General features: G+C 71.2%; 79 protein-coding genes, 1 tRNA gene and 3 pseudogenes. 41 read left to right on the top strand and 42 right to left on the bottom strand.

The features are described 5' to 3' along the window. Positions 1-107 precede the first annotated feature (107 nt). From ACPT94_RS09080 to ACPT94_RS09065, 4 genes are all read right to left on the bottom strand, one after another. A complete protein-coding gene (locus ACPT94_RS09080; RefSeq protein ID WP_360329826.1) occupies positions 108-1,499 on the bottom strand; it encodes an OFA family MFS transporter in 1,392 nt (463 codons plus the stop codon). A 121-nt stretch (positions 1,500-1,620) separates the two neighbouring features. Beyond that, entirely contained in the window at positions 1,621-3,765 is a 2,145-nt protein-coding gene (locus ACPT94_RS09075) for an acetate--CoA ligase family protein (RefSeq protein WP_360331095.1), read from the bottom strand. A 4-nt stretch (positions 3,766-3,769) separates the two neighbouring features. Continuing rightward, positions 3,770-5,002, bottom strand: a complete 1,233-nt coding sequence (frc, locus tag ACPT94_RS09070; RefSeq protein WP_360329823.1) for a formyl-CoA transferase — start codon at positions 5,000-5,002, stop codon at positions 3,770-3,772. Positions 5,003-5,012: 10 nt separating this feature from the next. Beyond that, a complete protein-coding gene (locus ACPT94_RS09065; protein ID WP_425245602.1) occupies positions 5,013-6,695 on the bottom strand; it encodes a thiamine pyrophosphate-binding protein in 1,683 nt (560 codons plus the stop codon). Positions 6,696-6,871: 176 nt separating this feature from the next. Between ACPT94_RS09065 and sucC the strand changes: the two genes are divergently transcribed. The 10 genes from sucC (at position 6,872) to ACPT94_RS09015 (ending at position 16,574) form a co-directional block, all read left to right on the top strand. After that, positions 6,872-8,002 carry an ADP-forming succinate--CoA ligase subunit beta gene (gene sucC, locus ACPT94_RS09060; protein WP_360329817.1) on the top strand — a complete coding sequence of 377 codons (1,131 nt, stop codon included), beginning with the start codon at positions 6,872-6,874 and terminating at the stop codon, positions 8,000-8,002. A gap of 14 nt (positions 8,003-8,016) precedes the next feature. After that, positions 8,017-8,901: a succinate--CoA ligase subunit alpha gene (gene sucD, locus ACPT94_RS09055; RefSeq protein WP_360329814.1), complete on the top strand. Its 885-nt coding sequence runs from the start codon at positions 8,017-8,019 to the stop codon at positions 8,899-8,901. 106 nt (positions 8,902-9,007) lie between these two features. Beyond that, complete coding sequence (locus ACPT94_RS09050; protein ID WP_360329810.1) at positions 9,008-10,549, top strand: aldehyde dehydrogenase family protein; 1,542 nt, start codon at positions 9,008-9,010, stop codon at positions 10,547-10,549. A gap of 226 nt (positions 10,550-10,775) precedes the next feature. Then, positions 10,776-10,860: transfer RNA gene (locus ACPT94_RS09045), tRNA-Leu, on the top strand. Positions 10,861-11,311: 451 nt separating this feature from the next. After that, positions 11,312-12,481 (top strand): ATP-binding protein, encoded by a 1,170-nt coding sequence (locus ACPT94_RS09040; RefSeq protein WP_360331092.1) that lies wholly within the window; start codon positions 11,312-11,314, stop codon positions 12,479-12,481. Then, entirely contained in the window at positions 12,478-12,879 is a 402-nt protein-coding gene (locus ACPT94_RS09035) for a roadblock/LC7 domain-containing protein (protein WP_264925766.1), read from the top strand. The genes ACPT94_RS09040 and ACPT94_RS09035 overlap by 4 nt, the downstream gene beginning before the upstream one ends. Continuing rightward, entirely contained in the window at positions 12,876-13,253 is a 378-nt protein-coding gene (locus ACPT94_RS09030; RefSeq protein WP_360329807.1) for a DUF742 domain-containing protein, read from the top strand. Before ACPT94_RS09035 ends, ACPT94_RS09030 begins: the two co-directional genes overlap by 4 nt. Continuing rightward, positions 13,228-13,821, top strand: coding sequence for a GTP-binding protein (locus ACPT94_RS09025; protein ID WP_360329805.1), 594 nt, complete (start codon positions 13,228-13,230; stop codon positions 13,819-13,821). Before ACPT94_RS09030 ends, ACPT94_RS09025 begins: the two co-directional genes overlap by 26 nt. 8 nt (positions 13,822-13,829) lie before the next feature. Continuing rightward, entirely contained in the window at positions 13,830-15,179 is a 1,350-nt protein-coding gene (locus ACPT94_RS09020) for a cytochrome P450 (RefSeq protein WP_360329802.1), read from the top strand. 222 nt (positions 15,180-15,401) lie between these two features. Further along, positions 15,402-16,574 carry a tryptophan dimethylallyltransferase family protein gene (locus ACPT94_RS09015; protein ID WP_425245601.1) on the top strand — a complete coding sequence of 391 codons (1,173 nt, stop codon included), beginning with the start codon at positions 15,402-15,404 and terminating at the stop codon, positions 16,572-16,574. A 191-nt stretch (positions 16,575-16,765) separates the two neighbouring features. Here the strand turns inward: ACPT94_RS09015 and ACPT94_RS09010 are convergent, their stop codons facing one another. The 7 genes from ACPT94_RS09010 to ACPT94_RS08980 all read right to left on the bottom strand — a co-directional run bounded on the left by ACPT94_RS09010 (position 16,766) and on the right by ACPT94_RS08980 (position 23,900). Beyond that, a complete protein-coding gene (locus ACPT94_RS09010; RefSeq protein WP_425245600.1) occupies positions 16,766-18,052 on the bottom strand; it encodes a flavin-containing monooxygenase in 1,287 nt (428 codons plus the stop codon). Positions 18,053-18,167: 115 nt separating this feature from the next. Beyond that, positions 18,168-18,881, bottom strand: coding sequence for a GntR family transcriptional regulator (locus tag ACPT94_RS09005; protein WP_360329793.1), 714 nt, complete (start codon positions 18,879-18,881; stop codon positions 18,168-18,170). A 141-nt stretch (positions 18,882-19,022) separates the two neighbouring features. Next, complete coding sequence (locus ACPT94_RS09000; RefSeq protein ID WP_425245599.1) at positions 19,023-20,024, bottom strand: proline racemase family protein; 1,002 nt, start codon at positions 20,022-20,024, stop codon at positions 19,023-19,025. 26 nt (positions 20,025-20,050) lie between these two features. Then, positions 20,051-20,947, bottom strand: coding sequence for a dihydrodipicolinate synthase family protein (locus ACPT94_RS08995; RefSeq protein ID WP_360329787.1), 897 nt, complete (start codon positions 20,945-20,947; stop codon positions 20,051-20,053). 73 nt (positions 20,948-21,020) lie between these two features. Beyond that, on the bottom strand, positions 21,021-22,457 hold the full coding sequence (locus ACPT94_RS08990; protein WP_425245598.1) for an FAD-dependent oxidoreductase: 1,437 nt from the start codon (positions 22,455-22,457) through the stop codon (positions 21,021-21,023). After that, the gene (locus ACPT94_RS08985; RefSeq protein ID WP_360329781.1) at positions 22,450-22,749 is read right to left on the bottom strand and encodes a (2Fe-2S)-binding protein; all 300 of its coding nucleotides are present in this window, start codon (positions 22,747-22,749) and stop codon (positions 22,450-22,452) included. Before ACPT94_RS08985 ends, ACPT94_RS08990 begins: the two co-directional genes overlap by 8 nt. After that, positions 22,746-23,900 carry an NAD(P)/FAD-dependent oxidoreductase gene (locus tag ACPT94_RS08980; RefSeq protein WP_360329778.1) on the bottom strand — a complete coding sequence of 385 codons (1,155 nt, stop codon included), beginning with the start codon at positions 23,898-23,900 and terminating at the stop codon, positions 22,746-22,748. The genes ACPT94_RS08985 and ACPT94_RS08980 overlap by 4 nt, the downstream gene beginning before the upstream one ends. A gap of 363 nt (positions 23,901-24,263) precedes the next feature. On the opposite strand from ACPT94_RS08980, the gene ACPT94_RS08975 reads away from it, so the two are divergent. After that, positions 24,264-24,977 carry a nucleotidyltransferase domain-containing protein gene (locus tag ACPT94_RS08975; protein ID WP_360329775.1) on the top strand — a complete coding sequence of 238 codons (714 nt, stop codon included), beginning with the start codon at positions 24,264-24,266 and terminating at the stop codon, positions 24,975-24,977. Between the two features lie 504 nt (positions 24,978-25,481). Then, positions 25,482-27,530, top strand: coding sequence for an elongation factor G (gene fusA / locus ACPT94_RS08970; RefSeq protein WP_360329773.1), 2,049 nt, complete (start codon positions 25,482-25,484; stop codon positions 27,528-27,530). Between the two features lie 168 nt (positions 27,531-27,698). Here the strand turns inward: fusA and ACPT94_RS08965 are convergent, their stop codons facing one another. After that, positions 27,699-29,837, bottom strand: a complete 2,139-nt coding sequence (locus ACPT94_RS08965) for a FlgD immunoglobulin-like domain containing protein (protein ID WP_360329770.1) — start codon at positions 29,835-29,837, stop codon at positions 27,699-27,701. A 453-nt stretch (positions 29,838-30,290) separates the two neighbouring features. Here ACPT94_RS08965 and ACPT94_RS08960 point away from each other — a divergent pair, with 453 nt between their 5' ends. From ACPT94_RS08960 to ACPT94_RS08925, 8 genes are all read left to right on the top strand, one after another. Beyond that, positions 30,291-31,097: a hypothetical protein gene (locus ACPT94_RS08960; protein WP_360329767.1), complete on the top strand. Its 807-nt coding sequence runs from the start codon at positions 30,291-30,293 to the stop codon at positions 31,095-31,097. Positions 31,098-31,417: 320 nt separating this feature from the next. Further along, positions 31,418-31,840 (top strand): WXG100 family type VII secretion target, encoded by a 423-nt coding sequence (locus ACPT94_RS08955; RefSeq protein WP_360329764.1) that lies wholly within the window; start codon positions 31,418-31,420, stop codon positions 31,838-31,840. 56 nt (positions 31,841-31,896) lie between these two features. Continuing rightward, on the top strand, positions 31,897-32,211 hold the full coding sequence (locus tag ACPT94_RS08950) for a WXG100 family type VII secretion target (RefSeq protein WP_360329761.1): 315 nt from the start codon (positions 31,897-31,899) through the stop codon (positions 32,209-32,211). Then, entirely contained in the window at positions 32,139-33,956 is a 1,818-nt protein-coding gene (locus ACPT94_RS08945; RefSeq protein ID WP_425245597.1) for an RNase A-like domain-containing protein, read from the top strand. The genes ACPT94_RS08950 and ACPT94_RS08945 overlap by 73 nt, the downstream gene beginning before the upstream one ends. A gap of 58 nt (positions 33,957-34,014) precedes the next feature. After that, a complete protein-coding gene (locus tag ACPT94_RS08940) occupies positions 34,015-34,641 on the top strand; it encodes a hypothetical protein (protein WP_360329755.1) in 627 nt (208 codons plus the stop codon). 187 nt (positions 34,642-34,828) lie between these two features. Beyond that, complete coding sequence (locus ACPT94_RS08935; protein WP_425245596.1) at positions 34,829-35,356, top strand: Fic family protein; 528 nt, start codon at positions 34,829-34,831, stop codon at positions 35,354-35,356. Continuing rightward, positions 35,349-35,666, top strand: coding sequence for an RNase A-like domain-containing protein (locus tag ACPT94_RS08930; protein ID WP_360329749.1), 318 nt, complete (start codon positions 35,349-35,351; stop codon positions 35,664-35,666). The genes ACPT94_RS08935 and ACPT94_RS08930 overlap by 8 nt, the downstream gene beginning before the upstream one ends. Positions 35,667-35,688: 22 nt before the next feature. Beyond that, positions 35,689-36,411, top strand: a complete 723-nt coding sequence (locus ACPT94_RS08925; RefSeq protein ID WP_360329746.1) for a contact-dependent growth inhibition system immunity protein — start codon at positions 35,689-35,691, stop codon at positions 36,409-36,411. A gap of 210 nt (positions 36,412-36,621) precedes the next feature. On the opposite strand, the gene ACPT94_RS08920 is transcribed toward ACPT94_RS08925, so the two are convergent. The 7 genes from ACPT94_RS08920 to ACPT94_RS08890 all read right to left on the bottom strand — a co-directional run bounded on the left by ACPT94_RS08920 (position 36,622) and on the right by ACPT94_RS08890 (position 51,059). Further along, positions 36,622-37,743, bottom strand: a complete 1,122-nt coding sequence (locus ACPT94_RS08920; RefSeq protein ID WP_425245595.1) for a hypothetical protein — start codon at positions 37,741-37,743, stop codon at positions 36,622-36,624. A gap of 519 nt (positions 37,744-38,262) precedes the next feature. Continuing rightward, entirely contained in the window at positions 38,263-40,410 is a 2,148-nt protein-coding gene (locus ACPT94_RS08915; protein ID WP_425245594.1) for a UvrD-helicase domain-containing protein, read from the bottom strand. A 49-nt stretch (positions 40,411-40,459) separates the two neighbouring features. After that, positions 40,460-42,007, bottom strand: coding sequence for a serine/threonine-protein kinase (locus tag ACPT94_RS08910; RefSeq protein WP_360331090.1), 1,548 nt, complete (start codon positions 42,005-42,007; stop codon positions 40,460-40,462). Between the two features lie 267 nt (positions 42,008-42,274). Next, positions 42,275-45,457: a type I restriction endonuclease subunit R gene (locus ACPT94_RS08905; RefSeq protein WP_360329737.1), complete on the bottom strand. Its 3,183-nt coding sequence runs from the start codon at positions 45,455-45,457 to the stop codon at positions 42,275-42,277. Continuing rightward, the gene (locus ACPT94_RS08900; RefSeq protein WP_360329734.1) at positions 45,454-46,755 is read right to left on the bottom strand and encodes a restriction endonuclease subunit S; all 1,302 of its coding nucleotides are present in this window, start codon (positions 46,753-46,755) and stop codon (positions 45,454-45,456) included. Before ACPT94_RS08900 ends, ACPT94_RS08905 begins: the two co-directional genes overlap by 4 nt. Then, positions 46,752-48,743 carry a type I restriction-modification system subunit M gene (locus tag ACPT94_RS08895; protein ID WP_360329731.1) on the bottom strand — a complete coding sequence of 664 codons (1,992 nt, stop codon included), beginning with the start codon at positions 48,741-48,743 and terminating at the stop codon, positions 46,752-46,754. Before ACPT94_RS08895 ends, ACPT94_RS08900 begins: the two co-directional genes overlap by 4 nt. 120 nt (positions 48,744-48,863) lie before the next feature. Beyond that, a complete protein-coding gene (locus ACPT94_RS08890) occupies positions 48,864-51,059 on the bottom strand; it encodes an N-6 DNA methylase (RefSeq protein WP_425245593.1) in 2,196 nt (731 codons plus the stop codon). A gap of 249 nt (positions 51,060-51,308) precedes the next feature. Here ACPT94_RS08890 and ACPT94_RS08885 point away from each other — a divergent pair, with 249 nt between their 5' ends. The 4 genes from ACPT94_RS08885 (at position 51,309) to ACPT94_RS08870 (ending at position 54,457) form a co-directional block, all read left to right on the top strand. Next, a complete protein-coding gene (locus ACPT94_RS08885; protein ID WP_425245592.1) occupies positions 51,309-52,535 on the top strand; it encodes a ParB N-terminal domain-containing protein in 1,227 nt (408 codons plus the stop codon). 91 nt (positions 52,536-52,626) lie between these two features. Continuing rightward, a complete protein-coding gene (locus tag ACPT94_RS08880; protein WP_360329723.1) occupies positions 52,627-53,205 on the top strand; it encodes an Rv1352/Rv1906c domain-containing protein in 579 nt (192 codons plus the stop codon). Positions 53,206-53,381: 176 nt separating this feature from the next. Further along, positions 53,382-54,266 (top strand): helix-turn-helix domain-containing protein, encoded by an 885-nt coding sequence (locus tag ACPT94_RS08875; RefSeq protein WP_425245591.1) that lies wholly within the window; start codon positions 53,382-53,384, stop codon positions 54,264-54,266. Next, positions 54,263-54,457 (top strand): DUF397 domain-containing protein, encoded by a 195-nt coding sequence (locus ACPT94_RS08870; protein ID WP_360329717.1) that lies wholly within the window; start codon positions 54,263-54,265, stop codon positions 54,455-54,457. Before ACPT94_RS08875 ends, ACPT94_RS08870 begins: the two co-directional genes overlap by 4 nt. Positions 54,458-54,549: 92 nt before the next feature. On the opposite strand, the gene ACPT94_RS08865 is transcribed toward ACPT94_RS08870, so the two are convergent. After that, the gene (locus tag ACPT94_RS08865; RefSeq protein WP_425245590.1) at positions 54,550-56,076 is read right to left on the bottom strand and encodes a hypothetical protein; all 1,527 of its coding nucleotides are present in this window, start codon (positions 56,074-56,076) and stop codon (positions 54,550-54,552) included. 230 nt (positions 56,077-56,306) lie between these two features. Here ACPT94_RS08865 and ACPT94_RS08860 point away from each other — a divergent pair, with 230 nt between their 5' ends. Then, a complete protein-coding gene (locus tag ACPT94_RS08860) occupies positions 56,307-57,146 on the top strand; it encodes an alpha/beta fold hydrolase (protein ID WP_360329711.1) in 840 nt (279 codons plus the stop codon). Between the two features lie 150 nt (positions 57,147-57,296). Here ACPT94_RS08860 and ACPT94_RS08855 read toward each other — a convergent pair whose 3' ends face one another. From ACPT94_RS08855 to ACPT94_RS08845, 3 genes are all read right to left on the bottom strand, one after another. Beyond that, on the bottom strand, positions 57,297-57,689 hold the full coding sequence (locus tag ACPT94_RS08855) for an SCO5389 family protein (protein WP_360329709.1): 393 nt from the start codon (positions 57,687-57,689) through the stop codon (positions 57,297-57,299). 316 nt (positions 57,690-58,005) lie between these two features. After that, on the bottom strand, positions 58,006-58,956 hold the full coding sequence (locus ACPT94_RS08850) for an ATP-binding protein (protein WP_360329706.1): 951 nt from the start codon (positions 58,954-58,956) through the stop codon (positions 58,006-58,008). Between the two features lie 147 nt (positions 58,957-59,103). Then, positions 59,104-59,868, bottom strand: a complete 765-nt coding sequence (locus tag ACPT94_RS08845) for a CDP-alcohol phosphatidyltransferase family protein (protein WP_360329704.1) — start codon at positions 59,866-59,868, stop codon at positions 59,104-59,106. 107 nt (positions 59,869-59,975) lie between these two features. Between ACPT94_RS08845 and ACPT94_RS08840 the strand changes: the two genes are divergently transcribed. From ACPT94_RS08840 to ACPT94_RS08820, 5 genes and pseudogenes are all read left to right on the top strand, one after another. Beyond that, positions 59,976-60,956: a zinc-dependent alcohol dehydrogenase gene (locus tag ACPT94_RS08840; protein ID WP_360329701.1), complete on the top strand. Its 981-nt coding sequence runs from the start codon at positions 59,976-59,978 to the stop codon at positions 60,954-60,956. Positions 60,957-61,072: 116 nt separating this feature from the next. Then, a complete protein-coding gene (locus ACPT94_RS08835) occupies positions 61,073-61,471 on the top strand; it encodes a 6-pyruvoyl trahydropterin synthase family protein (protein ID WP_360329698.1) in 399 nt (132 codons plus the stop codon). Further along, positions 61,468-62,685, top strand: coding sequence for a glycosyltransferase family 4 protein (locus tag ACPT94_RS08830; RefSeq protein ID WP_425245589.1), 1,218 nt, complete (start codon positions 61,468-61,470; stop codon positions 62,683-62,685). The genes ACPT94_RS08835 and ACPT94_RS08830 overlap by 4 nt, the downstream gene beginning before the upstream one ends. Beyond that, on the top strand, positions 62,682-63,692 hold the full coding sequence (locus ACPT94_RS08825) for a trans-aconitate methyltransferase (RefSeq protein WP_425245588.1): 1,011 nt from the start codon (positions 62,682-62,684) through the stop codon (positions 63,690-63,692). The genes ACPT94_RS08830 and ACPT94_RS08825 overlap by 4 nt, the downstream gene beginning before the upstream one ends. Beyond that, positions 63,692-65,194: pseudogene (locus tag ACPT94_RS08820) on the top strand (lysylphosphatidylglycerol synthase transmembrane domain-containing protein); the annotation flags it as partial. The gene ACPT94_RS08825 and the pseudogene ACPT94_RS08820, both read left to right, overlap by 1 nt. Positions 65,195-65,412: 218 nt before the next feature. Here the strand turns inward: ACPT94_RS08820 and ACPT94_RS08815 are convergent. Continuing rightward, on the bottom strand, positions 65,413-66,234 hold the full coding sequence (locus tag ACPT94_RS08815) for a creatininase family protein (RefSeq protein WP_425245587.1): 822 nt from the start codon (positions 66,232-66,234) through the stop codon (positions 65,413-65,415). Positions 66,235-66,272: 38 nt separating this feature from the next. Between ACPT94_RS08815 and ribA the strand changes: the two genes are divergently transcribed. From ribA to ACPT94_RS08795, 4 genes and pseudogenes are all read left to right on the top strand, one after another. Further along, on the top strand, positions 66,273-66,932 hold the full coding sequence (gene ribA, locus ACPT94_RS08810) for a GTP cyclohydrolase II (RefSeq protein ID WP_189932621.1): 660 nt from the start codon (positions 66,273-66,275) through the stop codon (positions 66,930-66,932). A 151-nt stretch (positions 66,933-67,083) separates the two neighbouring features. Continuing rightward, positions 67,084-68,189, top strand: a pseudogene (locus ACPT94_RS08805) (NAD(P)/FAD-dependent oxidoreductase). Next, positions 68,186-69,247 (top strand): saccharopine dehydrogenase, encoded by a 1,062-nt coding sequence (locus ACPT94_RS08800; protein WP_425245586.1) that lies wholly within the window; start codon positions 68,186-68,188, stop codon positions 69,245-69,247. The pseudogene ACPT94_RS08805 and the gene ACPT94_RS08800 overlap by 4 nt, the downstream one beginning before the upstream one ends. Further along, complete coding sequence (locus tag ACPT94_RS08795; protein WP_360329683.1) at positions 69,240-70,409, top strand: saccharopine dehydrogenase family protein; 1,170 nt, start codon at positions 69,240-69,242, stop codon at positions 70,407-70,409. The genes ACPT94_RS08800 and ACPT94_RS08795 overlap by 8 nt, the downstream gene beginning before the upstream one ends. 271 nt (positions 70,410-70,680) lie before the next feature. On the opposite strand, the gene ACPT94_RS08790 is transcribed toward ACPT94_RS08795, so the two are convergent. Genes ACPT94_RS08790 through ACPT94_RS08780 form a run of 3 tightly spaced genes read right to left on the bottom strand, consistent with a single transcriptional unit; the run spans position 70,681 to position 73,986 of the window. Then, a complete protein-coding gene (locus tag ACPT94_RS08790; protein ID WP_425245585.1) occupies positions 70,681-71,910 on the bottom strand; it encodes a serine hydrolase domain-containing protein in 1,230 nt (409 codons plus the stop codon). Positions 71,911-71,968: 58 nt separating this feature from the next. Continuing rightward, positions 71,969-73,399, bottom strand: a complete 1,431-nt coding sequence (locus tag ACPT94_RS08785) for an MFS transporter (protein WP_425245584.1) — start codon at positions 73,397-73,399, stop codon at positions 71,969-71,971. Continuing rightward, positions 73,396-73,986, bottom strand: coding sequence for a TetR/AcrR family transcriptional regulator (locus ACPT94_RS08780; RefSeq protein WP_425245583.1), 591 nt, complete (start codon positions 73,984-73,986; stop codon positions 73,396-73,398). The genes ACPT94_RS08785 and ACPT94_RS08780 overlap by 4 nt, the downstream gene beginning before the upstream one ends. Positions 73,987-74,188: 202 nt before the next feature. Here ACPT94_RS08780 and ACPT94_RS08775 point away from each other — a divergent pair, with 202 nt between their 5' ends. Continuing rightward, positions 74,189-74,638: a PPOX class F420-dependent oxidoreductase gene (locus ACPT94_RS08775; protein ID WP_425245582.1), complete on the top strand. Its 450-nt coding sequence runs from the start codon at positions 74,189-74,191 to the stop codon at positions 74,636-74,638. Positions 74,639-74,817: 179 nt separating this feature from the next. Here the strand turns inward: ACPT94_RS08775 and ACPT94_RS08770 are convergent, their stop codons facing one another. The 3 genes from ACPT94_RS08770 to ACPT94_RS08760 are packed head-to-tail and all read right to left on the bottom strand — an operon-like array spanning position 74,818 to position 75,943. Beyond that, complete coding sequence (locus ACPT94_RS08770; protein ID WP_425245581.1) at positions 74,818-75,120, bottom strand: transposase; 303 nt, start codon at positions 75,118-75,120, stop codon at positions 74,818-74,820. Further along, entirely contained in the window at positions 75,117-75,344 is a 228-nt protein-coding gene (locus ACPT94_RS08765; RefSeq protein WP_425245580.1) for a hypothetical protein, read from the bottom strand. The genes ACPT94_RS08770 and ACPT94_RS08765 overlap by 4 nt, the downstream gene beginning before the upstream one ends. Next, entirely contained in the window at positions 75,341-75,943 is a 603-nt protein-coding gene (locus tag ACPT94_RS08760) for a helix-turn-helix domain-containing protein (protein WP_425245579.1), read from the bottom strand. The genes ACPT94_RS08765 and ACPT94_RS08760 overlap by 4 nt, the downstream gene beginning before the upstream one ends. Positions 75,944-76,062: 119 nt before the next feature. On the opposite strand from ACPT94_RS08760, the gene ACPT94_RS08755 reads away from it, so the two are divergent. Then, on the top strand, positions 76,063-76,473 hold the full coding sequence (locus ACPT94_RS08755) for a VOC family protein (RefSeq protein ID WP_425245578.1): 411 nt from the start codon (positions 76,063-76,065) through the stop codon (positions 76,471-76,473). Continuing rightward, positions 76,470-76,637, top strand: coding sequence for a hypothetical protein (locus ACPT94_RS08750; protein ID WP_425245577.1), 168 nt, complete (start codon positions 76,470-76,472; stop codon positions 76,635-76,637). Before ACPT94_RS08755 ends, ACPT94_RS08750 begins: the two co-directional genes overlap by 4 nt. A gap of 351 nt (positions 76,638-76,988) precedes the next feature. On the opposite strand, the gene ACPT94_RS08745 is transcribed toward ACPT94_RS08750, so the two are convergent. Both ACPT94_RS08745 and ACPT94_RS08740 read right to left on the bottom strand, forming a co-directional pair. Then, entirely contained in the window at positions 76,989-78,335 is a 1,347-nt protein-coding gene (locus ACPT94_RS08745) for an MFS transporter (RefSeq protein ID WP_425245576.1), read from the bottom strand. A gap of 202 nt (positions 78,336-78,537) precedes the next feature. Then, positions 78,538-79,203 (bottom strand): TetR family transcriptional regulator, encoded by a 666-nt coding sequence (locus tag ACPT94_RS08740; protein ID WP_360341338.1) that lies wholly within the window; start codon positions 79,201-79,203, stop codon positions 78,538-78,540. A 175-nt stretch (positions 79,204-79,378) separates the two neighbouring features. On the opposite strand from ACPT94_RS08740, the gene ACPT94_RS08735 reads away from it, so the two are divergent. After that, complete coding sequence (locus tag ACPT94_RS08735) at positions 79,379-80,254, top strand: shikimate dehydrogenase (RefSeq protein WP_360341335.1); 876 nt, start codon at positions 79,379-79,381, stop codon at positions 80,252-80,254. A gap of 52 nt (positions 80,255-80,306) precedes the next feature. Beyond that, positions 80,307-82,130 (top strand): bifunctional sugar phosphate isomerase/epimerase/4-hydroxyphenylpyruvate dioxygenase family protein, encoded by a 1,824-nt coding sequence (locus tag ACPT94_RS08730; RefSeq protein WP_425245575.1) that lies wholly within the window; start codon positions 80,307-80,309, stop codon positions 82,128-82,130. 1 nt (position 82,131) lies between these two features. Here the strand turns inward: ACPT94_RS08730 and ACPT94_RS08725 are convergent, their stop codons facing one another. From ACPT94_RS08725 to tkt, 8 genes are read right to left on the bottom strand one after another with little or no spacing between them, the layout of a single operon-like run. Continuing rightward, entirely contained in the window at positions 82,132-83,574 is a 1,443-nt protein-coding gene (locus ACPT94_RS08725) for a pentapeptide repeat-containing protein (RefSeq protein ID WP_360341329.1), read from the bottom strand. A gap of 42 nt (positions 83,575-83,616) precedes the next feature. After that, positions 83,617-84,210, bottom strand: a complete 594-nt coding sequence (locus tag ACPT94_RS08720; RefSeq protein WP_425245574.1) for a histidine phosphatase family protein — start codon at positions 84,208-84,210, stop codon at positions 83,617-83,619. A 6-nt stretch (positions 84,211-84,216) separates the two neighbouring features. Next, complete coding sequence (gnd, locus tag ACPT94_RS08715) at positions 84,217-85,098, bottom strand: phosphogluconate dehydrogenase (NAD(+)-dependent, decarboxylating) (RefSeq protein ID WP_360341323.1); 882 nt, start codon at positions 85,096-85,098, stop codon at positions 84,217-84,219. Between the two features lies 1 nt (position 85,099). Next, positions 85,100-86,746: a glucose-6-phosphate isomerase gene (gene pgi, locus ACPT94_RS08710; RefSeq protein ID WP_425245573.1), complete on the bottom strand. Its 1,647-nt coding sequence runs from the start codon at positions 86,744-86,746 to the stop codon at positions 85,100-85,102. Continuing rightward, positions 86,739-87,674: a glucose-6-phosphate dehydrogenase assembly protein OpcA gene (gene opcA / locus ACPT94_RS08705; RefSeq protein WP_360341317.1), complete on the bottom strand. Its 936-nt coding sequence runs from the start codon at positions 87,672-87,674 to the stop codon at positions 86,739-86,741. Before opcA ends, pgi begins: the two co-directional genes overlap by 8 nt. After that, on the bottom strand, positions 87,671-89,215 hold the full coding sequence (zwf, locus tag ACPT94_RS08700) for a glucose-6-phosphate dehydrogenase (protein ID WP_360341314.1): 1,545 nt from the start codon (positions 89,213-89,215) through the stop codon (positions 87,671-87,673). Before zwf ends, opcA begins: the two co-directional genes overlap by 4 nt. Continuing rightward, the gene (gene tal, locus ACPT94_RS08695) at positions 89,212-90,420 is read right to left on the bottom strand and encodes a transaldolase (protein WP_425245572.1); all 1,209 of its coding nucleotides are present in this window, start codon (positions 90,418-90,420) and stop codon (positions 89,212-89,214) included. Before tal ends, zwf begins: the two co-directional genes overlap by 4 nt. Positions 90,421-90,439: 19 nt before the next feature. Then, positions 90,440-92,515: a transketolase gene (tkt, locus tag ACPT94_RS08690; protein ID WP_425245571.1), complete on the bottom strand. Its 2,076-nt coding sequence runs from the start codon at positions 92,513-92,515 to the stop codon at positions 90,440-90,442. Between the two features lie 159 nt (positions 92,516-92,674). Here tkt and ACPT94_RS08685 point away from each other — a divergent pair, with 159 nt between their 5' ends. Continuing rightward, on the top strand, positions 92,675-93,604 hold the full coding sequence (locus ACPT94_RS08685; protein ID WP_360341305.1) for a helix-turn-helix transcriptional regulator: 930 nt from the start codon (positions 92,675-92,677) through the stop codon (positions 93,602-93,604). Between the two features lie 52 nt (positions 93,605-93,656). Here the strand turns inward: ACPT94_RS08685 and ACPT94_RS08680 are convergent, their stop codons facing one another. After that, positions 93,657-95,063, bottom strand: a complete 1,407-nt coding sequence (locus tag ACPT94_RS08680; RefSeq protein ID WP_425245570.1) for a glycoside hydrolase family 16 protein — start codon at positions 95,061-95,063, stop codon at positions 93,657-93,659. 471 nt (positions 95,064-95,534) lie between these two features. Here ACPT94_RS08680 and ACPT94_RS08675 point away from each other — a divergent pair, with 471 nt between their 5' ends. Then, entirely contained in the window at positions 95,535-95,939 is a 405-nt protein-coding gene (locus ACPT94_RS08675; RefSeq protein ID WP_360341299.1) for a VOC family protein, read from the top strand. A gap of 82 nt (positions 95,940-96,021) precedes the next feature. Here ACPT94_RS08675 and ACPT94_RS08670 read toward each other — a convergent pair. Beyond that, positions 96,022-96,585: pseudogene (locus ACPT94_RS08670) on the bottom strand (IclR family transcriptional regulator); the annotation flags it as partial.

Here is a 96,585-nt window from a genome sequence, read left to right as displayed (position 1 = left end):
GGCGCGAGATGGGGTGCGGCCGCGCGGGGTGGGGGGGCCCCCCCGGGTGGCCGCCCCGGGGGCGGCCCGCCTCATGAACGAACGGGCCGCGGCGGCCGTCCGTCATGTCACGCCATCTCCTCACCGAGCGGGTGCGGATTGGGGACGATCTTCTTCTGGGCCGTGGGCCGGCCCGGGGCCTTCAGGAAGAGCGCCAGCACCGCGGAGGCCAGCCCTATGGAGCCCGCCATCACGAACGCGCCCTCGTAGTCCCACGCGTCGACCACGACCTTGCCCACCCCGGAACCCACCAGGCCCGAGATCAGCTTCGAGCTGTAGACGATGCCGTAGTTGGAGGCGTTGTTGTTCTCCCCGAAGTAGTCCGCCGTCATGGCCGCGAACAGCGGGAAGATGGCGCCGCCGCCGAATCCGGAGACCATGGAGCAGAACAGGAAGAACGGCATGCTGCCCATCTGTCCGGAGACCAGCACCCCGAACTGTGCGGTGCCCAGCACCAGACACACGATGATCAGTGTGTTGCGGCGGCCGAACTTGTCGGAGATCCAGCCGATCACCCCTCGGCCGGTGCCGTTGACGATCGCCTTCAGGGACATCGCCGTGGCCACGATCCCGCCCGCGAAGCCCATGTCCTTGCCGAACGGCACCTGGAAGGCGATGCCGAAGATGTTGATGCCGGCCGTGCACAGCAGACAGAACCACATCATCCACAGGACGGGGGTACGGGCGGCCTCCTTCGGGGTGTACTGCTTCACCGCCGGCGGGTTCTTCTCCAGCGCCCGGCGGATCTTCGGGTCGTCGTTCATCCTGAGCGGGTCGACGTGCGCGGGCCACCAGTTCTTCGGCGGGTCCTTGAAGAACCATCCGGCGAACGCGACGACCGAGCAGCAGATGAGCCCGACCGTCACCAGGACACCCTGGTAGTTGCTCAGGTCCATGTACGAGGTGAACAGGAACACGAACGGCACCGAGCCGTAGGCGAAGCCGCCGTTGACCATGCCGGTCTTGCCGCCCTTGCGCTCCGGATACCACTTGCCGACCATGTTCACGCAGGTCGCGTAGACGAGGCCGGCGCCGATCCCGCTGAACATGCCGAAACCGATGTAGGCGACGATCACGTGCGGCGCGAACGCCAGCGACAGATAGCCGCAGATCGTGCCCAGCGCGCCGAGCATCATCGCGTACCGCGCGGGAAGCCTCCCGCTCTCCCGCAGTTGTCCGGCGGGGAAGGCGACGGCGGCCTGGAAGAAGACCCAGACGCCCATCAGCCAGAAGATGTGCCCGCTGTTCCACAGGTGGGCCTCGTGCAGGGTGTCCTCGGCCGAGGTGAACGCGTACTCCGAGGAGCTGATGCCCAGCATGCCCATCCACGGGAGGAGCACCATGGTCCAGCGTGGCCGCCCCATGATGTCCCGGTCGGTCTCGCCGATCCGGTACACGCGGCCGTTGCGGTCGGTCACCTCCCTGTAGGGGAGGGACGTCGAGAAGTCGGTGGTTGTCATGTGTGTCGCACCCCTTGCGTCGAAAGTTCTGGCCAGCGCCCCCTGTCCAATGCCTTTCGTGTGCGCATGGGTCCGGGAGCCGGCCGACGCGCACCGTCGGCCGGCCCCGCTCCGGCTCACGTCATGAACCGCCTCCCAACACCCCCGCCGCCCGGGCCCAGCGGTACTTGGCGCCCAGTACGGCCACCGGCTTCTCGGTCGTGTACGGGTACGCCACGACACCGCGTTCGTACAGGTACTGGCAGGCCTCCTCGACCTCCACGTCACCCGCGAGCGACGCGACGACGGGCTTCTCGACGCCGCGCTCCCGGAACTCGGCCACCACGCGCGCGGTGAGCTCGGCGAAGACCATCGGCGGAGTGACGATGGTGTGCCAGTAGCCGAGCACGAGCGCATGGATGCGCGGGTCCGTGAGGCCCAGCCGGATCGTCGCCTCGTACGTCGACGGGGGCTCGCCCCCGGTGATGTCGACCGGGTTGCCCGCGGCCCCGAAGGGCGGGATGAACTCGCGGAACGCGGCGTCCAGGTCCGGCGGGATCTCCATCAGCGTCAGTCCGTTGTCGGTGACCGCGTCCGACAGCAGCACCCCGCTGCCGCCGGCCCCGGTGATGATCACGACGTTGTCGCCCCGGGGAGTGGGAAGCACCGGCAACGCGCGCGCGTACTCGAGCATGTCGTTGAGTCCGGGCGCCCGGATGACGCCGGCCTGGCGCAGGATGTCGTCGTAGACGGCGTCGTCGCCCGCCAGCGCGCCGGTGTGCGAGCCCGCGGCCCTGGCGCCCGCCGCCGTACGCCCCGCCTTCAGCACCACCACCGGCTTCTTGGGTACGGTCGCCCGCGCGGCCTCGACGAAGGCGCGCCCGTCCTTGAGGTCCTCCAGGTGCATCGCGATGCACTGGGTGTGCGGGTCCTCCCCGAACCAGGTGAGCAGGTCGTCCTCGTCCAGGTCCGACTTGTTGCCGAGTCCCACGATCGCCGACACGCCCGTCTTCGTGGTCCGCGCGAAGCCCAGGATGGCCATGCCGATGCCGCCGGACTGCGAGGTGAGTGCCACCCCGCCCTTGACGTCGTACGGCGTGCAGAACGTGGCGCACAGGTCCTGCCAGGTCGAGTAGTAGCCGTAGATGTTCGGCCCGAGCAGCCGGATGCCGTGCCGCTCGGCGATCGCCACGATCTCCGCCTGGAGGCGGTGTTCGCCGGTCTCCGCGAAACCGGAGGGGATGAGCACGGCGTTGGGGATCTTCTTGCGTCCCACCTCCTCCAGGGCCGACGCCACGAACTGGGCGGGGATCGCGAAGACCGCCACATCCACCTCACCGGGAACGTCGGTGACACTCTTGTACGCCTTGCGGCCCAGAATGTCATCGGCCTTGGGATTCACCGGATGGATCTCCCCGGCGAATCCGCCGTCGACGAGGTTGCGCATCACCGAGTTGCCGATCTTGCCCTGTTCGTTGGAGGCGCCGATCACGGCGACGGAGGCCGGCTGCATCAGGCGGCGCATCGACGTGAGGATCTCCGCGCGCGTGTAGCGCCTGCGCTCCTTCACGGGCGCCTCGGACAGGATCACGCGGATGTCCGCCGCGACCGCGCCGTCCGCCGTGGCGATCACCGGATTGAGGTCCACCTCCGCGATCTCCGGGAAGTCCGCGACCAGTCGGGAGACCCGCCGGATCTGCTCGGCGACCGCCCACCGGTCCACCCCGGCCTGCCCGCGCACTCCGCGCAGGATCTCCGCCGACCGGATCGAGTCCAGCATGGACAGCGCCTCGTCGGCCTCCACGGGAGCGAGGCGGAAGGTGACGTCCTTGAGCACCTCCACCAGCACCCCGCCCAGCCCGAACGCCACGACCTTGCCGAACGTCGGATCGGTGACCGCGCCGACGATGACCTCCTGTCCCTTCGGCAGCAACTCCTGGATCTGCACGCCCTCGATGCGCGCCTCGGCGTCGTACGCACGCGCGTTGCCGACGATGCGGTGGAACGCGGCCCGTACGTCCACGGCTCCCTCGACGCCGACGATCACCCCGCCGGCGTCGGTCTTGTGCAGGATGTCCGGAGAGACGATCTTCATCACGACGGGTCCGCCGAAACGCGCCGCACACGCGACGGCCTCGTCGACGTCCCTCGCCAGCTCCTCGCCCGGTACGGCGATCCCGTACGCGTCCGCGACCACCTTGCCCTCGGGCGCGGTCAGCGCGGTCCGCCCGTCCGCGCGCACCGCGTCGAGCAGCGCGCGCACCCTGAGCACCCGGTCCTCGGCCATCACGTCAGACCACCCCGTTCGACTTGAGCAGGCGCAGCTCCTCGTCGCCGAGGCCGAGCTCGCCGACGTAGATCTCCTCGTTGTGCTCGCCCAGCAGCGGTGAACCGGTCACCTCGACGGGGGAGTCGGACAGCTTGAGCGGGCTGCCCACGGTCACGAACTCGCCCCGCTGCGGGTGCGGTACGCGCACCACCATCTCGTTGGCGATCAGCGACTCGTCCTCGATGATCTCCCTGGTGGACAGGATCGGCCCGCACGGGATGTTGTGGGCGTTGAGCCGCTCCAGCACCTCCCACTTGGGCAGGGTCGAGGACCACTCCTCGATCAGCTGGAACATCTTGTTCAGCTTGGGCAGCCGGGCCTCCGGCGTCGCCCACTCGGGGTCGTCGGCCAGTTCGGGCCGGCCGATGAGCTCGCTGATCGGCTGCCAGCCGACGGGCTGCACGATGACGTACACGTAGTCGTTCGGGCCGCCCGGCGCGCACTTGACCGCCCAGCCGGGCTGGCCGCCCCCGGACGCGTTTCCGGAGCGGGGAACCTCGTCGCCGAAGTCGTCGTTGGGATATTCAGCGAGCGGGCCGTGTGCCAGGCGCTGCTGGTCGCGCAGCTTCACCCGGCAGAGGTTGAGCACAGCGTGCTGCATGGCCACATTGACCCGCTGACCGCGCCCGGTGTTCTCGCGCTGGAACAGCGCCGCGAGAATCCCCGCCACGGCGTGGACGCCCGTGCCCGAGTCCCCGATCTGGGCCCCCGTCGCCAGCGGTGGTCCGTCCTCGAAACCGGTGGTCGACATCGACCCGCCCATGGCCTGCGCGACGACCTCGTACGCCTTGAAGTTGGTGTACGGGCCGTCCCCGAACCCCTTGATGGAGGCATAGACGATCCGTGGATTGATCTCCTGGATGCGGTCCCAGGTGAAGCCCATCCGGTCGACCGCGCCCGGGCCGAAGTTCTCGACCATGACGTCGCAGCGCCGGATCAGCTCGGTGAGGATCTCCTTGCCGCGCTCGGTCTTGGTGTTGAGGGTGATGCTCCGCTTGTTGCAGTTGAGCATCGTGAAGTAGAGGGAGTCGACGTCCGGGAGGTCGCGCAGCTGCTTGCGCGTGATGTCGCCGGAGGGCGCCTCCAGCTTGATGACGTCCGCGCCGAGCCAGGCGAGCAACTGGGTCGCGGAGGGCCCGGACTGGACGTGGGTCATGTCCAGGACGCGGATGCCGTCAAGAGCCTTGGTGGTCACCTGGATCACCTCACTTGTACATGGTCTGGTTCATGGTTCCGGGGGCGTACGCGTCGGGGTCGACCCAGACGTTGATCAGCGAGGGCTTCCCGGACTCGCGGGCGCGCCTGATCGCGGGGCCGATGTCGGCGGGGTCGCGCACCTCCTCGCCGTAACCGCCCAGCATCTGCGCGAACTTGTCGTAGGGGACGTCACCGAGGGTGTTGCCGACCCGCTCGCGTTCCTTGCCGTACTTGGCTGCCTGGCCGTAGCGGATCTGGTTCATGGAGGAGTTGTTGCCGACGATGCCGACGAAGGGGAGGTCGTAGCGGACGAGGGTTTCGAAGTCCCAGCCGGTCAGGGAGAAGGCGCCGTCGCCGAAGAGGGCGACGACCTCCTTGTCGGGCCGCGCCTGCTTGGCGGCGAGGACGAAGGGGACGCCGACGCCGAGGGTGCCCAGCGGGCCCGGGTCCATCCAGTGGCCGGGCGACTTGGGCTGGACGACCTGTCCGGAGAAGGTGACGATGTCGCCGCCGTCGCCGATGTAGACCGAGTCCTCGGTGAGGAAGTCGTTGATCTCGCTGACCAGGCGGTACGGGTGGATGGGTGAGGCGTCCGACCGCAGCTGCGGCAGCCGCTTGTCCAGGGCGGTCTGCTCGGCGGCGCGCAGCTCGTCGAGCCACTCCTTGCGCTTGGACGCGCCTCCGTTCAGGCGCCCGGAGGCCGCCTCGGTCACCGACTTCAGTACCAGGCCGGCGTCGCCGACGATGCCGAGGTCGATGTCGCGGTTCTTGCCGACGGTGCGGTAGTCGAGGTCGATCTGCACGACGGTCGCGTGCGGCGAGAGCCGCTTGCCGTAGCCCATGCGGAAGTCGAAGGGCGTGCCGACGACGACGATGACGTCGGCGTGGGAGAAGGCGTACCGGCGGGAGAGCTGGAAGTGGTGCGGGTCGCCCGGGGGGAGGGTGCCGCGGCCGGCGCCGTTCATGTACGCGGGGATGTTCAGGGTGCGGACCAGCTCGACGGCCGCCTCGGTACCGCGGGTCGTCCACACCTGACTGCCCAGCAGGACGGCGGGTTTCTCGGCGTGCACCAGCAGGTCGGCGAGTTTCTCGACCGCGTCGGGGTCGCCGGCCGAGCGGGTGGAGGCGCGGTAGGCGCCGGGCCGGGGTACGCGGGCCTTCGCCGTTGGCACCTTGGCGTCGAGGACGTCGCGCGGGATCTCCAGGAAGGACGGGCCGGGCGCACCGTGGTAGCACTCGCGGAAGGCCATCGACACCATGTCGGCCGCGCGAGCGGTGTCCGGCACGGTCGCCGAGAACTTGGTGATCGGCGCCATCATGTCGACGTGCGGCAGGTCCTGCAGGGACCCCATCTTGTGCTGGGTGAGGGCCCCTTGGCCGCCGATCAGCAGCATGGGGGACTCCGCGCGGAAGGCGTTGGCGACACCGGTGACGGCGTCGGTGGTCCCGGGGCCGGCCGTGACGACCGCGCAGCCGGGCTTGCCGGTGATGCGCGCGTAGCCGTCGGCGGCGTGGGCGGCGACCTGTTCGTGGCGGACGTCGACGACTTCTATGCCCTCGTCGACGCAGCCGTCGTAGATGTCGATGATGTGGCCGCCGCAGAGGGTGTAGATGCGGTCGACCCCCTCGGCCTTCAGCGCCTTGGCAACGAGATGACCACCGGAAATCACGTCCTGGGTGTCGTCGGGCATGGCGAAGTCCCGTCCCTTCGTAGGGGGTTGGAAGGCTCTCGCGGTACATTGCATACAGTCGACGAATACTGTATGAATCTCGTTATCCCGCATCCGGTGGGTGGTGTCCAGGGGGCGTGCGGCACTTTCAGTCATCGGAGTTCGGCCTCGCGATGACTTCGCAGACGGGAGCCGAGATGGACCTGTTCGAACACCAGGCAAGGGAACTCTTCGAGAAACACGGCATCTTGGTCCCTCGGGCCGAGGTGACCGACTCGCCCAAGGAGGCCCGCGAGATCGCCCGCCGGCTCGGCGGCCGCGTCGTCGTCAAGGCGCAGGTCAAGACGGGTGGGCGAGGCAAGGCGGGCGGCGTCAGGCTCGCCGCCGACCCGGCCGCCGCCGAGCTGACCGCACGTCAGATCCTCGGCATGGACATCAAGGGGCACACGGTCGGCGCGGTGATGCTGGCCGAGCCCGTCGACATCGACCGCGAGTTCTACGCGTCCTACGTCCTGGACCGCGCGGCCGGCCGTTTCCTCGCGATCGCCTCCGCCGAGGGCGGCATGGACATCGAGGAGGTCGCCGCCAGTCGACCGGATGCGGTCGCCCGTATACACATCGCTCCGGCCGAAGGCGTCACCTCCGCGAAGGCCACCGAGATCGCCGAGGCGGCCGGCCTCCCGCCGCAGACCGTCGACGTCCTGGTACGGCTCTGGCAGGTCCTGGTTCGCGAGGACGCCCTCCTGGTCGAGGTCAACCCGCTCGTGCGCACCCGGCAGGGGCAGCTCCTCGCCCTCGACGGCAAGGTCACCCTCGACGACAACGCCTCCTTCCGGCAAGCGCGCTGGGACGCGGTCGCCGCCGAGTACGGCGACCCGCTGGAGGCCGCGGCCGCCGCCAAGGGCCTCAACTACGTCAAGCTCGACGGCGAGGTCGGCATCATCGGCAACGGCGCCGGCCTCGTCATGTCGACCCTCGACGTGGTCGCGGGCTGCGGCGCCCGCCCCGCCAACTTCCTCGACATCGGCGGGGGAGCGTCGCCCCGGATCATGGCCGACGGCCTGTCGGTCGTCCTCTCCGACCCGGCCGTCAGGTCGGTCCTCGTCAACGTCTTCGGCGGCATCACCGCGTGCGACGCGGTCGCCGAGGGCATCGTCCGGGCCCTGGACACCGTACGGCTCACCAAGCCGCTCGTCGTCCGGCTCGACGGCAACAACGCGGCCCGCGGGCGCGCGATCCTCGACGAGCACCGGCATCCGCTCGTCGAGCAGGCCACCACGATGGACGGCGCCGCCCGCCGTGCCGCGCAACTCGCCACCGCGGCCTGAGGAGACGGGACACCATGGCCATATACCTCACCAAGGAGAGCAAGGTCCTCGTCCAGGGCATGACCGGTGGCGAGGGCATGAAGCACACCCGGCGCATGCTCGCGGCCGGCACGGACATCGTCGGCGGCGTCAACCCGCGCAAGGCGGGCCGCACGGTCCACTTCGACGAGCGGGCCGTGCCCGTGTTCGGGTCGGTCGCCGACGGTATGCAGTCGACCGGCGCCGATGTCACCGTCGTCTTCGTCCCGCCCGCCTTCGCCAGGGCGGCCGTCACCGAGGCCGCCGACGCCGGCATCGGCCTCGCCGTCGTCATCACCGAGGGCATCCCGGTCCACGACTCCGTCGCCTTCACCGCGTACGCGAAGGCACGCGGCACGCAGGTCGTCGGCCCCAACTGCCCCGGTCTGATCAGCCCCGGCCAGTCCAACGCGGGCATCATCCCGGCCGACATCACCAAGCCGGGCCGTGTCGGCCTGGTCTCCAAGTCCGGGACGCTGACCTACCAACTCATGTACGAGCTGCGGGACATCGGCTTCTCGACCTGCGTCGGCATCGGCGGCGACCCGGTCGTCGGCACCAGCCACATCGACTGCCTGGCCGCCTTCCAGGACGACCCCGACACCGACCTCGTCGTCCTCATCGGCGAGATCGGCGGCGACGCGGAGGAACGGGCCGCCGCGTACGTCCACGACCACATGAGCAAGCCGGTCGTCGGGTACATCGCCGGCTTCACCGCCCCCGAGGGCAGGACCATGGGGCACGCGGGCGCGATCGTGTCCGGTTCCTCCGGGACCGCGCAGGCGAAGAAGGAGGCGCTGGAGGCGGCTGGCGTACGGGTGGGGAGCACACCGACCGAGACCGCGCAGCTCGTGCTCGACCTGCTGGGCCGCCGGGCCTGACGTCCTTCACCGACGCCGGGGCGTCTTTTCGGAAGGCCCCGCGCGTCGTCGGCACCCACGCAGCCACCTCCCGCCCCCGACCGTGCACCGAGAGCGGAGCGACCGCATGACGACCACCCTCACCCTCAAATCAGGCACCGCCTGGGCCGACGCCTGGAGCCGCTGCCTGGCCGTCGCCCCCGAGGCCTTCCGCGACGACCGGGTCCTCAACCTCTGGAACGGCTCCTGGCAGGCGGACGGCCGTGCGCTGCCCGCCACCAGCCCCGTCGACGGCGGCCCCGTCGCCGGACCGCCCCGCCTGGACCGGGCCACCGCCCACCGGGCCGTCCGCGCCTCCCTGGACCAGCACCGCGCCTGGCGGCACCTCCCGCCGGCCGAACGCCGCGCCCGCGTCGCGGCCACCCTCGACGCCCTCGCCGCCCACCGTGAACTCCTCGCCCTCCTGCTCGTCTGGGAGATCGGCAAGCCCTGGCGGCTCGCGCAGGCGGACGTCGACCGCGCCGTCGACGGTGTGCGCTGGTACGTCGACGGCATCGACACGATGCTGGCCGGCCGGGCCCCGCTGGACGGCCCGGTGTCCAACATCGCGAGCTGGAACTACCCGATGAGCGTGCTCGTTCACGCACTGCTGGTCCAGGCACTGGCAGGCAACGCGGTCATCGCCAAGACCCCGACCGACGGCGGCGTCGCCTGTCTGACCCTGGCCGCGGCGCTCGCCGCCCGCGAGGGGATTCCCGTGACCCTCCTCAGCGGCAGCGGAGGCGAGCTGTCCCAGGCGCTGGTGCGGGCGCCCGAGATCGGCTGTGTCTCCTTCGTCGGCGGCCGCGACACGGGCGCCGCGGTGGCCACGGCTGTCGCCGACCTCGGCAAACGGCACATCCTCGAGCAGGAAGGACTCAACACCTGGGGCATCTGGAACTACGCCGACTGGGACACGTTCACGGCGGTCGTCCCCAAGCTCTTCGACTACGCCAAGCAGCGCTGCACCGCGTATCCGCGCTTCGTCGTCCAGCGTGAGCTGTTCGACGCGTTCCTCGCGGCGTACCTCCCGGCGGTGCGCACTCTGCGCGTCGGCCACCCGCTGGCCGTCGAGAAGCACGACGACCCCTACCCCCGTCTGGACTTCGGGCCGGTCATCAACGCGGCCAAGGCCAAGGAACTGCACGACCAGGTCGCCGAGGCCGTCGACCGGGGCGCCGTCCCGCTGTACCGCGGGAGCCCGGCCGACGCCCGCTTCCTGCCGGGCCAGGACACCTCGGCGTACGTCCAGCCGGTCACACTCCTCGATCCGCCGCGCTCCTCCCCGCTGCACCACGCGGAACCGTTCGGCCCGGTCGACACCATCGTCCTCGTCGACACCGAGGCGGAGCTGCTCGCCGCCATGAACGCGTCCAACGGCGCCCTCGTCGCCACCCTCTCCACGGACGACCGCGCCACCTACGACCGACTGGCCCCGCACATCCGCGCCTTCAAGGTCGGCCACGGCACGCCCCGCTCCCGCGGTGACCGCGACGAGCTCTTCGGCGGCTTCGGCGCGTCCTGGCGGGGCGCGTTCGTGGGAGGCGAGCTGCTGGTACGGGCGGTGACCCAGGGGCAGGCGGGGGAGAGGCTGCCCGGGAACTTCCCGGAGTACCAGCTGATGCCCTGACCTCCCGGGCGGCGCCGGCAGCGGCGGGCGCCGCCCTGCCCTCACGCGGTCCGGCCCGGCCCTCAGGCGGTGCTGCCCGACCCTCAGGCGGTGCTGCCCGGCCCGCCACCGCCTCCGGCGGGCCCCGGGCCGGGCCGGCAGATACGCAGGTGAAACGCACTCCGAAAGCTTGGTATTGTTGTGCGTGTCGCCGCGGGGAACACCCCCGCGCCGCGACAGACACCTGGTCCGGGTGGCGGAATGGCAGACGCGCTAGCTTGAGGTGCTAGTGCCCTTTATCGGGCGTGGGGGTTCAAGTCCCCCCTCGGACACTTATCACTCTCCGTGCCGAGCGGAATTCACTCGGTGAGTGAAGACAGCTGATTGGTGCGACCCGTATCCGGGATTCCCGGGTACGGGTTTTGTCGTTTCTGTGTACTTGGGTTGTCTGGAAAAGGCTCCGTACGTCTCGATTGCCCGTGATTATCCCCTGAATGCTGCGGAAGACCGTTTATCGGTTGTCCCGCTGGAGACCTGTCGCGGCGCTGTCGACAGGCTGTCTGACAGGGCGTCAATGTTCATCTGAGCCCCCAATGTTGGCGGTCGTTGATCGCATCGTGTGGTGATACGATCACGGCGCTTGTAGAGCGGGCGGATGGGTGCAATACGACATCTCCGGCTACGGGGACAGTCCGGGCGGCAACCCCGCTGCGGGCGGTCCGCCGGTCCACCCGCATCGACGGGAATTCAGCAACTGGCCGTCAGTCGCCTGAAGAGAGTCTTATGACTGATTACATACAGAACCCGGTACTCTGGGCTCTCCTCGTCGCCGTACTCGTCGCAGTCGCCGTCATTGTTCGTCAGCGCAGGGCGACGCGGACGTTAAGGCAGGAGTTCGCAGATCTCCGGGATCGGCATGCCGAGCTGGAGAACGGGTACGCGAAATCCGTCGAGGCAGCTCAGGAAAGAGCCGAAGAGGCTACGAAAACGGTCCTGAAGTCCGCGATGCGGACGCTTCAGGGTCTCGCCGCGGAGCAGCAGTTGATTGTCTCCCGGCTGCAGAACAAATACGGCGAGTCGGTCATCCTGCAGGACCTCCTGGAGATCGACCACACGAACTCCCAGTTCGGCCGCCGCGCCCAGTCCATCGCCGTGCTCTGCGACGGCTGGCTCGGCCGCCAGCGCGACGTGGCCTCAGTGTACGACGTGGTCCGCAGCGCGCAGGGCAGGATTCGTCATTTCCGGCGGGTGGAAATTCTCTCGCAGGTCGATTTCGGCATCACGAGCCGCGCCGTCGAACCGGTGGCACTGGCCCTCGCTGAACTCCTCGACAATGCCACCAGCTATTCCAGCCCGGACACCGTCGTGGAAATCAATATCCGTACCGTGCCCAAGGGTATTTGCATCGTCGTCGACGACGCCGGTGTCGGTATGAACGACGAGGAACGAGCCCGCGCGGAGAAGCTCCTCTCCAGTGAGCGTGTCTCCGGTGTCTCCGGACTCGGCAACCCGCCGCAGTTCGGTTTCGCGGTGATCGGTGTGCTCGCCGAGCGCTTCGGCTTCGAGGTGTCCGTGGACTCCACCTCGCCCTACGGCGGTGTGCGGTCGGTCCTCCTCCTGCCGCACGACCTGCTCACCAGCGCACCCGAGCAGAAGGAGCCGGCCCCGATCGTCACCGCCGCCGCCCCCGCTCCCACCCACAGCGGCCCCGAACCAGCGCCGGCCGCGAGCACGACCACCGCCGACGGCCTGCCCAAGCGCCGTCGCAAGCGGCCCATGGCCATCGTGCCGGGCAGCGCGTCGACCGCCCCCGCCCGCTCGGGCGCGGAGACGGCGGCGATCATGGGCGCCTTCCAGCGCGGCACCCAGTCGGGCCGGGCCACGCATGCGGACCCCGCGGAACAGTCGAGCAGCACACGTGGTGCAAGCAGCGAAGGGCATGAGTTCTCGTGAACGACGATCTGTCATGGATGCTTGACAGCGCCCTGGAGATTCCCGGGGCCCTGCACGCCGTCCTGATCTCCGCCGACGGCCTGTTGATGGCCCGGACGCAGGACTTCGACAAGGACGACGCCGACCGGGTGGCCGCCGCGATGAGCGGCGTGCAGTCGCTCAGCCGCTCCCTCGCCTTCTTCTGCGAGGACGCGCAGCAGCGGTGGCGGCAGACGCTGGTCGAGTTCGACGGGGGCTGGGTCTTCCTGATCTCCGCCGGCGAGGGCGCCTACCTCGGCGTCTCCGCCTCCCCGGACGTCGACATGGCGGACATCACCTTCCGGATGCAGCAGCTCGTCGGGCAGCTCGGCAAGGCCCTGACGACGCCGCCGCGCGAGAACCTCGGCGTGCGGTCATGACCGGTTTCGACGAACTGGAGCCCCAGACACCGGAGTTAGTGCGTCCGTACGTCATCACCAAAGGGCGGGGACTGCCCGACGAGGAGCAGCTCTCCCTCATCACTCTGGTCACGGCGGCCGCCGACCACCAGCAGCGGCCCACCCGGCTGTCCCCGGAGGAACAGAACCTGCTCGACCTGTGCTCGGCGGGCTACCTCTCGGTCGCCGAGATCGCGGGGCACACCCGACTGCCCCTCGGCGTGGTGAAGATCCTCCTCGCCGCCCTCACCGAGGGCGGCTACCTCGTCACCCGCCCGCCCGTGCAGCGGGCGCCCCTCGCCGACCGGGAGATCCTGGAGGAGGTGCTGAATGGTCTCAGGGCCAAGTTTGGATGAGCAGGCGTACGTCCGCGGCGGTGCGACGCAGACGGCCGTGAAGATCCTCGTCGTCGGTCACTTCGCGGTGGGCAAGACCACGTTCATCGGAGCGATCTCCGAGATCGAACCGCTGTCCACCGAGGAGACGATGACACGGGCCGCGGAGTCCGTCGACGACCTCAAGGGCGTCCAGAGCAAGACCACCACCACGGTCGCCATGGACTTCGGCCGCCTGACCATCAGCGATCGCGTCGTGCTGTACCTGTTCGGAACGCCGGGCCAGCAGCGCTTCGTGCAGATGTGGGAGGACATGGCCCGCGGCGCGCTCGGCGCCCTGGTGCTCGTCGACCCCGAGCGGCTCGCGGACTCCTTCGCCGTCATCGACCTGATCGAGCAGTACGGACTCGACTACGCCATCGCCGTCAACCACTTCGACGGCAGCCCCCTGCGGGACGAGAGGGCCCTGCGCGAGGCACTCGACCTGCTCGACGACACCCCCGTCGTCACCTGCGACGCGCGGGACGAGCAGTCGTCGGCCGCAGCGCTCATCACCCTCGTCCGCCACCTGCAGGACCGTGCCCACTAGGAGCAGACATGGAACAACCCACCGCTCCCGTGCCCCCGCCCGGGTGCCCGGCGCACCACAGCGGCGGCCGAGTGCCGCTGTACGGGCCGGAGTTCGCCGCCGACCCGCAGGCCTACTACACCTACCTGCGCCACTACGGGCCGACCGCGCCCGTCGAGATCGCGCCCGGAGTCGAGGCCACCCTCGTCACCGACTACGCCACCGCCCTCCAACTCCTCCAGGACTCCGGCTCCTTCCGCAAGGACGCGCGCCGCTGGCGTGACTTCAACGAGGGCAGGGTCGCCCCCGACAGCCCGGTCGCGCCCGTCCTGGCGTACCGCCCCAACGCGATGTTCAGCGACGGCGCCGAGCATCTGAGGCTGCGCCAGGCGATCACGGACAGCATGGCCCGCATCGACTCGCGCAAGCTGAGCCGGACCACGGAGCAGGTCTCCAACTACCTCATCTCCCAGTTCAGTTCGCGTGGCTCGGTCGACCTGCTGGGCGACTACGCCAGGCAGCTGCCGTTCTTCGTGTTCAACGAGCTCTTCGGTCTGCCCGCCGACATCGGTGACCGCGTCGTGTTCGGCATCACCGGCATGTTCGACGGTGTCAACGCCGAGCAGTCGATACAGGTGCTGTTCGGGGCCGTCGGCGAACTGGTGGCGCTCAAGCGGGCCAAGCCCGGCGACGACGTCACCTCCTGGCTGATGCAGCACCAGGCCGCGCTGACCGACGAGGAGATGGTCCATCAGCTGGCCCTGCTGCTGGTGGGGGGCAACGAACCGCTGCGCAACCTCATCGGCAACACCCTGCACCGCCTGCTCACCCACGACGCGTACGCCAACCAGGGCGGCCTGATCGACGAGGCGATCGACGACACGCTGTGGGAGAACCCGCCCATGCAGAACCTCGCGCCCCACTACCCGGCGGGCGACATGGAGTTCGCCGGGCAGAAGCTGCAGGCGGGCGACCTGCTGCTGGTCAGTTTCGCCGCCGCCAACACCGGTCCGGCGCTGACGGCCGCGCGTCAGGCGGGCAGCAACCGCGCCCACCTCGCGTGGAGCGCGGGCCCGCACGCCTGCCCGTCCAAGGAGCCCGCCCGGCAGATCACGGTGACCGCCATCGAGAACCTGCTCAACAAGCTCCCCGACGTGGAACTCGCCGTGCCCGAGGAGAGCCTGACCTGGCGTCCCGGCCCCTTCAACCGGGGCCTCGCCGCGCTGCCCGCCCGGTTCACGCCGGTCGCGGCCACGCGCCGGCCGGCCGCCCAGCAGCGCACCGAGGCCCCCGCTCGCCCCGAAACGGGCCAGCAGACGGGGCGCAGGTCCGAACGCGGGGGTGTGTGGAGCCAGTTCCTCAACTGGCTGACGAGGTGATTCACACAACACCTGCCAACTCCGCACACTTGTATGAGAGTTCAACCTCACGGGTAGTGAGCCATGCGGTATTCCATGTTGCTCACGAGCCGAAGGGGGTGCCGTGGACCTCATGTCCATCGACGCCGTTCTCATACAACACCCGACCGTGTTGAACCTTTCGATACCCGCCTCCGCAGGCGGGTATCTTCTTGTCCGCCCCGGCCTGTGGCGGGAGGGCCGGTGACCACTCAGGGGCTCGACGCCCCGAGACCCGCGGGCACGGACACACTCGGCGCCCACACCGTGCGCCAGTTGCTGCGGCTGTGCGAGGTCGCGGGACTGGCCGGCGAGGACGCCGAGATCTACGCCCGTACCCTGACCGAGATGCTCGGCCCCGTCGCCGCGCGCCCGCTGGACCTGCCGCCCGCCACACCGACCTTCCTCTCCGACGACCACACTCCGGTGGAGTTCTCGCTCGCCTTCGTACCGGACACGGCACCGACCCTGCGGGTACTGCTGGAGCCGGGGAGCGGCGCGGGCGGCCTGGCACAGAGCGGGCGGACCGGCCTGCACATCGTCCGGGAGGCGGCGCGGGCCTGGGGTTTCACGACCGACCGGCTGGACGAACTGGAGGACCTGTTCTTCCCGCCCTCTCCCGAGGGCCCGCTCGCGCTGTGGTGCGCCCTGGAACTGCGACCCGGCGGCATACCCAAGGTCAAGGTGTACCTGAACCCGGCGGCCTCCGGGCAGAAACGTGCCGCCAGGACGGTACGGGAGGCATTGCACCGGCTCGGTCACCGGCAGGCGTTCGCCGCGCTGCCGCCGAGCGACCGCCATCTGTTCTTCGCCCTGGACCTGGGTGACTGGGAGGACCCCAGGGTGAAGGTCTACCTCGCGCACCACGACCTGACGGCGGCGGAGGCGGGCGCCCTGAACCGCATGGAGGCCGGGCCCTCACCCGGGCAGACCGAGGCGTTCTTCGAGATCGCCGCCGGTCACGACGTGGATGCCGACACCGGCGCGGGCGGTCCGGGGTTCGCAGCCGGGGGCGAGGCGAGGCCGGCCCGCCGGCCCGTCCAGTCCTGCCATGCCTTCACCGAGACGGCGACCGGTCTGCCCAGCGGCTTCACCCTCTACGTCCCGGTCCGGGACTACGCCCTGCACGACGGCGAGGCCCTGGCCCGCGCCGCCGCCCTGCTCACCCACCACGGCCTCGACCCCGCCCCGCTGGTACGAGCCGTGGCCGCCGTCACCTCACGGCAGCCGGAGGACGGCGTGGGGCTCATCGCCTACCTGGCGCTCGCCCACCAGCAGGGCCGCCCGCCCCGCGTGACCACGTACATCTCCTCGGAGGCGTACGAGGTCCGTCCGCCCGTCGGCGGCCGCCGGGCCGAGGCCGCGACCGCGCCGTAGCGGCGGAAGGACGGGACAGAACTGAGGGGAGCCGTACGTCAGTGTTGCCGAACCGCTCCCCTCGATCCACGGCCGCGCCACACGCACCTTGCGCCCCGGACGGTTCCGGCGGCGGCACGCCACAGGCGCCGGCCGACAAGCGCGGCCCCTTCGTGCCGAGCCCCTCGGGATGACGAAGCGTCGGCGTATCGTCACTCCTCGCCCAGTTCCTGCAGGTACGGCGCCACATTCACCTGGATCGAGGCGCTTTCCGCCTGCCCGTACTGGCCCGCGATCCCGCTCAGGTACGCGGCGATCTCCTTCCGCATGACCTCGGGTTCCGGCAGCGCCGCCTCGCCCGTCACGATCCGTGCGATCCAGCGGGACTGCGCCTCCACGAGCCGTGTGATGGAGCCGTGCGGACGGACCAGGCCGACGAAGTACAGTCCGGGACGGTCGGGCGCGACCACGCGCTTGTACAGCTCGACCGAACCCCGCGGCCCGACCGGGCAGCCCGCGGGAAGGAACGGGAAGGCCATCCGGTACCCGGTGCAGTAGACGATCGCGTCGGCGGGCGCGGACGTGCCGTCGGTGAAGACCACCCGGCCGCCGTCGACGAAGTCGATCGCGGGTTTGGGGGTGACGCCGCCGTGGCGAATGCGGCTGAGGATCTCGTCCGAGATGGTCACGGCCGAGGCGAAGATCGGGTGGTCCGGTTCGGGCAGGCCGTAGTCCGAGAGCCTGCCCCGGGCGACGAGCAGGGCCTGTTCGATGAAACGGCGCTGCTGCTCCAGCGACATGGCCGTCCACCACGGCGCCTCGGCGACCTCGTCGAGCGGCGTGCCGAAGAGCTGCTTGGGCAGGATGTGCAGCCCCCGGCGTACCGAGAGCAGGGTGGTGGCCGCGTACCGGGAGAGATCGGCGGCGATGTCCACCGCCGAGGCGCCGAGTCCTACGACGACGACGTTCCGATCGGCGTAGTCGCTGCCGTCGCGGTAGTCGATGGCGTGCTGAATCGTTCCTGTGAACGTTTCGGAACCGGTGGGCGGAGCGGGCAGGGACGGCTCGGTGTTGTGCCCCGAGGCGACGATCACCTGCGCGAAGCTCCGGGACGTGCGGGTGCCGTGGGCGTCGTGGCTGACGACCGTCCAGGAACCGTCGCTCTCCTGCCGTACCGACTCGACGGTCGTCTCCAGCTCGATGTGGTCCAGGAGGCCGGCCCGTTCGGCGAACGAGCGCAGGTAGGAGGCGACTTGGCTGTGCCGGGGATAGACCGGGTAGGAGGCCGGCATCGGGTGGTCGGCGTAACCGGTGAGCTGCTTCGTGGTGTTGAGGTGGAGCGACAGATAGCCCGGTCCGCGCTCACCGGCCTGCGGCCGGCGCCAGATACCGCCGACGTCGCCGGCCTTCTCGAGACAGACGAAGTCGACTCCCCTGGTCTTGAGGGCGTACGCGCTCGCCAGTCCCGACAGGCCTGCACCGATCAGGCACACACGCACGGTTTCCCCCACAGGAACGACGCCACCGCTACGGACACGCGCAGTGCCTGCCCAATCGGCACTTCCCCCAACCAGCGACAAAGATCACAGACGCCGCAGGTGTGCCCGGTCCCGGCTACGCGCGGGCGGACGCCCACAGCCCCCGTACATGCCCCAGATGCCTGGTCATCACCTCGTGCACGGCCCGCTCGTCGCGGGCCAGCAGGGCGTCGAGGAGCTCCAGGTGTTCCTCGGCGGAGGCCAGCAGGCGGCCGGAGGCGGACAGCGCGGTGAGGCCGTAGAGGCGGGCCCGGCCGCGCAGGTCGCGGACGACCTCGACGAGGTGGGCGTTGCCGGCGAGGGCGAGCAGGCCGAGGTGGAAGCGGGTGTCGGCCTCGACGTAGGCGATGAGGTCGCCGGCGACCGCGGCGGTGACGATCTCCCGGGCCGCCGGACGCAGCGCCTCCAGCGACACCGGGTCGGCGGTCCTCGCCAGCGCGACCACCGTGGGGATCTCGATGAGCGCGCGGACGTGGGTGTACTCGTCGAGCTGCCGGTCGGAGACGTCGGTCACCCGGAACCCCTTGTTGGGCACCGCGTCGACCAGGCCCTCCTTGGCGAGGTCCAGCATCGCCTCACGCACCGGGGTCGCCGAGACACCGAAGCGGGCGGCGAGCGTCGGCGCCGAGTACACCTCGCCGGGCCGCAGTTCACCCGCGATCAGCGCGGCCCGCAGCGCGTCGGCGACCCGCTCGCGGTAGCTGCTCCGACGGCCGCCGAGCACGGGCAGAGCAGGCGCGGGGGCCGGCGCTGGGACGGGTGAGGAGCTGCTGCGGCGCGGGGCGGCCATGGAGGGTCTCCTTGGAGCGGGCTGTGCCATGTCACGTGCCACCAGTATCTACGGCTGCCGACCGTGTCCTGGATCCGAGGGTGGGGATCCTGTATGCGATATCCGGTGCGCCGTCGACCGCAATCGACGGCGTGCGCGCCGTCAGAGGACGAACCCGGCCGGGAACGGGTCCGTCGGGTCCAGCAGATACTGGGCCGTGCCGGTGATCCAGGCGCGGCCGGTGAAGCTCGGCAGGACCGCCGGGACATCGGCGACCTCCGTCGTGCCGAGCAGCCGGCCCGTGAAACGGGTGCCGATGAACGACTCGTTCACGAACTCGGTGTGCAGCGGCAGTTCGCCCCGCGCGTGCAGTTGCGCCATCCGCGCGCTCGTCCCCGTGCCGCAGGGGGAGCGGTCGAACCAGCCCGGATGGATGGCCATCGCGTGCCGGGAGTGGCGGGCGGTGGCGCCGGGCGCGTACAGATGGACGTGGTGACAACCGCGGATCGACGGGTCCTCGGGATGGACCGGCTCCTCCTCCGCGTTGACGGCCTCCATCAACGACAGACCCGCCCGCAGGATGTCGTCCTTGCGGGAACGGTCGAAGGGCAGCCCGAACTGCTCCAGCGGCAGGATCGCGTAGAAGTTCCCGCCGTACGCGAGGTCGTACGTCACCGTCCGGCCGTCGGGCAGGGTGATCTTGCGGTCCAGGGCGACCGCGAAGGACGGGACGTTGTGCAGGGTCACCGCCGTGGCCGCGCCGTCGGTCACCGCCACCTCGGCGACGACGAGTCCGGCCGGGGTGTCCAGACGGATGGTGGTGACCGGTTCGACGACCTCGACCATGCCGGTCTCCACGAGCACGGTCGCCACGCCGATCGTGCCGTGTCCGCACATCGGCAGATAGCCGGAGACCTCGATGTAGACGACGCCCCAGTCGCAGTCCGGGCGGGTGGGCGGCTGGAGGATCGCGCCGCTCATCGCGGAGTGCCCGCGCGGCTCGTTCATCAGCAACTGCCTCACGTCGTCCCGGTGTTCGCGGAAGTACAGTCGCCGCTCGTTCATCGTCGCGCCGGGGATGGCGCCGATCCCGCCGGTGATCACGCGGGTGGGCATGCCCTCGGTGTGCGAGTCGACGGCGTGCAGGACGAGTGTGCTGCGCATGGCCCTTCCTTTCCAGCGTCGGGGTGTCAGGCGAGGCCCGCGGCGACGGCCTTCTCGGTGGCCGCGCGGACGGCCGCCTCCTGCTCCGGCAGCAGCGGGACGCGCGGCGGCCGGCAGCGTCCGCCGTGCCGGCCGACGATGTCCATGGACAGCTTGATCGCCTGCACGAACTCCACCCGGGAGTCCCAGCGCAGCAACGGGTGCAGTTGCCGGTACAGGGGCAGCGCGGTGTCGAGGTCCCCGGCGACGGCGGCGCGGTACAGCTCCACCGACGCCCGCGGCAGCGCGTTCGGGTAACCGGCCACCCAGCCCTTGGCGCCGGCCACCGCCAGCTCCAGCAGCACGTCGTCGGCGCCGATCAACAGGTCGAGCTCCGGGGCGAGTTCGGCGATCCGGTAGGCGCGGCGGACGTCACCGGAGAACTCCTTGACGCCCTGGACGAGGCCCTCGCCGTGCAGCCGGGCGAGCAGTTCGGGCACGAGGTCGACCTTGGTGTCGATCGGGTTGTTGTACGCCACGACCGGCAGCCCTGCCTTCGCGACCTCCGCGTAGTGCGCGACGACCGCGCGCTCGTCGGCGCGGTAGGCGTTGGGCGGCAGCAGCATCACCGCCCCGCACCCCGCCTCCCGCGCCTGCTCGGCCCAGCGGCGCGCCTCCGCCGAGCCGTACGCGGCGACGCCGGGCATGACCCGCTCCCCGCCGATCGCCGCGACCGCGGTCTCCACGACCCTGGCGCGCTCCTCGGGCGTGAGCACCTGGTACTCGCCGAGCGAGCCGTTCGGTACGACGCCGTCGCAGCCGTTCGCGACCAGCCAGGCGCAGTGGTCGGCGTAACGGTCGTAGTCGACGGAGAGGTCCTCTGTGAGGGGGAGCGCGGTGGCGACGAGCACGCCGCGCCAGGGGCGGGAGGATGAGGTGGTCATGTGCGGGGGCCTCTCTTCCGGGGGCTGGGTTCCTGGGCGGCGGGTGTGCTCGACGGGGATGGCGTGTGACATATCACTGAGGGCGACCGGGCTCGCCGGGACGGCGACGTGGATCGGGCGGGGCGGCCAGCACCCCCAAGGGCACGGGGCGGGCCAACAGCCTTCTGGCCGGGGTGAGTTCGCAGCCCGTGATCCCTGCCACCCCGGGCTCGCACATCCTGCCCTGACACCAGCCCATCCCCGCCCGGGTCAGCAGTTTCACGGTGCGCAGGTCGCCCGCGCCGAGCGCGCCGACGGCTTCACGGACGGCGCCGGCGGTGACCTCCTCGCACCGGCACACGACCGTCGCGTCGGTCACCCGCTCCGCCCACCGCGCGGGCGCCGCGTAGGCGCCGTCGAGTTCCGCGAAGAACGCCCGCAGCCGGGTGCGCGACCGGGCTGCCGCGGCCCACTCGCCCGGGTCGGGCGCGGTGCCGTGGAGGTGTGCGGCAGCGGACCGTCCGGCGATGTGGCCCTCGGCGAGCGACAGGCCCGCGCCGCCGACGCCCGTGGTCTCACCGGCGGCCCACACGCCGGGGACATCGGTGCGCTGCTCCTCGTCGACGCGTACGGTCGGCCCGTCGAGGCGGCAGCCGAGCCCCTCGGCGAGATCGGTGTGCGGCAGGAGACCGTGGCCCACGGCGAGGGTGTCGCAGGGCAGGTGACGTTCGGTGCCGGGTACCGCCCGGCCGTCGGTGTCGAGTGCGGCGACGGTCACGGACTCCACGCGGTCACGGCCGTGGGCCTCCAGCACGGTGTGACGGGCCAGCACCGGAACACGGTGCCGGGCGAGTCGGGCGGCGTGGCCCGCGGCCTCGGCGAGCTTGGCGGGGTGTGCGGCCAGGGCGCGGGACCGCCGTACCGCACTTCTCGGGTCGGCGGACTCGACCAGGGCCGCGACGCGGGCGCCGGCCGCCGCCAGTCCGGTGGCGACGGGCAGGAGGAGCGGGCCCGTGCCCGCCACGACGGCCGTACGGCCGGGCAGGGTGAGGCCGCCCTTCAGCATGGCCTGGGCGCCGCCCGCGGTGACCACGCCGGGCAGGGTCCACCCGGGGAACGGCAGGACCTTCTCGTAGGCGCCGGTCGCCAGGAGCACCCCGTCGGCGCGGACCTCGACGGACCTCTCCTGCTCCGGGCCGAGCAGAGCGTGCACGGCGAAGCCGCCCGACTCCCTCCCGGCCGACTCCCGTTCCACGCACCACACGTGATGGTCACTCAGGTGCGTGATCCGTCCGGCGGCGAGGTGGGCGTCGAGCCCTGCGCGCAGCCGTTCCCAGGTGCGCCACTGGTGGTGGAGCGCCTCGGGCCGACGGGCGCCGAGTCCGCGGGCGGGCTGCCGGTAGAACTGTCCGCCCGGCTCGACGGCGGAGTCGATCAGTACCACGTGGACGCCCCGCGCGGCGGCCGCCAGGGCGGCGGCGAGCCCCGCCGGGCCGGCGCCGACCACCGCGAGCACCGGTCGCTCAGCCATCGTGGCCCGTCCCCTCCTGCGTACGAATGTCCGCGCCCGGTGCGGCCGGCACCAGGCAGGCCCGCTGGTTGGGGCGGCCGTCGACGGTCACCAGACAGTCGAAGCACACGCCGATCCCGCAGAAGACCCCACGGGGCCGGCCGGCGTCGCGCGTGGTGCGCCAGGAGGTGACGCCCGCCGACCAGAGCGCGGCGGCGACCGTCTGCCCGGGCAGCGCCTCGATCTCCCGGCCGTCGAACGTCACGGTGAACGGGGTGCCGGGGCGGGCCCGGACCAGGTCCAGGGGGTTCACGGCGCGGCCTCCTCGGGGAAGCGGTCGGGGCGGAACGGCGTGAGGTCCAGGTCGGGGGACTTGCCGGCCAGCGTCTGCGCGATGAGGTGGCCGGTGCCGGTCGCGAGGCCGATGCCCGCGCCCTCGTGGCCGCACGCGTGGAACAGGCCCGGCACCCGCGGGTCCGGCCCGACGGCGGGCAAGTGGTCCGGCATGTAGGGGCGGAAGCCGAGGTACGTGCGCATCGCCCGGACGCCGGCCAGGAACGGGAAGAGCCGCGTCGCCCCCGCCGCCAGCGCCCGCACGACCGGCAGGGAGAACGAGCGGTCGAAGCCGACCCGTTCACGGCTCGCGCCGATCAGTACGGGCCCGGCCGCGGTTCCTTCGACGACCGGCGAGGTCTGCAGGGCGGCCGAGTCGCTGGCGACGTCGGCCACGTAGTCGGCGGCGTACACCTTGTGCCGTACGCGGCGCGGCAGCGGCTCGGTGACCAGGACGAAGCCTCGGCGGGGGAGGACGGGCAGGGTGACTCCCGCGAGTGCGGCGACCTCGCCGCCCCAGGTCCCGGCCGCGTTCACCACGGCCGGTGCGAGGAGGTCCCCGCGGTCGGTGCGTACGCCCCGCACGGCTCCGTCGGCGCCGCGCAGCACGCCGGTCACCGTCCGGCCCGTCTCCAGGCGTGCTCCCGGGACGCGCAGGAGGTGGGCGGCGGCGAGGGTGGGCATGACCTGGGCATCCTGGGGGTAGAGGACACCGCCCGCGAGGCCGGGCGCCAAGTACGGTTCGATGTCGGGGAGTTGACCGGCGGCGACGCCGATCGTCTCCACTCCGGCGGCGCGCTGTCCGGCCGCCAGTTCCGTCAGGGCGGTGAGCGCCTCGGGCGTGGCGGCGACGACGAGGCCGCCCTTGGGCTCGTACTCGACCGCCTCGCCCAGTTCCTGGCCCAGGTCAGCCCACAACCGGCCGGACAGCAGCGCGAGTTCGAGTTCGGGGCCGGGCTCCTTGTCGGAGACGAGGAGATTGCCCTCGCCGGCGCCCGTCGTGCCGCCGGCCACCGGGCCGCGGTCCACCACGACGACGTCCAGACCGGCGCGGGCCGCGTACAGCGCACAGGCGGCGCCCACCATGCCGGCGCCGATGACCACGACGTCACAGCTCGGTTGGTTGGTCACGCCAGTAATATGTCACATGGTTCTGCGGCAGGGAACAGGTCGACACGATGCCGGGATCGAGCCGAGGGTCGGTCGGGGTTCCATCGCGGTCCAGGGCGGGGACCGGGGCGCGGCTCTGAGCACGGACGGTTCCCGGTGCGTGCCTGCCCGGGGAGCTGCCCCCTGGTCTTCCACCGCACCACCGGCCCGGCCGTGTGACCAGCGCACTGGCCCGGACGGGTGAAGGCGCCGGGAGGTCCGCAGGTGGCCCCGAGACCTTCGAGGACCCGGAAATTGCCAGGTGACCGGACCGGTCGCCAAGGCATCATGGCGGTCCCGTCGCCCTCGCACTCGGCGGCGGCCGATCACCACCGGGGGGCTCCTGTGACCGTCCAGAACATCCTGCTGTCCGGGATCGTCGGCTCGACCGCCTACGGGCTCGCGCGCGAAGGATCCGACGTGGACCGCCTCGGCCTGTTCGCGGCCCCGACCGAGGCCCTGCACGGCCTGCACCCGCCGAAGGAGTCCCACGTCAGCACGGCCCCCGACCGCACCCTGCACGAGGCCGCCAAGTGGTGCCGGCTCGCCCTGGGCGGCAACCCCACCGTCATGGAACTGGTCTGGCTGCCCGACGACCTGTACGAGGTGCGGACCCCACTGGGCGACGAACTCGTCGGCATCCGTACGACGTTCCTCAGCGCCCGCCGGGTCCGCGACGCGTATCTCGGCTACGCCACCCAGCAGTTCAGGAAGCTGCAGAGCCGGGGCGACGGCTCCTTCTCCGCGGACACCCGCAAGCGCACCGCCAAGCACGCACGTCACCTCAAGAGGCTCTGCCAGCAGGGCTACGAGCTGTACACGACCGGGCAGTTGACGATCCGGGTCGAGGATCCGGAGGGCTTCCACCGGTTCGGCGAGGAGGTGGCCGCCGACGCCGACGCGGCGTTGCCGCTGCTGCGCCGGTTCGAGGCGGCGTTCGAGGAGACGCGCAGTGTGCTGCCCGAACAGCCCGACGAGACGGCGGCCGACGCGTGGCTGCGGCGCGTACGACGGCACTTCTACGCGGCGCACGAGGCGGAGGTGGACGCGCTCGCGTGACCGAGCGGGCTGGCGGGCTCGTGAAGGGACCAGGCCGATGGGCGGGCAGGAGAGGTTCCAGGCCGATGGGCGTGCGCGGAGGGGGGACCGCGCGGATGAGCACGCGCGGAGAGGGACCAGACGGATGGGCGTACTCGCGAAAAACCGTGTGCCGCGCCCGCCCGTTCCTCCCTACACTCACCACATCGTGCGCCGCCCACGACTGGGCCGCGTGTCACCGCGACGAACGAGGGGAGCCCGGCCATGCGTGACCACACCGCTGTCGTGGATCCCCGTTCCCGCTACGAGGTGATCCTCGTGTCTCGGTCCGTCCGGTGCCCGCGGCGCGGCCGGTACCGGATGCTCTGACGATCCTTCAGCACCGCGACACAGCCCTCGTCTCTTCTTCTCTTCCCTCTCCGCACGAACGTGCCCTCGGGGAAGGGCTCTGTCGCCGTGTCGGTCACGCCTTCGTCGGAAATCGCGCTGCCCGTTCTCGGACAACACGCTGAAAGGCCAAGGGCCGTGCGCAACCACCTCGACCGTCACCTCGCCGCCGTGCGCAACCTGGGCATCCTCGCCCACGTCGACGCGGGCAAGACCACCGTCACGGAGCGGATCCTGTATGCCACCGGAACCACGCACAAGCGCGGCGAGGTCCACGACGGCACGACCGTCACCGACTTCGACCCCCAGGAGCGCGACCGTGGGATCACCATCTTCGCCGCGGCCGTCAGCTGCGTCTGGAACGATCACCGAGTCAACCTGATCGACACGCCCGGGCACGTCGACTTCGCCGACGAGGTCGAGCGTTCGCTGCGGGTGCTCGACGGGGCGGTCGCGGTGTTCGACGCCGTCGCGGGCGTGGAGCCGCAGAGCGAGTCGGTGTGGCGGCAGGCCGACCGGCACGGCGTGCCGAGGATCGCGTTCGTCAACAAGATGGACCGGGCGGGCGCCGACCTCGACACCGCCGTGGCGTCGATCCGCGAACGGCTCCACCCGGCCCCGCTGGTCGTCCAGTTGCCGATCGGCGCGGAGGACGCCTTCACCGGCGTCGTCGACCTGCTGTCCATGCGGGCGCTGACCTGGGACGACGGCGGCGAGGCGGCCGTCGGCGGGTCCGTACCGGTGGAACTGCGGGAGGAGGCGCTGCGTCGGCGCCGGCTGCTGGAGGAAGCGGTGGCGGAGCGCCATCCGGCCGCGCTGGAGGAGTTCTGCGACCGGGAGACGGTGTCCGCCGAGACGCTCGCCGCCGCCCTGCGGGACCTGACCCGCACCGGCGACGGTGTGGTCGTGCTGTGCGGTTCTGCCTACCGCAACCGAGGGATCGAGCCGCTGCTCGACGCGGTGGTGACCTATCTGCCGTCGCCGCTGGACGTGCCGGCGGTATGCGGTATGCACGATGGTGTCGACGAGCAACGCCACGCCGACCCCACCGCACCCTTCGCGGCCCTCGCGTTCAAGGTCGGCGCCACTCCCACGGGCCGGCTCACCTACCTGCGGGTGTACTCGGGAACGATCGAGAAGGGAGACGTGGTGTGGGACGCGAGTGCGCGCCGCAGCGAGCGGATCGGGCGGATCCTGCGGGTGCAGGCCGACCGGCACGCCCAGCTGGAGCGCGCGGTCGCCGGCGACATCGTGGCCGTGGTCGGGCTGAAGTCGGCCCGCGCGGGCTCGACCCTGTGCGCGCCGGACGCCCCGCTCGTCCTCGAACCGCCCGGTGTCGCCGACCCGGTCGTCTCCGTGGCGGTCGAGCCGCGCCGGAGCACCGACGCCGAACGGCTGGCCACCGCGCTGGCCCGGCTGGCCGAGGAGGACCCGTCGCTGACCGTCCGGACCGACCCCGAGACCGGTCAGACGGTGCTCTCGGGGATGGGTGAACTGCACCTGGAGGTCGCTGTGGAGAAGATCCGCCGCACCCTCGGGCTGGAGGTCAACGTGGGCCGCCCGCGCGTCACCTACCGGGAGACGGTCGGGCGCGGGGTGTCCGGTGTGGTGTTCCGCCACGTCAAACAGGACGGCGGGGCCGGGCAGTTCGCGCATGTCGTGCTCGACGTCGAGCCGCTGCAGGACGGCTTCGACTTCCGGTCGGCCGTCGTCGGCGGGCGGGTGCCGCAGGAGTACGTCCGTGCCGTCGAGGCCGGCTGCCGGGACGCCCTCGCCGAGGGCCCCCTCGGCGGGCACACGGTGACGGGACTGCGCGTCACTCTGACCGACGGCGCCACCCATGTGAAGGACTCCTCCGAGATGGCCTTCCGCACGGCGGGCCGCCTCGCACTCCGGGAGGCGCTGCGCGGCTGCACGATGGTCCTGCTGGAGCCGGTCGTCGAGGTCACGGTCACCGTCCCCGAGGACGCCGTCGGCGGAGTCCTCGGCGACCTCGCGGCCCGCCGCGGCCGAGTCACCGACTCGGCGGTACGCGGCGGCGCGGCGGTGGTGACGGCGACCGTGCCGCTGGCGGAACTGTTCGGCTACGCCACCCGCCTGCGCAGCCGCACCCAGGGCCGGGGGACGTTCACCGCCCGGCCGACGGGGTACGCGCCGGCGCCGGCGCAGACGGCGGTGACGTCGTAGGCCCGTCTCCCTCGGGGGCTTCGATCAAGGAGACTTCGTGCCAAAGGCGTGAGCCCGAGTTGCGCGAGTCCCGGCGGCGGGAGCTTGGTGCCCCGCCGCCGGGACGCGTCGCCGGGTGTGTTTCCGGCACCGTTGCGGTCGGCCGCGGGCGGGCGGCGACCGGCTCACTCAGTACAGCCGTGCGTACGCGCTCCAGTTGCCCCAGCCGAGCCTCTGCGTCGAACCGAACGAGCCCGCCACGTTGCCCTTGTTCACCAGCAGTCTGCCGTCCGCGTGCCGTGAGACCAGGTCCGGGTAGCCGTCCCTGGTCACGTCACCGGCCACGAACATCTCCCGGCGTCCGGCGCCCCAGTCCTTGAGGAGCAGCTTGCGGGGCAGGTACTTCCCCTCTCCGCGGCCGTCGTAGCGCCAGACCTCGCCGCCGCTGTCGCGGGCCACCAGGTCGCCGATGCCGTCACCGGTCAGATCGGCCGCGCCGATGATGGTGTACCCGTTCCAGCCGGGTCCGATCAGAACGGGCCTGCCGTAGCCGGTCACTCCCGCGTTCCCGGGGTACAGGTAGAGACGACCGGTCGACGCCTGCCGTGCGATCAGGTCGGGCGTGCGGAAGGGGTCGTTGTCGGCTGCCGGGACGATCACGTCGAAACCTTGCCAGCCCGCGCCCACCAGGGTGCGCGGAGTGGTCGGGGTGACCCGCTCGCCGCAGCCGGTCGTGTACCGCCAGAGCTTGCCGTCCGGGGTGCGGGACACCACGTCGCCGCAGCCGTCCTTGGTCAGGTCCCCGGCGGAGACGAAGCGGGTGCGTGTGTCCCAGCCCGTGGAGGTCCACGAGTTGCTCTCCCGGGCGAGATGGTGGATGGCGAGCTTGCCGCCGGTCGTCATGGAGAACATCTCGCCGTAGCCGTCGGCATCGGTGTCCCGGAACGCGTTGCGTCCGCCGCCGCCCTTGGTCAGCGTCAGCGAACCGCTCTTCACCTCCTGTTCCCCGGTGCCGTCGCCCGCGTCGACGCCGAGCGTCCACCGGTACGAGCCGCTGGCCGCCTGGGAGCCGTTGGCGTCCTTCCCGTCCCAGGCGGCCTGCACCGAGGCGCCCTCCCGGGTGCGGCCCCTGATCTCCTTCACCACGTTGCCGTACGGATCCTTGACGGTGAGGGTCCAGGACGCCGCGGGACGGCTCAGCCGCCAGTCGCCTCCCCAGGGGGTGGTGTCGGACCAGTCATTGGTGGTCTGGTCGGTCACCGTGACCGGCTGACGCGGCACGGTCACCGTCCTGACGCGTATCTTTCCGTCGGCGTCGGTGAACGCCACGTGCCCACCGAACCGGTCGACGTCCCAGGCTCCCCCCGGCACGTCGGAGGCGAAGGTCCGCTCCGCCGACGGGAACCCGCCGCCCCGGTGGAAGTCGACCAGCTCCAGCCGGCGTGCCGACGGCTCGTGCCAGACCAGATAGCCGTCACCGAGCCGGACGCCGTCCTGCGACGGCACGGAGATGTTCTTCCGGGTCTTGAAGTCCCACACCCCGGCCTTGGCGACGTCCGGGCAGCGCCAGTACAGCCACCGCCCCACCACCTGCAGCTCGTCCGGCGTGCACCCCGTGCCGAGGTTGACGTCCGCGGACTCCGTCCTGGTCTGCATGTCGTACGACTTGACCGTGCCGGGCTGCTCCCCCCGGCTCCACACCGCGGTACCCCACACGGACGCCGGACGGCCGTCGGCTATGTACTCCGTACCGGATCCCCCGTCGAAATCGCCCACCCGGGTGTGCCCGCCGTCGTAGGCCGAGACGTACTGGCCGGCCGCCGAGGTCAGCCGGTCCTGCCGCCACTCGTTCTGGAGACTGACCTGCCGCGGCTGCCGGGTGCCGCCCTCCGACCTGTAGACGCCCCGCGGATCCTGGTAGGCGATCCGGCCGTCGCCGAGGCCCCACAGCCTGTTGTCGAACTCCGAGCAGAACGCGCCCGGATCGTCAGGACACGGATAGTCGATGTAGAAGTTCTCGGCGACCGTACGGCGCGGTCCCGCCGTCGGCGAACCGGTGACGGCGAGGTCGTACTCGTACAGGCTGCGCATGGTCGCGGACTCCGCCCAGCCGGTGACGTGCAGCCGCCCGCCGGCCAGCGCCAGGCCCTCGGGCGGGACGACCTTGCCGTCCCTGACGCCCAGGGTGATGACCACGTCCTCGGCCGCCGTGGCATCGGCCGGGCCGGCGAGCGCCGGGGCGGCCGACACCACGGAGGCGCCCAAGGCCAGCGCGGTGGCGATCAGCAACGTGGCGCGGCCTCTGGTTCTGCGTAAGGAGCTTTTCATCCCGATCCCCCATCGAGTGGTTCCTCCGTCGGTCAGTACCTACGACACCGGGGACCGCCCATTGGTTGTGCTGAATGTCACTTGCCCGTCCCACCCCCCACTGCAAGGCTCCCTGCCATGCCGACCTTCGCCGCCTCCGACGGAACCCGCCTCGCCTACGAGGACAGCGGTGACGGTACGTCCCTCCTGTGCCTTCCCCGCGGGCCCATGCCGTCCTCGGCTCTCTCGGCGACTTAGAGCCGCACTCCGGACAGGCCGGTGATCGGCGAACCCGTTGGCCGTCGAGATCGGCCGCAGCGAGGTCGTCGAGGAGCCAGCCGGACATCATCTGTCCCTCGACCCGCTCTACAGCACCGGCCAGACCACGGGCACAGGCACCGGTGAACCCGAGGAGGGAACACCATCGCCGAGCCCAGGCCCGAGCCCCACACCGCCAGGAGCCCACTGAGCACCATGAACAGGACCGTGCCGCCGCTGATCGCATGCCTCCTGGCAGTGCTGCTCACCGCATGCGACGCCCTCAACGCTCCCAGCTCCGAGCAGCTCACCCCCATGCCCGGCAACGTCCCCACGACACCGCAGTATGAGACGGCGGACGACGTGGTCACGGCGCTGAAGCGAGGAGGCGTCGACTGCGACGTGCTGCGGCGCAGGGCCGGCGGCCTCGACTGCAAGGCCCACCTCGACGGAGTGGAGGTGGAGAACCAGATCCAAGTGCTGGATCCCAAGAAGTTCAGCCGGAACGAGGTCGGAGACTCCATCGCCGGCTGGCGCACCAGCGGCAACACCATCGTGGCAGCGGGCAACTGGTTCATCCGCGTCCTGCCGAACGGCACACCCGCACACTCCGAGAAGATCGCCGAGGCCGTCGACGCCGTCGTCCTCCCTCCCCTGTACCACCTGCCCTCCATTCCCAAGGCGCCGAAGTACGCGAGCGTTGACGCACTCGCCAACGCGCTGGACAAGTCCGTCGGCTGCGCCCAGTGGAAGAAGTCGCCGGACGAACTGCTGTGCAGCACGAAGGCCGCCAAGACGCACCAGTGCGGTGAGTCCAGCGACGGACGCGACGCCGGACTCAGGCTCCACGCCGGCCCCACAGCCCGCGACGACTACATACGGCTGCTCCTCAGCGACGACCACGTCCCCTACCACGTCGTCACGGCCGGGAACTGGACGATCCAGTTCTGCGACACCGCCACAGGGCAGGAAGCGGCCCGCGAGTTGGGCGGAGTCGTGGTCGATCACACGATGAGCGAGTGAGCCGGTGCGGCGGCACGGCGCCAAGCAACTGGACCAGGGGCGCGGCACCGTGACAGCCGGCGAAGGCACCGCGACGATCAGCGTCAAAAGCAACGCCCAGCTCGGACATCGGTACCCACCTGGTCGAAGCCCGGATTCGGCCGCGCGGCACGGACGGGACGCGGGTGCCCCGTGACGCCCATGGCCGAAGGTGCCGTACCTGTCCGTCGGCTGCCCTTCCCCGGGCCCGCCGCCGGGCGCCGGCTTCGGAAGAGCGCGCGGTTAAGATCACCGTGCACGCGATTTGCCATGCCGAAGTCACGGGGGCGGAGGTACGAAGCATGGGTGTACGTGGAGCGGGCACCGGCCAAGAGGGCGGCGTCGATCTGAGGGTGTCGAGCCAGGACCTCACCAAACTGGCCGATGACCTCGACGACATGCAGGATCACCTGGACAAGCAGGTCAGGCGGATGGACGCGATCGTCGACCGCATCGAGGCGGGTTGGCGAGGACCGGCGGCGACGGCGTACCGCGGGTTCCACCGGGCGGCGGCGGAGGACGCCGTACGCATCCGCGAAGTGATCCGGCACCTCGAGCAGGCCGTACGCCTGAGCCGGGACGGCTTCACGGAACAGGATCTGGACGTGATGGCCCGACTGCGGAGCATTCCGGTGGACATCGACAGCGAGGTCGACAAACTGTCGACACCCACCCCGGAGACGACCGGGCCCGCCCATCCGCGCAGCAGCCTCGACTCCTTCTGACGGTCACTCAGGAAACGTCTGCCGCAACAGCGACCACACGTACGAAACGGGGAATCATGCCGACCGGGAGCGCGGACGACGGCCACATAACCGTCTCCTTCGCCACCCTCCGCGAGCTCGCCGCCGAGCTGGAGGACATCCTCAAGAAGCTCAACGACAGTCTGGACGACCTCCACGACCGGGTCGTACCGGTCGTGCTGTCCTGGGAGGGGGAGACCCGCGAGGTCTTCGTCGACAAACTCGACGAGTGGGACCGCTCGGCCCAGGACCTCCAGGCGGCCCAGAAGTGGCTCCACGAGTGCGCGACCACGAGCCACATCAACTACGCGGCAGCGCACCAGGCCGTGCTGCGCGGCTGGGGGGCCGGCTGATGGGGACGCCGCCGCCGGGCCAGAACGGCACCATCGACGTCAAACCGTCCGACCTCCACCGCGTCTCCGGCGGTGTGGCGAGCCAGCAGACGGTGATGGACAGAGGCGCCAAGAGCCTGCTCGACGACCTGCACAAGTACCCGGACGCCGGCGGTTACGGGGCCTCGCCCCAGGTCTTCGCGACGTCGTACGTCAAGGTCGGCAATCGCTTCCTCGAGGTATGGGCCAAGAGCGTCGTCAGCATCGGCGGTGCGGCAGTCGGTTTCACTTCGACGGCCAACACCTATGCGAAGGCGGAGGCGGCCAACGATCCCACGGGGAAGACGAAACCGGTCATCCAGCCGTTGCCGAAGGTCATCGAGAAGCCGCCCGCCTACGGCCCCGTGCCGAATCTGAAGTGGGGCGACGACGACGGCGGCGACGACTTCGTCCGCAGGGTCCTCGAGTGGGTGCCCGAGCCGGTCCGGGACGTGCTGAGGCCGGTGGTGAAGCACGCCTTCCGGATGGGCAAGGTCGCCGACGTCTATCCGTTTCCACAGCAGCACTACCTGAACTCGCTGTCCAAGGCGTGGATGGCGACGACCACCTCGCTCTCCATGGCGGAGAGCGGGCTGACCGGGAACGTCAGCAGCATCACTCAGCAGACCAACAGCGAGTGGTACGACGCGATGCGTCAGTTCTGCAGTTCGCTGTGGGGCACGACGGCGTGGGGCAAGAGCCGCGAGGGCTACGAGTGGAAACACGACAGCTCCTCCTCGCAGACCGCCACCCACCCCGTGATGAGCGTGCTGTTCGACACGGCTCAGAAGGTAAGCGATCTCCTCTACGAATTCGCCGAGGCGGCCGTCTATCTCAATCGCGAGGTATGGGACGTCTACATCGAGGCCGTACGGGACGCGATTCCCAAGGTCGAGGTCAACCTCAAGGACGGCGTCGGCCTGGACGACGTCAAGGGTCTCGTCAAAGGCGTGGTCAAGGGTGTCGCCAAGGGCGCGAGCCAGCTGGGCCAGGGCATCGTCCTGAACATGGACACCGCCAAGTTGAACTCGATCGTCACGGAGTACAACCGACGGGTCGACGCGCTCGTGCCGCAACTCGACGCACTCATGGGACCGTTGGACGAGGCGCACCGGAGTGCTCCGAAGTTCGAAGCCCAGGAGGCGCGTGCGGAGGCTTTTGGGACGCGGGCCCTCAACGAGTTCAAGAACGAGCACGTATGGACCAACCCCGAGGACACCAAGAACGGTGTCTACAAGGTGGAGCTGGCCGACCATGAATGGATGGGTGGGGGTCACACCCTCGACAAGCATGTCGGGAAGACGGACGAGCAGCTTGCCCAGCGATTGCGGGATCAAGGCAACCCGCCCACGAACGCTTGGCCGCACGGCAAACCGTCCATCGCCGCCGCGTCCACCTTCACGTCGGCCGAGAAGGCCCAGGAGCTGACGCAATACAATATCGATCAGAACTCGGCCAAGATCACGGAGTGGCTGGGGCGTCCGCCGAAGGCGGAGAACAACGACCTCAAGCTGCCGCTCGACACCACCGCGCCGAACGGCGAATACAGTGGCCGCAGCGTGACCAAGCAACCCAATGACGTGAACAACGAAGGATTCAAGAACAAGGGCATGGAAGCCGAGGCCATCAACGTGACGGGTGTGAAAACCGTCCTCAAGTACGACGCCTCACTCGACCCGCCGTTCGTCGTCCTGACGTCGATGCCGGAGCAGCCGTCACAGCCCTAGCGGCACCAACGCCCAGACAGCAGGAGTAGTCATCAGTTCCGATTGGTACCCGACATCGATGACGTGGCGGGACGTCGATCCGACCACGCATCCGTTCGACTCGGACCAGGCACTCGACGTGGTGCGTGATGTGGTGTCCTCGCCGGATCCCGAGTCGGGTCGTCCTCGAGGACTGTGGTCGGACAATTCGATCGCCCGGGGCCTTGCCGAGCGCTACGGCTCGTGGGCCTTCGGCTGGTACCACGCCGTCGACGAGTCCCCCGGGTCCGGGGCGATCATCAACGATCTGCCGGCGAGCGGTCTCGGCAGCGGCGAACTGGAACAGCAGGCGCAGCGGTACACCAGCGCCCTGCTCCAATGGCGCGCTTGGCTCGAGGAACTCGCCTCGGTCTTCGCGCGGTTCGCTCCCGGACCGGACATGGACGAGGAGGCGACACGGCGGCTGCGTGAACACGCTGTCGCGCCGCTCGTGACACTCGTCGTGGAACGCACCGGAGCCGGCGAGACGTGGTGTGGTGCCTGTGCGCAAACGCTCACCTGGTACCTCGAGTCGACAGGGATGTCGCCCATGGAGGCCGAGGAACTGGTCGATGAGGTAGTGGACGCCGAGTTCGACAGCTGGATCGCCCCCGACGCGGAGGTGGTCGGCCGTGCCGGGAAGGCCATCGGAGGGCATGGTGCGTGACGACCTCCAGAGCTGGCTGCGGGTGCGCTCGCAGATCGCGTGGCACGAGGCCTCGGACGACCTGGTCGGTCCGTTCCGGGGCACCTGCGACGCCCTCGACAGGGTCGCGGGCGCGCGTGACGGGCACGGTGACACGACCCGTGGGGCACGCATGCGGGCAGCCTGGAGGTTGGTTCGGACGGACGCTGTGGCCAACCGGCCGCTCGGCCTCGGCCTCCTCATCGGATGGCAGAAGCTGATCCTCGGCCACCCTGACGTGGCGTTCCGCGACCTTCCGGCCTTCGCCAAGGGAGGACGCGAACGGTACGGCGTGTGCGAGGAGACACCTGGGCAGTTCGAGGAGTGCCTTGCCCAAGCCACCGCAACCGCCACGGACGTCCCCCTTCCCGCTCGAGCCGCACGTGCCTATCTGGATGTGTGCTTCTTCCACCCGTTCGACGACGGCAACGGCCGGGCGGCCCTGCTCACGATGGGGTTCGTCCTCGCACGCGAAAAGGTGTTCCTGGACGAGGTCGGTCCCGTACAAGTGCGAAGGTACGCCGATGATCCGGTCGGTGCGCTGTCACTGGCCCGTTTGATCCACATCCTCGCCACTGCGGCAGCGCGGCGAGGCGAGGCACTCGCGTACCCGGACCGCGGGGAAGTGGGACTGTCCGACCACGACCGCAGCCCCGTCCGTTCACCTCTGCTCACGCAAGGCGGTAACCGTGCCTGAGAGTCGCCCCGCACGTACGGCCACGTCAACCTACCCGGACCGCGAAACCGCCCAATGGGCCACCCAGCAGGTCGTCACCGCGAACGAGCAGGTCATCCACCGCTGGCTGGCCCGGTCCACGCGTCCTCGCTTGACCATCGAGGCTTGCTGGCCGTCCAGGGAGGAGCCGGTCGGCCGGGTGTTGCTGCAGGCGATGATGCTCGCGGGGCGGGAGCCCATCGACGTGCGGGCTGCCCGCGTGATTCTCAGGCGGGACGCGTCCCGTCCGCATGGCTTCGCCGTACACGCCACGTTCCCCATCTACCTGTAGCGACCCGTAGAGGCTGATCACCGTGCCCCTGAGCCCCCGAGAACACGACCGCCGCTACGGCGAACTGGACCAGGTGATCCGCGCCTATGCCGGACAGCCGGCCGATGACACGCCGGAGCGACCGAGCCAGGCACTGACCGCCTACCTGCGGCACACCTGGCACACCCGCCCGTGGGCGCTGGCGGTCGCCGAGCGGCAGCTGCGCGAGTACGCCGAGCACCCGCCGGGACGACTGCGCCTCAGGTTGGGGGAGTTCTACGCCATCCCCGATGTGGGACTGCCCGAAAGCGAGATCCAGCAGTGGCTCCGCTGCCTCGCCGACCACATCGAGCACAGCGTCACAGAGGGAGCGGTCCCGCCCCCGGCCGTGCCCGCGACCCACTGGGAGTGGCACGCGCGCTTCCCGGAGCTCGGACAGTTTCTCGGCGGTTGGTTCTCGCAGGACATGCCGGACGAGTTCGACGACCACGACGCGGCCGTCACCGACTACCTCGCGCACACCGACCCGCACCTCGTCGCCCGGCTCACCGGTGAGCTCCACGAACTCCTCGCCCTCGACCTGGACGAGTCCGACTACGCCCTGGCCGCCGCAGAACTGGGGATGGAGGTCGATCCTCCGGCCCCGTACAGCCCCAGCGGCTGGCTCGCCTCCGTCGCCGCCCGGCTGAGGATGCCGCGAGCCGCGTACGGGTTGCCGGAGCAGGACGACCAGTCCGGTCACGAAGGTCCGGGAGGCGACCAGTGACGCATGGCAGGGCGAGCGGGCGGAGCTCATGCACTGGTCGGCGCGTGAGCTGAGTTTGTACGTGAGTGCCGGGCGGCTTCCACTGCACGGGCGTACTGGCACCGATGCGTTGGGACCCGGTGCCCGTCGGACAGGTCGAGGTCCGTCCGAGGGGCACGGCACGGTTCACGCGGGCCCGGCCCCCGGCGTTCCGGCCGGCGCCTGACGGCATCAGACCCGGCGGCAGCGATCTCGAAGCTCCGAGATGACGGCCTTCTCGCGCGCGTTGACGTCACCGTCCACAGTGGCGACCCGGTCGGCCGCGTCGAGGATGTCGCTCAGATCCCCCGACTCGGCGTCTATGCGCCCCCACACCTCGGCCGGGTCGATATCGACAAGGTGAGCGAGCTGTTCGTCGACCACCTGGTGCCGCTCCCGGACCACCCTCACCAGGTGCCGCATCAGAAGCGCCTCGTCGTCAGCGATCTTGCGGTTCGCCCTGATGACGAGCCACGCGACCCACAGCAGCAACTGCGGGTGCTGACTCCGCTTGCTCAGGTTCTCGGCGAGTTCGATCACCCGCGCCTCGTTCCGGAAGACGGCCTGCGCGTGCCGCCCCGCGAGCAGCGTCGTATAGCGGTTCAACAACACCGCGAGGGGAACACCGACCAGGGGGATGCCGATCTTGATGACGTTCTTCTGCAGGAGGTGCTTCCCGACGACCGGGAGCGCCTTCGCGGCGGTGAGCACCTCTCCGGAGTAGAAGCGCTTGATCAGCGGCCGCACGATGGCCGGGACCGCCTTGGTCACGCCTTTCTGGACGGTTTCCCCAGTTTTGATCGTGAAGGCCACTCGGATGAGCTTCCACATGTCCTCGGGGTCGGACAGGTCGAGCGGGACTCGATAGAGGACTGCGACGTCGTAGGCCAGGCGGAGCTGGAGCCGGGTGATGAACGCGACGTCGATCATCATGGTCGTGACGGCGGCCGGGACAGTCGCCGGCGAGGCGCCACCGAGGCTCCCGATGGTGGAGACGACGGCCGCCGTGTAGGCCCCGGCGGAGAGCCCACCTTCGAGCGCGGCGTACCGGGCCGCCATCTTGATCCGCTGATCGACGATGGCGTCCGCGGGTACGCCCTCGTACCGCTCCTGGAAGTACTGCCAGTTGACCTTCTCGGTGTAGGAACTCATGGCCTGAGCGCTGAGCTTGGTGAACCAGTTGCCCGACTTGATGTCGTCCGCGCTCAGACCCTTGATGAACTTCTTCAGCTCGGCGCGCTCCTGCTCCACGACCTTCCGGTCGGCCTCGTCGTCTCCGTCGGTGTCGGCGGCGTCCATCGGAGCTTCGATCATGGCGAGTTCCCCCAGGCGGTTCAGCGAATAGCCACGTTGCGAGGTTCGGACACCCCGCTGACGTCTCAACACGGTGACTCGGTGAGCAGCACATCGGCCGACGGATGTCACGTTGAGCTGCACTTTAGCGCGTCGTCATGCGGCTGGTGCCGGCGTTCCGACCTCCGTCATGACCGCCTTCACCGCGGCAGACTGCGTCAGACACCAAGCAAGGCCCAGTTCGTTCGACACCGTGAACAGCACCGTGTCGGCCGCCGCCTTCACCGCCTCGTCCGCTGCGATCCCCTCGGCGATACGGTCGGGTTCACTTGCGCACGTCCGGCCGACGCGCGACCCGATCCCCTGAGCAGCCTGATCTCATCTTCCTGTTCCTGAGTGTCAGCGAGCGCGTCAACGCTGTTCCTGGCGGCCACCGCGGTGTCGACGGGTCTGTCCCCTCGCTGTGCACCATGCGCCCACGGCCGTTCACCCGCAGGTCCTCTCGGCGTGAGCCGCCGGCTGTCCCTGAGCTCGCCCGTTTCACAAGCCCGCCTCCACGAGGAACGAACTGGGTTTGCCGGACCAGGAGACGTACAGGCTGTCGCGGGCCCTCGTGCAGGCGACGAACAGCAGGCAGCGCTCCGACATCATGTCCGTCTCGTGTTGCTTGGCGTCCACCTCGTGCGGTGTGACCGCCTTCGGGAAGGGCAACGCGTCCTCGTTCACTCCGATGACCGCTACGCAGCGGAACTCCAGCCCCTTGAACGAGTGCATGGTCCCGACCCGCACGGCTTCCGCCTCCCCCGCGGCATCGGCGGCGCGCAGCGGTGCCGCGGGGATGCCGGAGGCCTTCAAGTGCGCCACTGTCTTCGCGCACGTCTTGTTGAAGCGGGTGCTGACGCCTATGTCCCCGGCGCCGACGCCCGCGTCCATCCACGCCCGTATCCGGGTGACCAGAGCGTCCAGTTCCGCGTCCTCCGTCGCTGCGGCGTGCACACTCGGCCCGTCGCCGTGCAAGGCGGAGCGGTACCCGAGCAGTGTGTCGTCGCGGCCCTCGTCCTCGAGCTGGGAGATGGGGCGGCCGACGAGCAGCGCCGTCGACCAGCGCAGGATCTCCTGTGTGCTGCGGTAGTTCTTGCGCAGCTTCACCGACCGGCCGGTCACCTTGATGCCGAGGGACTTCAGAGACACCTTCGCGTCGTAGATGCGCTGGTGCGGGTCACCCGCGATGAACAGGTCGTCCGGGCGGGCGGGGACGGCCGCGCGGAGCAGCCGCCACTGCGCCGGGTGCAGGTCCTGCGCCTCGTCCACCACCACATGCCGGTACTGCGGGCCCTTCTCCTCCAGCAGCCGCGCCGCCTGCGCGCAGGTCTGCAGCCAGGTGCGGGCCCCGTCCTCGGCCAGTTGGGCCGTGAACCGCTCCACCGTCTCCCACACCAGGGGGCGTTGCGCCGCGGTCAGCCGGCTGCCGCGGCCGCGACGGTCCGCCGCCTCGTACTCGGCCAGCGTCCTGATGTCCTGGGCCAGGACGACGTGCCGGTACTCCTGGGCCAGGAACTGCGCGCTGCCGGTGAAGCCGGTCGCCTTGGCGGCCTTGCCCCAGCGGCTCTCCTCCTCGTTGTGCATGAGCGGCCGCAGGGCCACCGCGCCCGGCGCCTCGGCGACGACCCGGCTCGCGAACCCGTCCACCGTCGATATGTCCACCCGCTCTCGCAGCTCCGGGTCGTCCACGAGGGACTCCAGGCCGGAGCGGAGCGCGTTGACGAGCGCGTTGGTGTACGTCGTGAGGAGGATGCGGTCGCCGTCGCGCAGGTGCCCGAGCAGGTGCTTTACCCGGTGCAGCGCCACCACGGTCTTGCCGGTGCCGGGCCCGCCGGTGACCTGGGCGGGTCCCGAGTACGACGCCCGGTAGGCGACCTTGCGCTGCGAGGGGTGCAGGAAGACGCGCCAGGCCGCGAACGGCTTCTCCAGGATGTCCCGCAGTTCCTCGGACGCGGTGACGAGCGCGATACGGGCGCGGCTGTGCCGGATCGCCGTCTCGTAGTCCTGTGTGTCGACGGGCTGCGTCGACGCCTGCAGGGCCGGGGCGACGATGTCCTGCCAGACCTCCTCGACCGTGCAGCCCTCCGCGAGGTACTGCAGGACCTCCCGCTGGTCCTGCGGCAGCAGCGGCGCGAAGACCTCCAGCTGCTCCTTGTCGACGAGCGACCGGGCCTGCCGAAGCGTCTCGTCGTCGATGCCCAGCGCGCGCAGGTCCCCGTCGGAGAAGCGCGCGAACAGCCGCTCCTTCGGCGAGTCCTGCGCCACCTGCTCGTACGCCGGCGTGATCTCGTCCAGGGTCGCGGCGTCCCGGATCTCGACGGCCCGCGTCACCTCGTTGATGCTTGCCTTCTGCTTCTTCGCCCAGGCGATCGCCTTGTCGTGCGGCATGACCCGCAGCAGCAGGAAGGTGTCCCCGGAGACCGGGGCGAGGACCACACCGCGCCAGAACTGGTCGATGCGGATCGTCCGGATCTGCTTGTCCTTGGCGTTCGTCAGGCTCTCCAGTTTCAGCCCCGGGTCCTTGAAGAGCTGATCGAGGGTGAGCCGGTCGAACTTCTCCCAGGCTTCCAGGACGCCCTTCCTGACCGGGGGCTGGAGCTTGGGGAGCTCGGCGAAGAAACCGATGTCGAAGGCAAGCTGCGGCATGGGGGGATCCTAAGGGCCAGGCGGACCGTGGTGGGCTGGAAGGGCCAGGTCAGCCCGGTGGACCGGCCGGGCCGCCGTCGAGATCCAGACGGATCACCGCCAGCGTCTCGGCCACCTCCGCCGTCAGCTCGTCGTCCGGCCCCAGCACCATGCACAGGTCGGCGTGCAGCGGGTCCAGGACGTCGAACGCCTCCGCCGTCCGCCCCTGCGCGAGCAGCAGCATGCCGATGTCGCGACGCAGCTCGACAGCTTCCTCACTCACGTCGCCGTCCACGGAACGCACGACGTCCAGAACGCCGTTCAGGCCCGCCAGGGCCTCGGTCACCTGGCCGAGTTCGCCGCGGCAACGGGCCGCCTGCGCCCGGCTGTCCAGGGCGTCCTCGCTGCTCGGGCCGCTGACGCGCGCGTAGGCCTCGGCGAGCGCCTCGAACTCGGGCAGCGCGGCCCGGTGATCACCCGCCAGCTGCCGGCTGAACGCCCGCCGCCGACGCAGTCCGAGGACCGCCTTGTTCTCCGAACCGAGGGCACGCGCGGCGGGCTCGATCATCTCGCCCACCACCTCGGCGGCCTGCGCGTACCGTTCCTCCTCCATCAGGGCGAGGTAGTGCGCGTTGACCTCGCGGAGTTGCTCCCGCAGCGCCTCCCGCTCGGCCGCTGGAACGGCGGGCGGCACGACGGCCACCCCGGCGGCGGGCGCGGCGGACCGCGCGTTCGCGGCGCCGCCCCGCGCGCGGGGTGCGTAGGGCCGCCGGAAGATGCCCGTCGGATCGGGTGTCCCGGCGGGTCCCGACTCCTCCGCTACGGCGTCCTCGCCGGGCGCCGGGAGGAAAGGCCGCAGCCGCTCGTACACCTCCTGCACGTCTGCCGGGCGCGCCTCGGGCGCTTTGCGGAGCAGGTGCAGGACGAGTTCTTCCAGCTCTGCCGGTACGTCGGCCCGCAGCTGTCGCAACGGGGTCGGCGTCGCGTTGACGTGCTGCATCATCAGATGGAACTCGCCGTCCCCGCTGAACAGCACCCGCCCGCAGAGCAGCTCGTGCAGTACGCACCCCAGCGCGTACAGGTCGGTTCGCGGTGTGACCCGCCCGCCGCGCACCTGTTCCGGCGCCATGTACTGATGCGTCCCGATGGGACTGCCGGTCGCGGTCAGCCTCGTGACGTCCGTCTGGAGGATGGCCGCGATGCCGAAGTCGAGCACTTTCACGGTGCCGTCCCGCGCGACGAGGATGTTGCTCGGCTTGAGGTCGCGGTGCACCACGGGCACGTCGTGCGCGTACGACAGCACGGTCGCGACCTGCGCCGCCACGGACACCGCCCAGCTGACGGGCAGCGGCCGCCGCGGGTCCACGTACGCGGTCAGCGGCACGCCGTCGACCAGCTCCATCACCAGGAAGAGCTGCTCGTACGACTCGTCGAGCACCGCGTCGTACACCTGCGGCACACCCGGGTGCTGGATCCGGGCGGTGATCCGCGCCTCGCGCCTGAACCGCTTCTCGAACTCCTCCGCCAGGTGTGGTGACGTCACGGCCTGCGGACGGATCAGCTTCACGGCGACCGGGCGGTCCAGGACGGCGTCGTAGCCCCGCCACACGTCCCCCATGCCGCCGTGGCTGAACTGCTCCAGCAGTTCGTAGCGTCCCGCGATCCGCCGTCCGTCCGGCACCTGGCCCCCGCCCCGCCCCCGTCGAGCGTCCAAAGTGGTCTCCGATGTGGTTGGGGATCAGTTTCACCGGTAGGGGTTTGGTGCGTCCAGCCGGACCGGCGGGACGGAGAGGGTGGATGTGCGGACCGACCTCGTGCGGATGGCGCAGCCGGTGACGTACGACCACGGGGCCCGGTGCGCGCGTCGCACCGGACCCCGATCGCGTCAGAAGTCCTCCAGCCCCTCCTCCCGGCGGATCATCCGCCAGGCCGCGCGGCGGGCGCTGCGGTCGAGGTTGGACTTGAAGTCCCGGTCGGCACCGAAGTACCGCTTGCCGAGCGTGTCGATCGTGGAGACGTGATCCATCATGTTCTCCTCGAACTTCTTGTCGAAGACGATGCCGAAGTTCTCCTCGTCGTTGACGAGGGCGGCGGCCCTGACCTTGGGGTCCTCCGTGGTGGCGTTGAAGGCCGGGAGGACGTCCTCCTTGGTGAAGTCCGTGCCGAACTTGGCGTTGAACTTCTCGATCAGCTCGGACAGCAGTGACTTCTCGGGGTCCTGCCCGCCGCCCACCCCGTCGCCGAACCCCTTGAGCTCGGCGGGGCCCTCGGGGTTGAGGGACACGTCGTGCTCGCCGGTCTTCTCGACCCGCAGGTGGCTGAGGTCGACCTCGCCTATGTCGACTCCGCCGTCGGCCAGCCGCGGGAGCCGGTTGAGCAGGTGGCGGCCGTAGAGGTACAGCCGTTCCAGGTCGGCGTCCTGGTACGGGACGATCTGCGCGAGGAACCCGTACTTGCGGACGTAGTCGTTGAGGTTGGCGCGGAACTCCTCGGCGGTCTCGACGTCGTCCTCCTCGTCGCTCTCCAGGAGGCGGGTGAAGCGGGTGACGGCGGGGGACAGGAGCCGGTACAGCTCGGCGTGCAGCTTCTCCCACTTGGACTGGGAGCCGCCCGCCTTCTTCTCCGCCTCGATGTACGCGACGACGAACTCGTCCATGTCCTGCTCCGAGATGACCGGGGCGGACATGACGCGGCTCTGGGCCGTGTAGAGGAGGTTGGGATCGGAGGGGAGGGTGTGCGCCTCCTCGAAGTAGGGGCGGAAGGCGTCCTGTATGTCCTCGGCGTCGTTGACGAAGTCCAGGACGGCGAGGTCGGCCTGGGACTTGCGTTCGGCGGTGCGATTGAGACGGGAGAGGGTCTGCACGGCGGCGATGCCGGTCAGCGTCTTGTTGACGTACATCGTCGTCAGGAGCGGCTGGTCGAAGCCGGTCTGGTACTTCTCGGCGACGACGAGGATCCGGTACTCCTGCTGCCCCTTGCCGCCGGCCTTCGCGGCCTTGTCGTCGGCGCGGGTGTAGCCGAAGGCCTTCGGCAGCGCGCTCTCCGAGAGACCGCCGTTCTCCTTGCTCTCGGTGGTCTCCTCGCCGTCGATGGTGAGGGACCCGGAGAAGGCGACCAGGACACCGAGGTCCGGGTACTTGGTGTCGTACTCACGGTCGGCGATGTAACTGCGGATGGCGCGGGCCATCTGCACGGCCGAGTGCCGGGAGGCCGTGACCACCATCGCCTTGGCCCGTCCGCCGAGCCGGCCGCGGGTGTGGGCGACGAAGTGCTCGACGATCACCTGGGCGTGCTGCGACACCGTGTGCTCGTGCATGAGCGCGAACCGGGCGAGGAGGCTGTTCGCCTTGGAGGGATCGACCTCCTTCTCGTCGCGGTTGAGGTTCGCGAGCTTCCAGTAGGTGTTGTAGGTGACGTAGTTGCGCAGGGGGTCGAGGATGAAGCCTTCCTCGATGGCCTGGCGCATGGAGTAGGTGTGGAAGGGGCGGTAGACGGTCTTGCCGTTCTCCACGCCTTCGGTGCCGAAGAGTTCGAGCGTCTTGGACTTGGGCGTGGCGGTGAAGGCGAAGTAGGAGAGGTTGGCGGCACGGGAACGCGCCACCGCCTTCGCCTTCAGCTGGTCGTCCACGGTGACTGTCGTCGCGCCCTCGTCGTCCGAGTCGGCGTCCAGGCCGAGGTCCCGCAGGGCCGACTTCACGGCGGTGGCGGCGTCGCCCGACTGCGAGGAGTGCGCCTCGTCCACGATGATCGCGAAGCGGGTTCCCTTGATCTCGGTCGGGTTGCGCTTGATGTAGTCCAGCAGCGCAGGGAACGAGTGCAGGGTGACCGTGACGATCTTCCCGGTGTCCCGGGAGAGGGCACGCGCGAGCTGCTCGCTCTTCGCGCCGTGCTTCTCGTCGACCTTCACGACCAGGCCGTCCGTCTGCGAGAAGCTGCCGACCGTCGCCGAGAGCTGGGCGTCCAGGGCGCGGCGGTCGGTGATGACGATGACCTTGTCGAAGACGGGCTCGCCGGGCTTGATGCGGCCGTCGGCCAGGGCGTCGGGCCGCAGAACGTGCGGATCGGTGCGGGCGTGCAGGTCGCTGAGACGGTGGGCCAGCCAGCCGATGGTGTTCGACTTGCCGGACCCGGCGGAGGCCATGACCAGGTAGTTCTGGCCGGCGCCGTGCACGGACGCGTGCGCGGTGAGCTTCCGGACCACGTCCCACTGGTGGAAACGGGGGAAGATCGTCGACTTGGTGGTGCCGCCACCGGGCGTCTTGTGCTTCTGCTGGTGCACGAAACGCTGGAGGAGGTCGAGCCAGTTGTCCCGCTGCCAGACCTGTTCCCACAGGTACGAGGTGGCGTACGTGCCGTGGGCCGTCGGCGCCGGGTTCCCGGCTCCGCCGGGCTGGCCGGGGCCGTTCGAGCCGGTGTTGAACGGCAGGAACTGGGTCGCTTTGCCGCGCAGTTGCGTGGTGACGAAGACCAGGTCCGGGTCGACGGCGAAGTTGGCGATGACGCGGCGGGTGAAGATCAGCTCGGTCGGGTCCCGGTCCGTCCGGTACTGCTCCTTGGCCTGCTCGACGCCCTGCCCGGTCAGCGGGTTCTTCAACTCGGCCGTAGCGACCGGGATGCCGTTGAGGAACAGGGTGAGGTCGAGCCGGTGGCCCCAGTCGGCCTGCTTGGTGGCGTAGGGGAGTTCCCGGACGACGGTGAGGCGGTTGGCCCGGTAGCCGTCGAGGACGGAGTCGGCGGAGATGAGGTTGGGCTGGAAGTAGGCGACGCGGAGGCGGACGCCGCGGTCCTTGACTCCGTTGCGGAGGACGTGGAGGAGGCCGTCATCGGCGATGGCCCGGTCGAGACGCTGGGCGAAACCGCGCTGCGCTTCGTTGGGGTTGCCGCCGTAGACGGTGAGGAGTTCGTCCCACTCGTCGGGCTGGGTCGCGCCGATGAAGGTGTAGAGCTCGTTGGTGTCGAGCCCGAGGTCGGCCTGGTAGTCCTCGGGGTTCGCCTCGCGCCAGCCTCGCTCGCAGAGGGCGGCAACGATGGCGGAGCCGAAGGAGGACTCGTCGTGCACGCGGCTCATACGGTTACTCCTTCGGTTACGTTGCGGCCGCTGGCGGTGGATACGTCGAACTGGCCGGTTACGGCGGCGGTGATGAGGGCTTGGCGGCGCTCGGTAAGCAGCGCGGACTGCCGGTGGAGCGACTGCTCCAGGGAATCCATCAATCCCATCTCCGCGTCGAGTTCCTTGACGATTGCGGATTGCTCGCTCTTCGGGGGAATGGGAATCTTGATGGAGCCGACCGTCTCGGAATTGAGGTTCAACTGAGTGCCCAGCTTGCCCAGCCCTTTGAAGGCATCGCCGAGGAGCAGGATGTAGTAGAGCAGCTCCACATCGACGGAGGGGTTTCGAATGGCTACGAATCCGTCATGAATACAGCACGAGATTTTGGTGATGACGGGCTTGCCCACGGACGCCGCGATACTGACGAACAGCTCACCCGGTCGTAGCGGAACCGAGAGGGAGACGCCAAGTGGCGAGAGCCGCTGAGTGGTGTCGGTTAGGTATTTCCCGCTCGCTGTGACATCGGAAATTCGAACCCACGCATGAGTCCCCTCGTCGTCGAAGTAGACGGGGTCGTCGATGGGGCGAGGCGAGGCTCCGCGCTGGATGCGTGAAATGTATCGGAGAGGCGCGGCATCCCAGCTCTCGGGGAGTCCGGGCAGCCATGGCACCTTTCCCGGCGCGATGGAGCGGATGCTCCCGCGACTTAGGCGTTCGCGGATCACGGCCATCCGCCGAGCACCGACGAGCCCGGCCATGGCCGTTAGCTTCTCTGTGAGCCGGTCGCTGCGGACGGTCTCGGCATCGAGGAAGTCGGCGATGCGGCGCTGCTCGTCCGGTGGGGCGGCAGGAAGCACAAGGTTCCCAACCTGCTCAAAGTTTAGCCCTTCGCGGTTGCCGCCAACTTGGAGTTCGCGGATCTGCTCCTGGACCGGCTGAGAAACCAATGCATAGGTCAAATATCGCGAGTCGACCCCTGGTGTTGGGCGAACGATGCAAACGTGCTGATTCACATTGGCTTCGCCCAAGTTGCTGGGGGCGCATGTTACGCGGCCAAGAGAAGCACCCGTGATATTGAGTAGTACGTCACCGGGTAGAACACGGGTGCTGCCCATATCTCTGTGGGTGGCTTGGTCGATGTAGGCGACATCCTCTAGTCTCAAGCCGGAAAAGTGGATATTCTGGCTGCGGAGGAAGGTGACGCCGGAATCTGCATAGCCTTCCGCGCCTCCGCTGGGAGTCTTGCCGCTGCCGATCTTGGAGGCGCTCCTTTTAAGTTGGCGAACACCCCAACGGGAGATAAATGAGACGCTCACTCTGTAACCTCCGCCAACAGCTCCTGAATCTCCGCCTCCAGCGCCTTCAACTCTGTGTCAATCAACGTCAACGGTCGCGGCGGCTCGTACACATAGAAGTGCCGCGTGAACGGAATCTCGTACCCGATCTTCGTCTTGCTTTGGTCGATCCACGCATCCGGCACATGCGGGTGGACCTCCCGCCCCAGGTACTCCTCGACGTCCTCACCCAGCGGCACGTTCTCGTAGTCCCGCAACTCCGCGTCCGGCTCGGGCTGCCCCTTGACGAGCTGGACCTCGCCGTCCGGGTCCCGCACCCCGACCACCTCACGCAGCGCCTTATTGAACGGCGCCCCCGTAGGCCACGTCCCGCCGGCCTGAACCACCGCGTCCTTGAGAGCGAGCCAAGCCTCCTGCTTCGTAGTCCAGCTCGTGCCCGTCAGGGACTTGAAGGCGTCAGTCAGAGCCGAAGCCTGCGGCAGCTTCTGCATGACCTTGGACGCCTCCAGCGCCGCCAGGGTCTCCTCCGTCACCTCGAACCGCAGCTTCAGCGGACGCTCGACGGTGATCCGCTGGTAGCCGAAGTCCTCGTTCGCGAAGACCTTCACCTTGCCGTGCAGCGGGTGCTCCGCGTCGTCCGCCACGGCCAGCGCCTCGCCGTACAGCTTGACCACCGTCGCGATGTGGTCCTTGCCCAGCTCCTTGCGCTTGTCGCCGAGCGACTTCCGCATCTTCTGCCACTGGTCCCGCGCGTCCAGCAGCACAACCTTGCCCTTGTGGTCCGGGCTCTTGCGGTTGGTCAGGATCCAGAAGTACGTGGAGATGCCGGTGTTGTAGAAGAGCTGGTCCGGCAGGGCGACGATGCCCTCCAGCCAGTCGTTCTCCAGGATCCAGCGACGGATCTCCGACTCACCCGAACCTGCCGCGCCCGTGAACAGCGGCGAGCCGTTGAAGACGATCGCCAGGCGTGAGCCGCCCCCTCCGTTGACGTCTACCGGCTTCATCTTGGAGATCATGTGCTGGAGGAACAGCAGCGAGCCGTCGTTGATACGCGGCAGCCCTGCCCCGAAGCGGCCGGCCTCGCCCAGCGCCTTGTGCTCGTGCTCGACCTCGTCCTTGACCTTCTTCCACTCCACGCCGAACGGCGGGTTCGCCAGCATGTAGTCGAAGGACTTCCGCGCATGCCCGTCGTCGGAGAAGGAGTTGCCGAAGGCGATGTTGTCCGGGTCCTGGCCCTTGATCATGAGGTCGGACCGGCAGATCGCCCAGGACTCGGGGTTGAGTTCCTGCCCGTACACCTCCACCGTCGCGTCCGGGTTCAGCTCGGTGATGAGGTCGTCCATCGCGGAGAGCATGCCGCCCGTGCCGCAGGCCGGGTCGAGGACGGTGCGCACCGCGCCGGGAAGCTGGAGCGCGTCACCGTCCGGGGCGACGAGCAGCCGCACCATCAGCTGGATGACCTCACGCGGGGTGAAGTGCTCACCGGCCGTCTCGTTGGACTGCTCGGCGAAGCGGCGGATCAGCTCCTCGAAGATGTAGCCCATGTTGTGGTTGGGCACGACCTCGGGACGCAGGTCCAGGTCCGTGAACTTGCCGATGACCTTGTAGAGCAGGTCGGCGTCGTCCAGCCGCTTGATCTGCTGGGCGAACTCGAAGCGCTCCAGAACGCCCCGCGCGTTGTCGGAGAACGCCCCCACGTACACGTGGAGGTTCTTCGCGGCGTTCTGCGGGTCATCCGCAATCTTCTTCAGGGTCAGGCGCGACCGGTTGTAGAAGGAGTGGCCCGACGCCCGGCGCAGGAAGCGGTCCGGGTCGATGTCGCTGTCCTTGTGCTGCTCCGCGATCTCCGCGACCTTCTCGCGGGTCGGCTCCAGCACGCACTCCAGGCGCCGCAGCACCGTGAACGGCAGGATCACCTTGCCGTAGTCGGACTGCTTGTAGTCCCCCCGCAGGAGGTCGGCGACGGACCACGCGTGGTTCGCCAACTCCGTGTGCTTACTGCTGTTCAACTGGATCCCCGGATTCCTTCCGAAATGTCCCAACCCCACCGTCCGAGCCGACTGGCGGCCGGGACGGTCCGACAAATGTGGTCTATGTGTGAGAGGCCGCGTGCCTAATGGGGCGAATCGTCACCCCGGCCGCCCCGCTGCCCCTGTCTCCGCCGCCTCCGCCGTCTCCCGCGACGGCAGCAACTGCCCGCCGGTCAGCCCGCCCGCCAGCAACCGTGCCGTCTCCTCCGCCAGCCGCGTCGCCCGCCGGGCCTCCGCCCGGAGCTCGTGCACGTGCCGGAACGCCTCCCCGTACCGCCGCTGCTCCTCCAGCGGCAGCAGTGGCACGCGTAGCCGGCCCGGGCTGACGGTCAGGACTGTGCTGCCGGTTGACGCGCCCGCGATGTTCTCCTCCGCGCCCAGGAACCCGGCGAGGAACCACGGGTCCAGGCGGGCGGGGTCAGGCCGGAAGAGGTGGACGTTGCCGAGCAGTGCCCCGGTGTCGGTCTCGTCCGCGACCCGGGCCATTGGGCCGTCACCGTCCGCGACCGCCCGCACCAGGACGTCCCCGACGGCGATCACGGGGGCGGTGTCGTCGTACGGCCCCGTCGGGGTTCCCGTCGGACCCGACCCGGACGCGATGTCCGAGCTGGTGAGCACCGCCCGTGTCTCGGGCGTACCGCCTTCGCCGGTCTCGCCCCTCGCTGCCTGCGTGCGCGTGCGTACCGTGTCCGGCAGGGGGCGCAGCAGGGTGAGTGCCCCGCCGCGCATCAGGTCGGACGCCGTCGCCGTCCGCCACTCGCGGGCGGAGGCGCCCGCGGCGCTCCAGCCCTCATGGCCGGCCGTCCGCGTGAGGGACTTCGCGGCCCTGAGGAGGTTCCGGCGTGTGGCGTCGACCTCGGCCGACAGTGCCGCCGGGTCGATCTCCGCGCGCGAGGCCCGCACGAGCCGCGCAGGGGTCAGGTCCACCACGTCGTCCAGCAGATCCACCACACCCGCCGCGTACGCGACACCGGGCTCGCCCTCGAATGTGTCCGGGCTTTCCGTGAACGCCCGCCACGCGCCCAGGGCCCGCGCCGTGATCCCCTCCCAGTCCACAGAGCCGGACCGGCTCCCGCCCCGCGTCCGTGAGGTCACCGCCGCACCCCCGCGCCCGGCCGCCCCCTGGGTCTCCGCCGTCGTGTCCACGAACAGCACCGACTTACGTTCCGGGCCGCCCGGTTCGGGCCGTTGCAGCACCCAAATCTGCAGACCGACGTGCAACGGCACCGAGGCGCCGACCGGCAGCGCGATCACCGCACGGAGCGCGCCGCTGCGTACAAGCTCCGCCCGTACGCGACGCCCCGACGCGCGGCCGGCCGTGGCCGGCGGCAGGACCAGGGCCGCGTGACCGCCGGGCGTCAGGTGGGCGAGCGCGTGCTGCACCCACGCCAGCTCCGACTCGGCGCGGGGCGGTACTCCGTAGGCCCAGCGGGGGTCGTACGCGAGCTCGTCGTGGCCCCAGTCGCGGACGCCGAACGGCGGGTTGCACAGCACCGCGTCGACGACGAGGCCGGGGAAGGCGTCCGCGCGGAGGCTGTCGGCGGCGCGCACGGTGACCGTGGCCTCGGGAGTCATCAGCATCAGGCTGACCGCGCTGCGCCGGGCCTGCACGGGAAGCGTGTCCTGGCCGTACAGCTCGCGCGCTCCCCGGCGGGCGGCGGCCGCCAGCAGGGTGCCGCTGCCGCAGGCCGGGTCGAGCACTCGGGCCGGGGAACCGGGGACCAGGTGGGCGAGCAGGTCCGCGAGCGGTGCCGGAGTCGCGTACGCGCCGGACGCGGCGCTGTCCTCAAGCTCTCGCTCCGCCAACACGCCCAGCGCGGCCTGGCCCCCCTCGTCGCGTACACACGCGTACAGCGCCCGCAGCACGGCCGCGTCACCGGTCCCGAAACGCACGGCGTCCGCGGCCGGTACGGCGTCGGCCGCGGCGGCCGCCTCGCGCTGGGCGCGGGCCACGAGGTCCGCGTCCGGCAACCGCGTGGCCGCCGTCAGGTCCTGCGGCGCAAGGGCCGCCGCCGCTAGGACGAGGAGCAGCAGGTCCGATGTGCCGCCGCCCCCCTGCCCGTGCAGGCGGAGGGTCGTGCGCAGTTCCTCCGACGGGCTCGCCGCAGAGGCGTGGCCGCGCGAGGCGAGCCAGGCGCGCACGGACTGCAGGTCGTACAGCGGGCTGCTGTCCGTGCCCCCGGACGGCGCCGGGAAGTCGTCGTGCCGGCGCCGCCAGTTGCTGACCGTGGCGCGCGTGACGCCCGCGATGCGGGAGATCTCAGCGGCGGTCACCTGGGCGGAAGTCTGGGGCATGGCGGCGTGGGCCTCTCGCTAGTGGACGTCAACAACCTACAGCACTCGTCAAATCTGTCAACGTGATTGACGGTGCTTTCAGTGCCATGTTTACCTGTGGATGCTTCCGCTGGGAAGCGTGTCCCGCAGGCCCTCTGCCGGGCCATGCCGTCATGCCGCGCCGCTCCGGCGCCTTCACCGGTGCGCCCGCCGGGCGACAGCCCGCCGCGAGCACCGTCCGTCCCGACCACACCACTCCGGGGGAGTTCCGTGCGCCTCACCATGCCGACCGGCGTCATCGAGGGAACCCAGCTCACCGTCATGCCGTTCCGTGACGACGCCGTCGTAGGGACGATGTCCGTACCCACGCTCGTCCAGCTCGTGCCGTCACTGCGCGCCGAGGAGGACCCGAGGAAACTGAAGGCGGCCTCCGGCCTGGTGCGCCGGCACGCCGAGCTGCGGGCGACCGTGCAGCGGACGCTGAAGTCCTCGCAGAAGGGCAGGAACGTCGGCCCGTACGCCGAGTACATCGCCGCCGGGCTCAAGGGTGAGCTGGGCGCCGCCTGGTCCACGCCGCCGATCACCCTGTGGCACGCCGGGCCGCTCGCCGCGATCAGTGACGAACTCATCCCCGGCAGCGGACTGCGCACCCTTACCGTCGCGCCGGGCACGATGATCGTCGCCATCGACGGCGAGACCCAGACCACCGCGTGGCACGACCTGTACGACGACCCGGAGACGTACGGCCTGACGTACCCCGAACTCGCCCGCGTGCGCGTCCAGTTCGAGCTGTACGTCGACCTCGCCCCGGCGGACGCGCGGCAGATCTTCTACGACCGCAACGTCCAGGGCGTGGCCGTTGCCAAGAACCTGGCCATGTCCACGGATCAGCGGGACTTCGGCACCCGGCTCGCGCACGTGGTCGCCGACTCCGTGAAGGTCGACGTCGACGGGCAGCGGGTGCCGTTCGGGCAGCGGGTCAACTCCAGCAAGCGCCAGGTCTCGGCCGGGGACCGCGAAGTCGTCACGCTCTCCGCTCTGCGGGCCCTCGTCATCACCACCATCTACGGCCGGGGTGGCCTCGCCCGCTCCGCCGAGTCGGTGCACGAGGACGAACTGCCCGCCGGCACCCGGGCCGAGGAGGTCGAGGCCGTCGTCGTGCCGCTGCTGGCGCGGCTGATCTCCGAGAGGTTCCCCGAGTTCGCCGACCGCAGTGCTCTCACCGCGCCCGCCGTGCTCGCGGGAGTGGGCATCGCCGCCCACCATGCCATGCCGTGGGGCGAGGCGGCCTCCCGCATCGGCGTCGAGGAACTCGACCGGCTGCTCAACGGCATCCGTTGGCAGCGCGAGGCGGCGTACTGGGACGGCGTCGCCGCCAAGACCGGCAGCTCCGGTCGGCTCAACTTCAGCGGCGGCGTCAAGGACTCCGGCGGGCGCGTGGCCGACGCGATCCTCTACCCGGCCACCGAGACCGGGCGGAGGATTCGCGGGCTCTGAGGAGCGCCGCACCACCGACATCGACGGGCCGTCCGCGACGCGGCGGCGGCCGGACCACCACATCACGCATTCACGGAAACGGAGTACACACATGTCCTTCCAGCAGCCTTCCTCGCACCCCGGCCACGGCGCACAGGGGCCCTTCGGTCTTGGCGCCCCCACTGGTCCCGGGCAGCCCGTTCGCCGCCGCAGGCGGTGGCTGAAGTACGGAGCGGTCGCCCTGGTCTCCCTGCTCATCGGAGTGGGCATCGGCAACAGCGGCGGCTCGGCGGAGACGGCCAAGGAAACTCCCGACACGAAGTCCGCGCCCCGCCCGACGGTCACTGTCACCAAGACCGCGCGGGCTGCCGAGGCCGACGACCCCGCGCCCGCGCCCACGGTCACCAAGACGGTGACCGCCAAGCCCAGACAGACCCAGGACTCCGGGCCGGCGACCAGCTTCTCGGGCGAGGGCGAGTACCTCGTCGGCGAGGACATCAAGGCCGGCACCTACAAGACGGCCGGACCGGAGAACGAGTTCGGCTGCTACTGGGAGCGTGCCAAGGACGCCAGCGGCGAGTTCGACTCGATCATCGCCAACAACAATCTGGAGGGGCCGGGACGGGTGACGCTCAACAAGGGCGAGTACTTCAAGACCAATCGGTGTCAGGACTGGAAGAGGGTGAGCTGAAGCCCGGCGGGCTGTGCGAGGCCGGCCCGGATCACCGACGAAGTAAGGAGCGCGCCCCGTACGCTGCGTCAGCGTACGGGCACTTTCTGTGGACAGTACGCGGATCTTGACGTCACGCTGGGTGCTGTCGGGGCGTGGGGGCCACGGACAGTGCACGAAGACGGAGGTGGCCGCGGATGACGCACGGCGGCATGGGCATGGGCAACGACAACGGCGACGACGAGGAGTCGGCGGGCTGCGGGATCGACCGCGAGCCGGATCCCTCGGACAGTCTGCGGACGTGGGGTGCCGTCTCGCAGGCGTTGCGTGAACACGCGGGGTACAGCAGGGCTGAGTTCGCGGATCTGGTCCGGTTCTCCAAACACACCGTGGAGTCGGTGGAGTTGGGGCGGCGGATGCCGGACGTGACGTTCGTGGAGCGGGCGGACGAGTTGCTGGGTAACACGGGGGCGTTGCGGAGGTCGTCGAAGTACGTGACGCGGGGGGACGTCGGGCTGGCGGCGTGGTTCCGGCAGTGGGCCCGGCTGGAGAAGGTGGCGGTGAGCCTGTGTACGTACGAGTGCAGGCTGGTGCCGGGGTTGTTGCAGTCGGAGGACTACGCGCGGGCGGTGTTCGAGGGGACCGTGCCGGTGGCGCCGGACGAGCAGCTCGAAAGCTTCATGGCCAAGCGGATGGAGTGGCAGCGGATGCTGTGGGAGCGGCCGACGACGCCGTTCAGCTTCATCGTCGAGGAGCACGTGTTCCGGCGCCGGTTCGGCGGCTCGGAACAGATGCGGGAGTTGTTCGATCACGTGCTGGAGCTCAGCGCGCCGCGCAACGTGACGCTGCAGATCGTGCCGTTGGGGGCCGGGTTGCACGCGTGCCTCGATGGTCCTCTTCAGCTTCTGGAGACCCCGAAGGGGCGGCGGCTCGCGTACTCCGAAGGGCAGCAGAACGGCCGTCTGATCTCCGACGCGAAAGAGGTGAGGCTCCTCCACCAGCGCTATGACACACTGCGCTCGCAGGCCCTGAACGCCAAGGAATCGCGGTGCCTGCTGGAGCGACTCCGAGGAGAGCTATGAGCACGACGGAACTGGCCTGGTTCAAGTCCAGCTACAGCGGTAGCCAGGGCGACAGCTGTGTCGAGGTCGCCCTCACCGAGCAGGCCGTCTGCGTACGGGACTCCAAGGATGTGACGCTGCCTCACTTCGCCGTCGGGCATGAGGGATGGTCGCGGTTCGTGGGGTTCGTGGGCGCCGAGTCGCAGGCCTGAGGCGGAATCCGTGTGTCCCGGCGGCGGCACTGTGACGTGCACCGCCGGGACACATCGGCCAGGGGTCTGTCAGTTGACCCGGGCCGTGCGGATCAGCTGGAGGACGTTGCGTCGTTCCCGCCCTTTCCGGCCTGCGGCCCGTTCATGCGGAGGCCCGTCCCGCTCACCAGCAGGAACGCGGCGAGGACGGACGTGACGCAGGCGATCACGAAGATGTCGGACTTCTCGTCGGCGAACATGCCGGCGGCGGTCAGGGAGAGGAACACCCCGAAGGCCTGCGGGCCGGTGCCGGAGGGCATCGGGCTCGGGGTGCGCCAGCTCCTGCGGGGGATCCACAGGCGCAGGAGTTCCGCGGTGGCCGCCAAGGCCAGGAGCCGTGAGGTGATCATGAGCCACAGGGGGGCTGTGTTCTCTCCCAGTTCGCCCACGCCGACGACCGTCGTCAGGCCGAAGTAGAGGATCGGCAGCAGCCAGCCGAGGCTCGCGCGGACAGCGAAGGCGGGGGCCGAAGTCGTGGCCGGGGCGGGGGTGCGGGTGGCGGGGGTCGAGGCGGTCTTGGTGAGGTCGACGGGCCGACGCGTCGGTTTGTGTGCTGCGTCCGGTGTGTGCGGTGACCCCTGGGGTGCGTCCGGTGTGCGGGGAGCGGGGATGGCGGGCAGGGCGGGGACCGGGCGCAGTGCGCGGGACTGGGCGCGGCGGATGCGGCGGCCCGCGTCGCCATACTGGTCCATGTGGGCGGACAGTTCCGCCTGAAGGGCGAGGAGTTGTTCCGCCATCGTGTCGAACTCGGCCCGGCGTTCGGCGGCGAGGCGGGCGGCTTCGCGTTCGGTGGCGGTGAGGTGGGCGAGGGCCTCGGTGTGGAGGCGTACGGCTTCGGTGCGGGCGGCTTCCGCCGTGCGCGGCGCCTGGGCCAACTCCTCGCGGAGGCGGGTGCGCTCGGCCTCGATGATCTCGGCGATGCGGTGCCGTTCGTCCGAGGGGAGTTCGCGCGGGGCGCGGGCTTCGGCGCGGGCGACCGCCGCCCGACGCCACTCCATGAGCGGTCGGCCCCGGTGCTCGCCGATGCCGTTGATGTGGACCTTCCCGCCGTGCGTGCGGTGGATGTAGAGGACCTCGCCGCCCCTGCCGTTGGGCGCCTTGCCCCAACTGACCCGTTTGAAGTCGGCGGCCGTGCCGATGCCTTGCGCCGCGAGTGCGCGGACCAGGCCGCTGCCGATGCCGTTCACCTCGCTCGCGGTGAGGCGCGTGCTGTTGAGGCTGCGCTCGATGGACTCACGGCGCAGGACGGCGAGGGCCTGGCGCTCCTGGCTCTCGCGTTTGCCGTCGAGGCCGTTCAGCCGGCGCGTGAGGGAACGCTCCTTGCGGGTCTGTTTCTCGTGGACGCGTCGCAGGGTCCTGCCGTGGGCGGCTTCCGCGCGGAGGCGGTCCCTGGCCTCGCGGTTCAGACGGCGGCGGTCGGCGACTTCGAAGGCGCGGCGCTTGTCGAGGAGGCGTCGGAGGGCGCGGATGGACTCGATGAGGCGGCGGCGTTCGGCGCGTACCTCCGCGGGGGAGGGGGCGGCGGTGCTGGACGGGACGGCGGTGTGGCCGTCCCGCCGGGAGGCGGTGCTGTCGATCAACAAGGGCTCGCTCGGGGGGCGCGGGGTTTGTCCAGGTCAGCTGGGGGTGAGTGGTGTCTGTTCTGCGTGGGCCTGGACTCTCCGGATGCGGAAAAGGTTGCACACCCGCGTGAAGGAAATGTGTCCGCGCGATCGAGTGCGGGTGTCCGCCGCCTCTCGGCCTTCCCGTCGTCGGTACGGTCCCCGTAATCCGGTTGCCGTGCCCCGCTCCCGCTGACAGCCTCGCGGCCATGCCCACCTTCACCGCACCCGACGGAACCCGCCTCGCCTACCACGTCGACGGAGACGGGCCACCGCTGGTCTGTCTGCCGGGCGGGCCCATGCGGGCCTCGTCCTATCTGGGGGACCTCGGGGGATTGAGCGCCCACCGGAAGCTGATCAGGCTCGATCTCAGGGGTACGGGGGACTCCGCGATTCCGCGGGACACGACGTCGTACCGGTGTGATCGGCTCGTCGGTGACGTGGAGGCCCTGCGGGTGCATCTCGGGCTGGAGCGGCTGGATCTGCTGGGGCACTCCGCCGGGGCGAACGTCGCGGTGCGGTACGCGGCCCGTCATCCGGATCGGGTGGCGCGGCTGCTGCTGATCACCCCGAGTGTCATGGCCGTCGGCATCGACATCGCGCCGGAGGACCGGCTCGCCGCAGCCCGGGAGCGCAGTGGCGAGCCCTGGTTCGCGGTCGCCTACGCCGCCTTGGAGCAGATCACCGAGGGCCGGGCGACTCCCGAGGCGTGGGAGGCCATCGCCCCCTTCTGGTATCGGCGCTGGGACGAGATCGCTCAGGCGTTGCAGGCGGCGGACGCGAAGGAGAAGAACCACCAGGCGGTTCCCGTCTTCGCCGGAGACGGAGCCTTCGCGCCCGAGGAGACCCGGACCGCGCTCGCCGAGTTGTCCGCTCCTGTGCTGCTGGTCGCCGGAGAGGTGGACGTGGCCGGGCCGCCACCGGCCATGGCGGAATTCGCCGGGCTGTTTCCCAAGGCCGAGTTGGTCGTGCAGGCGGGTGGCTCTCACCATCCTTGGGTTGATGACGCCGGGCATTTCGTGGGGGTGGTGACGAGGTTCCTGGGGTAGGCCAGGCGGCCTTGACCGGGCAGGGCGGGCGGCCTTGACCGGGGAAGGGCGGGCGGCCTCCGGAGTAGGGCGGGCCGCCTCGACGGCGAGGGGAGTGGCGCCTCGCGTCACCCCGTGCGAGCGACCCGCCTCCCTCGCCTCGCCCGTGCGTCAGCAGTCCCGCAACTCCGCCGACTGGTTCAGCACCTGCGCCCGCGTCGACGTGAACCGCGCGTACGTCTCCCCACCGCGGGCCCCGGGCCGGAACGCCGCCACCCGGTGGCAGTTCTGGAAGGCGAGGGTCACGTCGAAGTGGCGTTCGAGGGCGCCGCGGATGGCGTCGCTGGCGAGGGCGCGCAGGAGTTGGCCGCGTTCCTGCTCGGAGGGGGGCGGGGTCTGGTTGTCGGTGAACTCGCCGATGCCGGCGTGGAGGCCGGAGGCGAGGGTGGCGATCAGGTCGTAGGCGTAGGGGAGGGAGGTGCGGACCGTGTCCACGAAGTCCTCCTCGCGCATGTCGCCGGCCTCGGCCTGGGCGAGGAGTTCCGGGGAGACGTCGAGAGACATGAGAGTGCTTGTCCTGTCTGTGCGGTGAGCGTGGGTTGGCGGTGCGTGCTTCAGAGGGAGTGCGAGTCCCGGAAGAGCGCGTGTCAGGGGGTGCGCGCTCTGGAGAACGTGCGTCGCCTCGGAGAAGGTGCGTGCCCTGAAGGGGTCGCGTGCTCTGGAGGGGGTGCTCGCCGGAGGGGTCGCGTGCTCTGGAGGGGGTGCTCGCCGGAGGGGTCGCGTGCTCTGGAGGGGGTGCTCGCCCTGGAAGGAGTGCTCGCCTTGGAAGGGCTGCTCGCCCTGCCAGGAGTGCGAGCCTCGGAAGGAAGTGGCCGCAGGTTCAGGCCGGTGACGTCGGGCCCGGTACGAAATCCGGGTCCACCTGGGCCGCCAGGTCCTGCCCCGTCGCCCGGTCCGCCCAGGCGCGGGCGTTGCGCAGGTGGAACTCGACGGCGTGGCGGTGCATCGTCGTCCAGTCCTGGACGCGGGCGTCGACGGCCTCGCGCAGGACGTTCAGGGCGTGGCGGTTGGTGTCCTCCAAGTCGCCCTGGGGGCGGCCGCGTTCGGCCGAGCGGACCCAGGGGGAGTGGACCAGGTGCGTGAGGAGGTCGTCGCCCACCTCCTCCTTGAGGAAGAGGAGGTCCTCCTCGCCGGTCACCTTGTTGCCGACCACGGCCAGCGGGATGCCGAACTCGCGGGCGTGGTCGCGATACTGGCGGTACACGGAGACGCCCTTGCGGGTGGGTTCGGCCACCAGGAACGTCATGTCGAAGCGGGTGAACAGGCCCGAGGCGAAGGCGTCGGCGCCGGCCGTCATGTCGACGACCACGTACTCGCCGGGGCCGTCGACGAGATGGCTCAGGTAGAGCTCCACCGCGCCGAGTTTGGAGTGGTAGCAGGCCACGCCCAGGTCGCTCTCGTCGAACTCGCCCGTCACCATCAGAGGTACGCCGCCCACGTGCTGGACGTGGCGGGTGTGCAGTTCGTCGTCGCCGAGCGGGCGCAGCAGTCGTGAGCCGCGGCCGGGCGGGGTGGTCTTGATCATCGCCTCCCGGGAGGTGATCCGGGGGTTGTCGCCGCGCAGGAAGTCCTTGATCTCGTCCAGGTGTTCGGCCAGGGGCGGTGCCGTGAACTCCGGTGTGCCCGTGGGGTCCAGGGCCTCGGCGAGGTGCTGGTTGATGTCGCCGTCGATGGCGAGCACCGGGGCGCCGGACCGCGCCAGGGCGCGGGCGAACAGGGCCGACAGGGTCGTCTTGCCGCTGCCGCCCTTCCCGACGAAGGCGACGCGCATCAGCACCCCGCCTTTATGAAAATGAATGTCATGTGGCTAGGTTTTAGGGGTGTGCGGTGATCCCTGTCAAATCCCCGGGCGCTGTCGATGGCGGAACACGGCGAAGGGCCCGGACCGTCCGTACGGTCCGGGCCCTTCGCCGTCGGGTCAGCGCCCCGCCAGCTCCAGCACCTGCGTCACCGGCGCCGCCTCCGCCGGGACCTGCGAGGTGCGCCACAGCCACAGGACGTCCCGGCCGAAGGACCACACCAGCAGACCCAGCGCCAGCAGCGCCACGCCGAAGTTCGCGACGTACGGCAGCAGGTCCGCGCCCGCGACGAGCAGGCAGACGCCCTGCATCGCGGCGACCGTCTTGCGCGCCATGCTCGGCGGCAGCGGGGCGTTCAGCCACGGGGCGACGCGGGCCGCGGCGACGAAGGCGTAGCGCATCAGGCCGATCAGCAGGACCCACGGGCCCAGCGCCATCGACACGTACACGCTCAGCACCAGGATCAGGAAGGCGTCGACCTCCATGTCGAAGCGCGCGCCCAGCGCGGTCGAGGTGCCCGTGCGGCGGGCGACCTTGCCGTCGACGCCGTCGAGCAGCAGGGCCACGGCCGTCAGGCCGACCAGCAGGGAGACCGGCGGCGCGCTGACGAAGGAGTCCGCGACCAGCGCGGTCACCCCGCCGACCAGGGTGGCGCGGCCGAGGGTGACCCGGTTGGCCGGGCCGAAGGAGCGCAGCCGGGAGCGGTGCAGCGCCCGGGAGAGCACCGCCCACAGGGCGACGGCGAAGACGAGCCCGGTCACCCAGCCCGCCGGCCCCATGCCGATCGCCGTACCGAGCAGGGCCAGCACCAGGATCTGCACTCCCGCTCCCACAGCGGTCTCCTGCTGGACCAGCCTCGCCTCGTAAGTGTTGTTCAGGGCCACCGCACATCCTCCGGCCAGATGACAGAGTCGATCAACGCCGCGTACTGTGCGCGGCCTGTGCACACCTCGGTACGTGAACAAGTTCCCGATCGTTCAGGAGGAGGCCGATGAACCGCACCGCACGTGCGTTCTGGATCGGTTCGCCCGGTCACGGCGAGATACGCGACGTCGCCCTGCCGGACCCGGCTCAGGGTGAGGTCGTCGTCCGCTCGCTGTACTCCGGCGTCAGCCGCGGCACGGAGACCCTCGTCTTCCGCGGCGGGGTGCCCGAGAGCCAGCACACCGCGATGCGGGCGCCGTTCCAGGAGGGCGACTTCCCGGCGCCCGTGAAGTACGGCTACCTCAACGTCGGGGTCGTGGAGGAGGGACCGGACGCGCTGGCCGGCCGTACCGTCTTCTCGCTCCACCCGCACCAGACCCGGTTCGTCGTCCCGGAGAGCGCCGTGACCGTCGTCCCGGACACCGTGCCCGCCGAACGCGCCGTGCTCGCGGGCACGGTGGAGACCGCCGTCAACGCGCTGTGGGACGCGGCGCCGCTGGTCGGCGACCGGATCGCGGTCGTCGGCGGCGGCATGGTCGGCTGCTCGGTGGCCGCGCTGCTGGCCCGGTTCCCGGGGGTGCGCGTGCAGTTGGTCGACGCCGACCCGGCACGGGCCGAGGTCGCCGAGGCGCTCGGCGTCGGCTTCGCCGCCCCCGAGGAGGCCCTGGGCGGCTGCGACCTCGTCGTACACGCCAGCGCCACCGAACAGGGCCTCGCCCGCTCCCTGGAACTGCTCTCCGCCGAGGGCACGGTCCTCGAACTGAGCTGGTACGGCGACCGGCGGGTCTCCCTCCCGCTCGGCGAGGCCTTCCACTCCCGGCGCCTCGTCATCCGCAGCAGCCAGGTCGGCACCGTCTCCCCGGCCCGCGCGAACCGGACGTACGCCGACCGGCTGGCCCTCGCCCTCGAACTGCTCGCCGATCAGGCGCTCGACGCACTCGTCACCGGGGAAAGCGCGTTCGAGGAGCTGCCGGAGGTGATGCCGCAGCTCGCCGACGGCCGGATTCCGGCCCTGTGTCACCGTGTCAGGTACGACAAGAGCGCCTGACCTGAGAAAAGAGTGAGAGTCGGCTGAACGGGGGGAAGCGAAGAGCCGTACTACACGGCATCCCCCGGCGGCCGATGGCCGGGGGACCAGACGCGCCGCACCTGGAGGGTCGTCCGTTGTTCAGTGTCACCGTCCGCGATCACATCATGATCGCCCACAGCTTCCGCGGCGAGGTCTTCGGACCCGCGCAGCGCCTGCACGGAGCGACGTTCCTGGTGGACGCCACGTTCCGCCGCGAGCAGCTGGACGACGACAACATCGTCGTCGACATCGGACTGGCCACCCAGGAACTCGGCGCCGTCGTGAGCGAGCTGAACTACCGGAACCTGGACAACGAGCCCGCGTTCGCCGGCGTCAACACCTCCACCGAGTTCCTCGCGAAGGTGATCGCCGACCGGCTCGCCGAGCGGATCCACAAGGGCGCCCTGGGCGAAGGGGCCAAGGGAATCGCCGGCATCTCCGTCACCCTCCACGAGTCGCACATCGCCTGGGCGAGTTACGAGCGTGCCCTGTGACCGACGTGACCCTCGAGAAGACCCCGGTCGTGCCGAAGGCTCCCCTCGTGGACAAGGCCTCGCTCGCGTACGTGCCCGCTCAGGCGGCGCTTCCGAAGATCGGCGGGATCATCCCCATGTCCCTGCGCTCCGTGCACTTCGTCATGCCGGGCGGTGTCGACGACCCGGCGAACCCCAGCGGCGGCAACGCCTACGACCGGCGCGTCTGCCTGGACCTGGCCGGCTTCGGCTGGCAGGTCCACAAGCACCCCGTGGCCGGCGAGTGGCCCCGCCCGGAGGCGGCCGCCCGCACGGAACTCGCCCGCACGCTGAGCGAGTTGCCCGACGGCACGGTCGTCCTCATGGACGGCCTCGTGGCCTGCGGAGTCCCCGAGATCATCGTCCCGGAGGCGGAACGCCTGCGGCTCGCCGTCCTCGTGCACCTGCCGCTCGGCGACGAGACGGGCCTCGCCCCCGAGGTGGCGGCCCAGCTGGACGCCAAGGAGCGCGAGGTGCTCCGCGCCGTCCCCGCGGTCGTCGCCACCAGCGACTGGGCGGTCCGCCGCCTCGTCTCCCACCACGGTCTCGCGCCGGAGAAGGTGCACGTCGCCGCTCCCGGCGCCGACATCGCCCCCCTCGCCTCCGGCACCGACGGCGTCTCCCGCCTGCTGTGCGTGGCCGCCGTGACCCCCCGCAAGGGCCAGCACCGGCTGGTGGAGGCGCTGGCCGCGGTGACCGAACTGCCGTGGAGCTGCGTGTGCGTGGGCGGCCTCGGCCAGGACCCCGAGTACGTCGACCACCTGCGCGGCCTCATCAAGAAGTACGGCCTGCAGGACCGGCTGGAACTGGCGGGCCCCAAGGCCGGCGCCGAACTCGACGCCGCCTACGCCGCCGCCGACCTGATGGTCCTCACCTCCTACGCCGAGACCTACGGCATGGCGGTCACCGAGGCCCTCGCCCGCGGTATCCCCGTCCTCGCGACGGACGTCGGCGGACTGCCCGAGGCGGTCGGCCGCGCGCCCGACGGCGGTGTCCCCGGCATCCTCGTCCCGCCGGAGGACCCGGCCGCCCTCGCGGCCGAACTGCGCGGCTGGTTCGGCGAGGCCGACGTACGCCGCCGGCTGAAGGCCGCCGCACGCGGCCGCCGGGCGGCCCTGAACGGCTGGGCGTCGACCGCCCAGAGCCTGGCCGGCGTCCTGGGCCGGCTCCCCAGCGAACCCCGGAGGGCGGCATGAGGAAGACGACGGTGACCCCGGAGGACGTGGCACACGTGGGGCGCATACCGGCTCAACCCGGGCCCCGGGAGGTCTCCATGGACGTGGACGCATCGGCCGTCATCGCGGGTGCGGGCCCGGTGGCCCGCCCCGGCGAGCGGCCCACCGTACGACTGCGGGACGACGCCGAGGCGCAGGAGCCGCCCCGCTACGCCCCCGAGTGGCTCCAGCTGCGCGAGCCCGCCGACGCCGCCGCCCGGGCGATGGACCTGCTGGACCCGCTGCGGATCCGGCTCGCCAACCTGCCCGGCCGCAGCGGCGGGGTGGTCGTGCACGACCTGGGCTGCGGCACCGGCTCGATGGGGCGCTGGCTCGCGCCCCGCCTCGACGGCGCGCAGCACTGGATCCTGCACGACCGTGACCCCTACCTGCTGCACTTCGCGGCCGTCGCCTCCCCGCGTGCCGCCGCCGACGGCAGCCGGGTCACCGTCGAGACACGGCGCGGCGACGTCGCCCGGCTGACCCCGGACGCCCTGGTCGGCGCCTCGCTGGTCACCGCCTCGGCGCTGCTCGACGTCCTCACCCGCGAGGAGATCCAGACCCTCGCCGCGGCCTGCGCCGGCGCCGGCTGCCCGGCGCTGCTGACCCTCTCGGTCGCCGGGCGCGTCGAACTCGGCGACCCGGACCCGCTGGACGAGGAGATCGCCGCCGCCTTCAACGACCACCAGCGGCGCGACGGCCTCCTCGGCCCCGACGCGGTGACCGTCGCCTGCGAGGCGTTCGCCGACCACGGCGCCACCGTCAAGGTGCACCCCAGCCCCTGGCGGCTCGGCCCCGACGAGGCCGCCCTCACGGCCCAGTGGCTGCGCGGCTGGGTCGGCGCGGCCGTCGAAGAGCGCCCCGAGCTCGCCCCCCGCGCCGAGAAGTACCTCGAGGCCCGCCTCGCCGCGTGCTCGGCCGGCGAACTGCGCGTCACCGTCCACCACAGCGACCTGCTCGCCCTGGCCCGGCCGACGGGCGGCGCCTGATGAGCGCGGACACGGCGAGCGCGCGCATCCGGCCGACACCGGCGGCGCCCCGCGCCGAGGGCTCGACGCCGGCCGTACGCCGCCGACGCGCCGGAAGGGCCGTGCGATGCGCCGGCGCGACCGGAGCGGGCGTCACGGCCGACGCCCGCCCGGGCCGCTCCGCAATGCCGCACGGCGGCTCGGCCGAGGGTGCGGCCCACGTGGGTGGCGCGGTGAGCTCTGGCGTGGCCCTGGGCGGGTCGGTCGGGGCTGCGGTGTCCGCGGGCGCCGGGGCTCACTCGGGCGTGGTCGCGGCGGGTGCCGGGGTGGTTCTGGACAAGTCGGTCGAGGGCGCGGTGCCGGCGGGAGCCCGGGTGGACTCGGGTGTCGTTCCGGCGGGTGCTGACGTGGACTCGGCCGTGGTCGCGGCGGGTGCCGGGGTCGGTGCGGGCCTGGGCCGTGCCGGTGTGGCGCCCGGCGAAGTGGGCTTGACGTCGGTGGCGCCCGGTGCCGGTGCCGCTGCCGACGCGGGCTCGGTGCCGGCGGACGGTGGGGCCGACTCGGGCTCAGGGCGGGCGGACGCGGGTGCAGGCTCGGGTGCGGGGTCTGCCGGCGCTTCCGTGCCGGGGGCCCGTCGTGCCGGTGCTGCCGTGTCGCCGGACCGGATCGGGGTGATCGTCACCGAACCCCGGGCCGTTCAGGCGCCCCGGAGGTCCGGCTGGAGCCGTGCCCTGCGCAAGCACTTCGGCACGTTCGCCGGAGTCGTCATTCTCGCCGTGCTGTTGTGGCGGATGGGCACCGGTGTCTTCCTGGACGGGCTGCGCCGGATCGACGCCCCCGCGCTGCTGGCGGCGCTCGGGATCGGCGCCGTCACCACCGTGTTCAGCGCGTGGCGGTGGGCGCTGGTGGCGCGCGGACTGCGGATCCGGCTGCCGCTCGGCCAGGCCGTCGCCGACTACTACCGCTCGCTGTTCCTCAACGCGGCCCTGCCCGGCGGCATCCTCGGTGACGTGCACCGCGCGGTGCGGCACGGGCAGAGCGAAGGCGACGTCGGGCGCGGTGTGCGGGCCGTCGTCCTGGAGCGCACCGCGGGCCAACTGGTGCTGGCCGTCGCGGGAGTGACGGTCCTGCTGATCCTTCCGTCCCCGGTCATGGCGGACGTACGGCACGTCGCGCCGCCGGCCGCCCTGGGCGCCGTGGGCGCGCTCGCCGTCGTCCTCGCCGTCCGGATGAACTCCCCGGCGAGGCGCCGGGGCGGCCGGCTGCGGACGACGCTGTCCGAGGCGCGCGAGGGACTGCTGTCCCGGCGTAACGGACCCGGCGTCGCCCTGTCGTCCGCGGTGGTGCTGACCGGGCACCTCGCGACGTTCGTCGTCGCGGCCCGGGTCGGCGGCTCCACCGCCTCCGTCCTGGTCCTGCTGCCCCTCGCGGTCCTCGCCCTGCTCGCGATGAGCCTCCCGCTGAACGTCGGCGGCTGGGGCCCCCGGGAGGGCGTCACCGCCTGGGCGTTCGGCGCGGCCGGGCTCGGCGCGAGCACCGGGCTGTCGGTCGCGGTCGTGTACGGGGCGCTCAGCTTCGCCGCCGCGCTGCCGGGCGCCGTCGTCCTCGTCGTGCGCTGGTACACGGGGCTGCGGGCGAAGGCGGCGGCCGGCGCGGGAGCGGGCGGGGCCGGGGACGTCGTGTCCGACGCCGAATCCGGCCACGCGCACGACGGGCACTACCCGCGGTCGGCCCCCGAGGATCAGGCTCCGGCCCTGTCCTCGGCCACCGCTTCGACGTCGGCCCCGGCCTCGGCGGAATCCGCTGCCGCGGTGTCCGCCGTCAGTATCGAGAAATACGCACCGAAGGAATCCGCCAGGCTCGCCAGGAGTTCCTTCCCCTTTTCCGCGGACCCCAGGGAAGGACGGCCGATGACGCCTGAATCGGTATAGGCGGACATTCCCAGGGTGAGCAGATGGCGACGGTCGTCCGCAGTGAAATCGGCGGACTCATAACCGGGCCGGACGAGTTCGGGATGGGCGTGCAGCAGGATCGAGGTCTCGATCTCCCCGGCGTGCATGTCGGTGAGCAGCGAGGTCACCACCCCGGACCGCTCCCGCGCCGCCTCCCAGTCCTCCGGGGCCGGGAAGAGCGCCATCCGCTCGCCGCGGGCGGACGACTCCTGGACCGCGTTGCCCAGGACGTAGTTCCCGCCGTGCCCGTTGACCAGTACCAGGGCCTCGACGCCCGAGCGGCGCAACGACGCCGCGATGTCCCGTACCACCGCGTGAAGGGTCACGGAGGAGATGCTGACGGTTCCCGGCCAGGCCGCGTGCTCGTGCGAGCAGGCGATGGTCACCGGAGGGAGGAGGTGCACCGGATACGCGTCGGCGATCTCCCGGGCTATGGCGCACGCGACGAGCGTGTCGGTGGCCAACGGCAGGTACGGACCGTGCTGTTCGAAGCTCCCGACGGGAAGGACCGCCACCTGTACCGGGACGCCCGCACCGCGCGTCCGTACGTCCTCCGTGGTGTCCTTCGGCAACAGTCCGTACGCCGCCGACCGTATCTCCGAACCACTCATCTTTTCCCGGCCCTTCGTCTCTGCTTAGGAACCAGATCATGACAGAAAAAATTGGCGTGCTCGGCAAGAAGTCCCCGCAGCGCACCGGCGTGGAACGCGTGGTGAATGCGCCGCTGCCCACCGTGTACGGGAAATTCCAGGCGGTCGGCTATCTCGACCACGACCGCGGCGACGAGCAAGTCGCCCTGGTCTACGGTGAGATAGGCACCGAGGACGTGCTGATCCGGCTGCACTCGGAGTGCCTGACCGGCGACGCGTTCGGCTCCCAGCACTGCGAGTGCGGTGACCAGCTGGACGCCGCGCTGCGGGCCGTCGTCGCCGAGGGCCGCGGCATCGTCGTCTACCTGCGCGGGCACGAGGGCCGCGGCATCGGTCTGCTCGCCAAGCTGCGGGCGATGGCCCTGCAGGCGGAGGGCCTGGACACCGTCGAGGCGAACCTCGCGCTCGGCCTGCCGGTGGACGCCCGCGACTACACGGTGGCCGCCGAGATCCTCAAGGACCTGGGCGTGCGCTCGGTCCGCCTGATGTCCAACAACCCGCGCAAGCGCGAGGCGCTGGTGGACAACGGCATCCAGGTCGCCGAGGAGGTGCCGCTGCTGATCCCGCCGTGCGAGAACAACATCACGTATCTGCGCACCAAGCGCGAGCGGCTGGACCACCACCTGCCCCACCTCGACGCGGTGGCGCACTGGTCCTGAGCACGCACCACGGGCCGTCCGGACGGGTAGGGATCACGACGGCCACGGCGCATCGCCGCCCCGGCCCCCGGCATCGGGCCGGGGCCGCCCGCCGAAAGGAGCCGCCCGCGTGAACACGCATGCCTCGGTCGTCGTCATCGGCGGTGGGGTGATGGGCACCAGCATCGCCTACCACCTGGCCGCCGCCGGCGTCCCCGACGTCGTCCTGGTCGAGCGGGACGAGCTCGGCGCCGGGTCGACCTCCAAGGCCGCCGGGGGAGTGCGGGCCCAGTTCTCCGACGAGGTGAACATCCAGCTCGGGGCGCGCAGCCTGGAGGCGTTCGCACGGTTCGGGCAGGAGATCGGCGCCGACATCGGACTGCACCGCGTCGGCTACCTCTTCCTGCTGTCGACACCGCAGGACGTCGCCTCCTTCGAGGCGAGCGTGCGGCTGCAGAACGCCCTGGGCGTGCCCAGCCGGATGATCGACCCGGCCGAGGCCCGCCGCCTCTCCCCGCTGATCAGCACCGACGGGCTGCTGGCGGCCGCGTTCTCGCCCGACGACGGCCACTGCACCCCCGAAGCCGTCGTCCACGGCTACGCGGCCGCCGCCCGCCGGCTGGGCGCGCGCGTCCTGCGGCACACCGCGGTCACCGGCATCGAGACCCGCGGCACCACCGTCACCGCCGTGACGACCCCCCTCGGCCGCATCACCACCGACACGGTGGTCTGCGCGGCCGGCGCCTGGTCCCGGGCCGTCGGCGCCATGGCCGGCGTGGACCTGCCGGTACGGCCGCTGCGCCGCCAGATCGCGGTCACCGAACCGTTCCCCGGCGGACTGCCGCCCGCGCTGCCGATGACGATCGACTTCACCAGCAGCCTCTACTTCCACGCCGAGGGCCCCGGCCTCCTCGTCGGCATGTCCGACCCGGACGAGAGACCCGGCTTCGCCACCGACACCCACGACCGGTGGATCCCCCGACTCGCCGCGGCCATGGAGCGCCGCGCCCCCGCCCTCCTCGACCTGCGCCGCACGGGCGGCTGGGCGGGCCTGTACGAGGTCACCCCGGACCACAACGCCCTGATCGGCGAAGCGACTTCGGTATCCCGTTTTCTGTATGCAACCGGCTTCTCGGGGCACGGCTTCCTGCAGGGACCGGCGGTCGGCGAGGTCGTCCGCGACCTGTACCTCGGCCGCGTACCCTTCGTGGACGTCACCCCCTCGGCGCCGGCCGGTTCGCCGCCGACGCCCCGCGTCCGGAGGTCAACCGCGTATGACCGAACTCCAGCTGTGGCTGCGCCACGAGGTCCGCTCCACCGAGCGCCGCACCCCGATCGTGCCCCATGACGCCCGGCGGCTCGTGGAGAGCGGAGTGGAGCTGACCGTCGAGGAGTCCCCGCAGCGGATCTTCCCGGCGGAGGAGTACGAGGCGGCCGGGGCGCGGATCGTGCCCGCGGGCTCCTGGATGTCGGCGCCGCGCGACGCCGTCGTCCTCGGTCTGAAGGAACTCCCCGACGAACCCGCAGAACTGATCCACCGTCACATCTTCTTCGGCCACGCCTACAAGAGGCAGCCGGGCGCGGCCGAACTGCTGCGCCGCTTCGCCGCCGGGGGAGGGGCGCTCCTCGACCTGGAGTACCTGGTGGACGACCAGGGGCGCCGGCTCGCCGCGTTCGGTTTCTGGGCGGGCTACCTGGGCGCGGCCCTGGCCGTGCTCCAGCACCGGGGCCGGCTGACCGCGCCCCTGCGACCCACCGACAAGGACGCACTGGACGCGACGCTGCGCCCGCTCCCCGGCGACGAGGACTTCACCGCCCTCGTCGTCGGCGCCCTGGGCCGCGGCGGCCGGGGCGCCCGGGTCGCGTTCGCCACGGCCGGCGCCGACCCGACCTGCTGGGACCTGGCGGAGACCCGCGACCTGGACCGCCGCGCCCTCCTGGACCACGAGGTGATGGTCAACTGCGTCCTCGCCACGACTCCCGTCCCGCCCTTCGTCCGGGAGGAGGACCTCGACGACCCCGCCCGCCGTCTGCGGACCCTCTCCGACGTCACCTGCGACGTCGGCTCGCCCCTCAACGTGCTGCCGGTCTACGACCGTACGACCGAGTGGACGGACCCGGTGCGCCGCCTGCGCAAGGAGCCCCCGCTCGACCTGATCGCCATCGACAACCTGCCGTCCCTGCTGCCGCGCGAGTCCAGCGACGACTTCTCGGCGGCCCTGCTGCCCCAGCTGCTCGACCTCGCGGTCGGCGGGCCGTGGGGTCGCTGCCTGGACCGTTTCCATCAGGCCTGCCGTGAACTCGGTGTGACGGAAGGGGAGTCCGGCCGTGACTGACCGGGTCGCCGCGAGCGGCACCGTCCACTGGATCGGCGCCGGCCTGTCCACGGGCAGCGGCCTGGCCGCCCTGTGCGAGAACGCCGGGCGGGTACGGCTGTGGCACCGCACCGAGGAGCGCGCCGCCGAGGCCCTCGACCGGCTGGGCCTGGCCGGACGCGCCGAGCCGCGCACGTACACCCTCGACGCGCTCACCGCCGAACTCGCGCCCGGGGACGTCGTGGTGTCGATGCTGCCCGCGCCCGAGCACGCCCCGCTGCTGGCGGCGTGCGTGGCCCGGCGCGCCCACTTCGCCTGCTCCAGCTATGTCTCGGACGCGGTGCTGAAGCTGGTGCCCGGGGCCCTCGACGCCGGGCTCGTCGTGCTGACCGAGGCCGGCCTCGACCCCGGCGTCGACCACCTCTTCGCGCACGGCCTGGTGGCCCGTGCCCGGGCGGCCGTCGGGGGCGACACGCCTGCCTCGTACCGCTTCACCTCGTACTGCGGCGGCATCCCCGCCGCCCCCAACGACTTCCGCTACCGCTTCAGCTGGGCGCCCCTCGGTGTCCTCAACGCCCTGCGCTCGCCCGCCCGTTACATCGAGGGCGGCCAGGAGACCACCGCCGAGCGGCCGTGGGAGGCCACGCGGGCGCACCTCCTCGACGGCGAGGGATTCGAGGTCTACCCCAACCGTGACAGCGTCCCGTTCGTGGAGCAGTACGGGCTGCCGGCGGCCTGGCGGGCGCAGACCTTCGTGCGCGGCACACTGCGGCTGGGCGGCTGGCGACAGGCCTGGGAGGCGGTGTTCGACGAGCTGACGGCGGGCGACGACGATCGGATCGCCGCCCTGGCGGGGGAGTTGGCCAAGGCCCACCCCACCACGGACGCCGACCGGGACCGGGTCGTCCTCGCGGTGTCGTTGGAGGTGAACGCCCCGGGCGGCGCGTCCTGGTCGGGCGGTTACCTGCTGGACCTGGTGGGCGACGAGGAGGAGAGCGCGATGGCCCGGTGTGTCTCCCGGCCCCTCGCGCTCGGCGTCCGGCACGTACTCGACGGCTCGCTGCCGGCCGGGCTGAACCGTGCCGCCGAGACGGAGGAGCGCTCGGAGGAGTGGCTGGGCGAACTCGCCCACGACGGCGTCCCGTTCACCCTGCGCGTCGACAGCGGGCCGGCCGGTCCTTAGGGGGCCCGGTCGCTCCCGGCAGGGCCCGGCGCTGCTGGCAGGGCCCGGCGGTCCCCGGCAGGCACGTCGGTCCTGAGCAGGGCCCGGCGGTCCTCAGCGGGGCCCGGCGATTTGAGCAGGACCCGTGGCGGGAGGGCCCGGCGGTCCCGAGCAGGGCCCGTCCCGAGCAGGGGCCGTGGCCCCTGGCCGGCCGGTCGTTCCCGGCAGGGGCTCGTCTGTCCGTGGCGGGCGGGTCGTTCCCTCGCGGGCGGTCGTTCCGTGGCGGGCCCGGTCAGTCCGTGACCGCCTCGTGGACCAGGCGCTTGAGGTCGGGATAGAGCTTCAGTGACTTCCTCGGCCTCAGCTGCGTCAGGAACTGCACCGTGAGATCGCGGCTCGGGTCGACCCAGAACGTCGTCGTGGCCACCCCGCTCCAGCCGTAGGTGCCGAGCCCGGAGGGGGCCTGGGTGCGCTCCGGGTCGATCACCACGGAGACGCCGAGGCCGAAGCCGACGCCGTCGTTGCCGGGTTCGTCGTGCGCCGGGCGGCTGCCCACCGTGCGCAGGTCCGCGCCGCCGGGCAGGTGGTTGCGGGTCATCAGGTCCACCGTCTCCGGCCTGAGCAGACGGGTGCCGTCGAGTTCGCCGCGGCGGCGCAGCAGCTCCATGAAACGGTGGATGTCGTATGCGGTCGCCACCATACCGCCGCTGCCCGACAGGAACCGGGGGCGCCCGAACAGCGGCAGCCCCGCGATCGGCTCGATCCGGCCGTCGTCGGCGTCCCCGTACAGCTCGGCGAGCCGGGCGGCCTGTTCGTCGCCGACCTGGAAGCCGGCGTCCGGCATGCCGAGCGGGCGGAAGATCCGCTCGGCCAGGAACTCGTCGAGGTCCTGACCGGAGACGACCTCGATGATCCGGCCGAGGACGTTGGTGGCCACCGAGTAGTTCCACTGTGTGCCCGGCTCGAACTGCAACGGCAGGCGCGCGTACGCCTCGACGGTCTCGGCCAGGTTCGAGCCCGGCAGCACCGCCGACTCCAGGCCGGCCTCCCGGTAGAGGGCGTCCACGGGGTGACAGTGGTAGAAGGCGAAGGTCAGGCCCGCCGTGTGGGTCATCAGATGCCGCACCAGGATCGGCTGCTCCACCGGACGGGTGATCATGTCGGCGCCGGAACCGCTGACGTACACCCGCTGGTCGGCGAAGGCCGGGAGATGGTCGGCGATCGGGTCGTCGAGGGAGAGCCGGCCCTCCTCCACCAGCATCAGCGCGCCGACCGAGGTGACCGGCTTGGTCATCGAGTAGATCCGCCACAGGGTGTCGGGCTCGACGGGCAGGCCCGCGGCCAGGTCGCGGTGGCCGTGCGTGGTGAGGTGGGCGACGCGGCCGCCGCGGGCGACGGCCACGAGGAAGCCGGGCAGGCGTCCCTCGTCGACGTGGTGGGCGATGTGCTGGTCGAGGCGGTCCAGCGCCTTCGCGTCCAGCCCGACCTCTCTCGGGTCGGCCTCTTGTCGCAGCAGTGCCATCGCTCTCCTCCGGTGCGCTGGTTCGAGGTGCGTCCGACTTGCCTCGCCGGGACCGACCTCAGCCTTCATGGTCGCGTAGGGGCGGCGTGAAAGGCTCCCTTTCGACGCCGTGACGGGTGTGCTCTGTGTCGCTTCCGCCGGCCGGAAGACCTGCTGAGGCGGCCGTGGCGCCGGTACGGGAAGCGCCCGGCAACACCCGGCAGACCGGCACCGCCGCCAAGGCCGCCACGGCCAGTACGAGGAGCGGCGACCGGGCGCCGGCGTGGCCCATGAGCACGGTCGCCGACGCCACGCCGAGCACCGGCCCCACGTTCATCGCCGTCTGCTGCAACCCGCCCGCCACCCCCGCCGACTCCGCGGGAGCCTGCCGTACGACCACATGGGTGGCTGCCACCATCACCGTGCCGAAACCGGCGCCCAGCAGGGCGAAACCGGTGCAGAAGGCCGTCGGCCCGGACGCCTGGGCGAGGACGAGGGGGCCGGTGGCGAGGACGGCCGTCGCGCCCGCGAGCGTGGGGCGGGCGCCGGCGCGGCGCAGCAGGACGGCGGACGCGGGCGCCGCGGCGATCAGCAGCACGGCCAGCGGCAGACTGAGCAGGGCGGTGCGCAGCGGGGTCAGGCCGAGGTCGTCCTGAAGGACGTACACACTGGCGAAGAGGGCGCCGTTGAGGGCCGCCGAGGCGGTGACCAGCAGGGCGAGCGCCGCGCCCACCGCCGGGGAGCCGATGACGTCCGGCGGCAGCAGCGGGGCGGGGGTGCGGCGCTCGTGCCGGACGAAGGCGGCACCGGCGAGGACGGCCGCCACGGCCACCGCGGCGCCGGGCGCGCCGGTCACACCGAGCGGGGTGACGAGGGTGTGCACCAGGCAGCCCAGCGCCACCGCGAGCAGCAGGGCGCCGGGCACGTCCAGCGCCACGCCGGTCCGCGGCCGCTCCCGTGCCCGCTCCTTCCCGGAGGCGAGGGCGAGCACGCCGAACCCCAGCGCGGGCACGATGTTCAGCAGGAACACGGCCCGCCATCCGAACCCTGTCGCCAGCGCCCCGCCCACCACCGGCCCGGCCGCCGCGGCCACCCCGATCGCGGCCGTCCGCACCGCGATCGGCCGCCGCAGCCGCTCGGGCGGGTACGCGGCCCGCAGCATCCCGAGCGTCGCCGGCTGCAACAGCGCCCCGAACACGCCCTGGACGACCCGGAGTCCGATCACCCAGCCCACGCCGGGCGCCAGCGCGATGCCCGCCGAGGCGGCGCCGAAGCCGAGCATGCCGACGGCGTACGTGCGCCGGTGTCCGTAGGCGTCCCCGAGCCGCCCGGCGAACACCAACAGGCTCGCCACGGCGACGAGATACCCGGTGCTGGTCCACTGGACCTGCGCGAAGGAGGCGTGCAGATCACGTCGCAGGGTGGGCTGGGCGACGGTGAGGACGGTGCCGTCCAGGGCGACGACCACGGCGCCGGCCACACTGCTCGCGAGGGTCAGGGGACGGTTCACCGGCCGGCCTCCGGTCCCAGGTGCGCGTCGAGAGCGGTCCGCAGCAGCGGCACGAAGTCTTCGGCGCCGGTGGCGAGTTGGAGGCTGCCCCAGCGCCACAGTTGGGCGATGCCGTGCAGGTTCGCCCACAGCGCGCCCGCGACCGCCCGGGCGTCCGCGTCGGTGCGCACCCGCCCGACCAGCTCCACCAGCACGCCGAACAGCGGCAGGCTGGTGTCGCGCAGCCGCAAGTGGCCGCTCTCCAGCAGATCATGACGGAACATCAGCTCGTACATGCCGGGGTTGTCCAGGGCGAACCGCAGATACGTGCACCCGAGCTCGGTCAGCTGGGTGCGCGCGGGAGCGGTGCCGTCGCCGAGGGTCGTCGTCACCCGGCCGGCCAGCTCGGTGAAGCCCCGGCGGGCGATGGCCGACAACAGCTCCAGGTGCGTGGGGAAGTAGCGGCGCGGCGCCCCGTGCGAGACGCCGGCCCGGCGGGCGATCTCCCGCAGCGACAGCGCTCCGACACCCTCCCGGGCCAGCAGCTCCACACCGACGTCGACGAGCCGGACCCGCAGGTCCGGCTCCGGTTTCTCCGACTCGCTCATAGACAGTGTCTACCACGCGGCAGTAGACACTGTCTACGAAAGTGGGGGCGGCGCAGGCGGCCGGCGCGGAGGCGGGGCGCGGGACGGGCGCGGAACGGGAACAGGCAGGGAGCAGGCAGGAAGCAGGCAGGGAGCAGGGGGAAGAGATCAGCACGGGGAGGCGACGGGAATGCGGACAGCGCTCCCGCAGGTTGTGCCGGACATGACTCAGGACACAACGCGGCCCGCCCTGCTCGCGCTGCTCTCCGAAGGGCGCGGCGGGGTACTGGTCACTCTCAAGCGCGACGGCCGCCCCCAGCTGTCGAACGTCAGCCACCACTACTCCCCGGACGAGGGCGTCATCCGGATCTCCGTCACCGACGACCGCGCCAAGACCCGCAACCTGCGCCGGGACCCCCGCGCGTCGTACCACGTCTCCACCCCCGACCGCCGCGCCTACACGGTCGTCGAGGCCACGGCGGAGCTGTCGCCCGTCGCCGGGCACCCCTACGACGAGACCGTCGAGGAACTCGTCCGCCTCTACCGCGACGTCCTGGGCGAGCACCCCGACTGGGAGGACTTCCGAGCCGCCATGGTCCGCGACTGCCGCCTGGTGGCCCGCCTGCGGGTGGAACGGGCGTACGGCATCCCGAAGGGCGCCAACGACGGCTAGCGCCGGACGGCGCGACATCCTGGGTCGCTGCTCGCTGCTCGCTGCTCGCTGCTCGCTGCTCGCTGCTCGCTGCGAGGCCCGGTGTCGGTCTCAGGCGTCCGGCGGGCGGTCCTGGGCCCTTGGGCGCAGGTCTTTCGTCCGATGCCCCGGACCGGGCCCACTGCCTAGTGCTGTGTTCCTCAAAGGATGTACATATAGCGGCGGCGTATGCGCCTGGTGGGTGGGGTGGGTCTGCCCCAGATCCAGGGCTTGGCGCGGGCGTTGAGCTGGCCGGTGGCCACGTTGGTGGCGTGGGTGATGTGACTGGGGTCGCCGAAGGAGCGGCCGGCCAGGGCGGTCTTGCGGAAGATGCGCCACCAGCCTTCTTGGAGGTTGAGCCAGCAGGCGCCGACCGGGATGAAGACGTGCTTGATGCGGGGGTGGTCCTCGAGCCAGGTGCGGGTGGACACGCTGTTGTGCGAGGACAGATTGTCCGTGATCACATAGATGTCCCCGGTGGGGTGGCGTCCTCGACCAGCTGGAGGAACTGCTGGTAGAAGGCGCTGTTGCGGGAGGTGGCGGTCATCGTGACCGCTTGACCGTCACGGGGGCGTAAGGTGCCGTGGACCCAGGTCTTCTCCGGTCCGCGGGAGTAGTCGATCTCGTTCTTGATGCGGTGTCCGTCCGGCGACCAGCCCGGTGCCGGTGGGAAAGTGCGTGGGATCACCGGTCCGAGTTCGTCGGCGCAGACCACCGTCGCGCCGGCGGGCGGGCTGGTGTAGAGCTCGATGATCCGCGTCCTTTTCCCTCGAAGTCCGGATCCTTCGAACGGACCCAGGAGCGGGTACGGCGCCAGCGCACGCCCTCGGCCAGCAGGATTCTGCGCACTTGGGAACGGCCGACCTGGATGCCCAGTGCCTGAGCGGCGGCGGCCAGTGCGTCCAAAGTCCACTCTGCCGGGCCGGCCTCGTCCGGCGCCCAGATCTCGTTTGACGGCTGGACCTCGAGCCGTCCGGGCGGGGTCTGCTTGACCAGGCCGATGATCCGGGAGCGTTCGGCCTCGGTGATCCTTCGCTTGCGGCCCTGCCCGCCAAGATCTTCCAGGCCTTCCAGTCCCCAGCGGTTGAAGCGGTGCAGCCAGCGCCGCACCGTTTTCTGACTGCACCTCAGCTCATCAGCAATCTGCGGGACCAGCCACCCGTTCCAGCTCAGTTCCACCATCCGGCATCGCTCCACCACGTCCTTCGGCGCCTTTCTGGCCGACGACAGGCGGTGGACCACCGCTTGCTCACCCTCGTCACGGCCCGGCCGTGCCCTCAGCACCATGACCCAGCACCCGCCCCCGAGTACCCGCAACCGCCCCGCTACCAGGACCTATACCCACCAAAAGCGGAATTCAGCACTAGGCTGCTCGCCGGATCACCCGCCCGTGAGAAGGAGTCACGATGCCCGTCGACGGCCGCAGCCACATCCGTCTCGCCCGACCGTCCCGCGACCTCGCCGTGGCCGAGCGTTTCTGGGCCGACGGGCTGGGGCTGAGCGTCCTGTGGCGGGCCGAGGGCGGCCCGGAGCCCGGCGAGCACGACCTGCTGATGCTCGGCTGGCCGGACGCCGACTGGCACCTGGAGCTGGTCAACGAGGCCGCCGCCCCCGTCGAGCCCCGGCCCACCGGGGAGGACCTCCTGGTGATCTACGTCGACGGTCCCGTGCCGGAGGAGCTCGTGGCCCGGCTGGAAGCCCACGGCGGCCAGCGGGTGGAGTCCCCCAACCCGTACTGGAACGAGTGGGGAGTCACGATCGAGGACCCGGACGGATACCGGCTGGTGCTGTGCCGGCGCGGCTGGTCCAACCGGTGACGGCCCCGGACCCCGTTCTGCCTCGTGCTCACGCACACCTCACCCACTGGCACGGGCTGGTGCGCGAGGTGGAGGAGGGGTACGGCTGGTGCGCGCCGGAGCTCCTCCACGACCTCTTCTGCCGGACCGGACTCGCCGCTCTGCGGCGGCTGTCGCCCGAGTAGGTACGGACGGCCCGGCAGGCCGAACCGGACGCGCTCGACGAGCGGTTCCGGGCCGCCACGATCCCCTTCCCTGGGCACCAGGAGCTCACGGGGCGGTGGTGGACATGGCGCGTTCCCCGCATCCTCCACGTGGAGCCGGGGGTGCCCCGCCACCGCGGCCGGCCCATGGGCTGGGAGATGCTGCCCTTTCCCAAGCCGGACGAGGTCGACGTCGTGGAGTGAGCGCGCCCCCGGCGGCGCCCGTACCCGGCCGTCCCTCGCCCGGCCACGCCCCGTGCCCGAGCCCCGGAGCCGCGACGGCGTCCGGGACTCGGGGCGTCGGAGGGAGGACGAGCGGTCGCTCAGGTCCGCTCAGGCCGTCACCGTCTCCGGCTGGGCCGCCTCCTGGCGGGCGCGCTCGCCCAGTGCCTCCGTCGGGATCTTCGCCGTCTCGCGCGCCGACAGGACGGCGATCACCGGCGGCACGCACAGGGCCGCCGTGAACAGGGCCACCGACGACCAGTCGTCACCGTTCGGGCCGGCGATCCGTGCGGCGAAGGTGACCGCGAAGCCGGCCACGGCGAAGCCGATCTGCGTGCCGATCGCCATGCCGGACAGCCGGACACGGGTGGAGAACATCTCGCCGTAGAAGGAGGGCCACACGCCGTTCGCGGCGCTGTAGACGACACCGAAGGTGACGATGCCCAGGACCAGCGTCAGCGGGTAGGAGCCCGTGGAGATCGCCCACAGGTACAGGAACATCGCCACCGCGCTGCCGGCCGCGCCGATCAGGAACACCGGACGCCGCCCGATGCGGTCCGACAGCGTGGCCCACAGCGGGATCGCGGCCAGCGCGACCAGGTTGGCCAGCGCGCCCACCCACAGCATGGAGGAGCGGCTCATCCCGACCGAGTCGCTGGTGGCGTACGCCAGCGCCCACACCGTGAAGATCGTGGAGACCGAGGCGACCAGCGCGCCCGCGATCACCCGCAGCACGTCCGCCCAGTGCTCGCGCAGCAGTACCGCCAGCGGCAGCTTGACGACACCCTCGCGGGTGGCCTGCTGGGCGAAGGCCGGGGTCTCGTCCAGTTTGCGGCGGATGACGTAGCCGACGACGGCGACCGCGATGCTCAGCCAGAACGGCACCCGCCACCCCCACGACAGCAGCTGCTCCTCGGGGAGCGCGGCGACGGGGATGAAGACCAGCGTGGCCAGGAGCTGTCCGCCCTGGGTGCCGCTCAGGGTGAAGCTGGTGAAGAAGCCGCGCCGGTGCGGCGGCGCGTGCTCCAGCGTCATGGAGTTGGCGCTGGCCTGCTCACCGGCCGCAGAGATGCCCTGCAGCACCCGGCACAGCACCAGCAGGACCGGAGCGAGGGCGCCGACCTGGGCCCGGGTGGGCAGGCAGCCGATCAGGAACGTGGACACGCCCATGAGGATCAGCGTGAAGACCATGATCTTCTTACGGCCCACCCGGTCCCCGAAGTGGCCTAGGAAGAGCGCGCCGAGCGGCCGGGCCGCGTACGCGACACCGAAGGTGGCCAGCGACAGCAGGGTCGCGGTGGCGGGGTCGGACTCGTCGAAGAAGACCTTCGGGAAGATCAGTGCGGCCGCGCTGCCGTAGATGAAGAAGTCGTAGTACTCCAGCGCGCTGCCGATCCAGGCGGCGGTCGCGGCTTTCCTCGGCTGCCCGGGCGGGGCGTCGGGGGCGGGGACGGACACGGCGTGCTCCTTCGAGGGGGCTCCACCGTAGGTGGAGTGAGACGGCGGGGAGAAGTGCCGGATCCCTGGGGTGACGGGTCGGCCGTGCCGGGCGCTACCCGGCTAATTAACCCACTGGATAGTTAGTAGCGGTTGGGTAGGGATGTTGCGCCCGCGTTTCCCGGGTGTCAAGGGGTCGTGCCGTCCGCCGTCGGCGCGGCGCTCAGTCCGCCGCGCGCTCCGCCGTCAGGTAGGCGATCACCATGTCGCCGAGCATGGTGCGGTAGTGCTCGCGCTGGGCCGGGTCGACCAGGTCGCGGCCGAACAGGGCGCCGAAGGTGGCCCGGTTGGAGACCCGGAAGAAGCAGAAGGCGCTGATCATCGCGTGCAGGTCGACGGCGTCGACGTCGGCCGTGAACAGCCCGGACCGCTGCCCCGCGTCCAGGATGCGGCGGATGACGTCCAGCGCGGGCGAGCCGATCTTCCCGAGCTTCTCCGAGCCCGCGATGTGCTCCGCGCCGTGGATGTTCTCGATGCTGACCAGGCGGATGAAGTCGGGGTGCTGCTCGTGGTGGTCGAAGGTGACCTCCGCCAGGCGCCGGATGGCCGCCACCGGGTCGAGGTGTTCGACGTCGAGCTGCTGCTCGGCCTCGCGGATCACGCCGTACGCCCGCTCCAGCACGGCCGTGAACAGCTGCTCCTTGCCGCCGAAGTAGTAGTAGATCATCCGCTTCGTGGTGCGGGTGCGGGCGGCGATCTCGTCGACGCGGGCCCCGTCGTAGCCGGCCCGCGCGAACTCCTGCGTGGCCACGTCGAGGATCTCGGCCTTGGTGCGGACGGCGTCGCGGATCCGCCCGTTCGGTCGTGCCGGTTCGTCGACGCTGGTCATCGGGTTCCTTCGGCTGCGGGCTGGGCCAGTGCCGGTGATTGTAGAAGCCCGCTCGCGTCGGCTGCGCGAGGAGGTCTTCCCAGGGGCCCGACCCGGCTGCTATGACTAACGTACTGGTTCGTACATTAGCTCTCAGGCGTCAGCCAACCGGCATGAGCCGTTCAGGAGGCCCGCGGTGCCCAAGGACTCGTATCTCGTCGGACTGATCGGCTCCGGCATCGGCCCGTCGCTCAGCCCCGCGCTGCACGAGCGGGAGGCGGACCGGCAGGGCCTGCGCTACCTGTACCGGCTCATCGACATCGACGAGCTGGGCGTCGGCCCCGAGGCGGTCGGCGACCTGGTGCGCGCCGCGCGCGACCTCGGCTTCGACGGGCTGAACATCACCCACCCGTGCAAGCAGCTCGTCATCCCCCATCTCGACGCCCTCGCCCCACAGGCCGACGCGCTCGGCGCGGTCAACACGGTCGTCTTCGAGGACGGCCGGGCGACCGGCCACAACACGGACGTCACCGGTTTCGCCGCCTCCTTCGCCCGCGGCCTGCCCGACGTCCCGCTGGACAGCGTCGTACAGCTGGGCGCGGGCGGCGCGGGCGCGGCCGTCGCGCACGCCACGCTCACCCTCGGCGCCGGGTGCGTGACCGTCGTCGACGCGCTGCCCGAGCGGGCCGCCGCCCTCGCCGACTCCCTGACCGGCCACTTCGGCGCGGGCCGGGCCGTCGCCGCGACCCCGGAGCGCCTCGCCGGTCTGCTCGCGCACGCCGACGGCGTCGTGCACGCCACGCCCACCGGCATGGCCGCCCACCCCGGCCTGCCCTTCCCGGCCGAACTGCTGCACCCCGGACTGTGGGTCGCCGAGGTCGTCTACCGCCCGCTGGAGACGGAACTGCTGCGCACCGCCCGGGCCCTCGGCTGCGCCACCCTCGACGGCGGAGGCATGGCCGTCTTCCAGGCCGCGGACGCGTTCCGCCTGTTCACCGGCCGGGAACCCGACAGCGCGCGGATGCTCGCGGAGTTCACCGAGCTGGCCGGAGCCGTCCCGGCCCCGAAATAGACGCGGCACAGACGCGGCCCGCAAGCAAGGAAGCAGGAGAAGAGGTACCCAGGTGCGTACGTCCATCGCCACCGTCTCCCTGAGCGGTTCCCTCACCGAGAAACTCACCGCCGCCGCCCGGGCCGGCTTCGACGGCGTCGAGATCTTCGAGAACGACCTGCTCGCCAGCCCCCTCACCCCCGAGGAGATCCGCGCGCGCTGCGCCGATCTGGGCCTGGGCATCGACCTCTACCAGCCGATGCGGGACATCGAGGCCGTGCCCGCCGAGGAGTTCGCCCGCAACCTGCGCCGCGCCCGCGCCAAGTTCGCGCTGATGAACCGGCTCGGCGCCGACACCGTCCTGGTCTGCTCCAGCGTCTCCCCGCTCGCCGAGGACGACGACGCCCTCGCCGCCGAACAACTCGGCCGGCTCGCCGACCTGGCCCAGGACTTCGGCATCCGCGTCGCCTACGAGGCGCTCGCCTGGGGACGGCACGTCAGCACGTACGACCACGCCTGGCGCATCGTCGAGACCGCCGGCCACCCCGCGCTCGGCACCTGCCTGGACAGCTTCCACATCCTCTCCCGCGGCACCGACCCGAAGGACCTCGAAGGCATCGAGGACATCCCGGGCGACAAGATCTACTTCCTCCAGCTCGCCGACGCCCCGCTGCCCGCGATGGACGTCCTGCAGTGGTCCCGGCACCACCGCTGCTTCCCCGGCCAGGGCGGCTTCGACGTGGCGGGCCTCCTGCGCCACGTGCTGCGCACCGGCTACGACGGCCCGCTCTCCCTGGAGGTCTTCAACGACGTCTTCCGGCAGGCCGAGGCCGGCCCGACCGCCGTGGACGCCCGCCGCTCCCTGCTGATGCTCCAGGAGGAGGCCGGCCTCGGCTCCCTGCCCGCGCCGGTCGTCCCCACCGGCGTCGCCTTCGCCGAGCTGGTCACCCCGGACGCCGAGCCCGTCTCCGCCCTCCTCGGCTCCCTCGGCTTCGCCCGCACCGCCCGCCACCGCGGCAAACCCGTCGAGCTGTGGGAGCAGGGCGAGGCCCGCGTCCTGGTCAACACCGGCCCGGCCGCCCTCCCCCACCCTCGTCGCTCGACCGGGAGGACCCCCGTCGACGGCACCTGCCTGGCCGCCGTCGGCCTCGAGTCGCCCGACCCGGCCGCCGCGGCCCGCCGCGCCGAGGCCCTCCTGGCCCCCGTCCTGCCGCGCCGGCGCGCCGCCGAGGACGCCCCCCTCGACGCGGTGGCCGCCCCCGACGGCACGGAACTCTTCCTGTGCGCGACGAACCGCCCCGGACTGCCCAACTGGCGCGCCGACTTCGAGGACGTCCCGCACACCCCCGCCGCCCCGGCGGCCGCCCGCATCGACCACCTCTCCCTCACCCAGCCCTGGCACCACTTCGACGAGGCCGTCCTCTTCCACCGCGGCGTCCTCGGCCTCGACGCCCGGGAGAGCGTCGACGTCGCCGACCCCTACGGCCTGCTGCGCAGCCGCGCCGTCACCACCGCCGACGGCGGCGTCCGCATCCCCCTCACCGTCGGCGCGGCGCCCGCCGACGACACCGCGCACGCCCGGCACATCGCGCTGGCCACCGACGACGTGGTCGCGGCGGCCCGCCGCTTCACCGAGGCCGGCGGCCGCCTGCTGCGGATCCCCGCGAACTACTACGACGACCTCGCGGCCCGCTTCGAGTTCGCCGACGGCGAGCTGGAGACGTACCGCGAACTCGGCATCCTCTACGACCGGGACGCGCACGGCGAGTTCCGGCACTGCTACACGCGCACCGTCGGCCGCGTCTTCTTCGAACTCGTCCAGCGCGACGGCGGCTACCAGGGCTACGGCGCCGCGAACGCGCCGGTGCGACTGGCCGCCCAGCACGCGGCGAGGTGACTCACTGCCGGCTCACGATCCTGGTCACACCCGCGACGACCGTCGTGGCCAGGATCCAGCCGGTGAGGACGAGGACGTACGACAGCGTCTGGTACCAGCCCGTCGGGGCGAACGCGCTCTCCTGACCGAAGGAGATCACCGGAAGCAGCAGGTCGAGCGTGTAGAACACCGGGTCGAACCGGGGCGCCTCGGCCGCCTTGAGCGGCGGCGGGTGGTGCCCGGCGTACGCGACCGAGCCGACGGCGAGCAGGGACAGCAGCCAGACCGCCGCCCGCAGCGGGCGGAAGCCGTAGCCGACGGCCGCGTCCTGGAGGTGGCCCCAGAGCCGGCCGTACCAGGGGAGCGTGGAGCGGTGGCGGCGCTGCTTGGCGAGCTGCACCAGGCGGGCCGCGTGATCGTCGCCGACGCGCCGGTACGCGGCCGTCAACTGCTCGTAGGCGTGCGGGTCGTACGCGCCGTCGTCGCGCTCCAGCATCGGCAGTCGCCGCTCGGCGGGCTCGTGCGGGGTGAGGACGGTGTAGGTGAGGTCGAGCAGCCGCACCTGGTCGGGCAGCATCTCCGGCTCCAGGTGGAGCTGGTTGATCTCGGCGCGCCGCAGATTGAGCCGGCCCTCCATGGGGGCGCCGCCGCGCAGCCAGAGTTCGCCGATCGCACAGCTGCTGGCGCGCAGCGCGGTGTCGCCGGGGTTGGAGAGGGTGGCCCGCAACAGGTCCACCCGGCCGGGTATGCGGGCGCCGCGCAGATCGATCCGGCCGTGGGCGCGCAGCCGCCGGCCCAGGAGGTTGGCGCCCACGTCGAGGGACTCCGCGTCCAGGACATGGGCGCCGGGGTTGCTCAGCTCGGCGTCCTCCAGGTCGAGGGAGCCGGCGACGGTGGCGCCGTCGAGCCGGATCAGGCCGTGCGCGCGCAGTCCGCGGGCGCACAGGTCGTCGTCGAGGGTGATCTGGTTGAGCTGGAGCACCGGCTGCGCGGCTGTCCCGGCGGTGAGTTCGGCCTCTTCCAGGAACAGGGCGCCGGAGATCTGGGCGCCGTCGAGGCGCACCGGCCCGCCGAACCGGCAGCGGGTCAGCCGCAGGCTGCCGTCGAGGCGGGCCCGGGTCACCGACAGGCCGGGCATCTCGGAGTCGCGCAGGCTGACGTAGCGCAGATGGGCGCCGATGAGGTCCGGGGCGTCCTCGAAGCGGCAGTGGGTCAGATGGACGACGCTGTCGATCGTCGCGTACCGCAGGTCCAGCGGGCCGGTGACGCGCGCGCCCCGGACCTTGAGGGCGGCTATCTCTCCCGGTTCGGCCGGGCCGTTGAGGAGCAGGGCCCGCAACACGCCCGCGCGCAGGGTGCGTTCGGGACCCCAGCCGTCGGACTCCGTGCGGAAGTCCACCTCCGTACCCGTGGCGAAGGCCCGCCAGACGCGCTGTTCGGCCGGTGTCAGATCGTCGATCTCCATCAGCCGCGACTCTGGCGGGCCCTGTTGAGCGATGTCAACCGGCTACGGCCGCACGTTCCACTCCGCGATCACGGGCCGCCCGTGTTCCGTGGACAGGCGGCTGTAGGTGCCCGTCGCCAGCTGGAACAACCGGCCGTCCGCGGGCGGGAGTCCGAGCCGGCGGGCCGTCAGGACCCGCAGGAAGTGGCCGTGGGCGACGAGGACGGCGTCCCCGCCGCAGTGGGCGAGGGCCGCGTCCACCCGGGACAGCACCCGGTCCGCGCGCAGCCCGATCTCCTCGGGCGACTCACCGGGGTGCCCGTCGGGCCCGGGCGGCACGCCGTCGGTCCACAGGTCCCAGGTGGGGCGGGTGCGGTGTATCTCGACGGTGGTGATGCCCTCGTAGCCGCCGTAGTCCCACTCGTGCAGACCGGGTTCGGCCACCGCCCCGCCGATCCCGGCGAGTTCGGCGGTGCGTACCGCGCGGCGCAGCGGGCTGGTCAGGGCGAGGCAGAAGGTCCGGTGGGAGAAGAAGGGAGCGAGCGATTTCGCCTGGAGCTCACCGTCGTCGGTGAGGGGCAGGTCGGTCCAGCTGGTGTGCTGTCCCGACACGCTCCACTCCGTCTCCCCGTGGCGGACCAGCAGCAGATCCCCCACGGCCGGCTACTCCTTCGCCGACTCGACGGCGTGGCCGCCGAACTGGTTGCGCAGCGCCGCGATCATCTTCATCTGCGGGGAGTCCTCCTGGCGGGAGGCGAACCGCGCGAAGAGGGACGCCGTGATCGCGGGCAGGGGGACCGCGTTGTCGATGGCGGCCTCGACCGTCCAGCGGCCCTCGCCGGAGTCCTCCGCGTAGCCGCGCAGCTTGTCGAGGTGCTCGTCCTCGTCGAGGGCGTTGACCGCGAGGTCGAGGAGCCAGGAGCGGATGACGGTCCCCTCCTGCCAGGAGCGGAAGACCTCGCGCACGTCGGTCACGGAGTCGACCTTCTCCAGCAGCTCCCAGCCCTCGGCGTAGGCCTGCATCATGGCGTACTCGATGCCGTTGTGGACCATCTTCGAGAAGTGCCCGGCGCCCACCTTGCCCGCGTGGACGTAGCCGTACGGGCCCTCCGGCTTGAGCGCCTCGAAGATCGGCTGGAGACGGTCGACGTGCTCCTTGTCGCCGCCGACCATCAGGGCGTAGCCGTTCTGCAGGCCCCACACACCGCCGGAGACCCCGGCGTCGACGAAGCCGATGCCCTTGGCGCCCAGCTCCGCGGCGTGCTTCTCGTCGTCCGTCCAGCGGGAGTTGCCGCCGTCGACGACCGTGTCGCCGGCCTGGAGGAGGTCGCCGAGCTCGTCGACGACGGACTGGGTGGGGGCGCCGGCCGGGACCATCACCCACACCGTGCGCGGCGCGTCGAGCCGCTCGACGAGTTCGGCGAGGCCGCTGACGTCGGAGAGTTCGGGGTTGCGGTCGTAGCCGATGACGGTGTGGCCGGCGCGGCGGATGCGCTCGCGCATGTTGCCGCCCATCTTGCCGAGACCGATCAGACCCAGCTGCATGTCAGTGCACTTCCTTCAGTTCACGGTAGGCGGCCACGAGGGCGGCGGTGGAGGCGTCCAGACCGGGGACATCCGCGCCTTGGGTCAGGGCGGGTTCGACGCGCCTGGCGAGGACCTTGCCGAGCTCCACGCCCCACTGGTCGAAGGAGTCGATGTCCCAGATCGCGCCCTGGACGAACACCTTGTGCTCGTAGAGGGCGATGAGCTGACCGAGCACCGACGGGGTCAGCTCGGCCGCGAGGATCGTGGTGGTGGGGTGGTTGCCCTGGAAGGTGCGGTGCGCGACCTGCTCCTCGGGCACACCCTCCGCGCGGACCTCGTCGGCGGTCTTGCCGAACGCGAGCGCCTGTCCCTGCGCGAACAGGTTGGCCATCAGCAGATCGTGCTGCGCCGCGAGTTCGTCGCTCAGCTCGGCGACGGGACGGGCGAACCCGATCAGGTCGGCCGGGATCAGCTTCGTGCCCTGGTGGATCAACTGGTAGTACGCGTGCTGCCCGTTGGTGCCCGGCGTGCCCCACACCACCGGCCCGGTCTGCCACTGGACGGGTCGGCCCGCGCGGTCCACCGACTTGCCGTTGGACTCCATGTCCAGCTGCTGGAGATAGGCGGTGAACTTCGACAGGTAGTGCGAGTACGGCAGCACCGCGTGCGACCGGGCGTCGAAGAAGTTGCCGTACCAGACGCCCAACAGGCCCAGGATCAGGGGGGCGTTGGCATCGGCGGGCGCGGTGCGGAAGTGGTCGTCGACGATCCTGAACCCGTCGAGCATCTCCCGGAACCGCTCCGGACCGATGGCGATCATCAGCGACAGACCGATCGCCGAGTCGAAGGAGTAACGCCCGCCGACCCAGTCCCAGAACTCGAACATGTTGTCCGGGTCGATGCCGAACTCGGTGACCTTCCCCGCGTTCGTCGACAGCGCGACGAAGTGCCGGGCGACCGCCTTCTCCTCCCCGCCCAGCCCCTTGAGCAGCCAGGAGCGGGCCGAGGTGGCGTTGGTGATCGTCTCGATGGTCGTGAAGGTCTTGGAGGCGACGACGAACAGCGTCTCCGCGGGGTCCAGGTCCCGTACCGCCTCGTGGAGGTCGGCGCCGTCCACGTTGGAGACGAAGCGGAAGGTCAGCGAACGGTCCGTGTACGCCCGCAGCGCCTCGTACGCCATCGCGGGGCCCAGGTCGGAGCCGCCGATGCCGATGTTGACCACGTTGCGGATACGGCGGCCCGTGTGGCCGGTCCACTCACCGGAGCGCACCCGGCGCGCGAAGTCGCTCATCTTGTCGAGGACGGCGTGGACCCGGGGGACGACGTTCTCGCCGTCGACCTCGATCACCGCGTCCGCCGGCGCGCGCAGCGCGGTGTGCAGCACCGCCCGCCGCTCGGTGAGGTTGATCCTCTCGCCGCGGAACATCGCGTCCCGCAGCCCGAACACATCGGTGGCGACGGCGAGTTCACTCAGCAGGGCCAGCGTCTCGTCGGTGACCAGGTTCTTGGAGTAGTCGATGCGCAGATCGCCGACGCGCACCACGTACCGCTCCGCGCGGCCGGGGTCCGCCGCGAACAGCTCCCGCAGACGCGCGTGCCAGTGGGCGCGGTGGTCCTCCAGGGCGGCCCACTCGGGCCGCCGGCTGAGCACAGGAGAGTCAGACATGAAAGGGGGTCTCCTTGGTGCCCTCGCCCCGCAGGGCGACGGCGTACATCTCGTCCGCGTCGAGGCGCCGGAGCTCCTCGGCGATGAGTTCGGAGGTGGGGCGGACCTTCAGCGCGAGGGTGCGCGACGGCTGGCCGGGCAGGGTCAGCGTGGCCAGCGGGCCCTCGGGGCGGTCGATGACGATCTCACCGTTGTCGGTGCCGAGCCGCACGGCCGTGACCACGGGGCCCGCGGTGACGACCCGCTCCACGGACACGTTCAGCCGGGCCTCCAGCCAGCGCGCGAGCAGCTCGGCGCTCGGGTTCTCCGCCTCGCTCTCCACCGCCGCCGAGACGATCGGCACCCGCGCCTGGTCCAGGGCCGCCGCCAGCATCGAGCGCCACGGCGTCAGCCGGGTCCAGGCGAGGTCGGTGTCGCCGGGCGCGTACGACGCCAGGCGCGCCTGAAGCGCCTGCAGCGGCCGCTCGACGGCGTACATGTCGGTGATCCGGCGCTGGGCCAGCGCGCCCAACGGGTCCTTGGCCGGGTTCTCGGGCGCGTCCACCGGCCACCACACGACGACCGGCGCGTCCGGTAGCAGCAGCGGCAGCACGACCGAGTCGGCGTGCTCGGACACCTCGCCGTACGTCCGCAGCACGACCGTCTCGCCGGTGCCGGCGTCGGCGCCCACCCGCACCTCGGCGTCGAGGCGGGAGCTGGTGCGGTCGCGCGGGGTGCGGGCGTGCCGCTTGATGACGACCAGCGTGCGCGCCGGGTGCTCGTGCGACGCCTCCTCGGCCGCCTTGATCGCGTCGTAGGCGTTCTCCTCGTCCGTGACGATGACCATCGTCAGGACCATCCCCACGGCCGGTGTTCCGATGGCGCGGCGACCCTGCACCAGCGCCTTGTTGATCTTGCTTGCCGTGGTGTCGGTCAGGTCGATCTTCATGGCCTGCGCCAGCTCCGTCCGTCTCGTGCGAGCATCTCGTCGGCTTCCTCGGGTCCCCAGCTGCCCGACGCGTACCGGGCGGGCCTGCCGTGGGTGGCCCAGTACTCCTCGATCGGGTCGAGGATCTTCCAGGACTCTTCCACTTCCTGGTGGCGCGGGAACAGGTTGGCGTCACCGAGCAGCACGTCCAGGATGAGGCGTTCGTACGCCTCCGGGCTGGACTCCGTGAAGGACTCGCCGTACGCGAAGTCCATCGTCACGTCCCGGATCTCCATCGACGTGCCCGGCACCTTCGAACCGAAGCGGACCGTCACCCCCTCGTCGGGCTGGACGCGGATGACGATGGCGTTCTGGCCGAGTTCCTCGGTGGCCGTGGAGTCGAAGGGGGAGTGCGGCGCCCGCTGGAAGACCACCGCTATCTCCGTGACCCGGCGGCCGAGGCGCTTGCCGGTGCGCAGGTAGAAGGGGACGCCCGCCCAGCGGCGGTTGTCGACGTTCAGCCGGACGGCCGCGTACGTGTCCGTCGTGGAGGCCGGGTCGATGCCGTCCTCCTCCAGATAGCCGCGCACCTTCTCGCCGCCCTGCCAGGCGCCCTCGTACTGTGCGCGCACGGTGTGCCGGCCCAGGTCCTCGGGGAGCTTCACGGCCTTGAGGACCTTCAGCTTCTCGGTGAGCAGCGAGGCCGCGTCGAAGGAGGCGGGCTCCTCCATCGCGGTCAGCGCCATCAGCTGCAGCAGGTGGTTCTGGATGACGTCCCGCGCCGAGCCGATGCCGTCGTAGTAGCCGGCGCGGCCGCCGATGCCGATGTCCTCGGCCATCGTGATCTGCACGTGGTCGACGTACGACCGGTTCCAGATCGGCTCGAACATCTGGTTGGCGAAGCGCAGCGCCAGGATGTTCTGGACGGTCTCCTTGCCGAGGTAGTGGTCGATGCGGAACACCTGGTCCGGCTCGAACACGTCGTGCACGATCGCGTTCAGCTCGCGCGCGCTCGCCAGGTCGTGCCCGAACGGCTTCTCGATGACCGCCCGCCGCCAGGATCCGTCCGGCGCGTTCGCCAGCCCGTGCTTCTTGAGCTGCTCGACGACCTTGGGGAAGAACTTCGGCGGCACGGAGAGGTAGAAGGCGAAGTTGCCGCCGGTGCCGCGGGAGGAGTCCAGCTCCTCGACCGCGCCGCGCAGCTGCTTGAACGCCGTGTCGTCGTCGAAGTCGCCCGGGATGAACCGCATGCCCTCGGCGAGCTGCTGCCAGACCTCCTCGCGGAACGGGGTGCGCGCGTGCTCGCGGACCGCGTCGTGGACGACCTGCGCGAAGTCCTGGTCCTCCCAGTCGCGGCGGGCGAAACCGACGAGCGAGAAGCCCGGCGGCAGCAGACCGCGGTTGGCGAGGTCGTAGACGGCCGGCATCAGCTTCTTGCGGGACAGGTCGCCGGTCACACCGAAGATGACGAGCCCGGACGGCCCGGCGATCCGGGGCAGACGCCGGTCGCGGGGGTCCCGCAGCGGGTTCTCCCAGTCGGTGGCGGTGCTCACCCTGCTCATTCCGCGTCAACTCCCTTGCTGCTCAGTGACTTCGTGACCGCGTCCAGCAGGTCCTGCCACGCCACCTCGAACTTGGCGACGCCCTCGTCCTCCAGCCGGGTGACGACCTCCTCGTAGGAGATGCCGAGCGCCTCGACGGCGGCCAGGTCGGCGCGGGCCTGGGCGTAGCCGCCGGTCACCGTGTTCCCGGTGATCCGCCCGTGGTCGGCGGTGGCGTCGAGCGTGGCCTGCGGCATGGTGTTGACGGTGCCGGGGGCGACCAGCTCGTCCACGTACAGCGTGTCCTTGTACGCGGGATCCTTCACACCGGTGGACGCCCACAGCGGACGCTGCTTGTTCGCCCGGGCGCCGGCCAGCGCGGTCCAGCGGTCACCGGCGCGGTTCGCGGTGTCGGCGGAGCCGAACACCTCCTCGTACGCCTCGTAGGCGAGCCGGGCGTTGGCGAGCGCCGCCCTTCCCTTGAGCGCGCGCGCCTCGTCCGTGCCGAGGACCGTCAGCCGCTTGTCGATCTCGGAGTCGACGCGGGAGACGAAGAAGGAGGCCACGGAGTGGATGGCGGAGAGGTCCAGGCCCCGCGCGGCGGCCTTCTCCAGGCCGGCCAGGTAGGCGTCCATGACCTCGCGGTAGCGCTCCAGCGAGAAGATCAGCGTGACGTTGACGCTGATGCCGAGGCCGACGACCTCGGTGATCGCCGGGAGACCGGCCTTCGTCGCCGGGATCTTGATCATGACGTTGGGGCGGTCGACCAGCCAGGCCAGCTGCTTGGCCTCGGCGACGGTGGCCCGTGTGCGGTGGGCGAGACGGGGGTCGACCTCGATGGAGACCCACCCGTCGCGACCACCGGTGGCGGTGTGTACGGGATGCAGGATGTCGGCGGCTGCACGCACGTCGGCGGTCGTCATCATCCGTACGGCCTCGTCGACCGTGACGCCCCGCACGGCCAGGTCGGCGAGCTGCTCCTCGTAGCCTCCCCCGCTCTCGGCTTCGCTCGAGCGGGGGGACCCCCACATCGCAGAGCCGATGGCGGCCTGGAAGATCGACGGGTTGGTGGTGACGCCGACGACATGCCGGGTCGCGACGAGCTCGGCGAGGTTGCCGGACGTGATCCGGCCGCGCGACAGGTCGTCCAGCCAGATCGACACCCCCTCGTCGGAGAGGCGCTCCAGCGCTCCCGCGGCGGCGGTTGCTTCGGTCACAGTGATCATCTTCTTTCTGGCGATCGGATCAACCACGCGCGGCGGCCAGCGATTCCCGGGCTGCGGCGGCGACGTTCTCGGGGGTGAAGCCGTACTCGGCGAACAGGGTCTTCGCGTCGGCGGAGGCGCCGAAGTGCTCGAGGGAGACGATGCGTCCCGCATCCCCCACGAACCGGTGCCACGTGAGGCCGATGCCCGCCTCCACCGCGACGCGGGCCCTCACCGACGGCGGCAGCACACTGTCCCGGTACTCGCGCGGCTGCTCCTCGAACCACTCCACGGACGGCATCGACACCACCCGGGTGCCGATCCCCTCGGCCTCCAGCAGTTCCCGCGCGGCGACCGCGAGCTGCACCTCGGAGCCGGTGGCGATGAGGACGACGTCCGGGGCCCCCTTCGACGACTCCCGCAGGACGTAACCGCCCTTCGCCGCCTCGGGGTCGGGCGCGTACGTGGGCACGCCCTGCCGGCTGAGGGCCAGGCCGTGCGGGGCCGGGTGGGTGGCGTGACGCCGGAGGATCTCGGCCCAGGCGATCGCCGTCTCGTTGGCGTCGGCCGGCCGGACGACGTTCAGCCCGGGGACGGCGCGCAGCGACGCGAGGTGCTCGACCGGCTGGTGGGTCGGGCCGTCCTCACCGAGACCGATGGAGTCGTGCGTCCACACGTACGTCACCGGCAGCTGCATCAGCGCCGACATGCGGACGGCGTTGCGCATGTAGTCGGAGAACACCAGGAAGGTGCCGCCGTAGACACGGGTGTTGCCGTGCAGGGCGATGCCGTTCATCTCGGCGGCCATCGAGAACTCGCGGATGCCGAAGTGGACCGTGCGGCCGTACGGGTTCGCCTCCGGAAGCGGGTTGCCCGCCGGCAGGAAGGACGAGGTCTTGTCGATGGTGGTGTTGTTGGAGCCGGCCAGGTCGGCGGAGCCGCCCCACAGCTCGGGGACGACCGCGCCGAGCGACTGGAGCACCTTGCCGGACGCCGCGCGGGTGGCGACGGAGTGGCCGGGCTCGAACACCGGCAGGGCGTCCTCCCAGCCCTCGGGGAGCTGACCGGCGACGACCCGGTCGAAGAGCTTCGCGCGCTCCGGGTGGGCGCCGCGCCACTTGTCGAGCTGCTTGTCCCAGGCCGCGTGGGCCTCGGCGCCCCGGTCGAGGGCGGCGCGGGTGTGGGCGAGGACCTCGTCGGTGACCTCGAAGGACCGCTCGGGGTCGAAGCCGAGGACGCGCTTGGTGGCGGCCACCTCGTCCGCGCCGAGCGCCGAGCCGTGGGACGCCTCGGTGTTCTGGGCGCTCGGGGCGGGCCAGGCGATGATCGTGCGCATCGCGATGATGGAGGGGCGGGCGGTCTCTGCCTGCGCCGCCTTCAGGGCCGCGTACAGGGCGTGCACGTCGACGTCGCCGTTCTCCCGCGGCTCGATCCGCTGCACGTGCCAGCCGTAGGCCTCGTAGCGCCCCAGCACGTCCTCGGAGAACGCGGTGGCGGTGTCGCCCTCGATGGAGATGTGGTTGTCGTCGTAGAGGAAGACGAGATTGCCGAGCTTCTGGTGCCCGGCGAGGGAGGATGCCTCGGCGGAGACGCCCTCCTGGAGGTCGCCGTCGGAGACGATCGCCCAGATCGTGTGGTCGAAGGGGGAGGTGCCCTCGGGCGCCTCCGGGTCGAACAGGCCGCGCTCGTAACGGGCGGCCATCGCCATGCCGACGGCGTTGGCGACGCCCTGGCCGAGCGGCCCGGTGGTGGTCTCGACGCCCGCGGTGTGACCGTACTCCGGGTGACCGGGCGTCTTCGAACCGTGCGTCCGGAACGCCTTCAGGTCGTCCAGCTCCACCTCGTAGCCCGAGAGGTAGAGCTGCGTGTAGAGGGTCAGCGAGGTGTGGCCGGGGGAGAGGACGAAGCGGTCGCGCCCGGTCCACTCGGGGTCCGCGGGATCGTGCCGCATCACCTTCTGAAAGATCGTGTACGCGGCCGGGGCCAGCGCCATCGCGGTGCCGGGGTGACCGTTGCCGACCTGCTGGACGGCGTCCGCGGCCAGGACACGCGCGGTGTCGACGGCACGCCGGTCGAGTTCGGTCCACTCGAGGGTGTCGGGCGTCTGCGTGCTCATCGTCAAAATTCCTCTTCAAGAAGTCGTCGATGGGAGCGGTAACGCTGCTCGGACGTGTTCGAACTTAAAAGTCTGACTTTTCTGGGGCCAGGTCTCGGTGTGCCAGCCTGTGGTGAAACTGGGACACCCACCGCACGACCGGAACGGCACGAGAAGGACATGGCGGACAGAACCAGCCAAGGCGCGAGCCACGGCACCATCCAAGGCGGAGCCGGTGACGGCGGCGTGGACGGGATCAGAACGTTCCCCTTCCCGGTCGACCTCAGCGTCGGCGGCGTCGGCATGCAGGTCGGCCCCATGGGCACCGGCCGCCACTGGCAGGCCGACGCGCCCCTGGACCGCGTGCACCGGATCGACTTCCACGTCGTGCTGCTCTTCACCGACGGCCCCGTCCGCCACATGGTCGACTTCGCCGAGCACGAGGCGACGGCCGGTGACGTCCTGTGGATCCGCCCGGGCCAGGTCCACCGCTTCTCGAAGTCGAGCGAGTACCGCGGAACCGTCCTGACCATGCAACCCGGCTTCCTGCCCCGCGCCACGGTCGAGGCCACCGGCCTGTACCGCTACGACCTGCCGCCCCTGCTCCACCCGGACGAGCCCCAGCGGGCCGGCCTGCACGCCGCACTGGCCCATCTGCAACGGGAGTACGAGGACACCACGACCCTGCCGCCGGGCCTGCACACCTCGGTGCTGCGGCACTCCCTCACCGCGTTCCTGCTGCGCCTCGGGCACCTCGCGGCCAGCTCCGCGGAGGCGGCCCGCCGCCGGATCGACACCACCTTCACCCGCTTCCGGGACGCCGTGGAGCGGGACTTCGCCACCAACCACAGCGTCAGCGCCTACGCCGACGCGCTCGGCTACTCCCGCCGCACCCTCGTCCGCGCGGTCCGCGCCGCCACCGGGGAGACACCCAAGGGCTTCATCGACAAGCGGGTCGTCCTGGAGGCGAAGCGGCTGCTGGCCCACACCGACCTGCCCATCGGCCGGGTCGGCGCGGCGGTGGGCTTCCCCGACCCGGCGAACTTCTCCAAGTTCTTCCAGCAGCACACGGACATGACACCGGCGGCGTTCCGCGCGGAGCTGCGCTGAAACGCCGCCGGGTGTGTCGTCGGCCTCCGGCCCTGCGGCCCGGACTCCCTCCTCAGCGACCGAAGTTGAACCAGTTCACGTTCACGAAGTCGGAGGGCTGACCGCTGGTGAAGGTCAGATAGACGTCGTGGGTGCCGGTGACCGGGGTGATGTTCGCGGGGATCGTCCGCCACGACTGCCAGCCGCCCGTGTCACCCACCGCGAAACTTCCGACGGGTGCGTTGGTACGGCTGTCCAGGCGCACCTCGACCAGGCCGCTGACCCCGCCCGCCGCACCGCTCGCGACCCGGCCGTAGAACTGCGTGGCCGGTGTGGAGCCGAAGGTGACACCCCGGAAGAGCGCCCAGTCGCCGTTCGCGAGCGAGCCGATGTTCCGGCCGCCGCCGGTGTCGGTGGTGGTCTCGGTGCTCACGCCGGACTGGCCGTCGTAGGACTCGGCCTGGATGGCGGCGTAGGCGTCACGGCTGCCGGACGGCGGAGGGGTGGTATTGCTCCCGCCGCCCGCGGCCTGGAGGACCTGCACATAGTCCACGACCATGGGGACGCCCGAGCGGGTGTCCGCGTCGAGGCCGCCGCCGAAGGCGTCCGGGAAGGCGCCGCCCATCGCCACGTTGAGGATGACGAAGAAGCCGTGGTCGGTGGCGTTGTTCCAGGTCGTCGCGTCGACCTGGTTCGCCGTGACGGTGTGGAAGGTGACGCCGTCGACGGAGAAACGGATCGCCTCCGGGCTCACCGAGCGGTCCCACTCCATCGTGTAGGTGTGGAAGCCGGACTGGCAGGTCGTGCCGGGACAGGCGGTGTAGTTGCCGATGCCGCTGGTCTCGTTGCACGGGCCGCCCGGGTTGGTGCCGCAGTGCATCGTCGCCCAGACCCGGTTCAGACCCTGGACGTTCTCCATGATGTCCAGTTCGCCGACCGACGGCCAGTTCTGGTAGTTGCCGCGGTAGGGGGCGCCCAGCATCCAGAACGCCGGCCAGTAGCCCTCGGCGGCCGTACCCGTGACGTTCGGCATCTGCAGCCGCGCCTCGACGCGCAGCTTGCCGCCGGACGGGGGCTGGAAGTCGGTGCGGTTGGTCTCGATACGGCCCGAGGTCCAGCGGCCGGCGGAGTCGCGCAGCGGGGTGATGCGCAGGTTGCCGTTGCCGTCGAGCGAGACGTTGCCGGTGCTGTTCGTCATCGTCTCGACCTCGCCGGTGCCCCAGTTGGCGGGGCCGCCCGGATACGAGGTGCCGGTGGCGTACTGCCAGTTGGCGGTGTTGACGCCGGTGCCCGCGGCGCCGGTGAAGTCGTCGAGGAACACCTGCGTCCAGCCCGCCGGGGGCGTGGGCGCGGAGGCGTTGGCGGACGGGGAGGCGACCGTGGCGGCCGCCGCTGCCAGACCCAGCGTGCCGACGAGGGCGACGAGAGCCCGCCTCAGGGGGTGTCGTCGTCCGCGGGGTGTTCCGGAGGTTTCACTCATGGGGTGTTCCTCTCGGGTACGGAGGGGGGTGCGCGGGTGCCTTCGAGAACGCTGTGAGAGCGCTCTCAAAGTGGGCCCAATGTGCTCTCGGCCCTTCCGGCCGTCAAGAGGTGTAACGGAGAAATCCCTTCCGTCGCAGGTGAGTTCACCGGATGAACACAGGGACGGGATACGCGCCGCACGACAGAGCGGGCACCAGAGCGGGATGACGGTGAGCGGGGGGGCGGGTCGCCGCCCGGGCGAGTGCGGACGGCACGGTTCCTCCCGGCGGGGCTCCGGTGACACGCCCGCAGCCTCGTGCGGGTGGCGGCCGCCGGATCGCCGAAGGAAGCGGTCGCGACGCCTCCACCGTACGGGCGAGACGGGGACGCGGCTCACTCCCGTGGGAGAGGAAACAATCGGGGCGGCAAGGGAGTTGATCTCTGCGATACCTGCGATACCTGCGATACCTGCGATCCTCAAGGAGTGCCCATGTCCGACGAACCCGCAGTCCGCGAACTCCGCCTGGTGGTCACGGCGGAGGACTACGACGAGGCCCTGCGCTTCTACCGGGACGTCCTCGGCCTGCCCGAACGGGCCGCGTTCTCCTCGCCCGACGGACGGGTCACCATCCTCGAAGCGGGCCGCGCCACCCTGGAGCTGACCGACCCGAACCACGCGGCGTTCATCGACGACGTCGAGGTCGGCCGCCGCGTCGCCGGACACATCCGCGTCGCCTTCCAGGTCGACGACTCCACCACCGCCACGGCGAGGCTCGCCGCGGCCGGCGCGGAGGTCGTCGCCGAGCCGACCCGCACCCCGTGGAACTCGCTGAACGCACGTCTCGAAGCCCCGGGGGCCCTGCAGTTGACGCTCTTCGAGGAACTGGGTGACTAAGGCCGGTTGCGAAAGTGGCGCCTGCACCCGGTTCCTCGGCCCCGACTCGCCCAGCACATGGCAGTGAGGGGGATGCCGGGAGTCAGTCCGGCTGCCAGCCCAGTGCCCGTGAGATCCCGCGCGCCGCGAGCCGCACCGCCGGCACCAGCACCGGCACCTGGGCGTCCGCGTACGGGACGACGACCGACACGGCGGCGACCACCGCGCCGCCGGCCCCGCGCACCGGGGCGGCCACCGACAGGGCGTCGTCGGTGACCTGACGCTCGCTCACCGCCACACCGGTGCGCCGTACTTCGGCCAGTACCCGGCGCAGACGTGCGGGGTCGGTGATCGTGTGGTCGGTGTAGGAGACCAACGGGGCGGCGCAGTACGCCTCCTGCGACTCCGCGCCGCAGTGCGCCAGCAGGACGAGGCCGACGCCGGTGACGTGCAGCGGCCAGCGGGCACCGACGCGGATGCGGACGCCGACCGCCGAATGCCCGGACAGCCACTCGGTGTACACGACCTCGGAGCCGTCCCGCACCGCCAGCTGCACGTTCTCGTGCGTGGCCTCGTACAGGTCCTCCAGGTAGGGCAGCGCGGCCTGGCGCAGGGCCCGGCCCCGCGGGGGGGGGTCCCCGACCCCCCCCACCCCCCCCCCCCCGCG

The sequence above is a fragment of the Streptomyces aurantiaciflavus genome, from assembly GCF_049808595.1.
Classification (GTDB): domain Bacteria; phylum Actinomycetota; class Actinomycetes; order Streptomycetales; family Streptomycetaceae; genus Streptomyces.
Note: the sequence above shows the minus strand (reverse complement) of the source record. Positions and strands in the feature narration are given on the sequence as shown.

Bases quoted from the DNA above. Each gene is read 5' to 3' on its own strand.
- ACPT94_RS09080 (WP_360329826.1), bottom strand. From the start codon at position 1,499: ATGACAACCACCGACTTCTCGACGTCCCTCCCCTACAGGGAGGTGACC.
- ACPT94_RS09075 (WP_360331095.1), bottom strand. From the start codon at position 3,765: ATGGCCGAGGACCGGGTGCTCAGGGTGCGCGCGCTGCTCGACGCGGTG.
- ACPT94_RS09065 (WP_425245602.1), bottom strand. From the start codon at position 6,695: ATGCCCGACGACACCCAGGACGTGATTTCCGGTGGTCATCTCGTTGCC.
- sucC (WP_360329817.1), top strand. From the start codon at position 6,872: ATGGACCTGTTCGAACACCAGGCAAGGGAACTCTTCGAGAAACACGGC.
- sucD (WP_360329814.1), top strand. From the start codon at position 8,017: ATGGCCATATACCTCACCAAGGAGAGCAAGGTCCTCGTCCAGGGCATG.
- ACPT94_RS09050 (WP_360329810.1), top strand. From the start codon at position 9,008: ATGACGACCACCCTCACCCTCAAATCAGGCACCGCCTGGGCCGACGCC.
- ACPT94_RS09040 (WP_360331092.1), top strand. From the start codon at position 11,312: ATGACTGATTACATACAGAACCCGGTACTCTGGGCTCTCCTCGTCGCC.
- ACPT94_RS09030 (WP_360329807.1), top strand. From the start codon at position 12,876: ATGACCGGTTTCGACGAACTGGAGCCCCAGACACCGGAGTTAGTGCGT.
- ACPT94_RS09025 (WP_360329805.1), top strand. From the start codon at position 13,228: ATGGTCTCAGGGCCAAGTTTGGATGAGCAGGCGTACGTCCGCGGCGGT.
- ACPT94_RS09020 (WP_360329802.1), top strand. From the start codon at position 13,830: ATGGAACAACCCACCGCTCCCGTGCCCCCGCCCGGGTGCCCGGCGCAC.
- ACPT94_RS09005 (WP_360329793.1), bottom strand. From the start codon at position 18,881: ATGGCCGCCCCGCGCCGCAGCAGCTCCTCACCCGTCCCAGCGCCGGCC.
- ACPT94_RS09000 (WP_425245599.1), bottom strand. From the start codon at position 20,024: ATGCGCAGCACACTCGTCCTGCACGCCGTCGACTCGCACACCGAGGGC.
- ACPT94_RS08995 (WP_360329787.1), bottom strand. From the start codon at position 20,947: ATGACCACCTCATCCTCCCGCCCCTGGCGCGGCGTGCTCGTCGCCACC.
- ACPT94_RS08990 (WP_425245598.1), bottom strand. From the start codon at position 22,457: ATGGCTGAGCGACCGGTGCTCGCGGTGGTCGGCGCCGGCCCGGCGGGG.
- ACPT94_RS08965 (WP_360329770.1), bottom strand. From the start codon at position 29,837: ATGAAAAGCTCCTTACGCAGAACCAGAGGCCGCGCCACGTTGCTGATC.
- ACPT94_RS08960 (WP_360329767.1), top strand. From the start codon at position 30,291: ATGAACAGGACCGTGCCGCCGCTGATCGCATGCCTCCTGGCAGTGCTG.
- ACPT94_RS08955 (WP_360329764.1), top strand. From the start codon at position 31,418: ATGGGTGTACGTGGAGCGGGCACCGGCCAAGAGGGCGGCGTCGATCTG.
- ACPT94_RS08950 (WP_360329761.1), top strand. From the start codon at position 31,897: ATGCCGACCGGGAGCGCGGACGACGGCCACATAACCGTCTCCTTCGCC.
- ACPT94_RS08940 (WP_360329755.1), top strand. From the start codon at position 34,015: ATGACGTGGCGGGACGTCGATCCGACCACGCATCCGTTCGACTCGGAC.
- ACPT94_RS08920 (WP_425245595.1), bottom strand. From the start codon at position 37,743: ATGATCGAAGCTCCGATGGACGCCGCCGACACCGACGGAGACGACGAG.
- ACPT94_RS08915 (WP_425245594.1), bottom strand. From the start codon at position 40,410: ATGCCGCAGCTTGCCTTCGACATCGGTTTCTTCGCCGAGCTCCCCAAG.
- ACPT94_RS08910 (WP_360331090.1), bottom strand. From the start codon at position 42,007: ATGGGGGACGTGTGGCGGGGCTACGACGCCGTCCTGGACCGCCCGGTC.
- ACPT94_RS08905 (WP_360329737.1), bottom strand. From the start codon at position 45,457: ATGAGCCGCGTGCACGACGAGTCCTCCTTCGGCTCCGCCATCGTTGCC.
- ACPT94_RS08890 (WP_425245593.1), bottom strand. From the start codon at position 51,059: ATGCCCCAGACTTCCGCCCAGGTGACCGCCGCTGAGATCTCCCGCATC.
- ACPT94_RS08880 (WP_360329723.1), top strand. From the start codon at position 52,627: ATGTCCTTCCAGCAGCCTTCCTCGCACCCCGGCCACGGCGCACAGGGG.
- ACPT94_RS08875 (WP_425245591.1), top strand. From the start codon at position 53,382: ATGACGCACGGCGGCATGGGCATGGGCAACGACAACGGCGACGACGAG.
- ACPT94_RS08870 (WP_360329717.1), top strand. From the start codon at position 54,263: ATGAGCACGACGGAACTGGCCTGGTTCAAGTCCAGCTACAGCGGTAGC.
- ACPT94_RS08860 (WP_360329711.1), top strand. From the start codon at position 56,307: ATGCCCACCTTCACCGCACCCGACGGAACCCGCCTCGCCTACCACGTC.
- ACPT94_RS08855 (WP_360329709.1), bottom strand. From the start codon at position 57,689: ATGTCTCTCGACGTCTCCCCGGAACTCCTCGCCCAGGCCGAGGCCGGC.
- ACPT94_RS08850 (WP_360329706.1), bottom strand. From the start codon at position 58,956: ATGCGCGTCGCCTTCGTCGGGAAGGGCGGCAGCGGCAAGACGACCCTG.
- ACPT94_RS08840 (WP_360329701.1), top strand. From the start codon at position 59,976: ATGAACCGCACCGCACGTGCGTTCTGGATCGGTTCGCCCGGTCACGGC.
- ACPT94_RS08825 (WP_425245588.1), top strand. From the start codon at position 62,682: ATGAGGAAGACGACGGTGACCCCGGAGGACGTGGCACACGTGGGGCGC.
- ACPT94_RS08815 (WP_425245587.1), bottom strand. From the start codon at position 66,234: ATGAGTGGTTCGGAGATACGGTCGGCGGCGTACGGACTGTTGCCGAAG.
- ribA (WP_189932621.1), top strand. From the start codon at position 66,273: ATGACAGAAAAAATTGGCGTGCTCGGCAAGAAGTCCCCGCAGCGCACC.
- ACPT94_RS08800 (WP_425245586.1), top strand. From the start codon at position 68,186: ATGACCGAACTCCAGCTGTGGCTGCGCCACGAGGTCCGCTCCACCGAG.
- ACPT94_RS08790 (WP_425245585.1), bottom strand. From the start codon at position 71,910: ATGGCACTGCTGCGACAAGAGGCCGACCCGAGAGAGGTCGGGCTGGAC.
- ACPT94_RS08780 (WP_425245583.1), bottom strand. From the start codon at position 73,986: ATGAGCGAGTCGGAGAAACCGGAGCCGGACCTGCGGGTCCGGCTCGTC.
- ACPT94_RS08775 (WP_425245582.1), top strand. From the start codon at position 74,189: ATGACTCAGGACACAACGCGGCCCGCCCTGCTCGCGCTGCTCTCCGAA.
- ACPT94_RS08760 (WP_425245579.1), bottom strand. From the start codon at position 75,943: ATGGTGCTGAGGGCACGGCCGGGCCGTGACGAGGGTGAGCAAGCGGTG.
- ACPT94_RS08755 (WP_425245578.1), top strand. From the start codon at position 76,063: ATGCCCGTCGACGGCCGCAGCCACATCCGTCTCGCCCGACCGTCCCGC.
- ACPT94_RS08740 (WP_360341338.1), bottom strand. From the start codon at position 79,203: ATGACCAGCGTCGACGAACCGGCACGACCGAACGGGCGGATCCGCGAC.
- ACPT94_RS08725 (WP_360341329.1), bottom strand. From the start codon at position 83,574: ATGGAGATCGACGATCTGACACCGGCCGAACAGCGCGTCTGGCGGGCC.
- gnd (WP_360341323.1), bottom strand. From the start codon at position 85,098: ATGCAGCTGGGTCTGATCGGTCTCGGCAAGATGGGCGGCAACATGCGC.
- pgi (WP_425245573.1), bottom strand. From the start codon at position 86,746: ATGTCTGACTCTCCTGTGCTCAGCCGGCGGCCCGAGTGGGCCGCCCTG.
- opcA (WP_360341317.1), bottom strand. From the start codon at position 87,674: ATGAAGATCGACCTGACCGACACCACGGCAAGCAAGATCAACAAGGCG.
- zwf (WP_360341314.1), bottom strand. From the start codon at position 89,215: ATGAGCAGGGTGAGCACCGCCACCGACTGGGAGAACCCGCTGCGGGAC.
- tal (WP_425245572.1), bottom strand. From the start codon at position 90,420: ATGATCACTGTGACCGAAGCAACCGCCGCCGCGGGAGCGCTGGAGCGC.
- tkt (WP_425245571.1), bottom strand. From the start codon at position 92,515: ATGAGCACGCAGACGCCCGACACCCTCGAGTGGACCGAACTCGACCGG.
- ACPT94_RS08685 (WP_360341305.1), top strand. From the start codon at position 92,675: ATGGCGGACAGAACCAGCCAAGGCGCGAGCCACGGCACCATCCAAGGC.
- ACPT94_RS08680 (WP_425245570.1), bottom strand. From the start codon at position 95,063: ATGAGTGAAACCTCCGGAACACCCCGCGGACGACGACACCCCCTGAGG.
- ACPT94_RS08675 (WP_360341299.1), top strand. From the start codon at position 95,535: ATGTCCGACGAACCCGCAGTCCGCGAACTCCGCCTGGTGGTCACGGCG.